The organism is Mycolicibacterium arcueilense, assembly GCF_058536225.1.
Window position 1 is genome coordinate 111,422 of the sequence record NZ_JBZTYL010000006.1, and the last position, 115,343, is coordinate 226,764.

The window sequence follows — 115,343 nt, forward strand, 5'->3', positions numbered from 1 at the left end:
ATCATCGCCCTAGAACGCGCCGGCGTCCTAACTTCTGACACCGCGCGGGTGTTCCACGATGTGCGCAGGCATGGCAATGAGGCGACCCACGATCATCTGTTCGACATTCGTCGTGCCCTGTCGGCCCTTGAAAAGTGTTGGCAGCTTGGCAACTTGCTCCGGTTGGCGATGTCCGGAGACCGGACACCACGCAGCTTCATTGCACCGGAACCTGCTTCGCCGCCCGTCGCAACGGGATCAGCTGATCGTGAAGCGATTGCCGAGATCCAGGCTGTCCTGGACAAGTCTCGGTCGGATCTGAGTGACACGCTGACGGTGCTGGACGCGACACGTTCAGCGCAGGAAGCGGAGGCACGGGCCCGTGTTGCCGCTGAGGAGGAATTGGCGCGTATCCGCGACCGTGAGGCCGTGATGGCTGCCTCGCTGTCACAGCTCGAAGCGCAGATTGCTGAACTGCTGCGAGCAGGGACGGTGGCATCAGGTGCAGAGCCCGTCGTCACCGTCGGCGACGCGAAGACTTTCACCCAGGCGTTCCGGCGGCGGCCACCCCGCAATGAGATCCAGTCGCGGCGTGCCATCGACAAGCAACTGTCGGATGCCGGCTGGCTCGTTCAGGACTACGCCGACATTGACCCCATGGCCGGCGTCGGTGTCGCAGTGCGCGAGTTTCCCGTGGCGACCGGATTCGCGGACTATATCTTGTACGTCGATGGTCGGATCGTCGGCGTTATCGAAGCAAAGCGCGAAGGCTCGCTGCTGATAGGAGTCGAGCAGCAGACCCGCAAGTACGCCGAGGGTCTCCGCGCTGAACATCAGCTTGCCGTGTGGCGCCGCAGCGAACCGTTGCCGTTCCGCTATGAAGCGACGGGCGCGGAGACCCGGTTCACCAACCAGCTCGACCCGAAACCACGGTCGCGCGAGGTTTTCGCGTTTGCGAAGCCGCAGACCATCCGCACCTGGATGAGCGAGGCCCACGAGAAACCCGCCGCTCCCACCTTTCGTGCCCGCTTGCAGACGCTGCCGCCACTTGATACGCAAGGATTGCGGCCCAACCAGATTCAAGCTGTCGAGGGTATCGAGAAATCGCTAAAGGGCAACCACCCCCGCGGTCTTATCCAGATGGCGACCGGCGCGGGTAAGACGTTCACGGCAGTGACGTCGACCTATCGATTGATCAAGCATGCAGACGCTGCACGAGTGTTGTTTTTGGTTGACCGAAACAACCTGGGGGAGCAGGCCTACGACGAGTTCGACCGCTATGTCCCGCGTGACGACGGTCGTCGTTTCGGGGAGATCTACAACGTTCAGAGACTGGCGGGTAACACGGTTCTTGGGTCGACGAACGTTCTCATCTCGACGATTCAGCGGTTGTACATGCTGCTGCAAGGCAAGGATATTCCCGAAGTCGACGACGACACTGACGACGATGACGAATCGACGTCACCGGTGGACGTGGTTTACAACCCCAATATTCCACCAGAGACGTTCGATCTGATCGTTGTCGACGAGTGCCACCGGTCGATCTACGGTCGCTGGCGCGCAGTGCTGGACTATTTTGATGCTCCGATCATCGGACTGACGGCGACGCCCACCAAGCAGACGTTGGGTTTCTTCGACCAGAACCTGATCAGCGAGTACACCTATGAAGAGTCGGTGATCGACGGGGTCAATGTTCCCTTCGACGTGTACCGGATGCGTACGCAGATCACTGAGCAGGGCAGCATCATAGAAGCCAAGACCGTGGTGCCCGTGCGTGATCGCAAGACACGCGCGCAGCGCTACGAGGAACTCGACGAGGACTACGCGTACACCGGAAATGCGCTGGGCCGCACCGTCATCTCCGAGGATCAGATCCGCACGGTGTTGACGACGTTCCGAGACAAGCTCTACACCGAGATTTTCCCCGGCCGGTCTGCGGTGCCGAAAACACTCATCTTCGCCAAGACAGATGCCCATGCAGACGAGATTGTCGAGCAGGTGCGTGAGATCTTCAATGAGGGCGCAGACTTCGCCACCAAGATCACGTACAACGCCAAGAATCCGAAAGAACGGCTGGCGGATTTCCGTAACAGTCCTTCACTGCGGATCGCGGTGACGGTGGACATGATCGCCACCGGAACCGATGTCCGGGCCATCGAATGCGTGTTCTTCATGCGATCAGTGCGGTCGGCGGTCTATTTCGAGCAGATGAAGGGCCGGGGCGCCCGGATCATCAATGCCGACGATTATGCAGCGATCACACCTGATGTACACAAAGGGTTCACCAAGGACCGCTTCGTCATCGTCGATGCAGTCGGTGTCACCGATTCCGAGCTTGTTGACGCCACCCCGATGGAACGCGAACCAAGTGTCTCGCTTGAGAAGTTACTTTCCAAGGCCGGCCAGATGACGCTGACGCCTGATGACGCGTCGACCCTCGCGGTGCGGTTGGCGAAGTTGGCCTCTCAGTTGGAGCCTGCCGAGGACACTGAAATCACCGAGGTCGCCGGTGGCACTGCGTTGCGGGACATCGCCCGCCAGATTTCGGCGGCCTGTGACACCGATGCGATCGTCGCGGCACAGGACCGGGGCGGGGATGCGGCAGTCCGAGAATTGATCAACGAGGGTGTGGCGCCGTTGACCACGAACCCCGAGTTGCGCCGACGCATCCTTGATATCCGTCGCGCCAAGGATCTGTTGTTCGATCAGGTCAGCAAAGACACCGTGGTCGACATTGTGCGTATCGACTACGCCGAAGCCTCGCGCGACCGCATCGCCTGTTTCCGCGAGTATCTGGCTGAGCATCGAGACGAGATCGCCGCCTTGCAAGTTGTGCACGGCAGCGGATCTGAGCGACCCAGCTATCGCGATCTGAAAGCATTGGCGGAAAAGGTGGCGCGTGTTCCCGAGATCGGGAGTGTCGACATGATCTGGAGGTCGTACGCCGAATTGGGTGAGTTGGCGGATCCGGATCACAAGGCAGGCGTGCCCGATCTGATCACTATCCTGCGCCACGAGTTGTCGAAAGACGCTGGCGAGTCCAAGATTCGACCGTTTGCCTCAGTCGTTGAGTCAAGGCTGGCTGAGTGGATCGACGAGCAACAGCGCCGCGGAAGGACATACTCCGGCGAGCAGAAGCGCTGGCTAGCAACGATTGTGGATGTGTTGAAGACGAGCGTCCATGTCGGCGTCGATGATCTCGACCAGTTGCCACTGTCCTCATTGGGTGGCGTGGACCGGTTCGCCCAGGATTTCTCAGTGACTACGCTGGAGGAAGCGCAAGCCATGCTTGACGAATTGAACATGGAGCTGACTGCGTGACCGATCTGCCGAACGGCTGGGCGCGAACGACTTTAGGTCAAGTCGCCGTCTGGGGGAGCGGCGGTACCCCGGCGCGGACCAACGAATCCTTCTATGGCGGAACCATCCCCTGGGCGGTAATTGGGGACCTAACCGACGGTCCCGTGACCGATACGGCGGAGTGCATCACGGTCGAGGGTCTGAAATCGAGTTCGGCCAAGATGATTGATGCGGATGCTGTTTTGGTGGCGATGTATGGTGCATCGATAGGTAGGTTGGGGCTGCCCACCCGGCAGATGGCATCGAATCAGGCGATTGCCTTTGCGATCCCTCACGCAGATGTTCTCGATCGCAAATTTCTCTTTTGGTTCCTCGCCGCGGTAAAGCCTGATCTGATCGGCGCGGGAAAGGGTGGGGCGCAGCCGAACATAAGCCAGACGATCCTCAAGGATTGGCAGATCGACCTTCCACCCCTCGTAGAGCAACACCGCATCGTAGGGGTGTTGGAGGACCACCTGTCGAGGCTAGACGCTGCAGATCGGATCGCTTCCCGATCGGCGGACCGCTTGAGAAATCTGGGCAACCGTGTGCTCATGCAGTTGGTGGAAAGCATGTCTTACGAACGAGTTCCGGTGTCTCGTTTGCTTCGGGCCAAGCCTGCGAATGGGAGATCCGTTCCAACTGCAACGACCGGTTTCCCGGTCCTCCGCCTGACGTCGCTTCGAGACGGGGAGATCGACCTACGAGAGCGCAAGGTTGGCGAGTGGACAGCAGAGGATGCGCGTAAATACATTGTGCAGCAAGGAGATATCTTGCTCAGTCGCGGAAACGGCTCGCGTCATCTCGTCGGTCGGGCTGGCATCGTGACTGCGATGCCGGATCCGGTTGCCTACCCTGACACCATGATCCGGTTGTCGCCGGATATGAGTCAGGTAATTCCCGAGTACCTTGTGACCTTGTGGAATGCTCCTGATGCGCGCAGACAGATAGAGGCGGCCGCTCGCACGACTGCTGGTATCTACAAGATAAGCCAGCCAATTGTGGGCAGCATAGAGATTCCACTTCCCGGCATCGAGGCGCAGAAAGAAATCATCGAGGCGGTGTCAGACTTCAACCAGTCGTCCAGCCGTCTGGCACGAGAAATCCTGAGTGCGCAGACCCGGTCGGCAGCACTGCGCCGCGCCCTCCTTCGCGCAGCGTTCAACGGCGAACTCGTAGACCAAGACCCATCGGACGAGCCTGCCGCCGCCGCTCTCGAGCGCCTTCGCGCGGAGTCGAAGCCAGTTCGAAAGCGCGCCGCAAAACGTTCCACAGTGGCCGCCGCGCGGAGCTGACAAAAGTGCCAGCCCGGTGGGAGTCGATCATCATCGAAGACTGGCTCCGCGATGGTGATGGGCGCATATTTGAGGAGCCGCTCGGCGGCAAGGAGAAGTTCTGGATCACTGCTCCGGACGGCGCCGAGTACCTCTTCAAGTACGCCCGTAGCGACCCCGACGGCACCAATGTCCGGGGTGAGGATTGGGCAGAGTGGGCGGTCCATCAGCTGGCCGGACTAATCGGCGTGCCGACGGCCAGCGTGATCCCTGGCCAGCATTGTGGTCGACGTGGGAGCTTGTCCCGTGCTGTGTGGCACGAACGGGAGCAGCTAATCCACGGCAACGAGTTGCTCACCCGCCATAATCCGGACTACGACGTGGCCGCGCACCGGGAAAATTCCGGCTACACCGTCGGTGCGGTCCGTGCTGCGCTTGAAGGAGTTGCCGCACCCACTGCCTGCGAATCACCCGTGGTCAGCGGGTTCGACGCGTGGGCTGGTTATGTGATGCTCGATGCGTGGGTTGCTGGCAGGGACCGACACCACGAGAACTGGGCCGCAATCAACCACGCCGGTTCGCTTCGCCTGGCGCCCTCCTATGACCATGGCAACGCACTCGGGTTCCAGGAATCAGAGGCACAAGCGGCCAAACTTGCGGCGGACATCGTGCGGCTCGCTCGCTGGAGTCGGAAAGGCCGTAGCTTTCACTTCGCTGGCCGGCCGCCCCTGGTGGACGTGGCCGACGCCGCGCTCCAACTGGCTGGAAGTGCAGTCGAGGGCTATTGGCGCAGTAAACTCGCGGCAGTGACGGTTGACAGCCTCACCGAGATCTTCGAGCAGATCCCATACTTGTCGGACCAAGGCCGTAGATTCCGAATCAGCCTGCTCACCTACAACCAGGAAAGGATCGTCAATGACCAATAGCTCGTCTCTGAGTGCTGCCACCGCGCCGGCCATCGACGAGAAGCGCCGCCTTTTCCTGATTTGGCAGAACCCTGATACTCGCCAGTTCGTCCGAGTTGGCATCTTGATCGAGCTGGTCGACGGTCGATACGTGTTCGAATACACCAGCGGCGCCAGTGCAGAGGGCTTTCATCCTCTGGTTCAGTTTCCAGATGTCAGCAAGACCTACGTCTCTGACGCGCTGCCTGCGTTCTTCGTCAATCGCCTGATGTCAAAGCGGCGTGCGTCGTATCCGGCGTATTTGACCGCGATCGGTCTTGACGACTCGGAACTGGACACTCCAATGGAACTGCTGGCTCGCACCGGCGGGCCTCGGGTGACTGACACCTTCCACCTGGTCGACGATCTCAGCTCCGATGAGAACGGCGTCGTCGTCAGTCGATTCCTCGCGTCGGGCGTCCGACACTTGGAGGGAGCAACCGACGCACTCAGTCGCATTCGGCAGGGCGATCGACTGGAGCTGCGGGCCGACGTCACCAATCCCGTCAACAAGCGCGCACAGCTTGTCTGCGCGGCCACCGGCGAGGCGCTGGGCTACGTTCCGGACTGGCTCCTGGATGACCTGCGCGCACTGTTGAAACGGGCACACGAATACTGTGTCGTCGCTGAGCGTGTGAATCCCGCCGAGCATCCGCACCTGCGCTTGCTATGTCGCCTCGAGGCGCACGTCTAGCCTGCGACTACGCTCACGGGCGTGTCTAATCACGCTGAATTGCGCCGCCTGGTCGACAAGCTCTGGAGCTACTGCGACGTACTACGCGACGCAGGGGTATCCAACATCGACTACGTCGAGCAGCTCAGCTACCTGCTGTTCCTCAAGATGGCGGACGAACGGCAGAAGGGACTTCGCCGCCAGCAGATCCTCCCGACAGAGGTGGATGTCTCGTGGGATCGCCTCGCCGGCCTCAACGGCTTGGACCTCGAAGTTGAGTACCGCCGGATCCTGGACGAGCTCAGTAAGCAGACCACCAACCTCGGCGTGGTTTTCCGTAAGGCGCAGAACAAGATTCAGGAGCCCGCGCTATTGCGTAAGCTCATCGTCGATCTGATCGGATCAGAAACTTGGTCGGTTGGAGGCGACCTCAATGGTGACGCATACGAAGGACTCTTGCAGAGATCTGCCTCCGATGTGAAATCTGGTGCGGGTCAATACTTCACACCACGCGTGTTGATTCACGCGGTGGTCGAGGTGATGCGCCCAGCGCCCACCGACACCATTATCGACCCGGCCTGCGGCACTGGCGGCTTCCTGCTCGCTGCTGTTGACTACCTGAACAAACATCATTCGGATTCGATGACTCCGGACCAGCGTCGCGCATTGAGTGAAGGACGCGCCGTCCACGGTGTTGAGCTGGTTGACGCTACCGCGCGCCTTGGCACTATGAACATGTATCTGCACGGTATTGGGCAAGCTACCGGCGAACCTGTGATCGCCGTGCGGGATGCGCTGGCCACCAAGGTTGATCCGGTTTCCATGGTGCTCGCCAATCCTCCGTTCGGTCGGAAGTCGTCGATCACTGTCGTCGGTGATGACGGCCGCGCCGAACGCGAAGACATCGCCTACGCCCGTAACGACTTCTGGGTCACAACAACCAACAAGCAGCTCAACTTCGTCCAGCACATCGCCACCGCACTCAAAATCGATGGGCGGGCCGCGGTTGTCGTTCCCGACAACGTGCTGTTCGAAGGCGGTGCGGGTGAGACGGTGCGCCGGCGGCTCCTCAACGAGTACGACGTGCACACGTTATTGCGGCTGCCCACCGGCATCTTCTATGCCGGTGGCGTCAAGGCGAACGTACTGTTCTTCGACCGCAAGCAAGCACGCCCTGGCAAGCCATGGACCGAGAAGCTGTGGGTGTACGACTTGCGCACCGGATCGCACTTCACACTCAAGCAGCGGCCCATGCTCGACGAACACCTCGTCCCGTTTGTCGAGGCCTTCAATGCGGCGAACCGCTCTGCCAGAACCGAATCTGAACGCTTCCGCGCTTTCGGATTCGACGAACTCATGTCCCGGGACAAGTTGAATCTCGACATCACCTGGCTGAAAGACCCGTCGGCCGCCGATCTCGACGACGGCGTGCCCCCTGAGGTCATCGCTCAAGAAATCGTCGATGACCTCACCGCGGCTCTCGCCGAGTTCAGCGCGGTGGCGGACGCTCTCGCCGCCCGTGCCGCGGGCGCCACCGACTCCGAGTGAGCGGTTGCTCGGCCTGCCGCGCTAACCCCGCAGGTACCCCGACAGCATCGCGACGATACCGTCCTCGAGCTGTTCGGCGTCGGCGGGTTTGTCGCACGCCAACAGCCGGTGGGTCAGCGACTCGACGGTCGCGACCACCATGCGCGCCGCAAACCCGGTGTCTGGCACCGCTACGTCAGAGTGGCTGTCCAGCAGGGCTTTTGCCGCGGCGACGGCATCCTCTTCGGTGTGGTGCAACCGGTCCAGCAGGGCCGGTGAGCGAGGGGCTTCCTCGAACAGCACGCGGTGCAGACGGGTGTCGTCGCGGTGGTTGTCGATGGTCGCCCGGACGAACAGGCGCAACAGGTCTTCGAGTGATTCGGGCAGGCCTGCCGCAGTGCGCTCGCGCAGCAGCGCCGTACCGGCGTCGACGTGTGCGTCGGTGAGCGCCGACAGGATCGCGTCCTTGTTCGGGAAGTACTGATAGAGCGATCCGATCGACAGATCCGCTGCTTCGGCGATGCGGTTGGTGGTTCCCGCGGCGTATCCGTACTCGGCGAAAATGCGAGCCGCCGCCTCGAGGATGGCCTGCCGGGTCTCCTTGGCGCGCTGCTGTCTGGGCTGCTTACGGGCCCGAAATCGGTCGGTAGGGGTCATCGTCGCCTCCGCACGAAAAGCGAGTAGTCAGGCGTCGCGCTGCTCTCGAAAATTGGTGACATGCAACGCATCCATGTTGAGACGATTCTTCCCGCCGACACTGAACGAGTGTGGCAGGCCATGCAGCAGATCCCGACGTTTCTCTACGTCTGCCGCGACTTGTTCGGTGTGCCCGCCCTGGCCGGACGCACCGAACCGTTCCGGGCCGGGGATCAGGGCACCGGGTGGCTGTTCGCCTTCCACGTGATCCCGGCCTACCGGCACACCATCGAGGTTCTCGATGTCGACGACACCACCCGCACGATCCGCACCCACGAGTACGGCGGAATGCTGCGGTCCTGGAATCACACCCTGCACGTCGAACCGGTCACCGACCGGTCGTGCCGCTACAGCGACACCGTCGAGATCGACGCCGGCCGGCTGACTTCCGTGGTGGTCGCGGTTGCCAGGGGGATCTACGCGTACCGGCACCGCCGGTGGCGCAGGCTGGTGGACAAACACATGGCGGAAGCCGGCGCGTGAGCGCCAGTCCAGAAGAGGCCCGCGGGTCAGAACCCCGTCGTGGCGCAGGCGCTCGGCGTGGTGAGGTTCACCCCACCCCAGGTCACGTGGATGTCCGAGCAGATGATGAAGTTGTCCGCGGTGTTCGGCTGGCCGGTCTGCCACTTTGTGGGTGTCGACACGCCGTCGATGGTGAAGCGCTCGATGGGCCCGCCACCGAAGTACGTCGCCGAGATCTCGACCTTGTTGACCGACCGGTACAACTTCGACAGCACGTTGTCGTGGTTGGAGCCCTTGATCTCCCGGGGCATCCCGGCCGGGGCGCTGTAGGACGCTTCCTGCCAGGTGTCCTTGTTGGAGCTACGCAGGGTGATGGTCTGACGCGCCCACGCGTCACCGGGGAAGCCGATCGGCCCGTCCGGGGTGAGCAGGTTCGCCGAGGTCCGGAAGTTGCAGGTGGTGCCGGCGCAGTCCGCGCTGACGTGCATTTCGATCGTGCCCTGGGGGCTCGGGATCGAGCTGACGGCCGAGTTGGAGGCGGCCGTGGCCGACGCGGGGAACGCCAGCGCAGCCGCGGTCAGCACTGCTGCCGTGCTCGCTGCGGAAAGCCTGTTGATCGTCATCGTCAAGAAAGGTATCCGCTCGTTACTCGTCGTAGGTGACTTCGACCGAATCCGACACCGGTGTGGCCTGGCAACCCAGGATCAGGCCCTCGTCCAGATCGGATGGTTCGAGTACGTCGTTGATCTTCATCTCGACGTCCCCGGACTTCTTGAGGACCGCGCAGGCACCGCAGTGGCCTTCGCGGCAGGAGAACGGTGCGTCCAATCCCTTGTCGAGCAGGACGTCGAGGAGCGTGGCCGACCGTGGCCAACGAACCTCGTGGGTGGTGCCGTCCAGGGTGACGACCGCGGTGGCCGGCTCTTGGTCGCTGTCCTCTTCTTCGATCACCACGGCGGCGAACGGGTCGGAATCCAACGACTTGAACACCTCGATGTGGATGCGCTCGTCGGCGGCCCCGGCCTGCTGCAGCGCCTGCTCGGCTGCTGCCATGAACGGTCCGGGCCCACAGATGAAGGCCTCGCGCGCCGCATACGGGGTGAGGAGTGTGGCGAGTGCGGCAGGACTGGGCAGGCCCTGCACGGTCTCCAGCCAGTGCACGACGGTGAACCGGTCGGGGTACTTGGCCGCCAGGTCGCGCAGGGTTGCACCGAAGATGACGGAGTTCTCGTCGCGGTTGGCGTAGACCAGGACGACGTTGCCGGTGCCCTCGGCGAGTGCGGACTTGCAGATCGCCATCATCGGGGTGATGCCGCTGCCCGCGGCCAGCAGCAGGAAGTCGGTGTCGAGATTCTTGGGCACGAAGGTGCCCGACGGGGCCAGCACGTGCATCTTCATGCCGGCATGTGCGTTGTCGCACAGCCAGTTCGAGGCGTAGCCGTCGACGGTCCGCTTGACCGTGACGGTCAGCTGGTCGTCCGTCACCGGCGAGCTGGACAGTGAATAGCAGCGGGCCACCGAGCCGGTGCGATCGCTCGGCACCCGCAGTGTCAGGAACTGGCCCGGGGAGTAGCGCAGCCGGTCGGCGGGAATCTCTGAGCCCTCCGGCGCGGAGAACACGAGAGACCGGGCGTCGGCCGTCTCCTCGATGACTGCACTCACCTGCAGTTCGAGCACATGGCTGCCCAGTGGCTCATCAGTCACGGCTGGACCCTTTCTTCACTCATAACTAGAACATGTTACAAAAACGTACTTGCCCTGGTCCAGCCCACCATTGCAAGGCGCTACTCGACACAAATCGTAACGTGTTCTAATCTCTGTCTAGGCGGTCAGCTCGCGCTTATCGCAGTCCGAATCTTGGGAGGCATTTCCGTGACATCCATTGAACAGCGTGACGTGCAGGCAGTGCTGGCCGGCATCGATGAACTGCTGCCGACGCTGCGTGAGCGCGCTCAGGAGACCGAGGATCTGCGCAAGCTGCCCGACGCGAACGTGAAGGCCCTGGAGGACATCGGTTTCTTCAAGCTGCTGCAGCCCGAGCAGTGGGGTGGCCTGCAGTGCGACCCGACAGTGTTCTACGAGGCGGTCCGGCGCCTGGCCAGCGCGTGCGGTTCCACCGGCTGGGTCGCCGGCATCATCGGTGTGCACAACTGGCACCTGGCGTTGTTCGACCAGCAGGCTCAGGAAGACGTCTGGGGAGAGGACACCTCCGTCCGGATCTCCTCGTCCTACGCCCCGATGGGTGCCGGTGTGGTGACCGAGACGGGTGACGGCTACCTCGTCAACGGTGCCTGGAACTGGTCCTCGGGCTGCGATCACGCCAGCTGGGCCTTCCTCGGCGGCCCGGTCATCAAGGACGGCCGGCCGGTCGATTTCGGCAGCTTCCTGATCCCGCGTACCGACTACCAGATCGACGACGTCTGGAACGTCGTCGGTCTGCGCGGCACCGGCAGTAACACCGTCGTGGTCAAGGACGTGTTCGTGCCCAAGCACCGCTTCCTGTCCTACAAGGCGATGAACGACGGCACCGCCGGCGGCTACCAGACCAACACCGCTCCCGTTTACAAGATGCCTTGGGGCACAATCCATCCCACCACCATCTCGGCACCCATCGTCGGTATGGCCTACGGCGCCTACGACGCGCACGTCGAGCACCAGGGCAAGCGTGTCCGTGCCGCCTTCGCCGGCGAGAAGGCCAAGGACGATCCGTTCGCCAAGATCCGCATCGCCGAGGCCGCCAGCGACATCGACGCAGCCTGGCGTCAGCTGTCGGGCAACGTCGCCGACGAGTACGCCCTGCTGGTTGCCGGCGAGGAAATCCCGTTCGAGCTGCGGGCCCGCGCCCGCCGCGACCAGGTGCGTGCCACCGGCCGCGCGATCGCCTCGATCGACCGGCTCTTCGAGGCCTCGGGTGCCACCGCACTGTCGAACGACGCTCCGGTGCAGCGGTTCTGGCGCGATGCACACGCCGGCCGGGTGCACGCGGCCAACGATCCCGAGCGCGCCTACCTGATCTTCGGCAACAACGAGTTCGGCCTGCCCCCGGCCGACACGATGGTCTGATACATGACTGCCACCCAAGAGATCACCTTCGAATCCACCTCCCGGTACGCGCAGGTCCGCGAGGACATGCGGCTGCACTACCACGAGGCGGGTGACCCGAATGCCCAGACCATCGTGCTGTTGCACGGCGGTGGCCCCGGCGCCTCGAGCTGGTCGAACTTCGGCCGCAACATTGCGGTGCTGGCCGAGCACTACCACGTACTCGCCGTCGATCAGCCCGGTTACGGGCACTCGGACAAGCACACCGAGCACGAGCAGTACAACCGGTACAGCGCCAAGGCGTTGCTCGGGCTGTTCGACCACCTCGATCTGCAGGGCCGGATCCCGCTGCTGGGCAACTCGCTCGGCGGCGGCACCGCGGTGCGGTTCGCGCTGGACTACCCGGACCGGGCAGGCAAGCTCATCCTGATGGGTCCCGGCGGTCTGAGTGTCAACCTGTTCGCGCCCGATCCGACCGAGGGCGTCAAGGCCCTGGCGAAGTTCAACTTCGAACCGACGCGCGAGAACCTCGAGGCCTTCATCCGGATCATGGTGTTCGACCAGAAGCTGGTCACCCCGGAACTGGTCGACGAGCGGTTCGCGATCGCCAGCACCCCCGAATCGCTGGCGGCCACCCGCGCGATGGGCAAGTCATTTGCGGGTGCGGATTTCGAGCTCGGCATGATGTGGCGCGAGGTGTACAAGCTGCGTCAGCCGGTGCTGCTGATCTGGGGCCGCGAGGACCGGGTCAACCCGCTCGACGGTGCGCTGGTCGCGCTCAAGCAGATTCCGCGGGTGCAACTGCATGTCTTCGGGCAGTGTGGACACTGGGCTCAGGTCGAGAAGTTCGACGAGTTCAACAAACTCACCATCGATTTCCTTGGGGGTTAGCAGATGAGCATCAAGGCACTCGGCTACATGCGCATCGAGGCCACCGACGTGGCCGCGTGGCGTCAGTTCGGCGTGAAAGTGCTCGGCATGGTGGAGGGCGAGGGTTCGATCCCGGACGCGCTCTACCTGCGGATGGATGACTTCGCGGCCCGCCTGGTGATCGTGCCGGGTGAGCAGGACCGACTGCTGATCTCGGGCTGGGAGGTCGCCGACGCTCCCGCGCTGCAGAACGTGCGCGAGAGCCTGTCCAAGGCGGGCGTCGACTTCGTCGAGGGCACCAGGGACGAGATCCGCGAGCGTCGGGTCGAAGGGCTCATCCGGTTCTCCGATCCCGCAGGCAACGTCCTCGAGGCCTTCTACGGTGCGCAGTACCTGGGCCGCCGGTTCGTCAGCCCCTACGGCCACAAGTTCGTCACTGCCGAGCAGGGCCTCGGACACGTGGTGCTGACCTGCAACGATGACGCCGCCGCGCAGGCGTTCTACCAGGATGTGCTGGGCTTCAAGCTACGTGACTCGATGCAGCTGCCGCCGCAGCTCGCGGGTCGCCCGGCCGATGGCGATCCGGTGTGGTTGCGCTTCTACGGCTGCAACCCGCGGCACCACGCGCTGGCCTTCATGCCGATGCCCAACCCGACCGGCATCGTGCACTTGATGGTCGAGGTGGAGAACTCCGACGATGTCGGCCTGTGCCTGGACCGCGCCAACCGTCGCAACGTGAAGATGTCGGCGACGCTGGGCCGACACATCAACGACAAGATGCTGTCCTTCTACATGAAGACCCCGGGTGGGTTCGACATGGAATTCGGTTGCGAGGGACTGGAAGTCGAGGACGAGAGCTGGATCGCCCGCGAGAGCGTGGGGATCAGTCTCTGGGGCCACGACTTCTCTGTCGGATTCAAGTGATGGCACAGGCTCAGCCGCTCGACCCGCGCACGTTCCGAAATGTGCTCGGCCAGTTCTGTACTGGCGTCACGGTCATCACGACACTTCACGATGACGTGCCGATCGGCTTCGCCTGTCAGTCGTTCGCGGCGCTGTCGCTCGATCCGCCGCTGGTGCTGTTCTGTCCCACCAAGCAGTCGCGGGCGTGGCAGGCCATCGAGGCCAGCGGAAAGTTCTGCGTGAACATGCTGCACGAGAATCAGCAGCATGTGTCCGCGCAGTTCGGCTCCAAGGCGCCGGACAAGTTCGCCGGGATCGATTGGACCCCATCAGAACTCGGTTCTCCGGTGATCGACGGCAGCCTTGCCCACATCGACTGCAATGTGCATTCCGTGCACGACGGCGGCGACCATTTCGTGGTGTTCGGTGCGGTGCACTCGTTGTCGGAAGTGCCCAAGCGCAAGCCGCGGCCGTTGCTGTTCTACCGCGGTGAGTACACCGGGATCGAGCCGGACAAGAACACCCCGGCACAGTGGCGTGACGATCTGGACGCGTTCCTGACGGCCACCACGCCTGACACCTGGCTCTGACTTTTCGTCGCTGACACGACTGGGCCCCCTCCCATCGGGAGGGGGCCCAGTTTGTGTTCCTGCTCCACAGGTTCGTCTGGCAAAGAAACGAACGCATGGGGATTCGCGGACGGTCTGCCCCGATGACCAGGAAGGCTCCCAGTATCGGGAAGCCGATCCCATCGATGCGGTCTGAAGCCGTCAAAACACGCCCCGAACAGGAAATCTGCCGGGCCACCGGCCTCCGACCTGGCGATTGCCAAGCACTTGCCTAGGCAAACGGAATTTAGGGCAGGCATACCTATTGATATTTAGGAAAACCTAAGCTAATTTTTGCTCGTTCCTCAGTCAACTATCAGCTTTCAGGAGTTCTTCGTGCCCCTACCTGCACTCCCCTCCGGCGACACCCCAGTGGTGAGCCGGAAGGATCGGTTCCTCGTCGCCGGCGTCGCAATGCTCAGCGCCAGCGCGATTGCGGTGACCCCGGTTGCCCAGAACACGACGCTCATCCAGCAGGCTCAGAGCTTCGCCTACGACCTGACGGCGTCGACCATGGACGCGACGGCCTCGCCCGTGGACGTCTACGGGACGCTGTTCAGCAACACATTGGGCAACCTCGAGTCTCTGGGTGCCGCCCTGGCTGCCAATCCGGCGCCGTTGCTGAACCAGGTGCTGGAGAACCAGCTGGGCTACGCGGGCAAGTTCGGTGCGGCGTTCGAGGCCATCCCCACCAACCTGAAGAACTGGTATGAGGGCCCCAACGGGCAGGCGCGGTTGGCGCAGGCGCAGGCCGCACTTGAGGCCGGAGACATCGGCGAGGCGTACCGGTGGTTCAACCACTCCATGCTGTACGCGTTCCAGGGCGCCTTCGGTTCGCTGATCGCTCCCGGGTTCATCCTTTCGGGCATCCCGCGCGGCGGGACCGAGTACCTGACCGGGATCCCGGAGCAGATCGCGCAGAACTTCACGAATCTGATCGGTGCGACCTTCACCTCCAGCGTCGTCGTGAGCGCCCTGTTCCAGGGCGCCTTCGCAACGATCAGCGGTCCGACGTTCGAGCTCGCCCGCGTTGCCGAGGCGATCAGCACCAGCGTTGCCGCGGGCGATATGCAGGGGGCCTTCAACGCCGTCGTGAACACGCCGGGCATCCTCGTCAACGCGGCGCTCAACGGATTCAAGTACTCCGATCCCGACCCGGAGACGGGCACCGGGGGCTACACCGAGTGGCCGGCACTGCTCACCTGGGCCGAGCCCGGCGAGCAGGGTGGCGCCCGGATCGTCGCAGGTCTTTTGCAGAACCTGCTGGTGAACATCCCCAAGAGCCTCGCCGATGCCATCGACAACACCCCGGAAACACCTGCTCCCGCGTCGGCTCCGTCATCGGTGCCCGCGAGCATCTCGGCTCAGCTGGTTTCCGCGTTGGCGCCCAAGACGGCGTTGACCGTGTCGCCCGTCGAGTCGGTGAAGGAAGCGGCTCCGGCCGTCGAGGCTCCGAAGGCTGAAAGCCCGGTCGAGGCTCCGAAGTCCGAGACCGTGGCTGTTGAGGCTCCGAAGGTCGAAACCCCGGTTGTCGAGGCCGCGAAGGTCGAGACGCCGGTTGCCAGTGCCGTTCCTGCGGCCGATGAGGCTGCCGGAGAGTCTGTCGCCACGCCTGCAACCAGCAAGTCGGCCAATGCCGATGCGAAGGCCACGGGCAAGGCCAAGATCACGGACCGGATCAGGGCCAAGATCAGCGAGGCCAAGGAAGCCAAGCAGGCCAAGGCCCAGGAGGCCAAGGAATCGAAGGCCACCGCCAAGGAGAGCGCCGCCAAGGAGAGCACCGCCAAGGAGACCAAGGCCAAGCCCAAGGCGACCAAGGCCGGAGCTGACAAGTCCAAGGGGTCGGGCGAGTCCAAGAAGAGCTCGGGCTCTGACTCGTAGTAAGTAGCACGACGCATAGCTGGGCCCCACCCGTGAGGGTGGGGCCCAGTTGCGTCCGGCGCCGACGTCGAATCCAGCGGCCCTGACCGGTTGATCAACCTGCCCTTGACGAACATGGTTGTGTCCTGCCAGAGTTTGATCAATCGATCAAACCGATGGGAAGAGGACACACATGACTGGTCGGGTAGAGGGCAAGGTTGCCCTCGTTACCGGTGCGGCGCGCGGGCAGGGGCGCAGCCATGCGCTGCGGTTGGCGCAAGAGGGTGCGGACATCATCGCGGTCGACGTCTGCGCCCCGGTCACCGACACCAGCGCGATCCCGGCGTCCACCCCGGACGACCTGGCCGAGACGGCCGATCTGATCAAGGGTCTCAACCGCCGTATCGTCACCGCCGAGGTTGATGTCCGTGACTTCGCTGCACTCAAGGGGGCCGTCGACAGCGGTGTCGAGCAGTTGGGCCGTCTCGACATCGTGGTGGCCAACGCCGGCATCGGCAACGGCGGCGATGTCCTGCACGAGACCAAAGAGTCCGACTGGGACGACATGATCGGCGTCAACCTGTCCGGCGTCTGGAAGTCCGTGAAAGCCGCAGTGCCGCACATTCTTTCCGGCGGACGTGGCGGTTCGATCATTCTGACCAGCTCGGTCGGCGGGCTCAAGGCCTACCCGCACACCGGTCACTACATCGCGGCCAAGCACGGTGTGATCGGTCTGATGCGCAGCTTCGCAGTGGAATTGGGGCAGCACTCGATCCGCGTCAACTCGGTGTGCCCGACGAACGTCAACACGCCGATGTTCATGAACGAGGGCACGATGAAGCTGTTCCGTCCCGACCTGGAGAACCCGGGCCCGGACGACATGGCTGTCGTCGCCCAGTTGATGCACGTGCTTCCGGTCGGCTGGGTCGAGCCTGTCGACATCAGTAATGCGGTGCTGTTCCTGGCCTCTGATGAGGCCCGTTACATCACCGGTCTGCCGGTCACGGTGGATGCGGGCAGCATGCTCAAGTAGCGGCCTGATCGCTGCCGAACCGGCGCAGGAACCGCTCGACGAAGGCGCGGAACTCGGCGTGGCCCTCGGTCACGCCGACCGCCTCTTCGTTGCACAGGCTGCGGGCGGACTGGGTGAGCAGCATCGACATCACGACCGGCGGGAACTCCTCCATGTCCACACCGTGGGCGCGCAGTACCCCGGCCATGGCCGCGGCCTCGATGTCGCGGACCCGCTCGGAGTAGGCCTTGAGTTCGGCGCCGATCTCCTTGCGGTGGTTGGCCAGCGCCATGAACTCGGTGTTGAGCCCGGTCACCCTGGAGTCGGAGTTGATCAGCCACAGCGCCCGGAGCGGATCATCGGCGGTGACGGCTTCGCGCAGCCGGGCCAGGGCCACGTCTGCGCCGCTACGGAGCACCGAGATGAACAGGTCGTCGAGGGTGTCGAAGTAGTAGTAGACCAGCGCCGAACGCACGCCGGCGACGGCCGCGATTCTCCGCGTGGTGGCCGCGGCGTACCCCTCGTCCCGGATGACCTGGGCGGTTGCCTCCATCAGGCGCCGACGGGTGCCCGCGTCCTTCTCTTTGGCGGCGCGTGCGGCGGGCATCAGTGCTGCTCCCGAAAATCATTGCCCGACAACAGTTGTTTATCGCCAAGTGAGATCCTTGACCGCCGCAGGCCGGGGGTGGTAAGCATGAGCCATCCTAACGGTTTGATCGATTGATCAAATCTAGAACTGAGGAAACAGATGCCCGAAGATTTGACCACAGCCCGGGTCCGGGTGGACGCCGACCTGTGTGAGGGCCATGCACTGTGCATCCAGCTCGCCCCCGAGGTGTTCGACCTGTCCGACGACGAGGTGGCCGGCGCCGCCGAGGCGGACGGACCGTGGGATCGAGATACCTGGGACAGCATCAAATCCGCCGTCGACGCCTGCCCGCGCCAGGCGATCAGTCTGATCAACACCAGCACGAAAGGCCAGTGAGCCATGACCGATCTCGCCTCACTCGACTACTTCACCGACCCGGGCCTCGCCCAGGACCCGTACGACTACTACGAATATCTGCGCAGCAACGGTCCGGTTTTTGCCGAGCCACAGCACGGTGTTGTGGCGGTGACCGGCTACCAGGAAGTCATGGCGGCCTTCAAGGACCATGGGTCGTTCTCGGCGGTCAACGCGATCGGCGGACTGTTCCCGCCGCTGCCGTTCGAGCCTGAGGGCGACGACATCAGCGAGCAGATCGAGGCGCACCGCCACCTGTTCCCGATCCACGAGCACATGGTGGTGATGGACCCGCCGCAGCATGAGCGGGCCCGCTCGCTGCTGAGCAAGCTGCTCACGCCGCGGCGGCTCAAGGAGAACGAGGACTACATGTGGCAGCTGGTCGATCACCAGCTCGACCAGTTCATCGACCCTTCTGGTGCGGCTGGGAAATGCGAGTTCCTGTCCGAGTACGCCAAGCCTTTCGCCACCTCGGCGATCATCGACCTGCTGGGTGTTCCCGAGGAGGACCGCCCGGAATTCCTTGCCGCGCTGGGCGCCGAGCGGCCCGAGGGCAATCGGGTCGGGGCGCTCGACGGTGAGCCGGTGGGCCGTGACCCGCTGCAGTACCTGGACGACAAGTTCGCCGGATATCTCGCCGAGCGCCGGCGCGAGCCGCGTGGCGACGTGCTCTCCGGCATGGCTACCGCGACCTATCCCGATGGCTCGACGCCGGAACTGCTGGAGGTCGTCAAGCCCGCCACCTTCCTGTTCGCCGCCGGTCAGGAGACGGTCACCAAGCTGCTCACCGCCGCCGTGCAGACCCTTGGGGACCACCCGGAGTATCAGCAGATGTTGCGTGAGAACCCCGACGGCATACCGACTTTCATCGAGGAAGCGCTGCGGATGCATTCGCCGACGAAGATCGATTTTCGGCTGGTCCGTAAGACCACCACGCTCGGCGGCGTGCATCTGAAGGCCGGCACGATCGTGATGCTCTGCCTGGGCGCAGCCAACCGCGATCCTCGCAAGTTCGACGATCCTCAGACATTCCGTCCGGATCGTAAAAACGTCCGTGAGCACATCGCGTTCGGCCGCGGCATCCACACGTGTGCCGGCGCGCCGCTGGCCCGGGTGGAAGGTCAGATCACCGTCCGCCGGCTACTGGACCGCATGCAGGACATCACCATCGACGAGTCGGCGCACGGCCCGGTCGGGCAGCGGAACTACACGTATGAGCCGACGTTCCTGCTGCGTGGACTGACCGAGCTGAACATCGGATTCACCCCAGCGAAAGGGTGACCGCCCCGCCGCGGTGATCCACCTTGTCGAGGATGCTCGATGGCACCCGGAACACCCGGCCGGGTGAGGCCGGCCACGGCAGGGTCTTCCGGCCGATGACCGTGCCATCTTGGCGCGCCACCACTTTCGGTATGCGTACCAAGGTGTCGGTCCACAGCAGCAGGCGCTGCCGCGCCGGGGCGGGGTCGCCGCACCGCAGCAGGCCCGGTGCCACCCAGCGCAGCGGGGCCGCGGCCTCGATGCGGATCCCTTCGCCGGGCGTGGCCGCGCCGCTCAGGTAGCGGCGCACCTGTGCGGCCACGTGGCGGCCGTCGAGCGCGGCGATGTCGGCGGTGTCCACCGGGTGCAGCAGGTTGCCGATCGCGAATACGCCTTCCCTGCTGGTCCGCAGCGCGGTGTCGACGACGGGCCCCAGGCTTTTCGGGTCCATGTCGAGCCCCGCGGTGCGGGCCAGCTCGTGGTCGGGAATCCAGTCGCCGGTGAACACGACGGTGTCACAGGCCACGATGCGGCGTTGCCCGGTGCGGGTGTTCTCGATCTCCACACCGACGACGGTGCCCTTGCCGATGATGCGGGCCACCCGGGTGGTCGTGGCGACCTCGACGTTCATCAGCGGGGTGCGGCCCGCGAGGTTGAAGACTGCATATGACTCGGGCGAAGGGTATTCGCTTGTCATCAACGCGGTTTCACAGCCGGCGTGCTTGAGCGTGAGCACCGCTGAGTAGCTGACCAGTTCGGCTCCGACGATGACGGCGCGCTTGCCCACGCCGCGGTGCTGCAGGTGCACGGTGTTCTGCAACTGCCCGGTGGTGTAGACGCCACCGGGCCGATCGCCGGGGATCAGCCGCGCCGGGCGGGCCCGCTCGCGAGCACCGGTGGCCAGGACAACCGCGCGGGCGTCGAGTTGTTCGCGCCCGGTAGGCGACGTGAGCTCAAGGGACGTGTCGCCGGCCCAGCCGGTCACCATGGTGGCGGTACGGATCTCGGCCCCGGCTGCCGTCGCCTCGCGGACCAGGCGGCGCGCGTACGTCGGCCCGCTGATGAAGGTCTTCATGTCGCGGATGCCGTAACCCGGATGGTCACTGTGCCGTGGAATGCCACCGGCCTCGGACTCACGTTCCAGCACAACTACATTCAGGCCCGAGTTGTGCGCCAGCTCGGCTGCCGCGGTCAGGCCTGCGGGGCCGCCGCCGATGATCGCGACGTCGTAGGTGCTCACTTGTTGATCTCCTGACGTTCCTGCTCGAACACCGACTGCACCTCGGCGCCGCAGAAGAAAGCCTGGCAGCGGCCGTTCATCACGCGGGTGCGTCGTCGCAGGCCTTCCAGGGCTGCGGGTGGGATGACGGAATGGCAGGCGTCGCGCAGTTCACCTTCGGTGACGCGCTCGCAGAAGCACACGATCCGGCCATAGGCGGGGTCGGCGGCGATCTTCTCGGCCTGCTGATAGGGGCGGGGGAATGCCTCGCCGAGGTTGGGCATCTGTGGTGGATCGGGCAGTTCTTCGGCGGGTTCCAGTTCCAGGCCGGCCGAGACCAGTTGAGTGCGGGCGTATTCGGCGATGGCCATTCCCGCCGTCAGGCCGGTGGACCGGATACCGCCGACCAGCAGATAGTGCTGCGCCGGGTCCGCCTCGATCAGGTAGTCGCTGCGGTCGATCGCGGCCCGTAGTCCGGCATACGTCGCAGTGACCTCTTCGTCGAGGAGTCGGGGCATCAACGCGCGGCCCTTTTCCAGGAGGAAGTCGAATCCGCTCTCCGAGGTGCCAGTGGCGGTGCGGTCGGTGAGGTCCTCCGAGGTGGGGCCGAGCATGACGTTGCCATAGATGGTGGGGCTGACCAGAACTCCCTTGCCGCGCGAGGTCGGCACCGGCAGCACGATCTTGTCGACCAGCGGTCGCGCGAGCTTGTCGTAGACGATCAGCTCGCCGCGGCGCGGGGTCACGCTGAATCGCGAGAAGCCGAACAGGTTGTCGATGACATCGGCTCCCAGGCCGGCCGCGTTGACCACCCACCGGGTGCGCACAGGTCCGGCGGAGGTGTGCAGTGTGGTGACCTCGTCACCAGTGGCGATGCGTTCCACGCGGTGATCGGTCAGCAGGGTGGTGCCCCGGTTGACGGCATCGGTGGCCAGCGCGAGGTTCACCGTCCAGGTGCAGATGATGGATTCGTCGGGCACGGTGAGCCCGCCGAGTGCACCCGGACCCAGAGCGGGGACCGCGGCGTAGACGGCCGCGGAATCCACGAGCTCGCACCGGTGATACCCGTTGTCCTCGGCCTTCTCCTTCAATCCCGGTAGGGCAGCGAGCTGTTCGTCGTCCCAGGCCACCAGGAGCGCCCCGGTGTGCTCGACCGGGACGCCGGTGCGGCTCGCGTAGTCGGACAGCAGCTCGTAACCACGGCTGACCAAGGTCGATTCCAGCGTTCCCGGTTTGGCGTCGAACCCGGTGTGCAGGATCGCGGTATTGGCCTTGCTGGTGCCGTCGCCGACATCGTCGCGGGCTTCGAGCAGGGCGACGGACAGTTGGTATCCCGACAGCTCACGCGCAATGGCTGAGCCGACGATGCCGGCTCCGATGACCACGACGTCGAACACGTCGGGTCCACTCGGGGTGTTCATGAAATCTCCTGGTGGTACGTGGTCTCGGCGAGTTCGCGCCAGGCCGAGCGGAATTCGGCGGCACGTGCCGCGCTCCAGCGGGGTTCGTAAGTCGCCGACGGGGTCCAGTCGGTGACGACGTCGGCCACCGACTTCTCAGGTGACAGGCTGAGTCGGGCCAGCGCGGCCGCGCCCAAGGCGGTTGCGTGCGCCGAGGGATAGACGTCGACGGGCACCTGCAGGATGTCGGCGCAGGCCTGCATCAGCACTGTGGACTGGGTGAGCCCGCCGTCGGCCCGCAGCCGGGTCAGTGGCGGAGCGTCGGCATCGATCGCCGAGACCAGCTCGGCGACCTGTGCGGCGATGCCCTGTAGAACCGCCAGCACGATGTGTCCGCGCCCGGTCGACAGGGTCATGCCCGAGATCGTGGCGGTGGCCTGCGATTTCCACCACGGCGCGGCCAGGCCGGCCAAGGCGGGCACACACAACACGCCGCCGTTGTCGGATTCGGCGACGGCGTCCATCTCGGCGGCGCCACTGATCACACCGAGCGAGGTCAGCCATTTGACGGCTGACGCCGCGGTGTAGACCTGGCCGTCCATGCAGAACGAATCGATGCCACCGATTCGCCACGCCACCGACGACGTCAGGCCCGTGGTCGAACGCACCGGGGAGGTCCCGGTGTTCGACAGCAGGAAGGCGCCGGTACCGAATGTGCACTTGGCCATTCCGGATTCGAGGCACGCCTCGGCCAGCAGCGCGGCCTGCTGGTCCACCACGATCCCGCCGACGGGGACTTCGGGTCCGAAAGAAGATGTGGTGCCGATGATCTCGTCGTTCGCCGCGATCCGGGGCAGGCGTTCGCCGTCCAGGCCGAACAGCGCGAGCAACTCAGGACTCCAGTCCTGAGCGCCGAGATCCACGGCGGCCGAGCGGCTGGCTGTCGTGGCATCGGTGACGAACTCACCGGTGAGCTGGTGCAGCAGCCAGGCATCCGAGGTCGTCACGACGCCGGTCGACTCGACATTGCGGCGCAGCCAGGCCATCTTCGGTGCCGAGAAGTAGGGATCGAGCACCAATCCGGTTCGTGCGGCGAGCATGTCGGCGTGCCCGGCGAGGTCGGCGCACAGCGACTCGGCGCGCCGGTCCTGCCACACGACGGCCTGGCTGAGTGGCCGGCCGGTGTCGGGATCCCAGGCCAGCACGGTCTCGCCCTGATTCGCCAGAGACACCGCGTGAACCGGCCGGCCGGCCTGCTCAAGGGCGGCGCGCCCGGCGCCGAGCACGGACTCCAGCAGCTCTGCTGGGTCCTGCTCGACGCCGCCGCCGTCGAGGTAACGCGGGTGTACCGGAACCTCGGCCAACCCGACCACACCCTGTTCGGGGTCGACGACGATCGCCTTGGTCCCCGAGGTGCCTTGGTCGATGGCCAGGACTGTCATTTCACGGGTTCCTCGGCAGCGCCGGCGACCTCGTCCAATTCGGCGTCGATCGAGGCCATCTCGGGCATCTTGAGGCCTTCCTTGCCGCGGGTGACGAGCAGGTACCCGAGGTAGACGGCGCCGATCGCGACCATGGCCAGCACGTAGAGCCACGGATCCTTGAAGGACGCGTCGCGGAACAGCGAGAGCTCGAACACCAGCCACACCACGGCTACCACCAGAACCGGAACCTCCCAGCGTCCCAGGCTGAATCCCGCACTCGCGGGCAGCTTCTTGCGGGTCGCGATGTAGAGCGCGATGGTGATGGCATAGATGGATGCGGGCAGCAGGGTGGCCGCGGAGAACAGTTTGAACAGCGCGTCGGTGCTCGTCGAGAAGATCCCGAGGATCACCGCCGAGGTGGCGGCCATGAACACGGTGGCGTTGGCCGGCGTACGGAACCGCGGTGAAACCTTGTGCAGCAGCTGCCAACCCGGGAAGCGCTGATCACGTGACATCGCCCAGACCAGACGCACGCCGCTCATCAGGATCACCAGGCCGCAGGCGAAGATCGCGATCGCCACCAGCACGAGCAGCGCGGTGCCCACGAAGGAGCCGAGGATGTCGCGGATGACGTCGGCGATCGGGGTGCCCGACTGGGCCAGCGTGGTCGGATCGTTGACGGCGGCGGTGACCACCAGCAGGAACAGGAAGCCCAAGATGCCTGAGGCCAGTACTGCCTGCCACATGGCGCGCGGCACAACGATTTCGGGCTTCTTGGTTTCCTCGGCGAGATTGGCCGCTGACTCGAAGCCGACGATGGTGAAGGCGCCGAGCAGGAAGCCGAGCATCCACGGGCCCACCGAGGTGGCGGTGCCGAAGCTCCAGTACCCCTCGGCGGGGATGTCGCCGCGGGAGAACAGGTTGCCGACGGAGAGCTTGTGGGCGACCACACCCACGATGAACAGCAGCACCACGAGGGCGACCATCCCGATCAGCTCCGCCGTCACGGCGAAGTTGTTGACCCGCTCGGTCCATTTGGTCGACAGCCCGACCAGCAATGCCTGCAGAAACAGCACGGCGGCGGTGATCTCGAATGAGGTCAGGGGAGTGCCGGTGAAGTCGAACAGCGCGGGCACCACGGTGGCGGCCACGGTGTAGTCGACTGCCACCACCACGATCGCCAGGAACGTGAACGAGATCCAGCCGGTGATCCAGCCGAGAATCGGATTGGCGAGCCGCGACACCCACTGGTAGGCGTAGCCGGTCACCGGGATCCGGGCGGCCAGCGAGCCGAGTAGCAGGGCTACCGCGACCTGGCCGACGATCACGAACGGCCAGGTCCAGATGCCCATCGGGCCCGAGCTGTTGAGGACGCTGCCGTAGGTGGTGAAGATGCCGGTGGCGATCGAGACGAACGCGAAGGCCACGGCGAACGAGGCGAATTTGCCGGTGCCGCGTTCCAGCGTCTCGGTGTAGCCGTACGGCGATGTGGAAGAATTTGTCATTGATCGAGCTTTCTGAGGGAAATCGACTGTTTCGCGAAGGAATTGCTCGGTCCGCGGGCGACGCTGCAACGTCGCCCGCACCCGTTTCAGGCGCTTGCCGGCCGCGCCGGCATGACCACACCTCCCGTCTCTCCGAAGGCCGCGGCCACCGCCGGGTCGGCGTTCTGGTCGGTGATCAGTCCGTTGACGGCGCTGAGATCGCACACGCGGTACGGCGCCACCTGCCCGAGCTTGGACGAATCGGCCAGGATGTAGCTGCGGGCGCTGTTGGCGATGATCGTGCGGCGCACGTCGATCTCGTCGAGATGGAAGTCGGTGAGCCCGGCTACCGCGTCCACCCCGCCGGACCCGAGCAGGGCAATGTCGGCGTAGACGTCGGTGAAGAAGGACTTCGTGTGGGCGTTCGAGCAGGCCAGGTCGCCGGCTCGGACCCGTCCGCCGGCCAGCAGCAGTTCGATTCCCTGGCGGTCGGCGAGTTCCACCGCGACCGGCAGTGACGGGGTGATCACAGTGCCGGTGAACGCGCGCGGGATGGCCTGGGCGACGGCGACGGCCGTGGTCCCGATGTCGATGATCACCGTCTGACCGTTTTCGAGGAGCCCCGCGGCGACCCGGGCCAATTGGGCCTTGGCTTGGTGGCGAATCATCGTGCGCTCGGAATATGAAGGCTCGATGGGCCGGTGGTCAGCGACCGCGGCGGCGCCCCCGTGTACCCGGCGCAGTGCACCGCGTTCTTCGAGAAATGCCAGGTCGCGGCGGACGGTCTCAGCCGAAACTCCGAGGCGGCGGACCAGCTCATCCGTGCTGATCGCCTGGGCGGTGCCTACTGCGTCGACGATCGCCTCGTGGCGCTCAACCGGCAGCACGGTTGACCGTCGATGTGGATTTCTGACCGAACATGACGGTTATTGTGGGGTGTGGTGTGGCCCACGTCAACCGGAACCGGGGAAATCAGACCGGGGGATACCCGTACTCGGCCATGACGTCGCGCAGCTGGGTATCGCCCACGCGCGCGATGAACCTCAGCACCGCCGGCCCGTTGCCGTCGTCGATGGTCGGGTCGGCTCCGGCGGCCATCAGCACCGCCACGATGTCGGCACGTTTTCCGGTCGTGTTGCGCACGGCCCGATAGAGCGGCGTGCAGCCGTCTTCGGCGACAGCGTTCACGTTCGCGTTCGCTTCGAGCAGGATCTTCACGATCTCGACGCTGTCGCTCTGGGCGGCGAAGTGCAGCGGCGTCATCCCGACATTGTCGACGGCGTTGACGTCAGCCGCCAATGCGATCAGGCGCGTGGTGTTCTCGATCCGAAACTGGTTGCCGATCCGGAAGTTCTCGGCCGCGAGCTGCGGGTCTTTGAGGGCGGCCGTGTAGTTCAGGCCAACCGGGTCGTCGATGACGGCGTAGTGCAGTGCCGTGCGGCCCGCACGATCGGTACCGACGGGATCATCGCGCGGCACCACGGTGCGGTCGTTTCGGCGGCCAGGAGTGAACCGGAACTTCACCGAAAAACCGTATCAACGCACGGCGATCCGGATGTTCTTTACTTGCTGAAACTCATTCAGGCCCTCGATGCCGCCGGTTCGGCCCGAGCCGCTCTGCTTGTAACCGCCGTACGGACCCTGGGGTGAGATGTCGCTGAACTGGTTGATCCACACCGATCCGGATTCCAGCCGACGGGCCACCCGATGGGCACGGTTGAGGTCGGTCGTCTGAACGAAGGCGTTCAGGCCGTACGGGGTGTCGTTGGCGATCTGTACTGCCTCGTCCTCCTCGCGGAACCGCATCACCGAGACGACGGGTCCGAAGGTCTCCAGTTGCGCGAGTTCCGAGGAGTTGTCCACCTCGCCGAATACCGTCGGTTCGACGTAATAGCCCTTGCCATCGATCTGCTTGCCGCCCACCAACAATTCACCCGCACCGCTGGACGCCGCGGTATCGACAGCAGCCAGGATCCGGTCAGCGGCGGTCTGACTGATCACCGGTCCGAACGTGGTCGCGGGATCCATCGGGTCACCGATCTTGGCGGAACCGATGACGCCGAGGAACTTCTCCAGGAATTCGTCGTAGACCGCGTCGTGGACCAGTATCCGGCTCGCGCAGGCACAGCTCTGTCCTGACTGCATGAGCGGGCCCTGGTGGGCCGACAGCGTGGCGGCCAGGTCGAGATCGGCGTCGGCGAAGATGAGATTGGCGGATTTGCCGCCCAGCTCGGTGACCACCGGCGTGAGATTCGTTGCGGCAGCCTGCAGTACCTTGCGTGCCGTACCACCGCCGCCGGTGAAGGCGATCTTGCCGATGCCGGGATGACGTACCAGGGCCTCGCCGCCCTCGGCGTCGGCCGGGACGACAGTCACCAGTCCCTCGGGCAGCCCGGCCTCCAGACACAGCTCGCCGAAGCGCAGCGCCGCGAACGGCGCCAGCTCTGAGGGTTTGAGGACGACGGCATTGCCGGCGGCCAGCGCCGGGGCGACACACGATCCGGTGACGACCAGGGAGCCGTTCCACGGCGTGATGACACCGACCACGCCATACGGCTCACGCTCGACGAGATTGATGTCGAACGACCCGTTGACCGGTGTCGTCACTCCGTGCGGCTTGTCGGCGTAACCCGCGAAATGTCGCAGGAACCGTTCCAGAAGCATTGCGGTGCCGGCGAACGAGATCGGCACCGCATAGTCGGCCACGTTGAGCTTCGCGAGCTCGTCGAGGTGCTCGTGCACCACGTCGGCCAGGTCGATCAGCAGGTCGCGGCGCCGGTCGACGGTCAATGAGGCCCACTCCCGCTGCGCCTCTGCCGCGGCCGTCACCGCTTCGTCGATCTCGGCGGCTCCGGCCAGGTCCACGGTCCCGTTCGGCTGGCCGGTCGCCGGGTAGATGTGCTCGAACTTCATGCCTCGGCGTTCTCCTCGTCGAGCACACGTTGCTGCTGTTCCCGGATCACCTGGTTGAGGTTCGATGCCTTGGGCCATCCGTAGTAGGCCGCGAAATGCAGTGCCAGTTCATCCATTTCCTCGAAGGAGACGTCGCGGCTCTTCAGTGCGGCATAGACGTGGCTGAGGATCGGCAGCGGCGCATCCTGAAAGGCCACACAGGCCACCGTCACCAGGCGTCGTTCCTTCATGCCGAGTCCGGGCCGCAGCCACATCTCTCCGAAGACGAAGTTGAGGATGCCCGCTCCGGAGTACGGGTTGTCCCGGGTCGGGGCGAACGGGATGCAGTTGATGTCCCGGAAGGACTGCTCGCCGCAGACCAGGCGTTCCTCCGGGTCACTCGGCGTGGGGAGCGGCAGCAGCGGTTCGGGTGCGGGCGGGGTCTGCCCCCGTTCGCGGTGGATCCGGTCCCACTGCTCGTCGACCATGATGTTGAACCGCGAGGCCTTGGGCCACCCGGCGTACACCGCGAAATGCAGCACGGTTTCCCGCATTTCGTCGATCGACACGTCACCGCTGTTGAGCGCGGCGTACACGTGATCCCGCAACGGTCCTTCGGCGTCGGCCGCAGCCACGCACGGCAGCGTGACGAACCGGCGATCCCGGCGGCTCAATGCGGTGCGCGGCCACACCTCCGCGAACACGAAGTCGATGAGGTTGGCGGTGGCCGGGCTGCTGTCTGACGGAGCCGCGAACGTCATCACCTCGGCGAATTCGCGCCTGCCCCGCTCGGCCCGCGTGTCGGCGGCGGTCATCGGATCGTCGCCCCGGCGTCGACCTTGAACTCCAGTCCGGTGACGTGGCGGGCTTCGTCGGAGATCAGGAACAGCACCGCATTGCTGATGTCGAGTGCGTCGGTCATCTGGATCGGCAACGCATTCTGGAAGATCGGCCCCAGGTCTTGACGAGTCTCGTGGATCAGGGTGTGCAGGGTGTCGGGCCGCAGGCCGGTGGCGACACCGGTGGGATGCACGGTGTTGACCCGGACATTCACCGCGGCAAGCTCATTGGCCAGCGCGCGGCTCATGCCGACCACCCCGTGTTTGGACGCGGTGTAGGGCGTGTGCAGCGGTGATCCCTTGATCCCGGCCACCGAACTGACGTTGATCAGGCTGCCGCCGCGTTCCACCAGATGCGGCAGTGCTGCCGAGCAGGTGTTCCAGGTGCCGATCAGGTTGACGTCCACGACGGTGCGCCATTGTTCGGCGGTGGTGGTGTCCCAGGTGCCCGCGGTCAGGACGCCGGCGTTGGCGACGGAGGCGTCCAGGCCGCCCAGCTTCTCCACGCCGTCGGCGACCGCCGCGCTCAACGCCGCGCCGTCGCGCACGTCGACCACGTAGGTCAACGCGCGCTGGCCGAGTTCGGCGACGAGGCGGGCGGTTTCGTCCAGATCGGCGCGCGTTGCCAGTGGATACTCCACCTCTGGCAACGATTCACAGATGTCGACGAGGATCACGTCGGCGCCCTCTTCGGCCAGACGTACCGCGTGGCTTCGGCCCATACCACGCGCTGCGCCGGTGATCAGCACGCGCTTGCCGGTGACGCGCCCCATCAGAGCTTGTTCGTGAAGCCGGCGTCGACGGGGAGGGTGACCCCGGTGACGTATTTGGCAGCGTCGGAGACCAGGTAGCTGATCGTCGCGCTGATGTCCTCGGGCTCGAGCAGTGAGACCGGCATTGGGTTCTGCAGGTGCGGACCGCCGTCGGGGTAGTTCTCCAGGAACGCCGTCATGGCCGGGTTGACGGCCATCATGGTGTTCACCGCGGTGGGGTGCACGGTGTTGACCCGGATGCTGTGCGGGGCAAGGGCATTGGACAGGGTGCGCATCAGTCCGACGATGCCATGCTTGGATGCCGCATAGCCCAGGCCGCCGCCCTGCATGCCGCCGAAGCCGCGCAGTCCGGCGGTGGAACTGGTGAACACGATCGACCCGCCGCGTCCGCCTGCGATGAGGTGGGGGATGGCGGCCTTGGCGGTGTGGAACGAGCCGACCAGGTTGACGCCGACCGCATCGGACCACATCTCGAGGTCTTCTTCGATGGTCACTTCACGAAACGCGGTGGGGGCGACGCCGGCGTTGGCGAGCACGATGTCCAGCCGGCCGAACTGCGCGACCCCCGCATCGAGTGCGCTCTTGACGGCGTGGAAGTCGCGTACGTCGGCGACCGAACCGAGCATCTTGCCGCCGGCCGCTTCGACCAGGGCGATCGTCTCGTCGAGCTCGTCGCGGCCGGCCATCGGGTACGGGTTGGATGCGATATCCGCGCAGATGTCCACACCGATGATGGCCGCGCCTTGCTCGGCAAGCGTCACCGCGTGACTGCGCCCCTGGCCTCGGGCAACCCCGGTGATGAAGGCGACTTTTCCGTCGAGATTCCCCACTGATCCTCGCTTCGCTCGAATGGGTGTAACCGTGTTACAGCGGTACGGTAACGTGGTTACTCTCCGGCGGCAAGGGTGTTCTCGAAGTGGCAGATGAGCGTGATCGGATCCTCGACATCGTCGTGGAGATCCTCGAGTCCGAGGGCTATGAGGCCGTGCAACTGCGGGAGGTGGCGCGCCGGGCCAAGACCTCGCTGGCCACGATCTACAAGCGCTACTCCACCCGCGACGAGCTGATCCTGGCCGCGCTCGACTCCTGGATGGCGGAGAACCGGTATTCGGGGGTGGCCGGTCAGACGCGCGCACCGGGAGAGTCGCTGTACGAGGCGCTGATGCGGATGTTCCGCACCATCTTCGAGCCCTGGGAGAAGCACCCCGACATGCTCAGGGCCTACTCGCGGGCCCGGGCCGCGCCGGGTGGGGACCGGCTGGTGCGCCGCGGCCTCGACGCCGTGGTGCCTGCGGGCCTGTCGATTCTCTCCGGCGTCGACGATCGGTTCGTGCACGATCTCGACAACATCCTGACCAGCTTGGTGTTCGGACTGGTCGGCCGCTTCACCGCGGGCGAGATCGGCATCGCCGAGATCCTGCCCAGTCTCGACCGGACGATCTACTGGCTCACCGCGGGGTACGAGTCCGGGCGTTAGCCCAATTGCGCGCCGATGAACACCACGATGTCCGCGGCCACCTCGCGGTGCACCGACTCGTTCAGAATGTCGTGCCGGCCGCCGTCGAACTCCTTGAACTGCAGGGGTTCTATCTGTTCGGCATACGCCTTGACCGCGCCCGCCGGAGCGATGACGTCGGCCGAGCCGTGCAGGGCCAGGGTCGGCACCGTGAGTTTGGGCAACTCGGTTCCGAAGCGGTCCCAGGCCCGGTCCAGTTCGCGGGTGAGCGCGGCGCCGTCGGCGTCGACGAAGGCCAGCGGGTCGTTCACCAGGCTGTCGAGGTAGAACGGATCGGACGAGAGCCAGTTCGGATCCAGGTCCAATGAGGTGTCTGGGTCGACCATTTCGGGAATCGGCACCAGCGGCGCACCGGAGATGATGCCGGCCCGGTAGCGGGTGGGTTCTCCGAGCAGCCGGAACAGCGTGACCACCGAGCCGAACGAATGTCCTTGCGCCACCAGCGGTATGCCCGGGGTGTCGCGTTCGGCGAGGGCGGTCAGAGCCTCGGCCAGCGCCGAACTGTCCTCGATGCTGCCGAAATCTCCTCGGGTGCCCGGGGTCAGGCCGTGGCCGAACTGATCGACCGCCCACAGGTCGATCCCCGCGGCGTTGAGTGCGAATCCGTAGCGGTGGTAGACCCCGGTGTGTTCACCGAACCCGTGCAGGAAGATGACGGCTGCGCGGGGCTCCGGGGTGGCCCAGTGCCGGTAGTAGGCCCGCCCGCGGTCGTGCTCGATGAATGGCATACCTCTCACTGCAGCAAGGTCGAGGCTCGGCCGCAAGCATTCTGCTCATCGCTTCCGCTTCAGGCGTTGGCCGAGCGTGTGCGCGGCCAGCAGCAACGCCTCTCCGAGTGCGGCCTGGCGTCGGGCATCGAAGCGCATCTCCACTCCGGTGAGGCTCAGTGCCCACATCGGCTGACCCAGTTCGTTGAACACTGCTGCGCCGATACCCCAGCTGCCCTCGACGATCAGGCCCGGGTTGACCGAGTACCCGCTGACCCTCGTCTGTTCGATGCGGCGACGAAGCTGCGCGGCTGAGTGCACCGCGCCCCAATCCCCGGTCAGGTCAACACGATCGAGATATGCCGCGATCTCCGAATCCGGAAGATGTGCCAGCATGACGATCCCGGCCGAGGCGACCCCGAGGGGAAACCGCTTGCCCGGATACAGCACATGTGAGCGCAGCGGGAAGCTGCCTTCCTCGGCGGACACGCATACCGATTCGTCGCCCCGGCGGGCGGAAAGGAACGCGCTCTCGCCGGTGTCGCGCGCCAGCGTGCGGAGAATGTCGGTGGCCAGCGGGGCCGCGTCGTAGCGGGTGGCGGCCACCGAGCCCAGTAGGTAGATCTCCGGTCCCAGGAACCACAGACCGGTGTCGGAGGCGCGGTCGACGAGGCCTTCGCCGGCGAGCGCGGTGAGCATGCGGTGCGCGGTCGCGCGGGGCGTGTCCGTCGTGCGGGCGAGCTCGGTCGTGGTGAGTCCGTCCGACCGCGCGTCGGCGAGAGCACGCAGGATCGCCGCGGCCCGCGTGATCACCGGAGTGCCGGCTACACCGTCGGTCACAGCCATACTCTAGCGTCCACTCAATGGACGCCGGTGGCGTGCGGCGTCACCTGAGCGGACACAACCCGGCCGGCGCACCGGTGGGTCTTGCGTTACCCGGCCCGATGGTGATGTTCTCGCATAGGCAAGTGATCCACTGAACGAACGCGGGAGCATGGAGTATGGCCAGTAAGAAGGTCGCTGACGTCCACGAGGCGGTCGCCGACATCGGCGACGGCGCATCGGTGGCGGTCGGAGGTTTCGGGCTTTGCGGGATTCCGGACAGCCTGATTCAGGCCGTGGCCGATTCCGGCGTCGGGAATCTCTCGGTGTTCTCCAACAACTGCGGTGTCGACGGCGTGGGTCTCGGCGTTCTGCTCGGCCTGGGACGCATCCGACGCGTGACGGCGTCCTACGTCGGGGAGAACAAGGAGTTCGCGCGTCAGTACCTGGCCGGTGAACTCGAAGTCGAACTGACGCCCCAGGGCACGCTCGCTGAGCGGTTGCGCGCCGGCGGGGCCGGTATCCCCGCCTTCTACACGCTGGCCGGGGTGGGCACTCTCGTGGCGGACGGTGGGCTGCCGTGGCGCTACGCGGCCGACGGTTCGGTCGCGGTCGCCTCGCCGCCCAAGGAGACCCGGGAATTCGACGGCAGGCGATACGTGATGGAGACCGGCATCCACGCCGATTTCGCACTCGTGCACGCCGCCGTCGGTGACACCCACGGCAACCTGGTTTTCGACAAGACTGCGATGAACTTCAACCCGCTGGTCGCCATGGCTGGCCGGATCACGATCGCCCAGGTCGAAAAACTGGTCGAGCCAGGCGAATTGGATCCCGAGGGAGTCCACCTTCCGGGGGTGTTCGTGCAGCGCATCGTGGAGACGGGACCACAGCAGCAACGTATCGAGAAGCGCACGGTGCGCGAGGAGACAGAGGTGTCCGCATGACCGATTCGGTGATCACCAAAGGCTGGACCCGTGCGCAGATGGCGGCCCGCGCGGCGCGCGAACTGTCCGACGGACAGTACGTGAACCTCGGAATCGGCCTCCCGACGCTGATCCCCGGTTACCTGGACCGCGATGTCCATGTCACGTTGCACTCGGAAAACGGGATCCTGGGCACCGGCCCGTACCCGACAGCCGACCAGATCGACGCCAACCTCATCAACGCGGGCAAGGAAACGGTCACGGTGCTCCCCGGGGCGGCGTTCTTCGATTCGGCCCTGTCCTTCGGGATGATCCGCGGCGGTCACATCGACGTCGCAGTGCTGGGCGGCATGCAGGTGTCGCGTTTCGGGGACCTGGCGAACTGGATGGTCCCGGGGAAGATGGTCAAGGGCATGGGCGGGGCGATGGACCTCGTCCACGGGGCCGGCCGGGTCATCGTCCTGATGGAACACGTCGACAAGTCGGGGCAGCCGAAGATCGTCGAGAGCTGCACGTTGCCATTGACCGGAGAACGCGTGGTCCACCGCATCATCACCGATCTGGCGGTCATCGATATTTCCGGTGACGGCACGCTGACCCTGGTCGAGGCCGCACCGGACCTCACGTTCGACGAGGTGCAGGCCGCCACGGGCGCGCCGCTGATCCAGGGTTAGCGCCGCGCGGGTTCGGTCCGACCTGCATACTCACACACCATGTGTGCTGCCGATCACAACGGAACTGAGGGCCTCGCCGAGTTCTCGTCGACCACCGGCTTGAAACGCGTCGTCACCGCGTCGATGGCCGGCACGGTCGTCGAGTGGTACGAGTTCTTCCTCTATGGAACCGCCGCCACGCTGGTGTTCAACAAGTTGTTCTTCCCGCAGGGCGGCAACAATCTTGACCTCATCATGGCGGCCTTCGGGACCTACGCCATCGGCTTCCTGGCCCGCCCTCTCGGCGGGATCGTGTTCGGCCATTACGGCGACAAGTTCGGCCGCAAGAAGCTGCTCCAGTTCAGCCTGATTCTCGTCGGCCTGGCCACCTTCCTGATGGGCTGCCTGCCGACCTTCGGACAGATCGGCTACCTTGCGCCTGTCCTTCTGGTCGTGCTGCGGTTCGTCCAGGGCTTCGCCGTCGGCGGTGAGTGGGGCGGGGCGGTGCTGCTGGTGGCCGAGCACAGCCCGAACCGATCGCGCGGTTTCTGGGCCAGCTGGCCGCAGGCCGGCGTGCCGGTGGGCAACATGCTGGCCACCGTCGTGCTGCTGGTGCTCAACGGGCTGCTCAGTGCCGAGGCGTTCCTGTCCTGGGGTTGGCGCGTGGCGTTCTGGCTGTCGGCGGTGGTGGTGGTGATCGGCTACTACATCCGCACCAAGGTCACCGACGCCCCGATCTTCGTTGCGGCCCAACAGGAAGCCGAACAGATCAAGGCCAGCTCGTTCAGCGCGATCGAGGTGTTCAAGCGCTACCCGCGCGGGGTGTTCACCGCGATGGGGCTGCGCTTCGCCGAGAACATCATGTACTACCTGGTCGTCACCTTCTCGATCACCTATCTCAAGGAGCACGTGCACTCCGACACCAGCGACATCCTGTGGTGGCTGCTGATCGCCCACATGGTGCACCTGGTGTCGATCCCGACGGTCGGTGCGCTGTCGGACCGTTACGGCCGTCGGCCGGTGTATTTCGTCGGTGCCGTCGGCGCGGCCTGCTGGGGCTTCTTCGCCTATCCGATGATGGACAGCGGCCGGTACCTGCCGGTGGTCGGAGCCATCTCGCTGGGGCTGGTGATCCACGCCCTGATGTATGCGCCGCAGCCCGCGCTGATGTCCGAGATGTTCCCCACCAGGATGCGTTATTCCGGTGTCTCCCTTGGCTATCAGGTCACCTCGATCGTTGCCGGATCGCTGGCGCCGATCATCGCGGTCTGGTTGTTGAAGACCTACGGGTCCTCGGTGCCGATCGCGATCTACCTCGCCGGCGCGGCGATGGTCACCCTTGTGGCGCTGTATTTCGCCCGCGAGACCAAGGGCATCGACCTGGCCGACGTGGACCGTGCCGACCTGAATGCCGTCGACTCTGCGTCCAAGGCGTGAAAGTGCGGTTGGGCCGCGCCCTCACCGCAGAGTCGAACTAGCCCAACCACGCACCGATGCGGCGCACCGCCTCTTCGATGTCGCTGGTCGGGCCGGCGAAGGACAGCCGCACGTAGGAGCCTCCCCGCACGGTGTCGAAGTCGATGCCGGGCGCGATGGCGACGCCGGTGTCGGCCAACAGCTTCGAGCACCAGACCAAGGAGTCGTCGGTGTGATCGCTGACGTCGGCGTACACGTAGAAGGCGCCGTCAGCCGGGGCCAGCCGATCGATCCCGATACCGCGCAGGCCGTCGAGCAACAGCGCGCGGTTGTCGGCGTAATGCGACAACAGGCCTTCGGCCTCAGCCAGTGACTCCGGCGTGAACGCGGCGACGGCGGCATGCTGGGCCAGTGCGGGCGGGCAGATGGTGAAGTTCCCGGTGAGCCGGTCGACGGCGCGCTGCAGCCCGGTGGGCACCAGTAGCCAACCCAGCCGCCAGCCAGTCATCGCGAAGTACTTCGAGAAGCTGTTGACCACCACGGCATTTCGCGAGGTCTCCCACGCACAGCTGGTCTCGGGGGCGCCGGGATAGACCAGGCCGTGGTAGACCTCGTCGCTGATCAACCGCACGCCGGTCCGGTCACACCAGCGGGCGATCGCGGCCAGCTCGGCGGGCGGGATGACGGTGCCGGTCGGGTTGGCCGGGCTGGCGACGACCACGCCGGCCACCGGGGGATCGAGTGCCTCGAGCATCTCGACGGTCGGCTGGAAGCGGGTCTCGGGGCCGCACGGGATCTCGACCACCTCGCAGCCCAGTGCGGTGAGGATATTGCGGTAACAGGGGTAGCCCGGGCTGGCGATCGCGACCCGGTCGCCGGCATCGAAGCAGGCCAGGAAGGTCAGCAGGAATCCGCCCGAGGATCCGGTGGTGAGCACCACTTCGTCGACGCTCACCTCGACGCGGTACTTGCGGTACGACGCGGCGATCTCGGCGCGCAACTCCGGGATACCGAGCGCAACGGTGTAGCCGAGCGCGCCCTCGTTCAGCGCGGCGACCGCGGCTTCACGCACCGCGGTCGGCGCCCCGGCGCTGGGCTGGCCGGCCGACAGGTTGACCAGGTCTCCGTGGGTACGTTGGCGTTCGGCCGCGGCCAGCCAGACATCCATCACGTGGAACGGCGGGATCCCGGCTCGTAGTGCGACGTGATCTGTCATCGGTTTGAGGTTAGCAACGCCGCTCTAACCGCCGAAACCGCATTCCGGCAGGGAAAGTGCGAGTAAGCACCTGCTGGAATGCGGTTTCGGCGAGAGCGGGACAGGGTTAGAAGACTTCAGCTTCGAGCCGGCGCAGATGCTGGCGCGGCGGACCCAGCAGCTGGGCGCTGCCGTGCGCCCGCTTGAAGTACAGCTGGATGTCGCTTTCCCAGGTGATCGCGATACCGCCGTGCAGCTGGATGGCTTCGGCGGTCACCGCGGACAGCGCCTCGCTGGCGAAGTAGCGGGCCAGGGAGGCCGTGGTGGGCGACGGGTCGGCGATGGCGTCGTTGACGACGGCGCGCGCGGACGACACCTTGACGTACAGGTCGGCCATCCGGTGCTTGAGGGCCTGGAAGCTGCCGATCGCGCGGCCGAACTGCACGCGGTCCTTGGTGTAGGCGACGGTGAGATCCAGGCAGCGCGAGGCGGCACCGATCTGTTCGGCAGCCATCAGCAGGGCGGCGGTGTCGGCCAAGCCGGGATCGGCGCCGAGGATGACGGTGTCGCCCGGGATGACCGCGGACAACCGGCGGGTCAGATCCATGGTGGATTTGGGGGTAGCGGTGAACGTGGTCCAGCGCGTCAGGTTCTCCCCGTCGGCGCCGATGACGACATCGGCCACGTCACCGTTGATGACGTACTCGGCGTCGAACGCGACGGTGCCGATCGAGGCGCCTTCGGCAAGACCCTCGAGCGGCTCGTGGTCGTCGACGGCCAGCAGCGCCAGCTCAGCGAGTGTGGTGCCGAGCAACGGGGTGGGTACCAGGGCCTTGCCGAGCTCTTCGAGAACCACTGCGGCATCGGCGAGTTCGCCTCCGGCACCGCCGAGTTCCTCGGGAACCACCAGGGCGGCCGCGCCAACCTGCTCGCACAGCAGGCTCCACAGCTTCTCGTCGTAGCCGCGCTCGGATTCCATCGCGGTGCGCACGGCCTCAGGGGAGGCATGCTTGTCGACCAGCGCGGCGACAGTTTCGCGCAGCAGTTGGCGTTCTTCACTCACGAGAGGACCTCCAGGAGTCGACGACGGTGCAGGGCGGGATCGCCCCAGACACTGCGCAACGCCTGAACGCGCAGCAGTGACAGGGACAAGTCGTGTTCCTGGGTGAACCCGATGGCGCCGTGGGTCTGCAGCGCCGAGCGGGCGGCCAGCAGGGCGGCATCGGCGGCGGCCACCTTGGCGGCGCTGATGTCGCGTGCGGTATCGGGCGACGTGGCCCCATCTTTCTGGCTGGCCAGCGAAAGCGCCGCACCGTAGACCAGCGGACGGGCCAGCTCGACGGCGATGAGCACGTCGGCCAGCTTGTGCTTGATGGCCTGGTACGAGCCGATGATCCGGCCGAACTGCGCGCGCTGCTTGGCGTATTCGACCGACTGGTCCAGCATCGCCTGGCCGGCGCCCACCAATTGGGCGGCGGTGGCCAGGACGCCGAATTCGTAGGCCCGTGCGGTGTCGGCGGCCTGGGTGTCACCGGAGGCGGTGACGTCGAACAGCTTTCGGGCCGGGTCGACGGAATCGTGGGCAGCTCCGGCGGTGGCATCACCGACCTGGCCGTCGGCGGCCAGCAGCGTCAGTCCGGCGAAATCGGCGTTGACGGCCCGCGGCGCCTGCGGCGGTATGGCGACCGTGGCGATGAGCTCGCCGGCAGCCAGCGCTCCCGAGCGCTCGTCGTTCGCCAGCAGAATCGGTGCGACCGCGATGGACTCGGTCACCGGACCGGGCACCGCCCAGTACCCCAACCGCTCCAAGGCGACGACGAGGTCGACCGGGTGGGCCTCGATGCCGTCGTACTTCTCGGGCACCAGCAGTGCGGTGACCCCGAGGTCGGTGAGCTGTGCCCAGACCTTGCGGCCCGGCCCGGTGTCACCCTCGCCCCAGGCTCGCACCGCGGCCGGGACATCGGCGGCGCTCAGTGCGGCGTCGATGCTGGCCGCGAAGTCCCGCTGCTGTTCGTCGATCTCGAAATTCACTTCGGCTCCCGGGGCAGGCCAAGAAGGCGCTCGGCAATGATGTTGCGCTGGATCTCGTTGGTGCCGGCGTAGATCGGGCCGCCGAGCGCGAACAGCAGCCCCTCGGTCCAGTGGTCCACCAGCTCGGCGTCGGGCCCCTGCATGTCCAGGGCGGTCTGATGCAGGGCGACGTCCAGGTCGGACCAGAACACCTTGGTCACCGAGGACTCGGCGCCCAGTTCACCGCCGTTGGCCAGGCGGGTCACGGTACCGAAAGTGTGCAGCCGGTAGGCCTGGGCCTTGATCCAGGCATCGGCAACCCGGTCGGTGAACACCGGATCAGGATTGGACTTCCATTGCTCGACAAGGCGTTCGGCCGGCGCCATGAAGCGCGCCGGGCTGCGCAGCGACATGCCGCGCTCGTTGCTCGATGTGCTCATCGCCGCGCGCCAGCCCTCGTGCACGCCGCCGATCACGTCGTTGTCCGGCACGAAGACGTCGTCGAGGAAGATCTCGCCGAAGCCGGTGTCCCCGCCGAGCTGGGCGATCGGACGCACCGTGATGCCGGGAGACTTGAGGTCGAACATGAAGTAGGTCAGACCCTTGTGCCGCTGAGCCTCCGGGTCGGAGCGGAACAGGCCGAAGCCGCGCTCACCGAACGGTGCGCGTGAGCTCCAGATCTTCTGCCCGTTGAGCTTCCAGCCGCCGTCGACCTTGGTGGCCGTCGAGCGCAGCGAGGCCAGGTCGCTGCCCGACTCGGGCTCGGACCAGGCCTGGGCCCAGATCTCCTCGCCGCTGGCCATCTTCGGCAACACTCGCTGAAGCTGCTCTTCGGTGCCGTGGGCGAACAGGGTCGGCGCCAGCATCGCGGTGCCGTTGGCGCTGGCCCGGCCGGGAGCGCCGGCGTGGAAGTACTCCTCCTCGAACACGACCCACTGCAGCAGTGTCGCGTCGCGGCCGCCGTACTCCTTGGGCCAGGCGATGACCGACAGCCCGGCGTCAAAAAGCACCTTGTCCCAACGGCGGTGCTGTTCGAAACCTTCAAGGGTGTCGTACGACTTCGTCGGGAACGAATCCCGGTTCGCCGTCAGGAAGTCGCGGACTTCGGCCCGGAAGGCCTCGGTCTCGTCGTCGAATGTCAGGTCCATTGCACCCCTTCTCGGGTCCCTCTGCTGCGCAGCACCGGTTTGATCACCTTGCCGCCCGGATTTCGCGGCAGCACATCCAGAAACTCAACTGATCGTGGCGCCTTGAAGTTCGCCAGATGCTCACGTGCGTAGGCGATCACGGCGGCCTCGTCGAGCGTGACGCCCGGCTTGACCACCACGAAGGCCTTGCCGACCTCACCGAGCCGTTCGTCGGGAACGCCGATCACCGCGGTCTCGGCCACACCGTCCAACCGGGCCAGGACCTGCTCGATCTCGGCCGGGTACACGTTGAACCCACCGCTGATGTACATGTCCTTGAGGCGGTCGGTGATCGTCAGGTTGCCGCGGGCGTCGAGCGTGCCGATGTCGCCGGTGTGCAGCCAACCGTCGCTGTCGATGGTCGCCGCGGTGGCCTCCGGATCGTCGAGGTAGCCGAGCATGACGTTGGGCCCGCGCAGCAGTACCTCACCCGAATCATCCAGGCGCAGTTCGAAATCGGCGATGGGTCGGCCGCAGGTGGTGGCTACCGTGACGGCGTCGTCGTCGGCGCTGCACATGGTGCCGAATCCGGCTGCCTCGGTCAGCCCGTAGGCGGTCAGCACGATGTCGATGTCGAGTTCGGACTGCATCCGCTCGATCAGGACCACCGGGACGACGGCCGCGCCGGTCACCGAGAAGCGCAGCGAGGACAGGTCGTAGTCGGCGCGCTTGGGGTGGTCCAGCAGGGTCTGGAAGATGGTCGGCGGGCCGGGCAGTACCGTGATCCGCTGTTCGGCAATGGTTTTCAACACCTGCTCGGGGTTGAATGTGAGCACCGGGTACAGCGTCGCGCCGGTCTGCAGGCAGGCCAGGATGCCCGCCTTGTAGCCGAAGTTGTGGAAGAACGGGTTGATGCACAGGTAGCGGTCGGTGCTGGTGACCTGACCGCACGCGGCCCAGGCGGCCGATCCGTCGAGCGATTGGCGGTGTGCGCACCGCACACCCTTGCTGCGCCCGGTGGTGCCGGAGGTGAACAGGATGTCGGAGACGTCGTCGGGCTGTACCGCCGCGGCACGCGCGTCGACCGTCTCCAGGTCGTCGCCCCGGGCGACGAATTCGTCCCAGGTTCCGTCCTCTTTTTCGATGGGCACCCGCACGATGTGCCGCAGCGCGGGCAGTGCGTCGCGATCCAGTTCGGCCGCACGGTCCGACCCGAGGAACTCGCCCGAGGCGATCAACAGTGGGGCCTCCGTGCGGGCCAGGATGTCGGTGGCCTCACTGGCGGTGTAGCGGGTGTTCAGCGGCACCATCTCGGCGCCGGCGTAGTGCGTGGCCAGGCAGGCCACGACCCAGTGCCAGGTGTTCGGCGACCAGATCGCCACCCGGTCGCCGGGCTGGACGCCGAGTGCGATCATCGCCGCCGCGGCTTGGCGTACGTGCGCGCGCAGTTCCCGATAAGTCAGCCGCTGGACTCCGGCCGAATTGCCGGCTCCGCCGGCGGTGACCAGGGCGTCATGGTCGGAAAACTCCACGGCAACCCGGTCCAGCACCGCTGGCACGGTGCGGCGATCGCTCGTCATCGATGCTCCCTTAACAAAGCAAGTGCTTGGTAGGTTAGCCTACAGGGGTGATAGAGGTCCAGGAGTTCCGGGCCGAGGTCCGGCAGTGGCTCGCAGACAATCTTGTTGGCGAATTCGCAGCGCTCAAGGGCCTGGGTGGACCGGGGCGTGAACACGAAGCCTTCGAAGAGCGTCGGGCGTGGAATCAGCATCTGGCCGCGGCGGGGCTGACCTGCCTCGGCTGGCCGGTGGAGCACGGCGGCCGCGGGCTGTCGGTCGCGCATCGCGTCGCCTTCTATGAGGAGTACGCGCGCGCGAACGCACCCGACAAGGTCAACCACCTGGGCGAGGAACTGCTCGGGCCGACGCTCATCGAGTACGGCACCCCCGAACAGCAGCAGCGGTTCCTGCCCAAGATCCTCGACGTCACCGAGCTGTGGAGTCAGGGCTACTCCGAGCCCAACGCCGGCAGTGACCTGGCGAATGTGGCGACGACGGCCGAGCTCGATGCGGAGGGTCAACAGTGGCACATTAATGGCCAGAAGGTGTGGACGTCGCTGGCCCACTGGGCGCAGTGGTGCTTCGTGGTGGCGCGCACCGAGAAGGGCTCCAAGCGGCACGCCGGCCTGTCCTATCTGTTGGTGCCACTGGATCAGCCGGGCGTCGAGATCCGCCCGATCATCCAGTTGACCGGCGACTCCGAGTTCAACGAGGTGTTCTTCGACGACGCCCGCACCGATGCCTCGCTGGTGGTCGGTCAGCCCGGTGACGGCTGGCGGGTGGCGATGGGCACCCTGACCTTCGAGCGCGGGGTCTCCACCCTGGGCCAGCAGATCCGCTATGCCCGCGAGCATTCCAACCTGGTTGAGTTGGCCAAGCGCAGCGGAGCGGCCGACGATCCGCTGATCCGCCAAAAGCTGACCGAGTCGTGGACCGGCCTGCAGGCCATGCGGTCGTACGCCCTGGCGACCATGGATGTCGAGCAGCCCGGGCAGGACAATGTGTCGAAGCTGTTGTGGGCCAACTGGCACCGTGAACTCGGCGAGATCGCCATGGACGTGCAGGGCACGGCCGGGCTGACGCTGGAAGACGGCGAGTTCGACGAGTGGCAGCGGCTCTACCTGTTCTCGCGGTCGGACACCATCTACGGCGGGTCCAACGAGATCCAGCGCAACATCATTGCCGAGCGGGTGCTCGGCCTACCCCGAGAGGCCAAGGGATGAGTGATCTTTCAGTAGCCCCCAAAGAGGTTGAGGGCCACGGCCTGCTGAAGGGCAAGGTCGTCCTGGTGACGGCCGCCGCCGGAACCGGCATCGGCTCGTCCACCGCCCGTCGCGCGCTGCTCGAGGGTGCCGACGTCGTGGTGTCCGACTACCACGAGCGGCGACTCAACGAGACCCGCGACCAGCTGGCCGAGCTCGGCCTGGGCCGGGTCGAGGCCGTGGTCTGCGACGTCACCTCCACCGAGGCGGTCGACGCGCTGATCGCCCGGTCGGTCGAAAAGATGGGCCGCCTCGACGTCCTGGTGAACAACGCCGGACTGGGCGGCGAGACCCCGCTGGTCGACATGACCGACGACGAGTGGGATCGCGTTCTCAACGTGACGCTGAACTCGGTCATGCGGGCGACCCGCGCCGCGCTGCGGTATTTCCGCGACGTCGAGCACGGCGGCGTGATCGTCAACAACGCCAGTGTTCTCGGCTGGCGTGCACAGCACTCCCAGTCGCACTACGCCGCCGCCAAGGCCGGTGTCATGGCGCTGACCCGTTGCAGCGCAATCGAAGCCGTCGAATACGGGGTGCGCATCAACGCGGTGTCCCCGAGCATCGCGCGGCACAAGTTCCTCGAGAAGTCGGCCGATGCGGCCCTGCTGGACCGGCTGTCCTCGGACGAGGCGTTCGGCCGCGCGGCCGAACCGTGGGAGATCGCCACCACGATCGCCTACCTGGCCAGCGACTACTCGAGCTACCTGACGGGCGAGGTCATCTCGGTTTCCAGCCAGCGCGCCTAGGGCTCGTTGTCACGGGCCGGGTTCAACCCGGTTGTGAACCATCGCTTTCGACAGCAGGGTCGCGCTGCGGCGGGCGCAGCAGCCCTGCTGTCGAAAGCGGCGGCGTCAATTCGACTCCATGCCGCGCTGGGCGAGGCCGGTCCGGTCCGCCCAGCCACGGATGTCGCCCTTGCCGATGGCCAGTGCCAACAGCTCGGGAAATGCGTCGGGGGTGCAGGCGAACGCCGGGACCTCCATGGCGGCCAGATCGGCGGCGATCTCGCGGTCGAACGACGGTGCGCCCGAATCGGACAACGCCAGCAGCACGATCACCTGGACACCGGCGTCGATGAGTTGTCGGACCCGGGCCAGCATCTCGTCGCGCACGCCGCCCTCGTACAGGTCCGAGATCAGCACAAAGATGCTGTCGGTCGGCCGCGTGATCAGGGTCTGGCAGTAGGCGATGGCCCGGTTGATGTCGGTGCCGCCGCCGAGTTGGGTGCCGAACAGGACGTCGACGGGATCGTCGAGCAGATCGGTGAGGTCGACGACTTCGGTGTCGAACACCACGAGCGACGTGCGCAGTGACCGCATCGACGCGATGACCGCCCCGAAAACCGCTGAATACACGATCGATTCGGCCATCGAACCGGACTGGTCGATGGCCAGCACGATGCCCTTGGTCACCGATCGGCCGGCGCGGCGGAACCCGACCAGCCGTTCGGGGATGATCGTCTTCAGGTCCGGCTGGAACGTTTTCAGGTTGCGGGCGATGGTGCGGTTCCAGTCGATGTCGGAAGCCAGCGGCCGACTGGTCCGCGCGCTCCGCGACAGCGCCCCGCGCAGTGTGGCCCGGGTACCGTCGGCGATGCGCCGTTCGATGTCCTCGACCACCGTGCGCACCAGTGCGCGGGCCGAGGCCTTCGACTCGTCGGGAATGGCCTCACCCAGCGTGATGAGTGTGGTGGCCAACGACAGGTCCGGGACGATGCTGTCCATCATCTCCGGTTCGAGCAGAAGCATGCGCAGATTGAGCCGCTCGATCGCGTCCTGCTGCATCACCTGAACCACCGTGCTGGGGAAGTACTTCCGGATGTCACCGAGCCAGCGCGCCACCTTGGGCGCGGATCCGCCGAGGCCACCCTTGCGGTCGTAGAGCTCCGACAGCGCCTTGTCCATCTCGACGTCACCGGCTTGCAGGCTGGGCAGCGAGTCCGCATCCGACCCCAGCACCAGCCGCCACCGGCGGTCGCGTTCGTCCGGGATGGTGTCGTCAGCCATGGTTGATACCTCTTGCGAAGATGGCGGCCGCCGCGATCACGACGGGGCGGGCGCGGTCGGCATCGATGTCGAATTCGGTGTGGGCGGTGGCGCCTGCGGTGGCCACCGCATGCCCGATATTGCGTTTGATGCCGGCGTCGAAGGTGCTGAAGGTGCGACGCACCAGCGGCAGGACATCGGTGAATTCCGTTGCGGTCAAACCGGTCAACCATTCGTCGATCACAGCCAACAGCTCGGTGTCGTGCACCAGTAGCAGTCCGCTGCCGGACAGGAAGCCCTCGATCCAGGCGGACTTCTCGTCGGCCGGGGCGCCGATGCTCAAGGCGCGCCGCATGCGGCGGGCTGCTTCGGCGGTGGTGAACACGGCTCCGTCGACACCGATTCGGACGAACCGGCCGACCAGGCTGCCGTGCAGATCGTCGCGATCAGCCAGCCGCGCGATGGTGGCCAGCCATTCGCCGCGCACGTCCGCCTCCAGCAGGTCCACCGTGTCGGTGACTGCGTTGACGTGTGCGAGCATCTCGGCGGCCGCGTCCGGACCCAACCCGGTCAGCGTCGCGGGAAGGCCGACGTTGACGCGGCGCAGCAGCGACGTGGTGACCGCGCCGAGTGCGCCTGCGTCGGTGCGGCGCACATCGCCGTAGCGCAGAGAACGGGCCAGCGCGGGCAGGGCCGCCATGAGTTCGGTGAGGTCCCGGTCGACTGCGGCTTTGTTCTCCAGGATGGCCAGCAACTGCGGGACAGCCTCATCGACACCGCCGAGCAGGGCCGCCTCGATTGCCGCGGTGACCTGGCCCAGATGCGTCGCGTTCTCGGCGGTGTCGGCCAGTCGAGCTTTGCAGGCGCGGTAGACGGTGTTTCCCCACACCGACGAAATCACGACCCGCACCGCGAACTCCGGCTGCCATTGCAGCGTCCAGGGCTCTTTGAACGTGCCCTGGCCGGTGGCGATCTCGGGCTCGCCCCACGGAATATCGAGCACGGTAAGCCGGTGCAGCAGATGAGATTTGGCCAGGTCGTTGGGTTTGCGCAGGTCGAGAGTGACCTGCTTGGCATTGGCGTCGGGTTTGAGCCGCAGCGATTTCTGCTGCTTGGTGATGTCGGCGAGCAGCGGCACCATCGGCAGGTGGTCGGGAATGCTGCCGAGCCGTTCGCCGACGACCAGCTCTCGCACGATCAGCCCGAACCGGGTGTCGGAGCCCTCGCACAGCACGGCCTCGGTGGCCTCGTTGACCTCGCTCAGACCGGGATGGGCCCGACCTCGCATGGCGGCCAGCGCGTTGGCCAGCCGCACTCCTTCGATGACGTGGGCCGAGGAGACGAAGATGTCGTGGTCGCGTAATGCCCTGGCTGCCAGGGTGAGCCAGGTTTCCACCGGCCGGTCCGGCTCGAGGAAGGCGTGTTGGTACCAGCCGGGTGACCGGACACCTGCGCCGTAACCCGAGGCCGCGGCCAGCCGCGAATGTGTCCACGGCACCCACACCGTGGCGGACTTGACCTTGGGCAGGCCACGCAGCAGTGCCGCGTCGGCGCTCGCGGCAGGAAGTTTCCCGGCCAGCGCGGGGGCGTGCCACGCTCCGCACACCACGACCACCGTCGAGAATTCCTTGGCGGCTTTACGGATCACCTGGCGCATCTGTGCTTCGCGTTGGTGCTCGATCGGATCGTCCTCGTCGGGTTCGAGTTCCCGCACGGTGTGCATGGCCTCGGTGATCGCCTCGAATCCGCTGCCGTCCGTGCGAGATTCAACGACATCATCCCACCAGCGTTCGGGATCGTCGTAGCCCGCGGCATCGGCGAGCGCCGCGATCGGATCGATCCGGACGCGTGACGTGTCGTCGTGGCGTTGGTCGCGCTGGGCCAGCACGGTGGCCGCGGGCAGATCGCAGAACCGCACCGGCACCTGATGCCGCGCTGCCCACAACAAGGCCTGCCACTCGGGGGAGAAGGCACCGAACGGCCAGAACGCCGACACCGCGGGATCGTCGACCGCGTAGGCCATGATCGCCACGGGCGGCACCATGTCCGTGTGGTCGACGTCGGTGGTGAGCCGGTCCGCGTCGGCCGGGCCTTCGATCACCACGATGTCCGGCTGGATCCGGTCCAGCTCGGACAGCACGGCTCGGGCAGACCCGGGACCGTGGTGCCGAATGCCCAGGACGTGGGTGGTCACGAGTTCAGCACGTCCCGCGATGCCCGGTAGAAGTCGGCCCAGCCGTCGCGCTCGCGCACCACGGCCTCCAAATACTCCAGCCACACCACCGCATCGTTGACCGGATCCTTCACCACCGCACCGACGATGCCCGCCGCGGTGTCGGCCGGCCGCAGCACGCCGTCGCCGAAGTGCGCGGACATCGCGATGCCCTGCGTCACCACGGAGATCGCCTCGGCGGTGGACAGCGTGCCGGAGGGCTGCTTGAGCTTGTTGCGGCCGTCGGCAGTCAACCCGGAGCGCAGTTCGCGGAAAACGGTGACCACCCGGCGGATTTCGTCAGCGGAGGTCGGTACCTTCGGCAGCTGCAATGACCCGCTGATGTCGGCCACCCGGCGCGTCACGATCTCCACCTCGTCGTCGAGGCTCGCGGGCAACGGAAGCACCACGGTGTTGAACCGGCGGCGTAGAGCGGACGACAGGTCGTTGACGCCGCGGTCGCGGTCGTTGGCCGTGGCAATCACGTTGAACCCTTGCGTGGCCTGCACCTCGGAGCCGAGTTCGGGGATGGGCAGGGTCTTTTCGGAGAGGACCGTGATCAGGGCGTCCTGCACCTCCGACGGGATGCGGGTCAGCTCCTCAAGCCGCGCGATCTTGCCGTCGCGCATCGCGGTCATGATCGGCGAGGGCACCAGCGCCTGCTCCGAGGGTCCTTCGGCGATCAACCGGGCGTAGTTCCAGCCGTACCGCACGGCCTCCTCGACGGTGCCCGCGGTGCCCTGCACCAGCAGCGTCGAATCCCCGGTCACGGCTGCGGCCAGATGTTCCGACACCCACGTCTTGGCCGTGCCCGGCACGCCGAGCAGCAGCAGCGCCCGGTCGGTGGCCAGCGTCGCCACGGCCACCTCGATGATCCGTCGGGGGCCGATGTACTTCGGGGTGATCTCGGTTCCCGCAACGGTTTCCCCGCCCAGCAGGTAGCGGACCACCGCGTGCGGTGACATCGACCAGTTGGGTGGCGCGGGCTTGTCGTCAGCTGCGCGCAGGGCCGCGAGTTCGGCGGCGAACAGTTGCTCGGCGTGCGGACGCAGCAGGGTCGCTTCAGTCATGAGAGTTCCTTCGCAAGGTCGGATCGCAGGGTGAGCAGCTCGAAGATGGTGGCGTAGAACTTGTGCAGTTCCTCGTCCCCGGTGAGGTCGGTGAGCCGCGCGAAGCGCGGCAGCCAGTCCAGTGGGTACCCGGCGGCGAGGTGCGCCGCGGCCTCGCGGCGTTGGCGGGCTGTGCCCCAGCCGGCCCCGGCCAGGGATCCGAACAGGGCTGCGGCAACGTCAGGGGCGAACGGTCGCGGCAGGCCCGCCACGATGCGGAGCAGGGGCGCGGACGCGGCGGTGTCGGTGAGCGCGCGGATCATCTCGGCCGAGATCGCCGAGTGCGCGGTGCCGGGGTCGAAGTACGTGGCGTAATCGCCGGGCAGACACCGCTGCAACAGTGGCACTGCCCAGGTGGGGTCGTTGCCGCGCAATGCACTGCCGGTCAGTGCGGCCAGTACGGCTTGGTGGTCGGCGTCCGAGAGTGCGCGGGCCGCCTTCTCCGGTGCGACCGCGCCGAGCACTTCGGCCCAGAAGGCGATCGGGGTACGGGCGACGACGGCCTCCGGCTTGGTGGTGCTCAGCCCGTCGCGGACTGCCGCGGCGTCGGGCCCGGGTAGGGGGTGGACGGCGATTTTCACGCCCAGCAATGTCTTCTTGACCGAGAAGATCTGAGCGGCACGGTCTTTCATGCGATCGAGATAGCGGCTGCGGGACCGGCCGCTCAGCACCGCGATGGCGGCACTGCGCACCGTGACCGCCCGGTCGTCGAGCGCGGCCTCCAGGAACGGCTCGTCGGCCTCATGTTCGGGTGCCGCGAACGCCGCCAACAGGGCCGCCCGGGACTCGGCATCCTCGCTGGCCCAGTGCTGTGCCACCAGTTCGCGCGCCCGGTCGGGGTCGAGCCTGCGCGCGGTCGCCAGCCAGGTCAGGCGCTTGGCGATGTCACCGTGGGTGTAGTCGGCTTCCTTCGGCCATTCCGTGGATCCGGTACGCACCACATCGCGAAGTGCGCGGTGGTTGCGGCCATAGTGTTCTACCGCGTACCACTGACCGCCGCTGCCGATGGCATCCCAGAGTGCTTGCGTCACAACGTCACTCTGCTGCAGCCGCAACAGCCCGGGGATCAGCCGAGGGGGCAGGCGCAGGCCGGCCGCGGCGAGGTCGGCGAGCGCACCGTCGAGGATGGGGCGCACGGACAGGGCGCGTTCGATGAGAAAGCCGTGCGCAGCGGTGATCAGCGGCCGGGTTTCCGGTGGGGCTGCGGGCGTCTTCGGTTCGACGTGTTCGGGACGTTGGCCGGCGCGCCGCGCCAGTGCGTAGAGGCCTGCCACCCGCAGTACCGAACCGACCGGATCGGCCGCGTCGTGTACCGCGGCCACGCTGCCGTCCACCGGAGCGTCGAAGGTGCCGTCGGGGAAGGGTTTCGCGCCGAAACCCACGGTGGCGGCGGAGATCATCCGCTGATAGTCGCTCACAGCGCGGTCACCGCCGGTCCGGTCAGGCGCGACGGTGGCGCGTCACTCAGCATCGACAGCGGATCGACACCATCGGTGGTGATCTCGACAAGCAGCGGCCGTAACTGGCCGCCGCTTCCGGCCTGCAGACGTGCCCAGCGGTCGTCGTCGCAGATCGCCGGAAGGGCATTACCGTCCGCGTCGACCAGATGGCGGCGTTTGGGCCTGCTGTGTTGTACGGCGCGGGCGTTGACGACGGCCGGAAACCGCAGCAGCCACGGATCGACCGCCAGGGCGCGGGCCCGGGCCGCGAGTGCGGCGTCGATAGCGGTGCCGGTCACGTTGAGATGTTCGATGGCGACTGTCGGCACATCGCCGTCGGGGAGCGCGACGCGGAAGCTCGACGGCCCACCGGGATACAGGTAGACGCCGCCGGTGAACTCGCGGCCCGGGGTGAGCCGGTTGTCGAAACTGGCCCCGCTCGGCGCCGTGGACTGCACGTTGACCAGCAGCCCGGTGTCCGTGCCGCTCAACCACATCCGTCGGGTGGTGTAGCGATCTTCGAGGGTTTCTGCGTACCCGAGCACCTGCCAGGTGTCGTTCACCGGATCGGTGGCCAGCACCTCGGCCCGTGCCACCGTGAACCCGATGTGGCGGCGCACTGCGGCGGCGGTCGGTACGGGCAGCGTGTCGATGGTGCGGTAGGCATCGGTCAGTAGCCGCATCAACCCGAGGTCCTCGATGATCTTCCGCGGCCATTCGTCGTGCGTGAGGTGGCCGGGCAGTCTGCGCAGCCAGCCCGCCAGGCCGGGTGCCTTGGCATCGACCATGCGTTTGGCGATCGGCTCACTCCACCCGCCGTATGGATCGGCGCTGATCCCGGCGATACCGTTGCGGACCTGATCGTCGATCCACCGCCGGAGTTGCTCCAGGCCCTCGGCGACGCTGCGCTCCCGCGCCGCGACGGCCTTCTCGCTGACCTCACGCGGAGCCTTCGGGGCTGCCGGCGGGGCGATGGCGTTCGCCGGGGCTTCCGCCGCGGTGTCGACGCTGCCGCCGCACCAGCGCAGCACCAGACCCACCACATGCTTGCAGGGAAACTGCCGCGACGGGCACGAGCACTTGTAGGTCGGGCCCACCAGGTTGACCTGCACGCGGTACGGAGTACGGCCGCTGCCCTGGAAGTCTCCCCACAACATGGTCTGGGTGGCTCCGGTGTTGGACCAGCCGGCCGCGCCCGCGAGTTTCTGGCCTGCGGCATAGGCCTTCCCGGCAAACTGGCGTGCCTCATCGGTGGACCACACCGTCTGCTGATCCAACCGCCGCCCCTCCAGATGCGTACTGACCCTGAGCCAGCGTAGCCAGAGGGGCGGACAGCGTCTCCACAAGATCTTCACAAACGCTGCCCGTGGCCACCACAACCTGCACTTAGAGTCGGATCCGTGAAGCGAATCCTGGTGGTCGACGACGAGCCGACGATCCTGTCCGCGGTGGCCACCAGGCTGCGTGCCGAGGCGTTCGAGGTCGAGACGGCCGTCGACGGACCGTCGGCAGTGGCAACCGCAGCGGCGACCCAACCGGATCTGGTGGTACTCGACATCATGCTGCCCGGTTTCGACGGGCTGGAGGTGTGCCGGCGCATCCAGGCCGAGCGCGTGGTGCCAGTGCTCATGCTGACCGCCCGCAGCGACGAGACCGACATGCTGATCGGTCTGGGTATCGGTGCCGACGACTACCTGACCAAGCCGTTCAGCATGCGCGAACTGGTGGCCAGGGTGAGGGTGCTGTTGCGACGCGTGGAACGCGCAGCCGGCGACCAACCGCTGTCGGTCGGCGACTACCGCATCGACCTGACCGAGCGCCGGGTCCATCAGGGCGATCAGGAAATCCACCTGACCCGAACCGAATTCGACCTGCTGGCCTTCCTGGCCGGTCGGCCTCGCGCGGCGATACCCCGCGAGACGCTGCTGGAACACGTCTGGGGTTGGGCCTCAGAGGTGGAAACCCGCACCGTGGACAGTCACGTCAAGGCATTGCGCCGAAAGCTGGGCTCGGAGCTGATCCGGACCGTGCACGGCGTGGGCTATGCCCTGGAGGTGCCGCGGTGAGCTTCGCCGGCCGGGTGACCGCACTGTGGGACCGGCTGCCGAGACCGCTGGATCCGTTCGCGTCGTTCAAGGTCAAGACCGGCCTGCTGGTCGGAGGGGCCATCCTGTTGGCCTCGTTCACCTTCTGGGTCGGCGCCAGCTGGCAGTTCCGGTACGCGTTGCTCGCCGCGCTCGCCACCTCGCTGATCCTGACGCAGTTCCTCGCCCACGGCATGACCTCGCCGCTACGTCAGATGACGGCCGCAGCTCGCGCCATGGCGCAGGGCGACTACAGCATCCGGGTACGTGCCACCTCGCGTGATGAAATCGGGCAACTGGCAACGGCATTCAACCAGATGGCGGCCGATCTCGGGGCCGCCGACGAGTACCGGCGCGGGCTGATCGGCAACGTGTCCCACGAGCTGCGCACGCCCATCACCGCGTTGCAGGCGGTGTTGGAGAACGTGGTCGACGGCGTCGTCGAACCCGATGCCGAGACCATGCGGATGGCGCTGTCCCAGACCGAACGCCTCGGCGAGCTGGTGACCAATCTGCTCGACCTCTCGCGGGTCGAAGGTGGGGCGATTCCGTTGCAGATCAGCCGGTTCGACGTCGACGAGTTCCTACGCGAAGCCGTGGAGCACGTCTCCGTATCGGCCGCCGACATACCGGTGTCCGTTCGGGTGTCGCCACCGGACCTGAAGGCCGTGGCCGACCCGGCACGGCTGCGGCAGGTCGTGGTCAATCTGGTGGACAACGCGATTCGGCACAGCCCGGCCGGTGGCCGGGTGACGGTGCTGGCGGCCCGAAGGCTATCGGGCCTGCGGCTCGAGGTGACCGATCAGGGTCCGGGCATCGCGCCCGCCGAACGTGAGCGAGTCTTCGAGCGGTTCACCCGTGGCGCCACCTCGGACGGCGGAACCGGCCTGGGGTTGGCGATCGCGCGGTGGGCAGTCGAATTGCACGGCGGGGTCATCGAAGTGATGGACACCGAGCCGGGATGTCGGATCAGGGTCAACATCCCTGACTCTGCGATGGGGGAGAGATCGAGATGACGACAACAGTTTCAGGATTACCGCTCCTTCCGGGGCCCGCACTGCCACGCCAGGGTGAACCGGGCTGGACGATGTGGTCCCGTCGGGTGTGGCCCATCGACCCGCTGGCGCCGGCGCCGCGCCGGGTGCTGGTGTCCGCGCTGATTGCCGGGCTGGTCGGCACCGCAGTGTGGCGGCTGTCCGCGCTCAGCGTCGGCTATTTGGTGGTCGGCCTGCTGGTCTTCGGCGTCGTGTACGGCACCGCACCGCGCCGCCCGAGCCGGTCCGAACAGTTCGGTATCGGCCTGACGCTTGCCCTGCTCGCCGTGCCGGCGTTACTGGCCGCCGGTTGGATGGGTGCGCTGTGTCTGGCGGCGGCCTGGATCATCGGCTGGTGCACGCTGGTCGGCGGCCGGACCTGGACTGCGGTGGTCACCGGGCCGCTCCTGCCGTGGGTGCTGTTCGGCCGGCTGCGGAGTTGGGTGCACCAGGCCGCCAAGACCGCGCTGCCTGCGCGCTCGGGCCTGCCCAGCCCCGGACGCGTCGCCGCGGTGGCCGGACTCACCGTCGGACTGGTGGTGGTGTTCGGTGCGCTGTTCGCCGCCGCGGACCCGGCCTTCGCCCACCTGGCCGGCAACCTGATGCCCTCGGTCGTCGGCCTCGATTTCTTCGCGCGGACAGCCGTATTCGGCATCGTGGTGACGTTCGTGCTGGGCGGTGCCTACCTGGTGCGGTTCCCACCGCGTCTGGATGCGATGGCCCCGGCACCGATGCAGCCGGTGCCGCGGTGGGAGTGGGCGCTGCCGTTGGGGGTGCTCGACACGCTGTTCGTCGCGTTCGTCGCGGTACAGGCCACCGTGTTGTTCGGTGGGCACACTCATGTGCTGGAGACCGAGGGACTGACCTATGCCGAGTACGCCCGACAGGGATTCTGGCAGCTGCTGTGGGTGTCTGCGCTGACGCTGCTGGTGCTCAGCGTGGTGATCAGAGTGGCGGGCCGGGTCAGCGCTTCGGACCGCCGCATGTTGCGGATCTTGGTCGGAACCCTGTGTGCGACATCGGTTGTCGTGGTGATATCGGCGATCCACCGGATGTGGCTGTACCAGCAGGCGTACGGCTTCAGCACCGAGAGGCTGCTCGTCATCACCACCGAGGTGTGGCTGGGTGCGGTGTTCGTGCTTGTCGCGGTGGCCGGCATCCGGATGACGGGCAGGTGGCTGCCGCGGGCCGTGCTGGTGGCCGGTGTCCTGGCCCTGCTCGGCCTGGCCACGTTGAACCCGGAACGGTTGATCGCGGACCGCAACATCGACCGCTTCGAGCAGACGGGCGCGCTCGACGCCGAGTATTTGTCCGGGCTGTCCTCTGACATCGATCCGGCACTACACCGCTTGCCTGCATCGGTGCGCGAGTGCGTGACCGCCCGGGTCCACGAGCCCGAGCCCTGGTACACCTTCAACCTGTCGCGCGCCCGGGCCGATCGGCCGACGAGCGAGGACCTTCCCGAGCACTGCTCGGCGTACTGGTCCGATCCGCAGTACCGGTAGGGATCCCAGAATCGCGCCGATCCAAAGGCTGTCAACCTCGGCACCGGAGGTCGAAGGTGTGCGTGTGACCGCACTCGCCCTCGACAGTTCGCCTCGAATCACCCCGCTCGAGCCGGTTGCGCTCGATCCCGGAGCGCTGGGCTATCCGCCCGACAACCGGGCCGCCATCCCGCCGCTTGCCAAGCAGTGGCAGCAGCTCGATTTCCGCGAGATCCTGTCGCGGCCGGCGGCTTTCCTGTCGATCAGCCAATCGAACTCGATCTACCGGCCGGGCGGGGTTCAGTACGCGGAGGGCCATGCCTTCCGTGGGAGTCTGGAAGCGACCGTCAAGGCGGCCAAGGCCGCGCGCTCGGCGCCGAACTTCGTGTCGTTCAACTGGATCGGGTTCTCGGTGTTCCGTGACGATTACCCGAAGACTGATTTCGACAAGGCGCAGTACGACGGGTGGACCGGTCACATCGACGCGACCCCGGAGCAGATCGCTTGGGACAACGAATTGGTAGGGGAGCTGCGCGAGCTCGTCGAACCCGGCGACAACGAGTTGTACGAGAAGGCGCTGCAGACGGCCTTCGTCGGCACCGACCTACCCGGGGCGCTGAACCGGCAACGGGTCGAGGTGGTGGTGCTCACCGGAATCCATCTCGACTGGTGCGTCGAAGGCAACGCGCGTGCGGCACGCGACCACGGCTTGTTGCCCATCGTGATCGGCGATGCCACCGGTACCGCCCATCCCGACCAGGAGCGCGCCGCCTTCGAGCGGATAAACAACTTCTTCGCGCCGGTGATCACCTCGGAGCAGTTCGTGGAGTGGGTCGGTCACTGATGGGAAACGTCGGTCTGCTTCTCGTCGGTGTGGCGCTGTTCGTCAACGGACTCGTCTCGGTCGGTCTGGTCAGCGGGCGCGGCGCCGCCCCGATCAACCTGTTCGTCGGCACCGCCCAGGTCGTCCTGCCGACGCTGGTTCTCGTGCAGGCGGACGGCGATCCCGGCATCGTGAACGCGACGTGGCCGAGCTACCTGTTCGGGTTCACCTACCTGTGGTTCGGGTTCATCCAGATCTTCGACATCGATCCGCGCGGATTCGGTTGGTACAGCACCTTCGTCGCGGCCATCGCGGCGTACTACGCGATCAAGAGTGTCGGAACCGATCCCGTTTTCGCCGTCATCTGGGCGACCTGGGCGATCATGTGGACGCTGTTCTTCGTGCTGTTGGGGCTCGGGGTCGCCAAGGTTGGCCGACTCGACCTGGGGCACTTCACCGGATGGTTCCTCGTGCTGCTCGGGGTTCCCACCTGCACCGTGTCGGCGATCCTGCTGCTGAACGGGATATGGTCGACGTCGCCTCTGGCGGGTGTGATCGCGCTGGTGGCGCTGCTGGCGGCAGCGGCCCTGGCTGCGATCCTGTCTGGGCGCAGCTCCCGCGGCGACGCGGACGCGCTCCCGTTTCCGGACGTCGATGCCGCCGAGGTGTCGGTCGCCCGGGGCGTGCCCCAGCCTGTGTGATCCTGCTCGGCACAAGCGGGCCTCCCATGCCGGGGGCCCGCTTTCTCGTGTGCGCAGGCGAAATGAATCGCCACCGAACGTGACCTAGCAAGCGCTTGGTTGCTATGCTGGGTCGATGGAGCCGGATACCCCCGCCCAGCCGGCGAGCAGACGCGACGAGCTGCTGGACCTTGCCGCGACGATGTTTGCCGAACGCGGACTGAAGGCGACGACGGTTCGCGATATCGCCGACTCCGCAGGAATCCTGTCGGGCAGTCTCTACCACCACTTCAAGTCCAAAGAGCAGATGGTCGAGGAAGTCCTCCGCGATTTTCTTGACTGGCTGTTCGCGCGGTACCTGGAGATCCTCGACCAGGAGACCAGCCCGTTGGGTCGGCTCACCGGTCTGTTCATGGCCTCGTTCGAGGCGATCGAGCACCGGCATGCGCAGGTGGTCATCTACCAGGATGAGGCCAAGCGGCTTTCCGACATCCCGCAGTTCGGTTTCGTCGACGAGCGCAACCGGGAACAGCGCAAGATGTGGGTGGACATCCTGCAGCAGGGCATCGCCGACGGCTCGTTCCGTCAGGACATCGACGTCGACCTGGTGTACCGGTTCATCCGTGACACCACCTGGGTTTCGGTCCGCTGGTATCAACCGGGCGGACCGCTTTCGGCCGAAGAGGTCGGCCGGCAATACCTCGCCATCGTCCTCGGCGGAATCACCGCCGGGAACGCCACTGTCAAAGGAGACCAGTAATGCCTGAGGCATACATTGTCGACGCCGTGCGTACGCCGGTCGGAAAGAAGAACGGCTCGCTGGCACAGGTGCACCCGATCGACCTCGGCGTGCACGCCTTCCGCGCCATCTTCGACCGCGTCGACGTCGATCCGGGTGCGGTTGACGACGTCATCGTCGGTTGCGTCGACGCCATCGGCGGACAGGCCGGCAACATCGGCCGGCTGACCTGGCTGGCCGCCGGATACCCCGAGGCCGTCCCCGGCGTCACCGTCGACCGGCAGTGTGGCTCCAGCCAGCAGGCCATCTCCTTCGGTGCCCAGGCCATCATGTCGGGCACGGCCGATCTCATTCTGGCCGGCGGTATGCAGAACATGAGCTGGATCCCGATCTCGTCGGCCATGGTGGTCGGCAAGGAGTTCGGATTCACCTCGCCCACAAACGAATCCAAGAGCTGGCTGCACCGCTACGGCGACCAGGAGATCTCGCAGTTCCGCGGCTCGGAGATGATCGCCGAGAAGTGGGACATCTCCCGCGAGGAGATGGAGGAGTTCGCCTACAACAGCCACCAGCGCGCGTTCGCCGCGATCCGGGCCGGGCACTTCGACAACGAGATCATCCCGGTCGGCGACTTCGGCGTCGACGAGGGCCCGCGTGAGTCGACGCTGGAGAAGCTGGCCTCGCTCAAGCCGCTGGTCGAAGGCGGCCGGCTGACTGCCGCCCTGGCCAGCCAGATCTCCGACGGTGCCGCCGCGGTGCTGCTGGCATCGGAAGAGGCGATCAACAAGTACAACCTGAAGCCCCGCGCGCGCATCCACCACATCAGCGCCCGCGGCGACGACCCGGTGATGATGCTGACCGGCCCGATCCCGGCCACCCAGTACGCGCTGGAGAAGACCGGCCTGTCGATCGACGACATCGACACCGTCGAGATCAACGAGGCCTTCGCGCCGGTCGTGCTGGCCTGGCTCAAGGAGACCAAGGCCGATCCGGCGAAGGTCAACCCGAGCGGCGGCGCCATCGCGCTGGGCCACCCGCTGGGAGCCACCGGTGCCAAGCTGTTCACGACCATGCTCAACACCCTCGAGCGCACCGGCGGTCGCTACGGCCTGCAGACCATGTGCGAGGGCGGCGGCACCGCCAACGTCACGATCATCGAGCGCCTCTAGTTTTCCCGCTGAACGAAGGCACCCCGAAACAACACTGGTTTCGGGGTGCTTTTGTATCTGCCCACCAAGGGGTAGGTGTGGGGTCATGAGCACCGACGGTTCAACCTCCGACAACGAGAGTGCTCTGACCGTCGCCGTCGCGCTCGGTGCCAACGTGCTCATCGCGATTGCCAAGACGGTGGCTGCCGTCGTCACCGGAAGCGCCTCGATGTTGGCCGAGGCCGCCCACTCCTGGGCGGATACCGGCAACGAGGTGTTCCTGTTGATCGGAACCCGCAAGTCGATGAAGCCGGCCGATGCGCAACACCGGTTGGGCTACGGCCGGGCGAGCTACATCTGGTCGATGTTCGCGGCTTTCGGGCTGTTCACCGTCGGCTCGGTGGTGTCGATCTGGCACGGCGTCACCTCGCTCGGTGGGGAGGGGGAGGCGACGTCCTACGGATGGGCCTACGCGGTACTCGGGATCGCATTCGTGTTGGAGGGCACTTCGTTCGCTCAGGCGTTGCGCCAGACGAAAACCGGTGCGGTGCAGCGACGGATCCACCCGCTGCGCTATATCAGGGTCACCTCGAATCCGATGTTGCGCGCGGTGTTCGCCGAGGATCTGTCGGCATTGATCGGCCTCGCGATAGCGACAGCCGGCATCCTCGCGCACCAACTCACCGGAAACGTGGTCTGGGATGCGATCGGCTCGATCCTGGTGGGAGTGCTGCTGGGGTGCGTCGCACTCTTCCTCATCGGGCGCAACATGGACTTCCTGACGGGGGAGGCGGCCACCCCGCTTGCCCGGAACAACGTGTTGCGGGTCCTGCTCGATCACGCCGACATCGAGCGGATCAGCTACCTGCACATGGAATGGGTTGGCGCGGACCGCATCTACCTGGTGGCCGCGGTCGACCTGACCGGAGACGCGGCGGAATCCAACGTCGCCGCGCGGCTCAACGCGATCGCCGACACCCTGCAGAGCCGGCCGGAAATCGTGCGCGCTGTTCTGACGCTCACGCGCCCGGGCGATACGACCGAGTTACGGCCCGAACCGCTGCCCGAATGGTATCTGTGAGTTAGCTCGGAGCCATCGAAACGCGGCCAAACCGTGGACGCGGGCGTTTGCCTGCGCGCAGACTTTACCCATGACTGACCGGGGCACCGAGCAGCGCACCGACGCCGAGGGGCATGAGCAACCGGAGTTCCACCCCTACCATCACCCGGCGGCCGGATGGGGTGCGGCGAAGAGCGTCACCGAGTTCCTGATCCGCGAGCGTGAGCCGATCGACGGCCCCCGCGCGATCATGAAGATGAACCACGAGGACGGCGGGTTCGACTGTCCGGGCTGCGCCTGGCCCGACGACATGAAGGGCCTCAAACTCGACATCTGCGAGAACGGCATCAAACACGTCACGTGGGAGATGACCCATAAACGCTGCGGTCCGGATTTCTTCGCCCGGCACACCGTCTCCGAACTGGCGGCGTGGAGCGATTTCGCCCTCGAAGACCAGGGCCGGCTGACCGAACCGATGGTGTACAACTCCGAGACCGATCACTACGAACCGATCAGCTGGCGTGCCGCGTTCGACCTGGTGGGCAAGGCCCTGGCGGATCTGGACGACCCGAACCGAGCCGCGTTCTACACCTCGGGCCGGCTGGGCAACGAGGCCACGTTCCTGTACCAGCTGATGGCCCGTGAGCTCGGCACCAACAATCTCCCGGACTGTTCCAACATGTGCCACGAGGCCAGTGGCAGAGCCCTCACGGCTGCGCTCGGTACCGGCAAGGGCACCGTCGACCTGCAGGACTGGGAGACCGCGGACGCGTTGTTCATCATCGGTGTCAACGCGGCGTCCAACGCGCCACGCATGCTCACCGCGCTGGCCGAGGCCTATCGCCGGGGTGCGCAGGTCATCCACATCAACCCGCTGGTCGAGGCCGGCGCCACCAAGACCATCATCCCGCACGACTTTCTGCGGATGGCCACCTTCAAGTCCACCAGGACCAGCACGCTGAACCTGCAGCCCCGGATCGGCGGGGACATGGCGCTCATCCGGGGAATCGCGAAAGCGGTTCTGGAACAAGCGGAAACCGATCCCAAGGCATTGGACGCGGAGTTCATCGCCCGCTACACCGCGGGGTTCGAGAACTACCGCGCAGTGTGCGACGCCACCTCATGGGACGAGATCGAATACAAGTCCGGTGTGCGCCAAGCAGATATCCGCAAGGCGGCCAAGATCTACAGCGATGCCGACCGCAGCATCATCAGCTGGTGTCTCGGCGTCACCCAGCACGAACACGGTGTGGACAGTGTGCGGGAGATCGTCAATCTGCTTCTGCTGCGCGGCAATCTGGGCCGCGAAGGTGCCGGCCCGTCCCCGGTGCGCGGGCACAGCAACGTGCAGGGCAACCGCACCTGCGGGATCGACCACCAACCGACCGCAGCCTTCCTCGACCGGCTCGCCGAGGTGTGCGGAATCGAACCGCCGCGTGAGCACGGGATGGACACCGTGCACGCCATCGAGGCCATGCACCGCGACGAGATCAAGGTGTTCATCGGTATGGGCGGGAACTTCGCCAGTGCCGCCCCGGACACCGCGTACACCTTCGTGGGCCTGCAGAAATGCGATCTCACGGTGCAGGTCAGCACCAAACTCAACCGAAGTCATGTGATCCACGGTCGCCGGGCACTGATCCTGCCGTGCCTGGGCCGTACCGAGAAGGACCACCAGAAGGCCGGGGTGCAGTCCACCTCGGTCGAGGATTCGATGAGCATGGTGCATCTCTCGGTCGGGATGAAGAAACCCGCCTCGCCGCACCTGATGTCGGAACCGGCGATCATCGCCGGGATCGCGCGGGCCGCGCTGCCCTCCAGCACCACGCCGTGGAGCTGGTACGTCGAGGACTACGACCGGATCCGGGACACGATGGCCAAGGTGCTCAACGGTTTCGAGGATTTCAACCGACGGGTGCGACTCCCACTGGGCTTCCGCATCAAGCAGCCGGCGCGGGAACTGATCTTCCTGACCCCGTCCGGTCGGGCCGAGTTCTCGGCGGTCGAGCTGCCCGACGACAGCACCGCACCCCGCACCCTGACCCTGGCCACTGTGCGATCACACGATCAGTGGAACACCACCATCTACTCCGACGACGACCGCTACCGCGGCGTCAAGAACCTGCGCACGCTGGTCTTCATGAATAAACAGGACATGGCCGACCGCGGGATCAAGCAGTTCGACGACGTCGACATCGTCGCCACCGCGCGCGACGGCAGCACCCGATCGTTGCGGCGCTACAAGGCGATCCCCTACGGCATTCCCCGCGGTAACGCGGCCGGGTACATGCCCGAGATGAATGTGCTGTGTGCCATCGGCGATTTCAGCACACAGAGCGACCAGCCCATCATGAAGAATGTCAAGGTGACCGTGGAACGCTCCGCCTGATGCACGCGTCCAGGCTGCTGTCGGCACCCGGCCGGCTCGGCGGTTCGGTGATCATCGGAGTCGGCGCTGGAACCCTCACCGGTACGTTGACCGACACTCCGCTCGGCCTGCTGGTCGGGATCGCCTCAACAGGAGCGGTTTTCGTCCTCGCAGGCTGGATACTGCTGTGGCCCATGGACGCCGAGGCCACCCATCGTCACGCACATCAGGAAGCCTTCAACCCGGTGGTCGAGGAACTCGTGATCGTGGCAGCCGCGGTCGGCGCCCTGGTCAGCATCGTCTTCATGCTCGTACACGGTGGTTCGCACAGCGATCCGACGGCGGCAACGGCCGCTCTGGCCGGGGTATTCATGGCGTGGGCCGGAATGCACCTGATGTACGCGGCGCGCTACGCGAAGCTCTACTACACGCCGGCGGTCGGCGGTATCGACTTCAACTCCGACGACCCACCGGCATTCCGGGACTTCTTCTACTTCAGCTACAACCTGGGAATGACATACCAGGTATCCGACACCAGCGTCACCGACACCACGATTCGTGGCGTGGCGCTGCGACATTGCCTGCTGTCGTATCTGTTCGGCACCGTCATCCTCGCGACGACGATCAACCTGGTCGTCGGGATTGTGTCCAGCTGAGGCTCACACCCAACGGCTGCGCGGCGGCGGCGCCTGTGGCGTCACCCAAGCCTTGGCGTAGCGGTTCTTCCCGCCCCGCTGCGGATCACGGCTGCGGTAGATCACAAACGGGCGGACCAGATAGCCGATCGGTGCACTGAACATGTGCACCAACCGGGTGTAGGGCCACAAGCCGAGCAGGGCAAGCACTATCAGCACGTGCGCCTGGAACGTCCACGGCGTTTCCGCCATCAACTGCGGTGCCGGATGAAGCGTGAACAGGCTGCGGAACCACGGCGACACCGTCTCGCGGTAGTTGTACGTCGAGAACACGTTGGTCAGGGTGTTCAGCATCCCGGTCGCCAGCGCCCCGACCAGCAGCAGATACATCACCTTGTCGTTGAATGTGGTCGCCGTACGCACCTCCGGGACGGTGACCCGGCGGTAGAGCAGGATCGCCACTCCGGCGACGACGGCCACCCCGGCCACCGACCCCATGCTGACCGACATCAAGTGGTAGACGTGCTCGGAGACACCGGCCGCTGAGGTCCACGACTGCGGGATCAGCAGGCCCACGACGTGCCCGCCGATCACCCCGAGCATGCCGAAGTGGAACAGCGGGCTGCCCAGTCGCAGCAGCCTGCTCTCGTAGATCTGCGAAGACCTGGTGGTCCAACCGAACTGGTCGGCCTTGTAACGCCAGATGTGCCCGAGTGCGAACGAGGTGAAGGCGATGTAGGGAAGCGTCATCCACAACACGTTGCTCATCTGGTTCCCCCGGAAGCCATCGGATCCATCGCAAACGGGTCCAGACCGACATCCTCATCGGGCGGGCCCTCGGCGGCGAGCTGCGCGATACGGCGGCGATCGGCACTGTTCACCGGCGGCAGTGTGGAAAGGACGGCGGCCAGCAGCCCGGCGTAGTAGGACCCGTTGTCCTGCAGGGACAGCCGCAACAGTTCGAGTACCGGGACGTGTTCGGCGAGCAGCCGCTCTCCATGGACTTGATCGACCGTCGCGGCGAACTCGAGCACCATGGGCAGGTAGTCGGGGAGCTCGGAATTCTCCAGGTCGCCGACCTCCAGACCGGCCTGTCGGTAGGCGTGCTTAAATCGCAGCAGGGCCATGCCGCGTTTGCGGGTGTCGCCGTAGGCGTAGTAGGTCAGATGCAGGCTGCTGCGCCGCTGCATGTCGAATGTCTCGACATAGTTCGACGCACGCCGCATCGGGTCTGTCTCGCTGAACTGCTGCAGGAACTCCGTCAGCGGCAGCCGAGCCGACTCCGGCAGTTCCGCTGTGGCATCGGCAAGTTGGTCGACGAGATCGGCCGTCTCGGTCGTCGGGTAGTCGAGCAAGAGCGCGGCGATGCGCCACACCAGACGCTGCTGGCGCTCGGACAGGGCGGAACCTGTACCTGTTCTGCGGCCGAGGGTGAGTAGCTTCATGTCGTCGGCAACAACCCGTCTGTGCTCCGCCCGTCCCAGTTGAGCAGGTTGACCCGCGTCGGATCACCCTGTGGAACAGCGTCATTGGTGTTGGTCAGGTGGAACTTGTCCACCATGGTGTCGTACGCGGTCATTCCCGGACCGCCGTCGCCGTCCAGGCTGCAACCGGTGGCCAGGGCGTCGAGGCGGTGGGCATCCGACCCGGCCCCGGTCGGGATGACATAGCGGTCCTGATACTTGGCGATGGCCAACAGCCGGTACATCGCCTCGATCTCATCGCCGCTCAACCGCACCGAATCCGGGATGGTCTCGTCGAACTCTTCTCCGAGGTTGGCCGCGCGCATGTAGGCGCGCATGGCCGCCAGTCGTTGCAGGGACGCCCGGACCGGGCCGACCTCACCCGCGGTGAACAACTCGGCGAGGTACTCGACCGGGATGCGCAGGGTGTCGATGGCGCCGAACAGGTTGTTCTGGTTCTCGCCGTCGTGGCCGGTTTCCTTCAGGATGTCCACGACTGGCGATAGTGGCGGCACGTACCAGACCATCGGCATGGTCCGGTATTCCGGATGCAGTGGCAGGGCCACCTGGTAGTCGACGATCAACCGGTAGACCGGTGAGTTCTGCGCCGCTTCAATCCATTCGGGGGAGATGCCGGCCCGTTCGGCTTCGGCGACCACGCGAGGGTCATGCGGATTGAGGAAAACGCCGAGCTGTGACGGGTAGAGGTCCTTGTCGTCGGTGACCGATGCGGCCTCCAGCACCGCGTCCGCGTCGTAGAGCATCACGCCGATGTAGCGGAGCCGTCCGACACAGGTCTCCGAGCACACGGTGGGGATACCGACCTCGACGCGCGGATAGCAGAACGTGCACTTCTCAGCCTTGCCGGTCTTGTGGTTGAAGTAGATCTTCTTGTACGGACACCCGGTGACGCACTGTCGCCAGCCTCGGCACTTGTCCTGATCCACCAGCACGATGCCGTCTTCGGAGCGCTTGTAGATGGCGCCGGAGGGACACGCTGCGGCGCAGGCCGGGTTGAGGCAGTGCTCACAGATCCGAGGCAGGTAGAACATGAAGGTCTGCTCGAACTCGAGCTTGACCTTGTCGGATATCTCGGCGACCTTGGCCAGCAACGGATCCCGGCCCACCTGCTCCGGACCGCCGCCCAGGTCGTCGTCCCAGTTGGCCCCCCAGGTGACCTTGGTGTCGCGACCGGTGATCAGCGACTTGGGTCGTGCCACGGGCGTGGTGTCCATGGCCGGCGCCGACAGGAGGTTCTCGTAGTCGTATGTCCACGGGTCGTAGTAGTCGGACACCGTGGGCAGGTCCGGGTTTGCGAAGATGTTCAGCAGTCGCTTGAACCGGGAGCCGGACTTCAGGGTGAGCTTGCCGCGCTTGTTCAGCGTCCAGCCGCCCTTCCAGCGCTCCTGGTCCTGGTACTGCCGCGGATAGCCCTGTCCGGGGCGGGTTTCCACATTGTTGAACCACACGTACTCGACACCGCTGCGGTTGGTCCAGGCCTGCTTGCACGTGACACTGCAGGTGTGGCAGCCGATGCACTTGTCGAGGTTCATCACCATCGCCAACTGAGCCATCACCCTCATTGGTCCACTCCGCAAGCTTCGTGTCCGGTCATATCAGTACTCCACATCCTGCGAACGGCGACGAATCGTGGTGACCTCATCGCGTTGATTTCCGGTGGGCCCGTGGTAGTTCAGGGCGAAGGACTGCTGCGCGTACCCGCCGATCAGGTGGGTGGGTTTGATCATGATCCGGGTCAGCGCATTGTGGATTCCGCCGCGTTTGCCGTTCTTCTCGGTGCGCGGCACGTCGACGGCCTTGTCCTGGGCGTGGTACATGAACACCAGACCCTCGGGCATGCGGTGGCTGACGATGGCGCGGGCATTCACCACGCCGTTGCGGTTGGTGCACTCGATCCAGTCGTTGTCCTTGACCCCGATCTTGGCGGCGTCCGCGTCCGACATCCAGATGCACTGGCCGCCGCGGGACAGCGTCAGCATGTACAGGTTGTCCTGGTACGCAGAGTGAATCGACCACTTCGAGTGCGGGGTCAGGTAGCGCACCGTGATGCCGCCACTCGTATCGCCGACCTTGGGTTCGTTGAAGAGCGCCGTCATGTCCAGCGGTGGCCGGAACGTGGGCAGTTGCTCGCCGAGCTCACTCATCCAGTCGTGGTCCAGATAGAAGTGCTGCCGGCCGGTCAGCGTGTGCCACGGCTTGAGCCGCTCGGTGTTGATGGTGAAGGGGGAGTAGCGTCGGCCGCCGGTCTCCGAGCCGGACCATTCCGGCGAGGTGTTGACCGGAACCGGCCGGGCCTGGGTGTCGGCGAACGTGATCCGCTTGCCTTCGCTCTCCTTGGCCAGGTCGACCAGTTCGGTTCCGGTGCGCCGCTCCAGCGCCTCGAAACCCTCGACGGCCAGGCGCCCGTTCGTCGTGCCCGACAGCGCGAGGATGGCCTCGGCGGCGTGGGTGTCCTTGGCCAACGATGGGCGTCCGATCGCGACACCGCTGACCACCGCGCCGTTGACGCCGCGCAGGTACTCGACCTCGGCGTCCGGGTGCGTGGTCACACCCTTGGTGGTGAGACCGACGGTTTCTACCATCGGCCCCAGGGCCGCCATCTTCTCGGCGACGGCCGGATAGTCGCGGTCCACCATGATCAGCCGGGGCATCGTTTTGCCGGGAATCGGTTCGCACTCACCGGCTTTCCAGTCCAGCACGCGACCGCCGGGCTGCGCGGTGGCGTCGGCGCTGTCGTGCTGCAGGGGCATGGCCACGATGTCCTTGCGCTTGCCGAGGTGCTTCTCGGCCAGCCAGGAGAAGCCGCGGGCGATGCGGTGGAACGCATCGAAATCGGTCTTGGTCTCCCACGGCGGTGAGATCGCCGGCGAGAACGCGTGGACGAACGGGTGCATGTCGGTACTGGACAGGTCGTGCTTCTCGTACCAGGTGGCGGCGGGTAGCACGATGTCGGAGAACAGCGTCGTGCTGGTATTGCGGAAATCCAGGGACAACAGCAGATCCAGCTTGCCCACCGGCGCCTCGTCGCGCCAGCGCACCTCTTGCGGGCGGATACCGTCCTCATCGCACGCGGCGACCGCGGAGTCGGTGCCGAGCAGGTGCTTGAGGAAGTACTCGTTGCCCTTGGCCGACGACCCCAGCAGATTCGACCGCCACACCGTCAGACAGCGCGGAAAGTTCTCCGGAGCGTCGGGATCCTCACAGGCGAACTGCAGATGGCCCGATTTCAGCCCGTCCACAACGTATTCGGCGGCATCCTTGCCCATCCGGGTCGCCTCGTCGGCCAGATCCAGCGGGTTGCGGTTGAACGTGGGGTAGCTCGGCATCCAGCCGAGCCGGCTGGCCAGGGCGATACTGTCCGCGACTGTGCGGCCCGCGAACCGACCCTCGGCCAGCGGTGAGGCCATCACCTCCGAGGTGAACGGGTCGTATCGCCACTGATCGGTCGCCAGGTACCAGAACACGGTGCCCTGCATCTGCCGCGGTGGCCGCTGCCAGTCCAGTCCGAACGCCAGGGTGGCCCAACCGGTGACGGGACGGCACTTCTCCTGCCCGACATAATGTGCCCAGCCGCCGCCGTTGACGCCCTGGCAGCCGGTGAGCATGACCAGGGTGAGGAACGACCGGTAGATCTGGTCGGAATGGAACCAGTGGTTGGTGCCCGCGCCCATGAGGATCATCGAGCGGCCCTTCGAACGTTCGGCGTTGTCGGCGAATTCGCGGGCGATGCGCTCGGCGGCCTGGGCGGGCACGCCGGTGATCTCTTCCTGCCACGCGGGGGTGTAGGGCGCGGAGGCGTCGTCGTAGCCGGACGGCCACTGCCCGTCAAGGCCGTCGCGGGCCACCCCGTACTGCGCCAGCATCAGGTCGAAGACCGTCGTCACGCGGTGTCCGGCAACGATTCTGGTGGGCACGCCGCGCTCCAGGACGCCGGGCTTGTCGCTGTCGAACCGGGGAAGCGCGACCGTGGCGGTGCCGTCGTGGTTGCCTAGCAGGGTCAGCATCGGGTGGACACCCTGGAGGTCGAGGTTCCAGTGGCCCTCGCCCGACGCGGTGAACCGGTGCCCGAGTGAGCCGTTCGGCACCACGGGCCGCCCGGCCTGGTCCAGGAGGACGGTTTTCGACTCGGCGGCTTCGGTGTCCGCGTACTCACCGCCGAGATCGGCTGCCGTGAGGAACTTTCCGGGCAGCACCCGGCCGTCGCGCTCGGTGAGGGTGACCAGAAACGGGAGGTCGGTGTACTTCTTGACGTAGTCGGTGAAGTAGGGCGTCTGCGTCTCGACGAAGAATTCCTTGAGGATGACGTGCCCCATCGCCATCGCGAGGGCGGCGTCGGTACCGGGGCGGGCCGGTAGCCACTCGTCGGCGAACTTGGTGTTGTCGGCATAGTCCGGTGACACCACGACCACCTTCTGGCCGCGGTACCGGGCCTCGGTCATGTAGTGCGCGTCCGGAGTTCGGGTGACGGGGACGTTGGATCCCCACATGATCAGGTAGCCCGCGTCGAACCAGTCGGCCGATTCGGGCACGTCGGTCTGGTCCCCGAACACCTGAGGGGAGGCCACCGGCAGGTCGGCGTACCAGTCGTAGAACGACAGCATCGACCCGCCGAGCAGCGAGATGAACCGGGCGCCGACGGCGTGGCTCACCATCGACATCGCCGGGATCGGCGAGAAGCCGGCCACGCGGTCCGGTCCGTACTTCTTGACGGTGTGGACGTGAGCGGCGGCGGCGATCTCGGCGGCCTCCCACCACTCGGCGCGGACGAATCCGCCCTTTCCGCGGGCGGACTTGTACCGCTTCGACTTCTCCGGGTCCTCGACGATGTCGGCCCAGGCCAGCACGGGGTCCTTCAGCCGCTCCTTGGCCTCACGGTAGTACTCCAGTAGCACGCCCCGGACGTAGGGATAGCGAACGCGCGCAGGCGAATACGTGTACCACGAGAACGACGCGCCGCGCGGGCATCCCCGCGGCTCGTACTCGGGTTTGTCGGCACCGACCGACGGGTAGTCGGTCTGCTGTGACTCCCAGGTGATCACGCCGTCCTTGACGTAGATCTTCCATGAGCAAGATCCGGTGCAGTTGACGCCGTGGGTCGATCGCACCACTTTGTCGTGCGCCCAACGGTCGCGGTAGAAGTCGTCAGCCGAACGGCCGCCGATCTTGTGCAGGGTTCGCTGATCCTCGGAGATCTCGCCGCGGTGAAAGTATTTGCCGATTCGCAGCAAAGCATCACCGGGTGTTGTACCGCCTGCACGTGAATCGACCACGAAACCTCCCTGGACGCTGTTGATTCATGAGCGTAGGGCCGTGGCGGAGGGCATCAAAAGAACGCACGAGGGGTTGCTGACCCCTGTGAAATTGCGTTAACGCACAAGTCATTTCACGGGAACGCGGCAGTCATATGACGATTCACCGACGACGTGGTGCTTGCGGCTTTCACCAGCGGATACGGCGGGAATCTCCACCGAAGGCAGGCGACTGGTCGCAGCGGAATCAGGCCCGCGGGTCCCGCGCGGGCCCGGATGATTTTTCACCCCGGTAACAATCGGCGAGATCGGTGCCCGGGACCGTCGCCACTCGGTGGTTCGATGCCGATCCGGCGTCGTTACTCCGACACGGACAGTGCGGAGAACGTATCCGACCCTCGGCTGAGACCGTTCGGATGGCAAACGCCGTGATGGCGTCTGCGGTCCGGTTCAACCGGGTTTCGTCCAAGAGATCGTGTGCCGGAAGGCCAGCCGACGGCGCATCTTCGCGCCGGGCATGACGCGGTCGACGATCGCTCCAAGCTCGTCGAAGCTGAGCTGGGGATCGCGGACAGGGAACGGGGGAGGTTTCGGACCCCCTGGGACCGGCCGCGGGTGTGTGATCAGGCCGATGAGCGGGTTGGTCACCGCAGAGGCCAGATCCCATGCGGTATCCGGGATCGAGACCGGGGCAGCAAGCCCGACAACCAGGAATCGACCGCCGGGAGCCAACAGCCTCTTGACCTCGATCAGCGCTCGCTCGACATCGAGGTGATGCAGCACCGCCACCATGGTGATCAGATCGACGGGCCCGTCGAGTTGGTCGAGTCGGCCGGCGTCGATCGTGACATTGGTCAGACGGGCACATCGCCGGGCCGCTTCGGCGCGCATGCCCGCGTCGGCATCCGTCCCGTGGACCTGGCTGAACCGGGCGGCAAGTTTGGCCACCAAAGCGCCCTGACCGCAGCCGATGTCCACAGCTGTTGCCCGGTGCGCGGGCAGGTTCGCCAGAATCCAACCGTGGAAATGGTCGTTGTGACTCCACGGGTGTCTGCTGTTGAAGTTGTGCAGTCCCTCGACGACGCGGCGGGCCACCGGATGCTCGATGAGACGGATGTTCATACATCCACTGTGCCGGGGTTCTGAAGTCCGTCAATGCGAAGCGCCCCCTTCTCTCCGATGAGAAGGGGGCGCTACTACGTCTGCTCGCTCAGGCGAGTCACTGGATGTAACCCGACGCGGACTGCAGGTGTGCGACGGCGTCATCGACGATCTTCTCGACCAGTTCGGCGCACGACGGCAGGTCGTTGATGATGCCCGCGACCTGTCCCGAGGCCAGCACACCGGCACCGGTATTGCCCTCCACCAGACCGGCTTTGAGCAGCATCGGGGTGTTCGCCGCCATCACGACCTGCGACCAGGTGAGCTCCTTGCCGTGCCGCATGGCCAGGCCGTCCTTCACCATCGACAGCCACGTCATACCGGAGAGCTTCTTGAACTTCTGGGCGTTGCCGATCGCAGCGGCGAAACCGCGTGCTCGCGAACCGCTCTCGAGCTTCTCCACCAAACCGGTGCGCAACACCCGGTGCGGCATGCCGTCCACACGGGTGGACACCACAGTGCCGTCCAGCGCGGCCTGCAGGTAACGCTCCTTGACCGCGTCGGGGACGGTCGAATCCGAGGTCAGCAGGAACCGCGTACCCATCGCCACGCCGGCCGCACCGTAGGACAGCGCGGCAGCCAGGCCGCGTCCGTCGAAGAAACCGCCGGCCGCGATGACCGGCATACCGGTGTCCTTGACCGCATCGAGAACCGACGGCAGCAGCAGCGTGGTCGCGACGGGACCGGTGTGGCCACCGCCCTCACCGCCCTGCACGATCACCGCGTCAGCACCCCAGCCGGCCACCTTCTTGGCATGCTTGGCCGCACCGACCGACGGGATCACCACGACGCCCGCGTCTTTGAGCTTGGCGATCAGCTCGGGCTTCGGAGCCAGAGCGAAGGAGGCGACTTTGACTCCTTCGCGGATCAGGAGGTCCACGCGCGCACCGGCATCGCCCGCATCGGCCCGCATATTGATGCCGAAGGGTTTGTCGGTGGCGGCCTTGACCTTGGTCACGGCGGTCTGGAGCTCTTCGAGCGTCATCGTCGCCGACGCCAGGATGCCCAGCCCGCCGGCGTTGGAGGTTGCGGCGACCAGACGTGCACCGGCCACCCAGCCCATTCCCGTCTGTACGACGGGATGCTCGATGCCGACCAGTTCGGTCAGCGGAGTCTTGAGCTTGCCCATTCTTTAGACCTTGACCTCTTTGTCGCGCAGCGACTTCGGATCGATGACCTCACGCAGCAGGGTGAGCTCCTCTTCGGTGGCCAGCCGGCTGGTCTCGGCTTCGTCCAGACCGTGCACCTCGAAGGAGGTGTTGTCGGCCACCTGGTCGGCCTCCACGCCGGGGTGCAGCGACACCGCGCGCATCTGGTGGTCGGGACCGTTGAAGTCGAACACGCCCAGGTTGGACACCACGCGGTAGACGTTGGCGAACCGGTAGGCCGGGTTCTCCGGATCGATCTTGTCCCAACCAATTCCGGAGACGATGTCCACCGAGTCGCAGAACACCCGCTTGGTGTGGTTGCCGACGAAGTAGCTCGTGGCGTGGTTGATGCTGTTGCCGGGCGCGCCGCGGACACCGAACATCTGCCGGGTGGGGTGCTGGATCGGACCGAACGCCGACAGGTTCTGGTTGCCGTAGCGGTCGATCTGGTTGGCACCCATCACCACGTGGCGCTTGCCCCAGGCCAGGGTCTCGAAGACCCGGTTGAACGGCATCCAACCCTCGACGGCGAAGGGTGCGCCGATCGCCGGGGTATCGGCCAGGATCCGGGCCTCACCGTCGGTGAGCACGATGTCGGGGGAGAAGGTCAGCCGGGCCAACCGGGCACCGATCTGGACGACGGTGGTCATCGGGCTGGCCATGATCTCGCCGGCGTCGCGGAACAGCTCGGCGCAGGCGACGGCGCACACCTCGGCACGGGTCACGGCAATCACTTGCTGGCCTCCTGATCTTCCTTGAACTTCCGGACCGCAGCTTGGTAATCGGCCTCGCTACCGGACAGATATGTCTTGACGAACTCGGCCCAGGTCTCGTCGGAGCCTGCGGCCTCGGCGTAGTGGCGCTGGAACTTCTCGTCGCGTCGGTAATCGGGCTCGTTGGTGGTGAAGTGCGCACCGTTGGGGGCCTCGACCACAGAATCGACCATCATCCGGTTGATCAGCAGGGCCTGTGTCGGAACGGCCTTGACCAGCTCCTCGGTGGACACCACGCGCTCGACCGACAGGAAGCGGCGCTGAGCCGACATCAGGAAGAGATCATCGAAGTACGGGTCGATACCGGTGTAGGCCGCATTGCCCTGGGCGTCACCGAGATTCATGTGCACGAAGGCCGCGTCGAGGTTCAGCGCGGGCATCGCGATCAGTTCCTCGTAGGCACCGTCGGTCTCATACGGCGACTTCACGGTCTTGAGCTCGTCGCCCCAGAAGGTGCGGACGTCGCTGCCCAGTCCGGCGCGGATCGGCAGGAACGGCAGCCGCTGGGCGGCAGCCTGCAGGCCGCAGCGCAGCATGCCCTCGTCCATCTCGCGGGCCTCGATCGCACCGGTGGTGCGGGCCTTGGCGAACCACGGGTCGTAGAACGGCGGCGAGTCCAGCGATACGAAGCCGTAGTAAACGCGCTTGACCTTGCCGGCCGAACACAGCAGGCCCAGATCGGGTCCGCCGTAGGTGACGACGGTCAGGTCCTTGACGTCGGTGCGCAGCAGTGCGCGCACGAACGCCATCGGCTTGCGTCGCGAGCCCCAGCCACCGATGCCGATGGTCATCCCGCTTTCGATCGAGGCGACCGCCTCGTCGAGAGTTGTTCGCTTGTCGCTCATTTGGATCCCTTCTCGGTGCCGGCGAAGGCGTCGCGGTGCTCGTCGGACACACCGGACAGGTTGAGTTCGAAGGTGAAGCCCTGCTCCATCCGGTAGCGCGCGTTCACGGGCTGCACGTCGATGAAGTTCAGTGCCTCCTTGGCCGCCCGGATCACCCGGGTGTCCTTGCTGGCGATGTCGCGGGCGACGCGCAGTGCGGCCTCGTCGAGTTCCTCGCGGGGCACGACCTCGTGGACCGAACCGAAGTGGTGCAGCGTCTCGGCGGGGACGGTGGCAGCGGTGAAGAACAGCCGGCGCATCAGGTGCTGGGGGACCAGGCGGGACAGATGGGTGGCGGCGCCGAGCGCACCGCGCTCCACCTCGGGGAGGCCGAACTTGGCGTCGTCGGAGGCCACGATCACGTCGGCGTTACCGACCAGGCCGATTCCGCCGCCCACGCAGAATCCGTTGACCGCTGCGACAACGGGGACCTCGCACTCGTACACGGACTTGAACGCGTGGTAGCAGCCGCGGTTGGCGTCGATGAGTGCGGAGAAGCCCTCGGTGTTTTGCATTTCCTTGATGTCGACGCCGGCGTTGAAGCCACGGCCCTCGGCCCGCAGGATCACCACGTGGGTGCTGCGGTCGCGGCCTGCCGCGGTGATCGCGTCGCCGAGTTCGAACCAGCCGGCCGACGGGATGGCGTTGACGGGCGGGTAGTTGACGGTGACCGAGACGATGCCCGGCTCGACTGTCTTGGTGGTGATCGTCATCAATCCACTTCCTGGAGGGGTCGCTACCTAAGCAAGCACTTGCTTGGTACGCTAGCACAGTGACCGATACGCCAGAAGCTGGTGCCATCAATTTGGGTTTGACCGGCAAGGTGGTCCTGGTGACCGGTGGGGTGCGAGGGGTTGGCGCTGGAATCAGCGCGGTTTTCGCCGGTCAGGGCGCCACCGTGGTGACCTGCGCACGCCGCCCGGTCGAGGGGCTGCCCTACGAATTCCACAGCTGCGACATCCGGGATGACGATTCGGTGGCCAGGCTCATCGAGGCCGTCGTGGCCAAGCACGGTCGCCTGGACGTCGTCGTCAACAACGCCGGTGGCTCGCCCTACGTGCTGGCCGCCGACGCGTCGGCGAAGTTCAGCACCAAGATCATCGAGCTCAACCTGATCGGCGCGCTCTCGGTGTCCACCCATGCCAACGCAGTGATGCAGAAGCAGGACTCCGGCGGCGCCATCGTCAACATCTCCAGCGTCAGCGGCCACCGGCCCACCCCGGGGACCGCCGCGTACGGTGCGGCGAAGGCGGGTATCGACAACCTCACCTCGACGTTGGCCGTCGAGTGGGCGCCCAAGGTCCGGATGAACTCGGTGGTGGTCGGCATGGTCGAGACCGAACAATCCGAATTGTTCTACGGCGACGCCGACTCGATCGCTGCCATCTCGCGGAATGTGCCGCTGGGACGGCTTGCCAAACCGGCCGATATCGGCTGGGCCACAGCGTTTTTGTCGTCCGCGGCCGCCTCGTATATCAGTGGGGCCACGCTGGCAGTGCACGGTGGCGGCGAGCCACCGCACTACCTGTCCACGACGACCGCTGACATCAAGTAATTCGAAAAAGGAGAAATCACAATGGGATTGCTCGACGGCCGCGTGGTCATCGTGACGGGCGCCGGCGGCGGTATCGGGCGTGAGCACGCGCTCGCGTTCGCCGCAGAAGGTGCCCGCGTCGTGGTCAACGACATCGGGGTCGGCCTGGACGGTTCGCCGGCCGGCGGCGGGAGCGCCGCGCAGAATGTGGTCGACGAAATCGTCGCTGCCGGAGGCGAAGCCGTGGCCAACGGTTCGAACGTCGCCGACTGGGGCCAGGCCGAGGCCTTGATCCAGCAGGCTGTCGACACCTACGGCACGCTCGACGTCCTGGTGAACAACGCCGGCATCGTGCGGGACCGGATGTTCGCCAACGCCACCGAGGAAGAGTTCGACGCCGTCACCGCCGTGCACCTCAAGGGGCACTTCGCCACCATGAAGCACGCCGCCGCGTACTGGCGGGCCAAGTCCAAGGCCGGCGAGACCGTTGACGCGCGCATCATCAACACCAGCTCCGGTGCCGGTCTGCAGGGCAGCGTCGGGCAGGCCACCTACAGCGCGTCCAAGGCCGGCATCGCCGCGCTGACGCTGGTTGCCGCAGCCGAGATGGGCCGCTATGGCGTCACCGCGAATGCCATTGCACCTTCGGCCCGTACTCGCATGACCGAGACCGTGTTCGCCGACATGATGGCCACCCAGGACGACGCGTTCGATGCCATGGCTGCGGAGAACATTTCGCCGCTGGTGGTGTGGCTGGGCAGCGTCGAGTCGAAGGACGTCACCGGCAAGGTGTTCGAGATCGAGGGCGGCAAGGTCCGCGTCGCCGAGGGCTGGGCCCACGGACCGCAGATCGACAAGGGCGCGAAGTGGGATCCCGCTGAGCTGGGCCCGGTCGTCAATGACCTGCTGGCCAAGGCCCGCCCCGCGGTTCCCGTCTACGGCGCCTGAGTCCTCTCGCCGAACAGTCACAAAACTGCCCCAAACCTGAAGTGGTCCCCGAAAGTTGGACACTGACGTTTGGGGCAGTTTTGCGTCTGCTCGCGGGTTAGGCGGCGGCCTTCTCGCCGGCTTTGGCTGCGGTCGTGGCCTTCTTGACGGCCTCACCGATCTTGCGGGCCGACGACGAGACCTGCTCGCGAGCGTCCTCGACGGCAGCCTTCACCTTGTCGCTGGAGCGCTTCAGCGCCTTCGCGACTCCGGGTGCAGCCTTGTTGCCGTTGCTGAGATCCGTTGCGCCAGAACGTGCTTTGAGCTTGGACTTGATCTCGGATACGACAGGTTTCGCGGGCGAGGCGACCTGTTGGGTAGTGGTGCTCGCTGCGGCCTCGGCGCTGTCCACGGTGTCCTCCGTGGTCGCCTTGGCGCTCTCGATTCCCGACGACACCTTCTCGGGTAATTCGCTCTCTTTCTTCGGGATTGCTTTGTCGATGCGTTTGACGATCTCCGCGGTGATCGCGCGGTTGAACTTGGTCACGGAGAAGCTGGCATCGGCCAGGCCGCGGTTGATCGCGGTGGCGACAGCGGCCGGATCACGGGTTTCGAAGGACTGCACGACACCATCTGCGGCCTGCTGCAGCTGCCTCGACAGCGTGCGCAGCTGTCGGAAGGCCTCGACCCGGAATGGGGTTTCCGGGCCGATTTCGGTGCCGTTCCAGTTGACGACGCGCCAGCCGTCCTCGGGATTGCCCTCGACCACCACGTAACCGGTATTTCGCAGTGGATTGGTCATCAGCCACATCGGATCCGCATTTTCTGCGTTCAGGAAAACCCAGAACATGATCGCGCCGCCGTGCGAGAATGCGGCGACATTTCGATCACCGTTGTCGTACATCGTCTGAATTGCGCCATCCATGCGGGCATCGAATTCCCGGCCATTGATCGAGCCCGGGATCCGGGCATCCAGGTCGCCCTGCAACCATTTCAGTGGGGCTTGAAGATAGCCCTTGACGGCATCGGATTCGGGCGTGCCCTCATAAATCCCGGCCTCGATCTCCTGCAGACCGGGAAGGACCTGGATCGGAAGGCCCAGATACTCCGCCATCGGTGCCGCGGTCAGTTGGGTCCGGACCATAGTCGAGGCGTAGATCGCGTCATAGTTGTTGTCGCCCAGCGCTTTGACGATGTCGCGAGCCTGTTGCTGACCCTTCTCGGTAAGAACGGGTCCCGGGACTGAAGAGTCGGCCACGTTCGCCGCATTCGCTGTCGATTCTCCATGGCGGATGAACGTGATGCGCATGACTTCCGCCGCGTGGGCGGCAGGAATCGCCAGAAGAAATGCTAGTAACATCAACCCGACACCGGTAATTGTCGCTCGGATACCCGAGCGCCTGAGATAACTCATCTTGCTACGTTCCTCCAATCAATGGGCACAGGTGGAGCGAGATGAACGTATGGCCCAATTGTTTGGAATTGTGCAGATGTCCCGGTGTTCGAGACCGGCTGTTGTCTTGTTGATACGAATAAAAAGGGTGCTCCAGATCAATTGATCTGGAGCACCCTCTTGAAAATTCCGATCAATCAGGCGGCGTCCTTCTTGCCGGTGGTGTCGTTGTCGGCACCGGCATTGTCACCGGCGGTCTTGCCGGTCTGGCCGGTGGCCTTCTTGACGGCGTCGCCGAACTTCTTGATCGACGACGACACCCGGTCCTGTGCGTCCTTGACGGCAGTCTGAACCTGCTCGTCGGTACGGCTGACCGACTTCGTGACGCCGGGCAGCGCCTTGTTGCCGTCGGACAGGTCGGTCGCCCGCGGCTTGACGATGCCGTCGACAGCAGTCTTCAGCTTCGACTTCGCCCGCGAGATGGGTGCAGAATCAGCGGGTTTTGTGGTGTCCGAGACGCTCTCCGGAGCCGACTGAACCTTCTGCTCGACGCTGTCGGTGGTGGCGTTCAGTGAGGTCTTGATGTTCTCGACCCCGGTGGACACCTTGTCCTGCACATCGTCGGCGTCCGTCGGGATCGCCTTTGAGATCCGCTTGATGATCTCGGCGTTGATCGCGCGGTTGAACTTGGTGACCGAGAAGGTCGCGTCGGCGACGCTGCGGTTGATCGCTGTCGCGATGGTCACGAAGTCACCGGTCTTGAAGGCCTCCGTGACCTGATCGGCGGCGGCGGTCAATTGGCGGGTCAGCGTGCGGAGCTGGAGTTTCGCTTCGTATCCGAAGGTTCGTTCCGGGCTGAACTGCTGGCCGTTCCAGTTCACCAGGGTCCAGCCGTCCTCGTTGTTGCCCTCGATCACGACGTAATCGGTGTTGTCCAACTGAGCTGTCTGCAGCAGCTGGAGCTTCTGCATCACGGTGAGGTTGTTCACGTTCATCAACGTCCAGAACATGATGGTGCCGCCGTGCGAGAACACCACGGCGTTGCGGTCGCCGTTGTCGTACATGGTCTGCAGAGCGCCCCGGACGCGTTCGTCGAAAACGTATCCGTTGAGATTGGTACCGGGCATGTACGTGCTCTTGTCGAACGGGATCTGCGGGATGACGCCCGGGAGCGCCCATGCGATCGGATACAACCCGTACCCGCCGGCAGCATTCGCCTCCGGCGTGCCCTCGAAGACGCCGGCCTCGATCTCCTGCAGGCCGGGGAGCACCTGGATCGGGAGGCCGAGGCGCTGTGACATCGGTGCGGCGGTCAGCTGCGTGCGCACCATCGTCGATGCATAGATCGCGTCGTAGTTGTTGTCGCCCAGCAGGTCGGCCACGTCCTTGGCCTGCTGCTGACCCAGCGGCGTCAGCACCGGGCCCGGAGTCTTGGTGTCGATCAAGCCGGAGGCATTGCCCTCCGACTGGGCGTGACGCACGAACGTCACGCGCATGACCTCGGCGGCGTTGGCGACTGGCATCGCCAGGAAGAACGCGAGGAATGCCAGGCCGACACCCCCAAGTAGACTTCGATATCGTGACGCCGGCGCGCCACCTCTGCGGCGGTTCATGTGGTTCCTCCGTTGCGGCTGTGTGGATTTCACGTGACCTGCCGGTGACGGTTCGCTGGCCGGCCAGATAGATTGTCTGACCGTCTGCTGTGAGGGCGAGCCGGTATCCCATTGCGTGGGAAGATATTTGACAAATTTCGTGAGTGCGGCAGAGCCCCGCCGCGGATACGACTGAGCCCCCTCCTCGGTCGAGGAGGGGGACCTGTCGCTTGTATTACGTTGAACTACGGCCTAATTCACGCGGCGTCCTTGGTCTTAGCCTTCGGCTTGGCTGTGCTGTTGTCGGACTTGTCGGCCTTGGTGGGCTTGCCGGCCCCGGTGAGCTTCTTGACCGTCTCACGAGCGTGCTGGGCCGAGGATTCGATGCCGCTGCGCACGTCGTCAGCGGCTCGGTTGATCCGGTCCCGAACCGCGGCGGCGGGCTTGCCCGGCTCTGCCTTGTTGCCGTCGGCGAGCTTGGTGGCGCCGTTGGCCGTACGGACCGCGGTGATCTTGGCCTTGACCGATTCGGCGGTCTTGTCGGGATCGATGGCCTTGTCGACCGTCGATGTGGTGCTCTCGTCGACGTTTTCGACGGGGGCCGTCGTGTTCTCGGCGAGTTCGCTCACGGCCGGAGTGCTGCTCTCGCTGACAGCCTTGACAGCCTTCGGGGTGCTGAGCTTCGACACCTGCGTCGTCGACTGGCCCAGTGAGCCCGGGATGCCCGTGATCGCGTTGACGGTGTCGGTCACCGAGTCCTTGACGAACTTGACCCCGGCCTCTGCGACGTCCTGGAGGCCCTGCGCACCGGTGGTCACGATGCCCTGCGCATCCAGCGAGAGAACTGGGATGCGCATGTTGTAGACCGCCTTCTGCGGTGCCACGATCAGGTCGCGCACATTGACGAACATCTGCGTCGGGTAGTCCGCGGGACCGACTGCCTGGCCGGCCCATTCCTTCAGGGTCCAGCTGCCGTCGTCGTTCTTCTCCACGACCACCGTGTCGGTGTTGTTCAGCGGATGCTGCACGATCAGAAGCAGATTCGGGTTGTCGACGTTCATCATCGTCCACATCATGATGGTGGCGCCGTGCGAGAACACCGCGGCGTCGATCTCGCCGTCGCCATTGGTGTCGGTGGTATCCGACTCCACGTCCTCGAGGGCGTTCGTCACGCGCTCGTTGAACTCCAGGCCGTTCTCGCCGCCGGGGATCGGGATGAACTGCAGACCCATGGTCCAGGCCAACGGCGCCAGGATGTAGCCGATGCGGCCGATGCCTTCACTTTCGGGCAGGCCCTCGAAGATGCCGGCACTGATCTCCTGCACACCGGAGTTCCGCTGCGGGCGGTCCGGGTCGAACGCGCCCAGGACCGTGACCGGCAACCCGCGCTTGGCGGCGAACGGCGCTGCGGTCTCCTGGGTGCGAATCATGGTCGAGGCGTAGAGCGCGTCGAACTCGGTGCACTGGGCGGTGGGGCACTGGGCATTGGCCCAGTCGATGGCCTGCTGCTTACCGTTCGGGCCGCCGTTCTGGTTCACCTGACCGTTGGTCAGGTGCGGGCCCGGTGTGCTGGTGTCGATGTATCCGGAGGCGTTGCCCTGGGACTCGGCGTGCCGGATGAACGTCACGGTCATCGCCGCGGCGGGCAGGGTCGCGGCCGCGAACAGAGAACACGCGGTCAGGGTGGTGGCGGCGGCACCGGCAGCCCGGCGTCGAGTGGGTCGTTGCATAGGGTCTCCATCGGTTCACGAAAATGTGGGCTGCCGCTCACTTGGCGTTCACTGTGTGCGCGCTCACAGAACATAATCAAAGAATTGTTCACTCGTCAATTCAGCTACGCACAGTTGCGTAATTGGCCAGTTTCCGGACACCTGGTGAACAAAAAGCGCCCCCGGACAATGTCCGGGGGCGCTGCACGTTCTCGGTGGTCAGGCCGGGTCGCAGATCACGATCGGGATCTTGCGGTCCGTGTAGGAGCGGTAGTTGGCGAAATCGGCGTACATGGCGTCGAGCTTGGGCCAGTACTCGTCGCGCTCGGCATCGGTGGCGTCGCGCGCGGTGAGTTCCAGGGTCTCGTGCTTGGTCTGGAACTTCACCTTCGGGTTGGCCACCAGGTTCAGGTACCACATCGGGTTGGTGGCCCGGCCGCCCTGCGAGGCGACCAGCACGATCCGCTTGCCCTCCTGCAGGAACAGCAGCGGGCTGTCACGTTCCTCGCCAGACTTGCGACCGATCGTTGTCAGGATGCCAACTTCGGCGCCACGCAGGAACTTGTCGCCAAACCGCCCGCCCGTCTTCTTGAAGATCCAGGTCTGGGCGCGCGACATCCACTTGATGGCAGTGCCGGTCGATTTCGCGTTGAGGCGTTCGACCTGTTTGGCGTTCAGCGGGCGAGGGGTGTTGGCCATGCGGTGGACCTTAGCGGCTGAGGAAGGGAGTCAGGGACGCGCGGATGTGATGGATCTGCCCGTCGGATGCCGGGATCAGGAACGTCTCGTCGACGTGTGAGCACACCCGCCACCCGAACAGCCGCGGCTTGGTCAGCACGTCGAACTTGGCGCGGATGTTGTCGCCGTCGACGCTGTACTCGGGCGTTGTCGTCTTCTCGATCAACTTGAACTGCGGACCGTTGTTCAGGCTGCGGCGGAGGTGATCCCCGGAACGGCCCGTCTTCAGACCCATCTCGATGCGGATGCAGTCCGGTGTGAACGGGACTGCATCCGCCCGGTGGCTCACCAGCGCATCGATGTAGGCCTGTGCGGCCGCGATGCGCTCGGCTTCACTGAAGGCCACTAGATGCGCTCGATGATCGTGCCCGTGGACAGCGCCCCGCCGGCACACATGGTGATCAGCGCGGTGCTCTTGTCGGTGCGCTCCAGCTCGTGCAGGGCCGTGGTGATCAGGCGGGCGCCGGTCGAACCGACCGGGTGGCCGAGTGCGATGGCACCGCCGTTGACGTTGACCTTGTCCATGTCGGCGCCGTGCACCTGGGCCCAGGACAGCACGACGGAGGCGAACGCCTCGTTGATCTCGACCAGGTCGATGTCGCCCATCTTCATGCCGGCTTTCTCGAGCACCTTGGCGGTGGACTGCACCGGGCCATCGAGGTGGTAGTAGGTCTCGGCGCCGACGTTGGCCTGGCTGATGATGCGGGCGCGGGGCTTGAAGCCGAGGGCCTTGGCCTTGTCCTCGTCCATCCACAGCACAGCGGCCGCACCGTCGGAGATCTGCGACGACGTACCGGCGGTGTGGATACCGCCCTCCATCACCGGCTTCAGGCCGGCCAGGCCTTCAGCGGTGGTGTCGCGCAGACCCTGGTCGCGGCTGACCGTGTTGAGTTCGGCTGTCGGCTGCTTGTTCTCGTCGATGACCGGCGCCTCGATCGGGGAGATCTCCCGGTCGAAACGACCCTCGGCCCAGGCCTGCTTGGCCTTGAGCTGAGACGCCAGGCCGAGCGCATCCACATCGGCGCGGGTGATGCCGCGGCGCTTGGCGATCCGCTCGGCGGCCTCGAACTGGTTGGGCAGGTCGATGTCCCACGACGCGGCGCGGGCACCGCCGCCGTTGGCGCCGAGGCCGACCCGGCTCATCGCCTCGATGCCGCAGGCGATACCGATGTCGATGGCGCCGGTGGCGATCAGGCCCGCGATCAGGTGGTTGGCCTGCTGCGCGCTGCCGCACTGGCAGTCGACGGTGGTGGCGCCGACGTGCTCGGGCAGCCCGGCGACCAGCCAGGACTGTCGGGTGACGTTGTTGCCCTGCTCGCCGTACTGCGTGACGCAGCCGCCGATGAGCTGCTCGACGCTGCCGGCGTCAATGCCGGCCTTCTCGATGAGGGCTTTCTGGACGGCTCCCAGAAGCTCGGTGGCGTGCAGGCCGGACAACCAGCCGTTGCGCTTGCCGATGGGGCTGCGGGTGGCTTCGACGATGACAGGGTTACCCATGAAGCCAGGCTAGAACACGTTTCATTACTCTGACAAGCGCGGATGCATCACTACCTTTGATCTGCGGTCAAGGCATGTTTCAATGGTCTCAATTGGTACTAGACCACGTTGTTTCAAGCATTGCTGGCTACGCGCACGGCTTGCTACAGACACTAGGAGTAAGACACATGGGCTGCCCCAACATCCCCAAGGATTTCGACTTCCTCGATTCCGAGCTCAACCTCAAGGGCCTGCCGGTCGCCGAACTCGCCGAGCTTCGTAAGGCCGAGCCGGTTCGCTGGGTCGATGTGCCCGGCGGCACCGGAGGTTTCGGCGACAAGGGCTACTGGCTGGTGACCCGGCATGAAGACGTCAAGGACGTCTCCCTGCGCAGTGACGTGTTCTCCAGCGCGATGAACGGCGCGATCCCGGTCTGGCCCCAGGAGATGACCCGCGAAGCGGTCGACCTGCAGCGCGCCGTCCTGCTGAACATGGACGCCCCGCACCACACCCGTCTGCGCAAGATCATCTCCCGTGGCTTCACCCCGCGCGCGCTCTCCCGGCTCGAGGACGAGCTGAACAACCGCGCGCAGCAGATCGCCAAGAACGCCGCTGCCTCCAACTCCGGCGACTTCGTCGAGCAGGTGTCCTGCGAACTGCCGCTGCAGGCCATCGCCGAACTGCTCGGTGTGCCCCAGGACGATCGTGACAAGCTGTTCCGCTGGTCCAACGAGATGACCGCCGGCGACGACCCCGAGTACGCCGACGTCGACCCGGCCATGTCCTCGTTCGAGGTCATCACCTACGCCATGAAGATGGCAGAGGAGCGGGGCAAGAACCCCACCGACGACATCGTCACCAAGTTGATCCAGGCCGACATCGACGGTGAGAAGCTCAGCGACGACGAGTTCGGCTTCTTCGTCATCATGCTGGCCGTCGCCGGTAACGAGACCAGCCGTAACTCGATCACCCACGGCATGATCGCGTTCTCGCAGAACCCCGATCAGTGGGAGCTGTTCAAGAAGGAACGTCCCAAGACCGCCGTCGACGAGATCATCCGGTGGGCGACCCCGGTGTCGGCGTTCCAGCGCACCGCCAGCGAGGACACCGAGATTTCCGGCGTCAAGATCAAGGCCGGCGAGCGCGTGGTCATGTCGTACCGCTCGGCCAACTTCGACGAGACCGTGTTCGACGACCCGTTCACCTTCAACATCCTTCGCGATCCGAACCCGCACGTTGGCTTCGGCGGCACCGGGGCGCACTATTGCATCGGCGCCAACCTGGCCCGCCTGACGATCAACCTGATCTTCAACGCGGTGGCCGACCACATGCCCGACCTCAAGCCGGTCGGGGATCCCGAGCGGCTGAAGTCGGGTTGGCTCAACGGCATCAAGCACTGGCCGGTGGACTTCACGGGCGCGTGCCCGGTGGCCGGCGAGCCGGCAAATCAGGCCTGAGGCCACTGAGTCCGTTTTAACCATCGTTCGGATCAAGGAGGATTCGGGTGGATTTCACACCGAACCCGGAACAGCAGGCCGTCGCCGACGTGGTGACGTCCGTTCTGGAACGCGACAACTCTTGGGATGCACTGGCTTCCGGTGGAGTCGCGGCGCTGGGAGTGCCGGAACGACTCGGCGGTGACGGTCTGGGTCTGCCCGAGCTGTCCACCGCCTTGACCGAGATCGGTCGCCACGGCACCACCGGCCCGGCGCTGGCCACCATCGGCCTGGGGCTGGTCCCGCTGCTCGACCTGGCCTCGGACGCCCAGCAGGATCGGTATCTGGCCGAGGTTGCCGCGGGCGCTGTGCTTTCCGCGGCGCTGAACGAGCCGGGGCAGTCGCTGCCGGAGCGGCCCGCGGTGAACTTCGCGGACGGCAAGCTCAACGGCACCAAAGTCGGTGTGCCCTATGCCGAGACGGCGAAGTGGCTGCTGGTCACCGCAGACAACGCGGTGGTGGTGGTCTCGCCCACGGCTGACGGTGTGACGGTCACCAAGACCCCGACCGCCAACGCTTCCGACGAATACGTGGTCACCTTCGCCGACGTCGCGATCGACGCCGACGACGTGCTCGAGGGCGCGAGTGCTCACCGGGTCAACCAGCTGGCGCTCGCCGCCACCGGGGCGTTCGCTGCCGGGCTGGTGGCCGGGGCGTTGCGCCTGACCGCCGACTACGTGGCAACGCGTGAGCAGTTCGGCCGTCCGCTGTCGACGTTCCAGACCGTGGCCGCACAGCTGTCCGAGGTCTACATCGCCTCGCGGACGATCTCGCTGTTGTCCACCTCGGTCCTGTGGCGGTTGTCCGAAGGCCTCGACGCTGACGAGGACCTGGCCATCCTGGGCTACTGGTTCACCTCTCAGGCCGCGCCGGCCATGCGGCTGTGCCATCACCTGCACGGCGGTATGGGTATGGACATCACCTACCCGATGGACCGCTACTACTCCTCGATCAAGGATCTGACCCGACTGTTGGGCGGGCAAGCGCATCGCCTCGATTTGGTGGGAGCGTAATGTTCATCGATCTGACCCCTGAGCAGCGTGCGCTGCAAGCCGAACTGCGGGAATACTTCTCGACTCTCATCACGCCCGAAGAGGCCACGGCGATGGAGTCCGACCGGCACAACGAGGCCTACCGTGCGGTGATCAAGCGCATGGGCAGCGACGGCAAGCTCGGCGTCGGCTGGCCCAAGGAGTACGGCGGCCTGGGCTTCGGCCCGGTGGAGCAGCAGATCTTCATCAACGAGGCGAACCGGGCCGACATCCCGCTGCCGATGGTCACGCTGCAGACGGTGGGCCCCACCCTGCAGGCACTCGGCACCGAGGAACAGAAGAAGAAGTTCCTACCCGGAATCCTCGCCGGTGAAGTGCATTTCGCCATTGGTTACTCCGAGCCCGATGCCGGTACGGATCTCGCGTCGCTGCGCACCACCGCGGTGCGCCATGGTGACGAATACATCGTGAACGGCCAGAAGATGTGGACCACCGGCGCGCATGACGCCGACTACATCTGGCTGGCCTGCCGCACCGATCCGACCGCGGCCAAGCACAAGGGCATCTCGATCCTGATTGTCGACACCAGGGATCCCGGCTACTCCTGGACCCCGATCATCCTGTCGGACGGTGCGCATCACACCAACGCCACGTACTACAACGATGTGCGGGTGCCCGCCGACATGCTCGTCGGCGAAGAGAACGGCGGCTGGAAGCTCATCACCACTCAGCTCAACCACGAGCGGGTCGGCCTCGGGCCGGCCGGCCGGATCGCCGGAATCTACGACCAGGTGCACACCTGGGCATCGAAGCCGGGTTCGGACGGCGTCACTCCGATCGAACAGGACGCCGTGAAACGGCTTCTGGGACAGATCAAATCGATCTGGCGGATCAACGAGCTGCTCAACTGGCAGGTGGCGGCCTCGGGCGAGACCATCGCCGTGGCCGACGCCGCGGCCACCAAGGTGTTCTCCACCGAACGGCTGCAGGAAGTCGGCCGGCTGGCCGAAGAGATCGTCGGCGGTTACGGCAACCCGGCCGACTCGGAGACCGCGGAACTGCTGGTCTGGCTGGACAAGATGACCAAGCGCAACCTGGTGATCACCTTCGGCGGTGGCGTCAATGAGGTCATGCGCGAGATGATCGCGGCGTCTGGCCTGCGGGTGCCACGGGTGACCCGGTAGAGCGAAGGGTTGAGATGAGCGCGAATCTGCAGGCCGGCATCGACGAGATCATCGCGGCTGGGCAAAGCAAACCGACGGTGGCCCGGGATCTGGTGAATCAGCCGATGATTCACCACTGGACTGACGCGATCGGCGACAAGAACCCGATCTACGTCGACGCAGAGGCAGCCCGAGCTGCCGGGCATCCCGGCATCGTCGCACCGCCGGCGATGATCCAGGTCTGGACCATGATGGGCCTGGGGCGCACCCGCTCCGACGATGATCCGCTGGGCCGTGCGATGAAGTTGTTCGACGACGCCGGGTATGTCGGCGTCGTGGCCACCAACTGCGACCAGACGTATCACCGTTACCTCGAGCCCGGCGAGCAGGTGGTGATGAGCGCCGAGATCGTCGGCATCGTCGGACCCAAGCAGACCGCGCTGGGTGAGGGTTACTTCATCAATCAGAAGATCCGCTGGCATGTCGGTGACGAGGAAGTCGCCGACATGGACTGGCGCATCATGAAGTTTCTGCCGGCCGGCAAGCAGGCCGCCGATGAAGCCGCCGAAACCTATGAGATCCCAGAAGATCTCGACCCGGACAAGCTGATGCGTCCATCCTCCTCGCGGGACACCAAGTTCTTCTGGGACGGCATCAACGCGCACGAACTGCGGATCCAGAAGCGGCCGGACGGGACGCTGCAGCACCCGCCGGTGCCCGCTGTGTGGGCCGACAAAGATGCCCCGGCCGACTACGTCGTAGCGTCCGGCAAGGGAACGGTGTTCAGCTACGTCGTGCACCATGCCCCGAAGGTGCCCGGACGCAGCCTGCCGTTCGTGATCGCCCTCGTCGAACTCGAAGAGGGCGTCCGGATGCTGGGCGAGCTGCGCGGCATCGCCGCCGATCAGGTGAAGATCGGAATGCCCGTCACCGCAACCTATATCGACTTCCCGGACAGTGAGATCAGCCCGGCCTGGACGTTGTACGCATGGGAGCCCCAAGCATGAGCCTGACTGTTTCCGACGTCCGAGTGGGCACAGCACTCCCCGAACTCAAGATCTACGGCGACCCGACGTTCATCGTCTCGACCGCCATCGCGACGCGCGACTACCAGGATGTGCACCACGACCGGGACAAGGCGCAAGCCAAGGGTTCCAAGGACATCTTCGTGAACATCCTGACCGACACCGGACTGGTCGGCCGGTACGTGACCGACTGGGCCGGGCCGAACGCCGTCATCAAATCGATCAAGCTACGACTCGGAGTGCCGTGGTATGCCTACGACACGATCACCTTCACCGGTGAGGTCACCGAGATCGAGGGCGACCTGGTGAGCCTGAAAGTGGTGGGCAGCAACAGCCTTGGCAACCATGTCATCGCCACGTCCACCCTCACGCTCGGAGGCGCCAAGTGACCCTGTCTGGTAAAGCCGCCATCGCCGGTATCGGTGCCACCGACTTCTCCAAGAACTCCGGTCGCAGTGAGCTGCGACTGGCCGCCGAGGCAGTGCTCGACGCCCTCGACGACGCCGGGCTGAAGCCGTCCGACGTCGACGGTCTGGTGACGTTCACGATGGACTCCAATCTGGAGACCGCGGTGGCCCGCTCCACCGGGATCGGAGACCTGAAGTTCTTCAGCCAGATCGGCTATGGCGGCGGCGCCGCGGCCGCGACCGTCCAGCAGGCGGCTCTGGCCGTCGCGACCGGTGTCGCGGAAGTCGTTGTGGCCTACCGGGCCTTCAACGAGCGCTCGGAGTTCCGGTTCGGTCAGGTGATGACCGGTCTGACCGTCAACGCCGACTCGCGTGGCGTGGAGTACAGCTGGTCCTACCCGCACGGCCTGAGCACCCCGGCCGCGTCGGTCGCGATGATCGCCCAGCGATACATGCATGAATACGGCGCCACGAGTGCGGATTTCGGCGCGGTGTCGGTGGCGGACCGCAAGCATGCCGCGACCAACCCCAAGGCGTTCTTCTACGGCAAGCCGATCACCATCGAGGATCATCAGAACTCGCGGTGGATCGCCGAACCGCTGCGGCTCCTGGACTGCTGCCAAGAGAGCGACGGCGGCGTGGCCATCGTCGTGACTACGCCCGAGCGGGCCAAGGATCTCAAGCACCGGCCGGCGATCATCGAGGCCGCCGCCCAGGGCGCGGGCACCGACCAATTCACCATGTACTCGTACTACCGCGACGAGCTGGGGCTTCCCGAGATGGGTCTGGTGGGCCGTCAATTATGGGGCCAGTCCGGGCTTTCTCCGGACGACATCCAGACTGCGATCCTCTACGACCACTTCACCCCGTACACGTTGATCCAGCTCGAGGAGCTCGGCTTCTGCGGTAAGGGCGAGGCCAAGGACTTCATTGCCGGCGGCGCCATCGAGCTCGGCGGCCGGCTGCCGATCAACACCCACGGTGGTCAGCTCGGCGAGGCCTACATCCACGGCATGAACGGCATCGCCGAGGGTGTGCGGCAATTGCGCGGTACCTCGGTCAACCAGGTCGACGGCGTCGAGCATGTGCTGGTCACCGCGGGCACCGGCGTGCCGACCTCCGGCCTGATCCTCGGATAAAGGTGCATCGGCACCCCCTTCGGGCACGGTAATGTTTGCTCCGGTTGTGCATCACGCATAGAAGGGGGCCGCGGTATGGCGGTGGAGCGCGACATGAGCCCGTACGGGTCGCAGACGTTGCAGGGGCCTGGCTGGCCGAATGTCGATGAAGAGCAGCTGACCGCGGCAGCGGCGTCGTATCAGAAGATCGCCGCCAAGATCAGCGGCACCGTCGTCCCACAACAGACCAGCCAGTTGTCGAAGCTGCAGGGTAATTGGGAAGGCAGCGCATCAGTGGCTGCCTCGGGTGAGGCGACCACGATGATCGGCGGTCACGAGGCCAACGGTCTACAGGCACAGGCTATATCCACGGCGTTGATGAAAATGGCAGCGACCGTGGCGGAGACCAAGACGATCGTGAATGCGGCCGCGGAAGAGGTCCAGCAGGAGGTCATGGGAATTTTGGCCATGGGGCCGCTTGCCGGCCCCAACGTGCAGCAGGTGATCGAGAGTCGCGTCAAGGCGGGTTTGGCGCAGAACACCGCGACGGTCTCGGCCGCCTCTGCTGAGCTGGCGGACAGTCTCAGCACGATCGCCAACCTTCCGCAGATCGGCACCCCGCCGACGGCCCAGGCGCAGCAGGCGGCCCAGAAGGGCGCCGATTCGATGATGCAGCTGATCAGCCAGCTGCCACAGATGCTGGGCCAGATCCCGCAGATGGCCGGCCAGATTCCGCAGCAGCTCTCTCAACCGCTGCAGCAGGTGGCACAGCCGCTGCAGCAACTGGTCTCGCAGTTGGGTTCGGGCGGCAAGGGCACGGGCGGCGGGGTCAGCCCGTTTTCGTCGTTCTCGAACCATCCGGCGGCCGGCGGATCCGGTCCCAGCGGTGGTGCGGGCATGGTCAAGGCCGCGGGTCTGCCCGGGGGCCCGGGTGGCGGCAGTCCCCAGACGCCCTTGCTGGCCAAGATGGTGGGCGGTGGCAGTACTTCGCCGGTCTCGGTCGACCCTGGTGCCAGCGCCGCTGTGATCGGCGGTGTCGCCCCGGTGGCGGCGGCCAACTCGGCCGGCGGCATGGGTGGTGGCATGGGCATGATGGGCGGCGGTCAGCGTGGCGGTGGCGGTGGGGGCACCGCGACCGGGCTGGCGGTCCCGGCTCCTTTGGAACACGACACGGGGGATGGTGACGATGACTACGACGATTGGTGATCGGTCTCGAGGGAAGGGGGCAACCGGTGAGTAGCCCGGGAATGCCGATGAAGATGGCCGACGGGGGGATCGGCTGGAACCCCGCGTCGTTGGAAACGCCCGAAATGCCGCCGATTCAGGCCGGCGAGGACGCGATGAGCACGATGCTCTCCGGCATCCTGCCGGCCCTGGCGGCCTCGCTGACCACCAATGTGACGGCATTGTCGGCCAAAGAGAACATGTTCAACGCCAAACTGTCGGATGCTCAGGGCGCCTACGAGAAGGCCGACGAGTCCGGTGGTCAGGGCGTCGGCCAGCTCAGCCAGATGATGGGGCAGCTGGGCCAGATGGGCCAGATGGCCAGTGCGCCGTCTCAGGCCATGGGCCAGATGGGCGGACAGTTCGGCCAGCTGATGGAGCCGATGATGAAGGCCATGGAGGGCGCCAAGGGCGGCGGGGAGAACGGCGGCGCACCAGGTGCCGGCCAGCCCGGCGGCCCGGGTGGCCCCGGTGGCCCGAATCCGCAACAGCAGCAGGATGAACGCGAGGCCAAGCTCGACGAGCGGGACAAGCAGCAGGACGACCGGGAGACGGCGCAGAACGACCGCGATGTCGCGCAGGACCGACGCGAAGCCGGCCTGGACGCGCGGGAGACACAGATGAGCGCCCCGTCCGGTGGGGCGGCGTCGGCGGCTCCGCACTCGGCGCCTCCGGTCACGCATTCGGCACCGCCTGCCGCGTCTGCTCCGCCTGCCGCCGCCCCGAGCCAGCCGGCTCCCGGCCCGGTTCCGGTGGCACCCGAGGCCCCCCGTCATTCCGGCGGGGACGATCTCTGGAAGCGGATGTAATTGTGTTGCGTGCGAACGCCCGTCGGTGATCCCGACGGGCGTTCCGCGTTTGAGCGCGCTGGGTGCCTCGGCGCCTGTTCGTTGTCGCGCTCACTTGTCCCGCTCTGTCGCGGGCCAATTGCCCCGCTCTCTCGTTGTCGCGCTCTCTCGTTGTCACGCTGGAGTGGCTCTCGACATCGACAGTCGCTCCAGCGTGACAATGGACTAGATCGGTTTTGTCCAGACGCCCGCTTTGTCACGCCAGAGTGGCTCCCGGCGTCGACGTCTGCGCTAGCGTGACATTCGTTGTGCCCGAGCGGCGATGACCCGACGCAGGACATTTTCTTCACGTTCGCCCGCGGAGATGCGGACGTTGATCCACCCCTGGCGTTGTATCCGCTCAGCCCTTCTGAGGTCCCAGCCGTACCGCCAGCTACTGGATCGGTGTTCCTCACCGTCGTACTCGGCCGCGACTTTGATGTCCTCCCAACCCATGTCGAGATACGCGAATGGGTCGCCGGGGGCGTCGAAAACCGGAATCTGAGTTTGCGGTCGAGGCAAGCCTCCATCGATGAGGATCAGCCGCAGCCAAGTTTCCTTGCGCGACTGGGCGCCGCCGTCCATGAGGTCCAACGCGGTCCGGGCGCGCTGAATGCCCCGACGCCGCGCGTATCGCTGTGTCAACAGGTCGACGTCGGCGGCTTTGAGGTCGGTCGCGTGGGCAAGTGCATCGAGCGTCGCTACCGCGTCGTCCCGCGGATACCAGCAGCCGATGTCGAGTGCGGTGCGCGCCAATGAGGTGATTGGGACGCCCTCGAACCGGACTAGCTCGTCCTCTTCAATCGCCTCGGTTCGAATCCTCAGTCCCGCAAGCGGATTGCGGTTGGAGTGAATCAGTTCAAGCGGAGCCTTCGGATCGACCCATTTTGCGCCGTGCACGGCTGCTGCCGAGATTCCGGCCACGATGCCGCGCTGCCGGGACCAGAGCCAGGCTGCCTGCGCCCGAATGAGCGGTGTCAGTTCGGTTCCTGGGCTCACGTAGACATCCCGGAACACCCTGGTGTACTGGGTGCGTAGTGCGCTCTTGCGCAGTTCACCGTTGGCGACGGCCTTACTGCCGACGAATGGTTCCCCCATGGCGAGAAAGTGTGCAGCGCAATGGCATATCCGTCACGTCAGTTATCCACAAGCGCTGGAGTGACACTCGTTGTCCACAGCCGCTCTGGGGTGACAGATGACGGCGCCGCGCAACTGTGGTAGTGGGCAAGGCATATCGAAGCCGGCCACTGCGACGTTCGCTTTGTCACGCCAGAGTGGCTGTCAGCGCCCACAGCCACTCCAGCGTGACAAAGGGATGGGTTGCAGACGGCATTAGTCGCCCAATGCAACGCTGGAGTGGCCGTCGAGTTCGACAGCCACTCCAGCATGACAAAGCGGGGAAAAGCGAGGGAAAGAAAAGCGGGTGGAGCAGAAAGCTAGGCCGGAACGAGCTCCACACCGGACAGCACGACGGCGTTGTCCCTCGACGGTGCGGTGAGCACGCCGATGAACTTGCCGTCTTCCTTCCAGACGTTGGCCTGCAGCGTCTCGCCGGGGATCACCACGCCGGCGAACCGGGCGCCGTAGGAAGCCACCTGAGAGACGTCGCCGTCGAGCAGGTTGTCGACGATGGCCTTGCAGCCGATGCCGTAGGTGCACAGTCCGTGCAGGATCGGCCGCTCGAAGCCCGCCGCCGCGGCGAAGGCCGGGTCCGAGTGCAGCGGATTGCGGTCACCGCACAGCCGGTACAGCAGCGCCTGCTGTGGCAGCGTCGGCAACGAGATCTCGACATCCGGTGCGCGATCGGGCAGCTCGGCCGAGGTGGCCGGGCCTCGCTCGCCACCGAAACCGCCCTCACCGCGGGCGAAGATGGACCGCTTGGTGGTCCACAGCACCTTGCCTGACTCGTCGGTCACCGTGGATTCGCTGACGATGACGGCGGCCTTGCCCTTGTCCCAGATCTCGGTGAAGCGCTGCACCGACTTCGCGGTACCGCTGGTCGGGATCGGGCCGGGCACGCTGACGGCCTCGCTGGCGTGCAGCACCTTGGACAGCTCGATGTCGATGCCGGGGAACTGCACCTTGGGCGGCTCGGTCATGTGGAAGCTGACCGCGACGTTGCCGAACGTCGGCAGCACCTGCGGGGTGTCGTCGACGAGGTAGCGCAGCTCGCGCGCGCTCATCGGGTCGGCACCGGCGCCGAGGCCCAGGTGGTACAGCTGGATGTCGCTGCTGGTCCAGGAGAACTCGATGGGTTCCAGCTCGGCGCCCAGCGCCTTGTCGAGATCGATTGGCATCTACTTCTTCCCTGCAATGTCGAGTGCCGCGAGGTATCCGAACGTCATGGCGGGACCAATGGTGCCGCCGGGGCCGGGGTAGGTGTGACCCATCACCGGTGAGCTGACGTTACCTGCGGCGTAGAGGCCCTCGATCACGGAGTCGTCGTCGCGGAGCACCCGGCCGACGAGGTCGGTGCGAACACCGCCCTTGGTGCCCAGGTCGCCCGGCACCATTTTGGCCGCGTAGTACGGGCCGTGCTTGATCTCGCCGAGGTTGGGGTTCGGCTTGTTGGTCGGATCGCCGTAGTAGCGGTCGTAGGCGCTCTCGCCGCGGTGGAAGTCCTCGTCCACCCCGGAGCGGGCGAAGCCGTTGAACCGGTCGATGGTCGCGCCGAACGCGTCGGCGGGCAGACCGGTCTTGGCGGCCAGCTCCTCGAGGGTGTCGGCCTTGACGATGACGCCGGACTCCAGCCACTTCTTCGGAATGCGTTGTCCGGGTTGCAGACCCGCGAAGATGAAGCGGTCGCGGTACTGCTGGTCGAAGATCAGCCAGGCCGGGATGTTCTCACCGGGGCCCGCGCCCTGCCCGTACTCGCCGCCGTACATGTGGTGGCAGGCCTCGACATACGGCATCGACTCGTTCATGAACCGCTTGCCGGCCATGTTGACGATGATCGACCCGGGCGAGTTGCGCTCGGACAGGGCGAACCACGGTGAGTCGACCAGCGGGACCGTCGGGCCCCACCACGAGTCCTCCATGAATTCGAGTGCAGCGCCCTGCTTTTCGGCGGCCAGGATGCCGTCGCCGGTGTTGGCCACCGCGCCCACGGTCCACTCGGTGGTGATGGGGGCGCGCTGGTATTTCACCCGCATCTGCTCGTTGTGCTCGAACCCGCCGGAGCCCAGGATCACTGCGCGGCGCGCGCGGATCAGCTGCGGCTCAGCGGAATTGTCGCGGGGATCGGCAACGTACACGCCGCGGACCACGCCGTCCTCGATGTGGAGATCGGTCAGCGCGGTGTTCAGCTGGACCGGCACGCCGGCCTGCTGCAGGCCGATGCGCAGCGGTGCGATGAGCGCACGGCCCATGCCGACCAGGTTCTTGCCGGTGGCGTTGGCCCACACGGAGCGGACGCCCACCTTGAGGCTGCGCAGCACGCCGCGGGGATGACGCTTGAGCTGGTTGAGCCGGACGTAGTCCTGCTGCATCACCACCATGTTCATCGGCACCTTGCCGTACGGTGGCTCGAGGCCCTTCTCGTCAACCCCCAGCTTCTTGGCGTTGAACGGCTTGGGTTCCACCGAGCGGCCGGTGGGCTTGCCGCCGGGCGTCTCGGGGTAGTAGTCGGAGTATCCGGGCACCCAGCACAGCTTCAGCGGTGAGTGCTTGAGGACGAACGACAGCATCTCCGGCGAGCGGTCGAGGTAGGTGTCGATCTTCTCCGCCGGCACCACGTCACCGATGATTTTGTGCAGGTAGGTGCGGGCGGCCTCGGGGGTGTCTTTCACGCCGTCGCGTTTGAGAATCTCGTTGTTCGGGATCCAGACCCCACCACCTGACCGCGCAGTGGAACCTCCATAGTGCGGCGCCTTCTCTACGACTACTGTCGAGAGGCCCTGATGGGCAGCGGTGAGGGCGGCGACCATGCCGGCAGCGCCGCTGCCGACCACGACAACGTCGTACTCCTGTCCAGTCATGTAGAACACGTTATAGAATTGACCGGCAATCCAACAACCGCCCCGGTCAAAGAAGCGAGGGGAATTCACCAAAATGCTTAGTGTCGAGGTGCGCGACGAGCTCGCGGCCGATCTCGCCCAGGCCGAGCGGAGCCGGGTTCCGATGAAGCCGCTGACGGATCGGTACGGCGATATCGACGTGGTGGATGCCTACGAGATCCAGCTGATCAACATCCGGCAGCGGGTCGCCGAGGGTGCGCGTGTCATCGGCCACAAGGTCGGGCTGTCCAGCAAGGCGATGCAGGACATGATGGGTGTCGACGAGCCGGATTACGGCCACCTCCTCGACGAGATGGAGGTGTTCGAGAACGTCCCGGTGCCCTCATCGAAATTCCTGTACCCGCGAGTCGAGGTCGAGGTCGGGTTCATCCTGGCCGAAGACCTGCCCGGGGCGGGTTGCACCGAGGAGGACGTGCTGGCCGCGACGGCCGCGTTCGCGCCGGCGATCGAGTTGATCGACACCCGCATCACCAACTGGCAGATCAAGTTGTGCGACACGATCGCGGACAACGCCAGCAGCGCCGGATGGGTGCTCGGTGAGGCGCGCGTGTCGCCGAAGGACATCGACATCCGCAGTATCGACGCGGTCCTGACCAACCACGGCAAGGTCGTGGCGGAGGGACGCAGCGATGCGGTGCTGGGTAATCCGGTCACTGCGGTGGCCTGGCTGGCCCGCAAGGTGGAGAGCTTCGGGGTGCGTCTGAAGGCCGGCGACATCGTGTTGCCGGGCTCGTGCACGCGTGCGATAGATGCACCTCCGGGCAGCGATTTCGTCGCTGACTTCACCGGGTTAGGTTCAGTACACCTGAGTTTCGAATAAGGGAGCCGATATGGCTGAGAAGGCATCTGTTGCCATCGTCGGGTCGGGCAATATCAGTACCGACCTGCTGTACAAATTGCTGCGTTCGGAGTGGCTGGAGCCGCGTTGGATGATCGGCATCGATCCGGAATCGGAGGGTCTGGCCCGGGCGCGCAAGCTGGGCCTGGAAACCAGCCATGAGGGTGTGGACTGGCTGTTGGCCCAAGCCGAGAAGCCGGACCTGGTGTTCGAGGCCACCAGTGCCTACGTGCACCGCGACGCCGCGCCGCGTTACTCCGAGGCCGGCATCCGTGCGATCGACCTGACCCCGGCCGCCGTCGGTCCGGGTGTGATTCCGCCGGCGAACCTGCGCGCGCACCTGGACGCGCCGAACGTCAACATGGTCACCTGCGGTGGCCAGGCGACGATCCCGATGGTCTACGCGGTGTCCCGTGTGGTGGATGTGCCGTATGCCGAGATCGTGGCGTCGGTTTCGTCGGCCTCGGCCGGTCCGGGCACCCGGGCCAACATCGACGAGTTCACCAAGACCACCAGCGCCGGTGTGCGCGATATCGGTGGGGCGAAGAACGGCAAGGCGATCATCATCCTGAACCCGGCCGAGCCGCCGATGATCATGCGCGACACGATCTTCTGTGCGATCCCCGAGGATGCCGACCACGCCGCGATCACGCAGTCGATCAAGGATGTGGTGGCCGAGGTGCAGACCTATGTGCCGGGCTATCGGCTGCTCAACGAGCCGCAGTTCGACGAACCGTCGGTGGTCAACGGTGGAAACCACCTGGTCACGGTGTTCGTGGAAGTGGAGGGTGCCGGTGACTACCTGCCGCCCTACGCTGGAAATCTGGACATCATGACCGCGGCGGCGACCAAGGTCGGCGAGGAAATCGCCAAAGAGCGCCTGGCCGCCCCGGCCGGAGGAGGCCAAGCATGAGCGACATTTTCTTCAATTCCGCCTGGGACGTCCGGATGACCGACACGTCACTGCGTGACGGGTCCCATCACAAGCGGCACCAGTTCACCAAGGACGAGGTCGGCGCCATCGTCGCGGCGCTGGACGCCGCGGGCGTTCCGGTCATCGAGGTGACCCATGGCGACGGTCTGGGCGGATCGAGCTTCAACTACGGGTTCTCGAAGACCCCGGAGCAGGAGCTGATCAAGCTGGCCGCCGAGACGGCCAAGGAAGCCAAGATCGCCTTCCTGATGCTGCCCGGTGTGGGCACCAAGGAAGACATCAAGGAAGCCCAGGGCAACGGCGGCTCGATCTGCCGGATCGCGACCCACTGCACCGAGGCCGACGTCTCGATCCAGCACTTCGGGCTCGCTCGTGAGCTGGGCCTGGAGACCGTCGGGTTCCTGATGATGAGCCACACCATTGCGCCGGAGAAGCTGGCCAAGCAGGCCCGCATCATGGCCGACGCCGGCTGCCAGTGCGTCTACGTCGTCGACTCCGCGGGTGCGCTGGTGCTCGAAGGTGTCGCCGACCGGGTGTCGGCTCTGGTGGCCGAACTCGGTAACGATGCGCAGGTCGGTTTTCACGGCCACGAGAACCTCGGTCTGGGCGTGGCCAACTCGGTCGAGGCCGTGCGCGCGGGTGCCAAGCAGATCGACGGCTCGTGCCGTCGGTTCGGCGCGGGTGCGGGCAACGCCCCGGTCGAGGCGTTGGTCGGGGTGTTCGACAAGATCGGCGTCAAGACCGGCATCGACTTCTTCGACATCGCCGATGCCGCCGAAGAGGTTGTCGCCCCGGCGATGCCGGCCGAGTGCCTGCTGGACCGCAACGCGCTGGTGATGGGTTACGCGGGGGTGTATTCCAGCTTCCTCAAGCACGCGGTGCGCCAGGGCGAACGCTACGGGGTGCCCGCCCACGAGCTGCTGCTGCGCGTCGGCCAGCGCAAGCTGATCGGTGGTCAGGAAGACCAGCTGATCGACATCGCACTCGAGATCAAGCGCGAGCAGGAAGCCGAGAAGGCCAAGGCCTAAAGTTCGACCGCCGGTTCGGTGTCGTCGTCAGCGACGATGCCGAGCTGTCGGTAGACGTCGTCGCGGTAGTTCGCCGACTGTGAGTTGATCGGGATCGGGCCGCCTTGCGCCCAGTCGTGGATCTGGCCCATCCCGATCACCACGGTGACGTCGGCATTCGGACCGGCGTCGACCATTCTCTCGGCGTAGAGCAGTGCGCCCGGCGCGGCCTGTTCACGTGAACCCACGTAGATCGTGGTCGGCGGCATTCCCGCGGTCGGCCCGATCATCGGGTTCCACAACTCCTCGGGCCCGCTGGCCCAGGAGCCGTAGTACTCCTTGTCCGCCTCGGTGAGCCACACGACCGGGTCGTTGACCAACGCCACGTTCGGGTCGGTGTAGATGTCTGATCCTTGAAGCCCGGGTGAGAGGAGCACCATGCGCGACGGGACCCGGGTCTGCAGGCACTCGGAATCACCATTGCAGTCGCGGACGATCTTTTGCACGGCGAGCGTGGACAGGGTGCCGCCTGCCGAATCCGCGTACACGCTGACGTTCTCGGCGCCGTACTCCTCCACTTGTGCCGCGATGAAATCGGCCATCGGCGGGACGGAATTCTCCGCGGTGCCGCCGTCGGGGATCAGCGGGTAGCGGGGGACGACGATCGTGGCGCCGGTCTGGCGTGCCATCTGCGTGTAGTCCATCCAGTGAATGATGTTGGGGTCATAGACGAATCCGCTGCCGTGCACCGCGATGACCCGTTCACCGGTCGGATTGGGCGGAGTTATCACCCAGACGTCGCCACCCTCATACGTCTCTTTGGTGACGTCCAGCCCGATAGTGGTGAACCAGGGCGTGGGCGTGGTGATCAGCTCGCCCATTTTCATCGTGATGTTGACGCCGATGACCTGGGAGACCTGCTTGAGGGCTTCCATCCCGAACACCGTGATCTGGTCCGTCAACGACGGGCCGGGAGTGGTGATCACGTGGCCGGCGAGTTCCGGTGGCACGACGATTCCCGGGGCCAGGGCCACCGGTCCCTCCGCGGTGACAGCGCTCGTGAGGGTACTGGCGCGGGTCAGGAGATCTTGCGGTTGCCGGAGCGCATGCTGGCATTCGCGGCGCGCGAATGCCAGCATGGCCCACGCAGCGGGTGGATCGGCCGGGGAGTCGGGCGTGGAGTTCACCGAGAACGGGTTCAGAACGGTGTTGACCACCGTGGCGACGGCTCCGGTTACGGACGCCTCGACCTTCTCGGTCTTCGGCAGCGCGGGAATCTCGGGCTTCGGGGCAGGCGTGAGCGCCGACTTCGGGATCGCGGCGATCGAGTCGACAGCGACAGCTACGGGTGTTCTGGGTTCTGACGTCTCTGGGGTGGTCTTCACGGGTTCGGGCGCGATCTCAGGCGCACCGCTCGCGGCCTGGTTCTGCGACGGGAGGCGCCCGACAGTTCTGGTCTGGCGTTTCGTGCGGGCCTTGGTGGTCGGGACCTTCACCGCTGCTGTTGCTCTCGCTGCTGTTACGTCGTCGTCGGAGTCGGGCCGGGTGGGATCGACAGAGTCCAAGGCGTCGCGCACGGCGGTGCGAAGTCTGGCGCCCACTTCGCCTATGGCGTCCTGTCGACGGCTGTCGACGGCGGTTGTGCGCGGCTTGACGACAGGCTTTTTCCTCTTCCTCGGTTTCACCGGATCGGTCTTTTTGCCCGGAGACTCTTTGGACGATGAAGTGGACGAGTCAGCGGGGTCGGCAGCGGCGACCCCACATCCCATCCCCATTGCGATTGCGGATCCGACTCCCAGGGCAACGGCCAAACCACCGACGCGCCCTGCATACCCCCCGGTGTGCATGGGTTTACGTCTACCGGACCGAGCGTCGACGATGGTACCGATCGGAGAAATCTGACAGATATTCACGTTAAGCGAAACGCTTAGTGCGACTTGCGCTTTCATCGGCGATGGGTTGGCGCAGTCAGCGGTGTCGGGCGCACCCGGCATCATTGGAGCATGGCAACCCGCGAGCAGGCCCAGTCGATCCTCGAACAACTGGCCGGACCCGCCGCGGTGCTGCGCGATGACCAGTGGGCCGCCATCGAGGCCCTGGTGGTCGAGCGGCGCCGGGCACTGGTCGTGCAACGCACGGGGTGGGGCAAATCCGCGGTCTACTTCATCGCGGCCAAGCTGCTGCGCGCCTCCGGTCGCGGGCCGACGGTCATCGTCTCCCCACTGCTGGCGTTGATGCGCAACCAGGTGGCCGCTGCCGAGCGGGCCGGCGTGCGGGCCGCCACGATCAACTCCGGCAATGTCACCGAGTGGGACGCGATCCATCAGCAGGTCGCCGACGGGGAACTCGACGTGCTGCTCGTCAGCCCCGAGCGGCTCAACAACCCAGATTTCCGTGACAACGTCTTACCGGCACTGGCCGCCGATGCGGGTCTGGTGGTGGTCGACGAGGCCCACTGCGTCTCGGACTGGGGGCACGACTTCCGGCCGGACTACCGCCGGATCCGTACCCTGATCGCCGAATTGGGTTCTCAGGTACCGGTTCTCGCCACTACTGCGACCGCCAACGACCGGGTGGTCAGTGACGTCGCGGCCCAGTTGGGGGTGGGCGGATCGGATACCTTGGTGCTGCGTGGCGGGCTGGACCGCGAGTCGTTGCGCCTGTCGGTTGTGCAGGCGGGCACCCCCGCACAGCGTGCCGCCTGGATTGCGGCGCAACTGGACTCTCTGCCCGGCTCCGGCATCATCTACACCCTGACGGTGGCCCAGGCGCATGACGTGGCGGCGCTGTTGGCCGAGCGCGGCCACAAGGTGGCCGCCTATACCGGGTCCACCGACACCGCCGAACGCGAGCAACTGGAAGCCGATCTGCTCGGCAATCGGGTCAAGGCGCTGGTGGCGACGTCAGCGTTGGGGATGGGCTTCGACAAGCCCGACCTGGGCTTCGTCGTGCACCTGGGGGCGCCGTCGTCTCCGATCGCCTATTACCAGCAGGTGGGCCGCGCCGGCCGCGCCACAGACAGCGCCGAGGTGATCCTGCTTCCCGGCACCGAGGATCAGGACGTCTGGAGGTACTTCGCATCGGTGGCATTCCCGTCGGAATCGATGGTTCGCCATGTCATCGGTGCCCTGGAGACCGACCGTGCGCAGTCCACCCAGGCGTTGGAACCCCTGGTCGATCTCAACCGGTCGCGACTCGAGATGGTGCTCAAAGTGCTCGACGTGGACGGTGCGGTCCGCCGGGTGAAGGGCGGCTGGATCGGTACGGGAGAGCCGTGGAGTTATGACGAGCCCCGCTATCGGGCACTCGACGAGGCGCGCCGCCGGGAGCAACAGGCGATGCTCGACTATCAGGCCACGGACAGCTGCCGGATGGTGTTCCTGCGCGGTCAGCTCGACGATCCCGAGCTGGTTCCCGACGCTCGGTGTGGGCGGTGTGACAACTGCACCGGCCGGCGTTACGAGGCCGCGGTGGCGCCGGACATCCTCGCCGATACCTCCCAGCGGTTGTCCCGGCCCGGCGTCCTGGTTGCCCCGCGCAAGCAGTGGCCGTCCGGGCTGGCCGCGCTGGGTGTGCCGCTGTCCGGCCGAATCACCGAGGGCGCGGCGCCGGGCCGGGCGATCGGCCGACTCACCGATCTCGGTTGGGGGGCCCGGCTGCGTCGCCTGCTCGCCGAACCCGACGGCGAGGTGCCCGACGACGTGATCGGCGCGGCCATCGAGGTTCTCAAGGCATGGGAATGGGATCAACGTCCGGCTGCGGTCATCGGGCTGGACTCGCACACGCACCCGCTATTGATCTCTTCCACGGTGGCGCGGCTGGCGCAGATCGGGCGGCTGACAAACCTGGGCGTCCTGTCCTATACGCCGCAGCACCGCCCTGTCACGGCGGCGAACTCGGCTTATCGGGTGGCTGCCCTGGAGGGTGCCTGGGAACCGCCACAACGGGGTTCCGCCGACGCGGAAGCAGGCGGACACTGGGATGGTCCGGTGCTTCTGATCGACGATATGACTGACACCGGCTGGACGCTGACCATGGCCGCGCGACTTCTGCGCGACGCCGGAGCGCCCGGGGTGCTGCCGTTCGTTCTGGCAAGCGTCAGCTGAGGCGTTTTCGGCGTTCTTCGGAGAGTCATAGGAACGTCTGACCAATTGCAAACACTATTCGGCGGCGACTTGTTTGCCAAACTAGCCAAAAATGGGCGTATTAAGAGCTTCGCCGTGCCTGTGTCAAGTGGCTGTCTGTTTGCGATCGCAAATTTAATACAAACGATCTTGATTTTGCCTATTCAAGATCATCTGAGGCGGACCTGGCTAACTCAATCTGTTTCGCCGTTGGCCGCAATTGCCCCTCAGTGAATGACCCTTACGTTCACGACAGAATTTGCTGCCGGGCAGAGACGTCGCGATGGTTGTGCCCTCCACCGTGTTGCGCTGCGTCTTCGGGGTGTTACGCCCTGATTGTTCGCTTCGCTGAATTGAACTACAGACGTGTCGTAGCCGTATTACCAGGTGAGATGTCCGGGCGAGTCGCCGCCGCCGGGCGTGTTGTGATGCCCGCCTGATGGCCCCCGAGCGTTAGCCGAGGAGGGCTTTTCCGATCCTGCGTCGGGCGGCTGGGGACGAGCGTGTTGTCCCTGCCCGGAAGGCGTGTGGCGGACTTGACCCGACGGCACTTCGATACCGCTTGAAACTGTGCGGTCGCTGGACATTTAGCCGCGGTAACGACGTAATGCCCATCTCCTCGTGGTGTCGCTGTCTGCGGTTCGAGACCCCCTGGAGCTGGATGGCCGCACCTCTCGGGCCGGCTGGTTCCCGCGGAGCGCAGCGCCCGTCGCTGTTTGCGCGCTCCGGCGGGCACAGCGGAGCGGGTTGTCCCGGCCTTCGGCGGACGGCCAGGAGCAGGATTTTCGCCGTAATCACGGTCCTTGGGTAGCCGAACTCGGTGGCTCATGAGCCGACGAGGCTCAAACCGCAGGCCAGTGCGCATGAGGTCGGCGGGTGTCGAGTCTGGACAGATCCTGAAAATTATTTGCCGAGTCTTGGAACTCGGGACAAGTTAGTAGTTGAATAGCAGCGAAGCAGCAACGCGAAATTCTCTGATTTCTAATTTCTGTACTCTCGTCAAGATAAGTGGATATGCTGGCGCCCTGCAACGAGAACGTCATAGCTGGAGTGGGCCACAGGAAACAGGCATCGTGAAGCAATCGGCGAGGCTGGGTGCCTGCGCCGGGTTGTCGATCGATTCTCACTGGTCTGCTCGACGATGGGGAGGACCAAGTGAGCATCAATCCGTTCGATGACGACAATGGCAGCTTTCGCGTCTTGGTCAACGACGAGGAACAACACAGTCTGTGGCCGACATTCGCTGACGTCCCTGCCGGCTGGAAGGTCGTTTACGGCGAGGCGGATCGAGCCTCCTGTTTGGACTACATCGAACAGCACTGGCCTGACATACGCCCCAAGAGTCTGCGCGACAGGTTGGCGGGGCTCTGACAGATAGCCGGCGCGGGGGGCCGAAAACTTGCGGTGGGAGAGTCCGATGCAGCTTGATGAACAATCGCTGCCGGTAACACGCGCACAGCTCGATATTTGGCTTGCGCACGACGTGGCTGGATCAGGCACGGAGTGGTTACTCGGTCTATTCGTGAAAATCGCGGGCGCGCTCGACCGCGACGCCCTTGAATGGGCGATCAACCGAGTGGTGCGAGAGGCTGAGCCGCTCCGGGCCCGCTTCTTCGAGGTGGACGGGCAGGTTTACCAGAAGGCAGTCGATCACCCCAACGTGGAGCTGGCCTTCTATGATCTGCGCAGCGCGTCTGACCCCGTAGCAGAAGCCCGTGACATGGCGGCCGCGATTCAGCGCGAGCCAATGGCTTTCACCGAACCGCTGTTCAGATTTGCGCTGTTTCAGACACGAGACGATGAGCACTTCCTGATCGCCTGCTGTCACCACATCGTGCTCGACGGGACCGGGATTGCGCTTGTCGGATCTCGGCTTGCGTCGGTGTACTCCGCAGTTTTCTCCGGGGCTCCCATACCTCCGCCGATCTTCGGGTCGCTCGCGGACCTGATCGACAACGAGTCCAAGTACGAGTCCTCCGGAGAGTATCTCGAAGACCAGGCCTATTGGACTGGGCATCTTCCGCCGGAATCCGGGCCCAACTCCTGGCAGACCGATTCCGTCGATCGCGATGAGCAGCATTCGCATTCCACCTCAGTGCAATTCGACTCTGAGCTGCTGCGGCAGGTCGACATACTGGCTCGGTCGAAGAACGTTGCCCGTTCATCGGTCATCACGGCGGCGTGCGCGTTGCTCGTGCGTGGGTGGAGTGCCGAGGGGTCGGACGTTGTGCTCGACTTCCCGGTCAGCCGGCGGGTAAGCCCGGAGTCGCGGACGCTGCCTGGCATGGTGGCCGGCGTCGTGCTGCTCAGGGTGAAGTCATCACCGGCAATGTCGATCTCTCAATTCATCGATGATGTCGACGGCCACATACAGGAAGCGCTGCAGCATCAGCGCTTCCCGGTACACGCACTCGAGCGCAAGCTCAACCCACGGTCGGCGGGCCAGATGGCGAATCGGGTGAGTGTCAACTTCCTTCCGTCTACGTTCACGTTGGACTTCGGCGGTGCGGAGGCTTCGGCATCGTTGACCAACGTCGGTGTTGTCGGTGGCTTCGGTCTCGTCTTCTCCAGTGCCGGAGAAGAATTGACCCTCAGCACGATGGGCACGGGTCAACCGTTCTCCAGTTTCGACGTCACGGATCTGGCAGAGCGTCTGCAGCGGATTCTGGCTGCGTTCGTCTCGGATCCGGCTCGGTGGTTGTCTTCGGTGGATGTTCTCGATGCTGCTGATTGCGCACGGTTGGATGAGGTTGGTCATCGGTCGGTGTTGATGCGGCCGGTGGTGGAGTCTTCGGTTCCGGAGTTGTTCGAGGTTCAGGTTGTTCGTGCTCCCGATGCGGTGGCGGTCAGTTTCGATGGTCGTTCGTTGTCGTACAGAGATTTGGATGAGGCATCGAATCGACTGGCGCGCTTGTTGGTTGGCCTTGGAGCGGGTCCGGGTGGGTGTGTCGGTCTGTTGATGGGCCGGTCTACGGATGCGGTTGTGGCGATCTTGGGTGTGTTGAAGTCGGGGGCGGCGTATCTGCCGATTGATCCTGTGGTACCGGATGCCCGGGTGCAGTTCATGGTCTCTGATGCGGCGCCGGTGGCGGTGCTGACGACGGCCGAGTTGGCTGGGCGGCTTGATGGTTGTGGTGTGTCGGTGGTCGACATCGAGGATTCCCGGATTGATTCTCAGTCCAGTGCCGGGTTGCCGATTCCGGCTCCTGATGACATCGCGCACATCATCTATACATCGGGGACCACGGGGACGCCGAAAGGCGTTGCGGTTACGCATCAGAACGTGACGCGGTTGTTCGACGGCATGGATGTGGGTATCGAGTTGGGGCCGCAGCAGGTGTGGTCGCAGTGCTCGTCGTTGGCGTTCGATTACTCGGTGTGGGAGATCTGGGGCGCCCTGCTGCACGGTGGACGTTTGGTGGTGGTGCCTGAGCAGACCACCCGCTCGTCTCAAGACCTGCATACCCTCCTGGTTGACGAGCACGTCACGGTTCTGAGCCAAACGCCCTCGGCGGTAGGGATGCTGGCTGCCGAGGGCCTTGAATCGGCGGCGTTGATGGTCGCCGCTGAACCGTGCCCGGCCGATGTGGTGGACCGCTGGGCGCCGGGGCGGGTGATGATCAACGGCTACGGACCGACCGAGACGACGGTGTACGCCACGATCAGCGCACAACTCCAGGCAGGGTCGGGTGTGGTGCCGATTGGTCTGCCCGTACCAGGCGCGGCGCTGTTCGTCCTGGACCGCTGGTTGCGCCCGGTGCCGCCCGGTGTGGTGGGCGAACTCTATGTGGCCGGCCGCGGCGTCAGCGTCGGCTATGTCCGGCGCGCGGGCCTGAGTGCATCGCGGTTCGTCGCCTGTCCGTTCGGAACGCCCGGTGCCCGGATGTATCGCACCGGAGATCTGGTGTCGTGGGGTCCGGATGGGCAGCTGCGTTACGCCGGGCGTGCCGATGAGCAGGTCAAGATTCGTGGCTACCGTATCGAACTCGGCGAAATCCAAACGGTGCTGGCCGATCTCGATGACGTGCAGCAAGCGGTGGTGATCGCCCGCGAGGACCATCCCGGCGACAAGCGCCTGGTCGGCTACATCACCGGCACCGCGGATCCGGTCCAGGTGCGTGCGGCGCTGGCGGAGCGGTTGCCTGCCTACATGGTGCCCGCCGCAGTGGTCGTCCTCGACGCACTGCCGCTGACGGTCAACGGCAAGCTCGACAAACGGGCACTGCCGGCACCTGAGTATGTAGATACCGATCATTACCGGGCCCCGACCACCGCTACCGAGGAGATCCTGGCCGGCATCTACGCCGAGGTCCTCGGATTGGAACGTGTCGGCGTCGACGACTCCTTCTTCGACCTCGGCGGCGACAGTATTCTCGCGATGCGGGTCGTCGCCGCGGTCAACACCAATTTGGATGCCGGACTGGCAGTACGCACATTGTTCGATGCCCCCACGGTGGCTGAGTTGGCGCCACACGTCGGTGAAGATTCGGATCGGCGTGCGCCCTTGGTGGCGGGCGAGCGTCCTGCTCTGATTCCGTTGTCCTTTGCGCAGAACCGGATGTGGTTCCTCAATCGGTTCGAGGACGGCGCGGCGACGTACAACATGCCGATCGCGTTCCGGATCAACGGTGCCTTGGATCTCGATGCGCTCGACGCGGCTCTCGATGACGTGATCACCCGGCACGAGTCGTTGCGCACGGTGTTCCCCGACATCGACGGTGTCCCCTCACAAAAGGTTCTGCCTGCCGAGCCGGGGCTGTGGCGGCGCGGAGGCCCGGCACTGATGCCGGTGACGGAAGACCATCTGGTCGGCGAGCTGATCTCGCTGGCGGGCTACACGTTCGACCTGGCCAGTGAGATTCCGATCCGGGCCCAGATCTATGCCGTTGGACCCGAACAGTTCGTGCTCGGAATCGTCCTGCACCACATCGCCTTCGACGGATGGTCGATGGCGCCCATGGCCCGGGATGTCGGTGAGGCGTATCGATCACGGACCCTCGGCCAGGTGCCTGATTGGTCATCGCTGCCGGTGCAGTATGCCGATTACACGCTGTGGCAGCAGGATTGGCTGGGATCCGAATCCGAGCCCGACAGTGTGCTCGCCAACCAGCTGGCCTATTGGCGGCGGGAACTCGCCGATCTTCCCGAGGTCGTGTCGCTTCCCGCGGATCGGCCGCGCCCACCGGTGCCCAGCTACCGCGGCGACGCGGTCGATCTGCGTATCGATCCCGAGTCCTGGGCTGGGATCAAGGCGGTGGCAGCGGCGCACAACGCAACTGTGTCGATGGTGTTGCAGGCCGCGATGGCAGTGGCGCTGCACCGGGCCGGCGTGGGTGAGGACATCGCTCTGGGGACCCCGATCGCCGGCCGGATGGACCAGGCTCTTGATGAGCTGGTCGGGTTCTTCGTCAACAGCTGGGTTCTCCGGGTGGGTGTTGATCCTGCGTTGCGGTTCAGCGAGGTGCTGGAACGCGTGCGACAGAAGGCGCTGGACGCCTACGCCAATCAGGATGTGCCGTTTGAGCTTTTGGTGGAGCGGCTCAACCCGACCCGGTCTACATCGCACCACCCGTTGTTCCAGGTGGCCTTGGCCTTCCAGAACAATGTGCGCCCCGAGATCCAGCTCGACGACCTCGACGTCGAGCCGGTGGCAGCTGACATCCGCACCGCCCGGTTCGACCTCGAATTCGATCTACGCGAACTGTCCAGCGGCGACGCGAGTGCGCTGTTCGACCTGCACGCGGTCCCGGCGGAAGGCCGTGGTGCCCTGATGGCGGCCGGCACGGTCGCCTATGCCACCGATCTGTACGACCGATCCAGTGTCGAGCGGTTGGTGGGTTGGTTCGGCCGCGTCGTCGAGACTGTGGTGGCTGACTCGTCGGTGGTCGTGGGTGAGGTGGGCCTGCTGGACCTCGACGAGCAGAACGTGTTGCTGCACAAGTGGTCCGGCGCCGAGATAAGTGGGCCGACGGGGTTGGCCCCGGAGTTGCTGGCCGCGGCGGTGGCCGCCGATCCGGATGGCGTTGCGGTGGTGGATGGGACGCGCGAGCTGTCCTACCGAGAGCTTGACGAGGTCTCCAACCGATTGGCGCGAGCGTTGATCGAAGCCGGGGTGGGGCCTGAGCGCGCCGTCGGTGTGGCGATAGGACGCTGCGCGGAGTTGGTGATCGCCTGGTGGGCGGTGCTGAAGGCCGGCGGCGTGTATGTGCCTGTCGATCCGGGACACCCGGCCGAGCGGGTATCCACGGTGCTCGATACCGCCGAGGCGGTTTGCGTGCTCACCTGCGGAATCGGTGCGGTCGAGGGGACCGGCAGCCGACTCGTGGTTCCGCTCGATCTGGTTGATCTGTCAGAACACAGTGCCGATCCTGTGACGGATTCGGATCGACTGGCGCCCTTGAGCGTTGACGATGCGGCATACGTGATCTTCACGTCGGGTTCCACCGGAACTCCGAAGGGCGTGGCGATCAGCCATGCCGGGGTGTTGGGCGTAGCCGCCGCGCACCACGGTCTACTGGGTGTGACACCACGCGCGCGGGTGCTGATGGTGGCTGCACCGACGTTCGATGCCTCGGTCTTCGAATGGTTATGGGCAGTGTCCTCAGGGGCGGCACTGGTGGTGGCTCCGCCGGATTCTTACGCCGGCGACGCGTTGGCCGAGGTTTTGGCGGGTCAGCGCGTTGATGCGGCATTGATAACGCCAACGGTGCTGGCGACACTCGACCCGACTCAGATCGATGGCTTGGACACGCTGGTCACGGGCGGTGAGGCGTGCCCCGCCGAGTTGGTGACCGCGTGGGCACCGGGACGGCGGATGTTCAATGCCTACGGTCCGACAGAGGTGACCATCTGGGCCACCTGGAGTGCGCTGTCGGCCGGACAGCCCGTGCACATCGGTGCGCCGGTTCCGGGCACCTCTGCGTTCGTGCTCGATTCGCGGTTGAATCCCACTCCCGTCGGAGTGGTGGGCGAGCTGTACCTCGCAGGCCCCGCGGTGGCCCGCGGTTACGTGGGACGAGCCGATCTGACCGCGGATCGCTTCGTGGCCAATCCCTTTGGTGCCGCGGGGACTCGCCTGTACCGCACCGGCGACCTGGTGCGCTGGACCGAGGCAGGGAGCCTGGAATACCTGGGACGCGCGGACGCGCAGATCAAGCTCCGTGGGCAGCGCCTGGAACTCGGCGAGATCGAGAACACCCTGCTGGCCTGCCCGCAGGTCACCCGCGCGGCTGCAGCTGTGCATCGCGGCAGCACCGGTGTCGATCATCTGGTCGGCTACATCGCCCTGGAGCAGACCAGCACCGCCGACTACGACGCTGACGTCGTCGACCAGTGGCAAGGCATCTACGACGAGCTCTATGACGCCGATCTCGACGCGGTCGAATTCGGCAACGATTTCCGGGGCTGGAACAGCAGCTACACCGACGATCCGATTCCCCTTCACGAGATGGAGGAATGGCGCTCGGCCACCGTGGATCGGATTCTGGCACTGCGGCCGCAGCGGGTGCTAGAGCTCGGCGTCGGATCTGGTCTGCTGCTGTCCCAGCTTGCGCCGAAGTGCGTGGAGTACTGGGGTACAGACTTTTCCGCGCCCACCATCCAGAAACTTCAGACGGCGGTGGCCGGCCGACCCTGGGGCGATCGGGTCCACCTACTGACCCGGCCTGCGCACATCACCGAGGCGTTGCCGCAGAACCAGTTCGACATGGTGGTGATCAACTCGGTGGTCCAGTACTTCCCGAGCGCGGGGTACCTGGCCGAGGTCATCGACAAGGCAGTGGAACTGCTGGCGCCGGGCGGCACGCTGTTCATCGGTGACGTGCGTAATCACAGCCTGCAGGGCGCATTCCAGACCGGGATCGCCCTGGCGCGCAGCCGCAACGGCACCGATACCGACGAGATCCGCCAACGAGTTCAGCGCGCGATGCTGGGAGAGCACGAGTTGCTGCTCGCCCCAGAGTTTTTCACCACCTGGGCAGCCGACCATCCGTCCGTGGGCGGTATCGGTATCCAGGTCAAGCGTGGCGAGGCCGACAACGAGCTGAGCCGGTACCGCTACGACGTCATCGTCCACAAGTCGCCCACCCAGGTGTGCTCGCTGGCCGGCGCCCCGAACTGGACCTGGACGGACTGTGCGGGTCTGAGCGGCCTGCTGGACGAGTTGACGGCTCAGCACCCGTCCACCGTGCGGGTCAGCTCCATTCCCCGCGCCGGCGTGATCGCCGATGTGGTGACCGAACAAGCTCTGGGCGCTGGGCTCCCACTCGCCGAGGCGCTGGCACACGCCGATTCCGTCGCCGAGGACGTCGTCACCCCGGAAATGGTGTACCGCCTCGGCGCGGCCGCCGGGTACCACGTCGCAGTCACCTGGGGAACTCAACCCGGCACCCTGGATGCCGTCTTCATCGCCGCCTCCGATGGTGAGTCGCTGCCGGCGCTCACCGAGCTCTACCAGCCCGCAGCGGACGCCCGTCAGCGCGGCGGCTACGCCAATGACCCGCATACCAACTCGAAGGTCACTGCGGTCCGCCAGTGGTTGTTCGAGCGGTTGCCCGAGTACATGGTGCCGAGTCAGATCGTGGTGCTCGACGAGTTCCCGTTGACTTCCTCGGGCAAGATCGATCGCAAGGCCCTGCCTGAACCCACCTTTGTCGCCACATCCTTCCGAGCTCCGCAGACCGATACGGAGAAGATCGTCGCCGAGGTGTTCACCGAGGTTCTGGGACTGGGAAGGGCGGGTCTCGACGACGACTTCTTCGTTCTCGGTGGCGATTCCCTGATCGCCATCCGGGTCAGTGCGCGTTTGCAGTCCGCTCTCGGCCGGGATGTGCCGGTTCGCTACTTGTTCGAGGCACCCACAGTCGGTGGACTCGCCGACTATCTCGATCGGCATCAGGACGGCGTGGCTAGGCCGCCGCTGGCTGCCCGGCATCGTCCGGCGGCCGTTCCGTTGTCGTATGCCCAGCAACGATTGTGGTTCTTGGAGCAACTACAGGGACCGTCACCGATCTACAACATGGCGGTCGCGTTACGGCTCAGTGGGCACCTGGATGAAGATGCCCTTGGTGCCGCACTTGCCGATGTCGTCGGCCGCCAGGAAAGCCTCCGCACCGTGTTCACCTCGGTCGACGGGGTACCTCAGCAGGTGGTACTCAGCGCCGAGCAGGCTGATCTGGGGTGGCAGATCGTTGACGCCGACGGATGGCCCACAGCCCGGCTCGACGAGGCAATCGGTGCGACAGCACGCCACAGTTTCGACCTCACCAGTGAGATCCCGATCAAGGCAACGCTTTTCCGCGTCAGCGAGAACGAGCACGTGCTGGCGGCGGTCGTGCACCACATCGCCGCCGACGGTTGGTCGGTGACCCCGCTGGTGGTGGATCTGGCGACTGCCTACGCCAGCCGGTGCGGTGGGCAGGCCCCCGATTGGGAGCCCCTGCCGGTGCAGTATTCCGATTTCACGTTGTGGCAGCAGGAGTGGCTGGGCTCGGTATCTGACGCCGACAGCGTGATCGCCGGGCAGCTGAGCTACTGGGAGAACGAGCTGGCCGGCCTGGCTGATCGGTTGGAGCTGCCAACTGACCGGCCGTATCCGCCGGTGGCCGACTACCAGGGTTCCAGCGTGGCGGTGCAGTGGCCTGCCGAACTACAGCAACAGATCGCCCGGGTCGCCCGCGAGCACGGCGCGACGAGTTTCATGGTCGTCCAGGCGGCGCTGGCGGCACTGATGGCTCAGCTGAGCGCCAGTTCCGATGTGGCGGTGGGCATCGCGTCTGCCGGCCGCGGCGAGCCCGCGCTGGACGAGTTGGTGGGCTTCTTCGTCAACACGCTGGTGTTGCGCGTGAACCTGGCCGGAGACCCCACGGTTGCCGACCTGTTGGGTCAGGTGCGGCGGCGCAGCTTGGCGGCGTTCGAGCATCAGGACGTGCCGTTCGAGGTGCTGGTGGATCGGCTCAATCCGGCTCGCAGCCTGACCCATCATCCGCTCGTGCAGGTCATGCTGACCTGGCAGAACCTGCCGTGGCAGCACAGCGATCCTGCCGCGGCATTGGTGCTTGGCGACGTTGGTGTCACGCAGCTGGACGCCGAAACGCAAACGGCCCGGATGGATCTGGTGTTTTCGCTGCGCGAGCGCTTCAACGATGCCGGCGCACCGGCCGGGATCGACGGATCGGTGGAGTTCCGCACCGATGTGTTCGACGCGGCAACGATCGAGACCTTGATCCAGCGTATGCAGCGGATGCTGGCCGTGATGACTGCGGACCCGGCCCAGCGGCTGTCGGCTGTCGACCTGCTCGACGCGGCTGATTGCGCGCGGTTGGATGCGGTTGGTCATCGGGCGGTGCTGACGCGGCCGGTGGTGGAGTCTTCGATTCCGGCGGTTTTCGCAGGCCAGGTTGCTCGTGCTCCGGAGGCGGTGGCGGTCAGTTTTGCTGGTCGTGCACTGTCGTATCGGGAATTGGATGAGGCGTCGAATCAATTGGCGCACATGTTGGCCGAATATGGCGCCGGGCCCGGTGAGTGTGTTGCGCTGATGCTAGAGCGCTCAGCGCAGGCTGTGGTGGCGATCTTGGCGGTGCTCAAGTCCGGTGCGGCGTATCTGCCGGTTGATCCGGCACACCCCGATGCTCGCGTCGAGTTCATGGTGGCTGATGTGCAGTCGGTGGCGGTGGTCACCATGGCTGGGCTTGCCGAGCGGCTGCACGGATCCGGTGTGCCGGTGATCGACATCGAGGATCCTCGGATCGATTCTCAGCCGCGTTCTGCGCTGCCGCTGCCGTCGCCGGATGATATCGCGCACATCATCTATACGTCGGGGACGACGGGGACGCCGAAAGGTGTTGCGGTTACTCATCAGAACGTGACCCGACTTTTCGACGGCATGGATGTAGGTATCGAGCTGGGCCCGCAGCAGGTGTGGTCTGCGTGTTCGTCGCTGGCGTTCGATTACTCGGTGTGGGAGATCTGGGGGGCCCTGCTGCACGGTGGGCGTCTGGTGGTGGTGCCCGAGTCGGTGACGCGCTCGCCTGGGGAGCTACAGGCGTTGGTTGTTGCTGAGCAGGTGACGGTGCTCAGTCAGACACCTTCTGCGGTAGGGGTTTTGGATCCGGCAGCGCTGGATTCGGTGTCGGCGTTGATGCTGGCCGCTGAGGCCTGCCCGCCGGATGTGGTGGATCGGTGGGCGCCGGGTCGGGTGCTGATCAACGGGTATGGCCCCACCGAGACGACTGTGTACGCCACGATCAGCGCTCCGCTTCAGGCTGGGTCGGGTGTGGTGCCGATCGGTGTGCCGGTGCCCGGTGCCGGTTTGTTCGTCCTGGACCGGTCGCTGCATCCGGTTCCCCCCGGTGTGGTGGGCGAGTTGTATGTTGCCGGCCGGGGTGTGGGTGTCGGTTATGTGCGGCGTGCGGGGCTGACCGCCTCGAGGTTCGTTGCGTGCCCGTTCGGCGCTCCTGGTGCCCGGATGTATCGGACCGGTGACCTGGTCTCCTGGGGCCCGGATGGGCAGTTGCGCTATGCCGGACGTGCCGATGAGCAGGTCAAGATTCGTGGTTACCGCATCGAACTCGGCGAAATCCAAAGTGCGCTGGCTGATGTGGAGGGTGTACAGCAAGCCGTAGTGGTCGTCCGTGAGGACCAGCCGGGGGACAAGCGCCTGGTCGGCTACCTCACCGGCACCGCGGACCCGGCCGAAGCACGTGCGGCCCTGTCCGAGCGGCTGCCGGCCTACATGGTGCCCGCTGCCGTCGTGGCCCTCGACGGGTTACCGCTGACGGTCAACGGCAAGCTCGACAAGCGTGCTCTGCCCGCACCCGAATACACCGACACCGGCCGATACCGGGCGCCGGGGAATCCCACCGAGGAAATCCTGGCCGGCATCTACGCTCAGGTCCTCGGCTTGGAACGCGTTGGGGTCGACGACTCCTTTTTCGACCTGGGCGGGGACTCACTGACGGCGATGCGACTGATCGCCGCCGTCAATGCCGGCCTCGACGCCGACGTCAGTGTCCGTACCCTGTTCGACGCACCCACCATCGCTGCGCTGGCTCCGCACATCAAGGCGGGCTCGGGTGGGCGTCAGCGGTTGGTCGCGCAGCAGCGGCCGGATGTCATTCCGCTGTCCTACGCACAACAGCGGCTGTGGTTCCTGGAGCAACTGCAGGGGCCGTCGTCGATCTACAACATGGCGGTTGCTTTGCGGCTCGACGGCAACCTGGACGCCGACGCGCTGGGACAGGCGTTGGCCGACGTGGTGGGGCGGCACGAGAGCCTGCGCACGATGTTCGGCGCCGTCGACGGGATTCCGCAGCAGTTGGTGGTGCCTGCCTCGCAAGCGGAACTGGGCTGGCAGGTTGTCGACGCCACCGGGTGGTCGGCGGATCGGTTGGAGGAAGCAGCCGGCGCGGTTGGGCGGCGCCCATTTGACCTCACACAGGAAATCCCGTTGCGGGCAACCCTCTTCCGCATCGCTGAGGACCAACATGTCCTGGTGGCGGTGGTTCACCACATCGCTGCCGATGGTTGGTCGATCACGCCGTTCGTGGCGGATCTGGGCTCGGCCTACGGGAGCCGCTGCGCCGGCCGTGCCCCGGAGTGGGCCCCGCTGTCGGTGCAATACGCCGATTACGCGTTGTGGCAACATGACTGGCTGGGGTCGACGTCTGATCCGGACAGTGTGATTGCCACACAACTGGCATATTGGGAACAAGAGCTGGCCGATCTGCCTGAGCGCCTCGAGTTGCCGACTGACCGGCCGTATCCGCCGGTGGCCGATTACCAAGGGTCGAGTGTGGCGATCGACTGGCCTGCCGAGTTGCAGCGGCAGGTGGAGCGGGTGGCCCGGGAGCACGGCGCGACGAGTTTCATGGTGGTCCAGGCGGCGCTGGCCGCGCTCCTCGCACAGTTGAGCGCCAGTTCCGATGTGGCGGTGGGAATCGCGACCGCCGGCCGTAGCGATCCGGGTCTTGATGAACTGGTGGGTTTCTTCGTCAACACCCTCGTTCTGCGGTTGGATCTGGGCGGTGATCCGACGGTGTCTGATCTGCTGGGGCAGGTACGGCAGCGCGGCTTGGCGGCGCTCGAGCATCAGGATGTGCCGTTCGAGGCGCTGGTGGAGCGCCTCAATCCGGCTCGCAGCCTGACCCACCACCCACTCGTGCAGGTGATGGTCTCGTGGCAGAACTTCGCCCCGGAGCAGGCGTCCAGTTTGGATCTGGGTGACGTCCAGGCCAGCCCGCTGGATGCGGATACCCGAACGGCCCGGATGGATCTGGTGTTCTCGCTGGCTGAACGGTTCAGCGACAGCGGCGCGCCGGCCGGTATCGGCGGCGTGGTCGAGTTCCGCACCGACGTGTTCGACGCGTCCAGTGTTCGCCTACTGCTGGAGCGGCTACAACGCGTGTTGACGGCGATCACAGCTGACACAGCTCAGCGGTTGTCGTCGGTGGATGTTCTTGATGCCGCCGATTGTGCGCGGCTCGATGAGGTTGGTCATCGGGCGGTGCTGACGCAACCGGTGGCGGAGTCTTCGATTCCGGCGGTTTTCGCAGCTCGGGTGCAGAGTGCTCCCGATGCCGTGGCGGTGCGTTTCGAAGATCGTTCGTTGTCTTACCGGAAATTGGATGAGGCGTCGAATCGGTTGGCGCACTTGTTGGCCGAATATGGCGCCGGGCCCGGTGAGTGCGTCGCGCTGATGCTCGAGCGCTCGATGCAGGCTGTGGTGGCGATCTTGGCGGTGCTCAAGTCCGGCGCGGCGTATCTGCCGGTTGATCCGGCACACCCCGATGCTCGCGTCGAGTTCATGCTGGCCGATGCGCAGCCTGTCGCAGCGGTCACCATGGCTGGGCTTGCCGAGCGGCTGCACGGATCCGGTGTCTCGGTGATCACCATCGACGACCCGCGTATCGATGCGCAACCCTCGAGCGCACTGCCGGCTCCGGCTCCTGATGATGTGGCACACATCATCTATACGTCGGGGACGACGGGGACGCCGAAAGGTGTTGCGGTTACTCATCAGAACGTGACCCGACTTTTCGACGGCATGGATGTAGGTATCGAGCTGGGCCCGCAGCAGGTGTGGTCTGCGTGTTCGTCGCTGGCGTTCGATTACTCGGTGTGGGAGATCTGGGGCGCTCTGCTGCACGGTGGAAGTCTGGTCGTTGTTCCCGAGCAGACCACACGTTCGCCGCAGGATCTGGAGGCGTTGGTTCTCGCTGAGGGCGTGACGGTGTTGAGCCAGACACCGTCTGCGGTCGGAATGCTCTCGCCCGAGAAGCTGAAGTCGGTCCCCGCGCTGATGGTGGCTGCCGAGGCGTGCCCGGCTGACGTCGTGGATCGGTGGGCGCCGGGTCGGGTGCTGATCAACGGGTATGGTCCCACCGAGACGACGGTATATGCCACGATCAGCGCTCCGCTTCAGGCTGGGTCGGGTGTGGTGCCGGTCGGTGTGCCGGTGCCCGGTGCCGGTTTGTTCGTCCTGGACCGGTCGCTACGTCCGGTTCCCCCCGGTGTGGTGGGCGAGTTGTATGTCGCGGGCCGGGGTGTGGGTGTCGGTTATGTGCGGCGTGCGGGGCTGACCGCCTCGAGGTTCGTTGCGTGCCCGTTCGGCGCTCCTGGTGCCCGGAT

General features: G+C 65.7%; 91 protein-coding genes (2 of these 91 running past the window's edge). 46 read left to right on the forward strand and 45 right to left on the reverse strand.

What is annotated here, in order from left to right; translation table 11 throughout:
* The 5 genes in view from AC4LGL_RS03605 to AC4LGL_RS03625 are tightly spaced (at most 21 nt apart) and all read left to right on the forward strand, a layout consistent with a single transcriptional unit that may run on beyond the window.
* On the forward strand, positions 1-3,300 hold the 3' portion of the coding sequence (locus tag AC4LGL_RS03605) for a type I restriction endonuclease subunit R (protein WP_491837663.1). Its footprint begins 231 nt before the window's first position; the window shows 3,300 of its 3,531 coding nt (coding positions 232-3,531); its start codon lies beyond the left edge, outside the window; it ends in the stop codon at positions 3,298-3,300.
* A complete protein-coding gene (locus tag AC4LGL_RS03610; RefSeq protein ID WP_418021305.1) occupies positions 3,297-4,613 on the forward strand; it encodes a restriction endonuclease subunit S in 1,317 nt (438 codons plus the stop codon). Before AC4LGL_RS03605 ends, AC4LGL_RS03610 begins: the two co-directional genes overlap by 4 nt.
* Positions 4,614-4,618: 5 nt before the next feature.
* Entirely contained in the window at positions 4,619-5,518 is a 900-nt protein-coding gene (locus tag AC4LGL_RS03615; protein ID WP_418021306.1) for a HipA domain-containing protein, read from the forward strand.
* Positions 5,508-6,230 (forward strand): hypothetical protein, encoded by a 723-nt coding sequence (locus tag AC4LGL_RS03620; RefSeq protein ID WP_418021307.1) that lies wholly within the window; start codon positions 5,508-5,510, stop codon positions 6,228-6,230. The genes AC4LGL_RS03615 and AC4LGL_RS03620 overlap by 11 nt, the downstream gene beginning before the upstream one ends.
* Before the next feature lie 21 nt (positions 6,231-6,251).
* Positions 6,252-7,757, forward strand: coding sequence for a type I restriction-modification system subunit M (locus AC4LGL_RS03625; protein WP_491837664.1), 1,506 nt, complete (start codon positions 6,252-6,254; stop codon positions 7,755-7,757).
* A gap of 21 nt (positions 7,758-7,778) precedes the next feature.
* Here the strand turns inward: AC4LGL_RS03625 and AC4LGL_RS03630 are convergent, their stop codons facing one another.
* Positions 7,779-8,393, reverse strand: coding sequence for a TetR/AcrR family transcriptional regulator (locus tag AC4LGL_RS03630; RefSeq protein ID WP_491837665.1), 615 nt, complete (start codon positions 8,391-8,393; stop codon positions 7,779-7,781).
* A 60-nt stretch (positions 8,394-8,453) separates the two neighbouring features.
* Between AC4LGL_RS03630 and AC4LGL_RS03635 the strand changes: the two genes are divergently transcribed.
* Positions 8,454-8,915: an Rv1443c family protein gene (locus AC4LGL_RS03635; RefSeq protein ID WP_491837666.1), complete on the forward strand. Its 462-nt coding sequence runs from the start codon at positions 8,454-8,456 to the stop codon at positions 8,913-8,915.
* Positions 8,916-8,941: 26 nt separating this feature from the next.
* Here AC4LGL_RS03635 and AC4LGL_RS03640 read toward each other — a convergent pair whose 3' ends face one another.
* Together AC4LGL_RS03640 and AC4LGL_RS03645 are read right to left on the reverse strand one after the other, a co-directional pair.
* The gene (locus tag AC4LGL_RS03640; protein ID WP_055120771.1) at positions 8,942-9,511 is read right to left on the reverse strand and encodes a hypothetical protein; all 570 of its coding nucleotides are present in this window, start codon (positions 9,509-9,511) and stop codon (positions 8,942-8,944) included.
* A 28-nt stretch (positions 9,512-9,539) separates the two neighbouring features.
* Positions 9,540-10,598, reverse strand: coding sequence for a 2Fe-2S iron-sulfur cluster-binding protein (locus tag AC4LGL_RS03645; RefSeq protein ID WP_491837667.1), 1,059 nt, complete (start codon positions 10,596-10,598; stop codon positions 9,540-9,542).
* Positions 10,599-10,766: 168 nt separating this feature from the next.
* Between AC4LGL_RS03645 and hsaA the strand changes: the two genes are divergently transcribed.
* The 6 genes from hsaA (at position 10,767) to AC4LGL_RS03675 (ending at position 17,210) form a co-directional block, all read left to right on the forward strand.
* Positions 10,767-11,957, forward strand: a complete 1,191-nt coding sequence (gene hsaA / locus AC4LGL_RS03650) for a 3-hydroxy-9,10-secoandrosta-1,3,5(10)-triene-9,17-dione monooxygenase oxygenase subunit (RefSeq protein WP_491837668.1) — start codon at positions 10,767-10,769, stop codon at positions 11,955-11,957.
* A 3-nt stretch (positions 11,958-11,960) separates the two neighbouring features.
* Entirely contained in the window at positions 11,961-12,827 is an 867-nt protein-coding gene (hsaD, locus tag AC4LGL_RS03655) for a 4,5:9,10-diseco-3-hydroxy-5,9,17-trioxoandrosta-1(10),2-diene-4-oate hydrolase (protein WP_491837669.1), read from the forward strand.
* A gap of 3 nt (positions 12,828-12,830) precedes the next feature.
* Positions 12,831-13,730 carry an iron-dependent extradiol dioxygenase HsaC gene (gene hsaC / locus AC4LGL_RS03660; RefSeq protein WP_491837670.1) on the forward strand — a complete coding sequence of 300 codons (900 nt, stop codon included), beginning with the start codon at positions 12,831-12,833 and terminating at the stop codon, positions 13,728-13,730.
* Positions 13,730-14,299, forward strand: a complete 570-nt coding sequence (gene hsaB / locus AC4LGL_RS03665; protein WP_491837671.1) for a 3-hydroxy-9,10-secoandrosta-1,3,5(10)-triene-9,17-dione monooxygenase reductase subunit — start codon at positions 13,730-13,732, stop codon at positions 14,297-14,299. Before hsaC ends, hsaB begins: the two co-directional genes overlap by 1 nt.
* Before the next feature lie 354 nt (positions 14,300-14,653).
* Positions 14,654-16,198 (forward strand): hypothetical protein, encoded by a 1,545-nt coding sequence (locus AC4LGL_RS03670; protein ID WP_491837672.1) that lies wholly within the window; start codon positions 14,654-14,656, stop codon positions 16,196-16,198.
* 172 nt (positions 16,199-16,370) lie between these two features.
* Positions 16,371-17,210: a mycofactocin-coupled SDR family oxidoreductase gene (locus AC4LGL_RS03675; protein ID WP_491837673.1), complete on the forward strand. Its 840-nt coding sequence runs from the start codon at positions 16,371-16,373 to the stop codon at positions 17,208-17,210.
* Here the strand turns inward: AC4LGL_RS03675 and AC4LGL_RS03680 are convergent.
* On the reverse strand, positions 17,203-17,796 hold the full coding sequence (locus AC4LGL_RS03680; protein ID WP_491837674.1) for a TetR/AcrR family transcriptional regulator: 594 nt from the start codon (positions 17,794-17,796) through the stop codon (positions 17,203-17,205). The two genes, AC4LGL_RS03675 and AC4LGL_RS03680, sit on opposite strands and share 8 nt — an antisense overlap.
* 141 nt (positions 17,797-17,937) lie before the next feature.
* Between AC4LGL_RS03680 and AC4LGL_RS03685 the strand changes: the two genes are divergently transcribed.
* Complete coding sequence (locus AC4LGL_RS03685; RefSeq protein ID WP_491837675.1) at positions 17,938-18,174, forward strand: ferredoxin; 237 nt, start codon at positions 17,938-17,940, stop codon at positions 18,172-18,174.
* A 3-nt stretch (positions 18,175-18,177) separates the two neighbouring features.
* Entirely contained in the window at positions 18,178-19,473 is a 1,296-nt protein-coding gene (locus AC4LGL_RS03690) for a cytochrome P450 (RefSeq protein ID WP_491837676.1), read from the forward strand.
* On the opposite strand, the gene AC4LGL_RS03695 is transcribed toward AC4LGL_RS03690, so the two are convergent.
* The 10 genes from AC4LGL_RS03695 to AC4LGL_RS03740 all read right to left on the reverse strand — a co-directional run bounded on the left by AC4LGL_RS03695 (position 19,454) and on the right by AC4LGL_RS03740 (position 30,313).
* Positions 19,454-20,692 (reverse strand): NAD(P)/FAD-dependent oxidoreductase, encoded by a 1,239-nt coding sequence (locus AC4LGL_RS03695; RefSeq protein ID WP_491837677.1) that lies wholly within the window; start codon positions 20,690-20,692, stop codon positions 19,454-19,456. The genes AC4LGL_RS03690 and AC4LGL_RS03695 overlap by 20 nt on opposite strands.
* A complete protein-coding gene (locus AC4LGL_RS03700) occupies positions 20,689-22,092 on the reverse strand; it encodes an NAD(P)/FAD-dependent oxidoreductase (protein ID WP_491837678.1) in 1,404 nt (467 codons plus the stop codon). Before AC4LGL_RS03700 ends, AC4LGL_RS03695 begins: the two co-directional genes overlap by 4 nt.
* Positions 22,089-23,513, reverse strand: coding sequence for an FGGY family carbohydrate kinase (locus AC4LGL_RS03705; protein ID WP_491837679.1), 1,425 nt, complete (start codon positions 23,511-23,513; stop codon positions 22,089-22,091). The genes AC4LGL_RS03700 and AC4LGL_RS03705 overlap by 4 nt, the downstream gene beginning before the upstream one ends.
* Complete coding sequence (locus AC4LGL_RS03710; RefSeq protein ID WP_491837680.1) at positions 23,510-25,000, reverse strand: amino acid permease; 1,491 nt, start codon at positions 24,998-25,000, stop codon at positions 23,510-23,512. Before AC4LGL_RS03710 ends, AC4LGL_RS03705 begins: the two co-directional genes overlap by 4 nt.
* A gap of 86 nt (positions 25,001-25,086) precedes the next feature.
* Positions 25,087-25,866 carry a DeoR/GlpR family DNA-binding transcription regulator gene (locus AC4LGL_RS03715; protein WP_491837681.1) on the reverse strand — a complete coding sequence of 260 codons (780 nt, stop codon included), beginning with the start codon at positions 25,864-25,866 and terminating at the stop codon, positions 25,087-25,089.
* A gap of 85 nt (positions 25,867-25,951) precedes the next feature.
* On the reverse strand, positions 25,952-26,503 hold the full coding sequence (locus AC4LGL_RS03720) for an ankyrin repeat domain-containing protein (protein ID WP_491837682.1): 552 nt from the start codon (positions 26,501-26,503) through the stop codon (positions 25,952-25,954).
* Between the two features lie 12 nt (positions 26,504-26,515).
* Positions 26,516-27,892, reverse strand: coding sequence for an aldehyde dehydrogenase family protein (locus tag AC4LGL_RS03725; RefSeq protein ID WP_491837683.1), 1,377 nt, complete (start codon positions 27,890-27,892; stop codon positions 26,516-26,518).
* Positions 27,889-28,686, reverse strand: a complete 798-nt coding sequence (locus tag AC4LGL_RS03730; protein WP_491837684.1) for a carboxymuconolactone decarboxylase family protein — start codon at positions 28,684-28,686, stop codon at positions 27,889-27,891. The genes AC4LGL_RS03725 and AC4LGL_RS03730 overlap by 4 nt, the downstream gene beginning before the upstream one ends.
* Positions 28,683-29,483: a mycofactocin-coupled SDR family oxidoreductase gene (locus AC4LGL_RS03735; RefSeq protein WP_198542170.1), complete on the reverse strand. Its 801-nt coding sequence runs from the start codon at positions 29,481-29,483 to the stop codon at positions 28,683-28,685. The genes AC4LGL_RS03730 and AC4LGL_RS03735 overlap by 4 nt, the downstream gene beginning before the upstream one ends.
* Positions 29,483-30,313 carry a mycofactocin-coupled SDR family oxidoreductase gene (locus tag AC4LGL_RS03740; protein ID WP_491837685.1) on the reverse strand — a complete coding sequence of 277 codons (831 nt, stop codon included), beginning with the start codon at positions 30,311-30,313 and terminating at the stop codon, positions 29,483-29,485. The genes AC4LGL_RS03735 and AC4LGL_RS03740 overlap by 1 nt, the downstream gene beginning before the upstream one ends.
* Positions 30,314-30,399: 86 nt before the next feature.
* Between AC4LGL_RS03740 and AC4LGL_RS03745 the strand changes: the two genes are divergently transcribed.
* Entirely contained in the window at positions 30,400-30,960 is a 561-nt protein-coding gene (locus tag AC4LGL_RS03745) for a TetR/AcrR family transcriptional regulator (protein ID WP_491837686.1), read from the forward strand.
* On the opposite strand, the gene AC4LGL_RS03750 is transcribed toward AC4LGL_RS03745, so the two are convergent.
* Entirely contained in the window at positions 30,957-31,727 is a 771-nt protein-coding gene (locus AC4LGL_RS03750) for an alpha/beta fold hydrolase (protein WP_491837687.1), read from the reverse strand. The two genes, AC4LGL_RS03745 and AC4LGL_RS03750, sit on opposite strands and share 4 nt — an antisense overlap.
* Before the next feature lie 45 nt (positions 31,728-31,772).
* Positions 31,773-32,552, reverse strand: a complete 780-nt coding sequence (locus tag AC4LGL_RS03755; RefSeq protein ID WP_491837688.1) for an IclR family transcriptional regulator — start codon at positions 32,550-32,552, stop codon at positions 31,773-31,775.
* A gap of 155 nt (positions 32,553-32,707) precedes the next feature.
* Between AC4LGL_RS03755 and AC4LGL_RS03760 the strand changes: the two genes are divergently transcribed.
* Genes AC4LGL_RS03760 through AC4LGL_RS03770 form a run of 3 tightly spaced genes read left to right on the forward strand, consistent with a single transcriptional unit; the run spans position 32,708 to position 35,544 of the window.
* Positions 32,708-33,475: a CoA transferase subunit A gene (locus tag AC4LGL_RS03760; protein WP_491837689.1), complete on the forward strand. Its 768-nt coding sequence runs from the start codon at positions 32,708-32,710 to the stop codon at positions 33,473-33,475.
* Positions 33,472-34,128, forward strand: coding sequence for a 3-oxoacid CoA-transferase subunit B (locus AC4LGL_RS03765; RefSeq protein ID WP_491837690.1), 657 nt, complete (start codon positions 33,472-33,474; stop codon positions 34,126-34,128). The genes AC4LGL_RS03760 and AC4LGL_RS03765 overlap by 4 nt, the downstream gene beginning before the upstream one ends.
* A gap of 39 nt (positions 34,129-34,167) precedes the next feature.
* Entirely contained in the window at positions 34,168-35,544 is a 1,377-nt protein-coding gene (locus AC4LGL_RS03770) for an MFS transporter (RefSeq protein WP_491837691.1), read from the forward strand.
* A 37-nt stretch (positions 35,545-35,581) separates the two neighbouring features.
* Here AC4LGL_RS03770 and AC4LGL_RS03775 read toward each other — a convergent pair whose 3' ends face one another.
* From AC4LGL_RS03775 to fadD3, 5 genes are all read right to left on the reverse strand, one after another.
* Entirely contained in the window at positions 35,582-36,739 is a 1,158-nt protein-coding gene (locus tag AC4LGL_RS03775; protein WP_491837692.1) for a pyridoxal phosphate-dependent aminotransferase, read from the reverse strand.
* 106 nt (positions 36,740-36,845) lie between these two features.
* Complete coding sequence (ipdE2, locus tag AC4LGL_RS03780) at positions 36,846-37,781, reverse strand: acyl-CoA dehydrogenase IpdE2 (protein ID WP_491837693.1); 936 nt, start codon at positions 37,779-37,781, stop codon at positions 36,846-36,848.
* Positions 37,778-38,749: an acyl-CoA dehydrogenase family protein gene (locus AC4LGL_RS03785; RefSeq protein ID WP_491837694.1), complete on the reverse strand. Its 972-nt coding sequence runs from the start codon at positions 38,747-38,749 to the stop codon at positions 37,778-37,780. Before AC4LGL_RS03785 ends, ipdE2 begins: the two co-directional genes overlap by 4 nt.
* Entirely contained in the window at positions 38,746-39,876 is a 1,131-nt protein-coding gene (locus AC4LGL_RS03790) for an acyl-CoA dehydrogenase family protein (RefSeq protein WP_491837695.1), read from the reverse strand. The genes AC4LGL_RS03785 and AC4LGL_RS03790 overlap by 4 nt, the downstream gene beginning before the upstream one ends.
* Positions 39,867-41,435: a 3-((3aS,4S,7aS)-7a-methyl-1,5-dioxo-octahydro-1H-inden-4-yl)propanoate--CoA ligase FadD3 gene (fadD3, locus tag AC4LGL_RS03795; RefSeq protein WP_491837696.1), complete on the reverse strand. Its 1,569-nt coding sequence runs from the start codon at positions 41,433-41,435 to the stop codon at positions 39,867-39,869. Before fadD3 ends, AC4LGL_RS03790 begins: the two co-directional genes overlap by 10 nt.
* Before the next feature lie 47 nt (positions 41,436-41,482).
* On the opposite strand from fadD3, the gene ipdE1 reads away from it, so the two are divergent.
* Together ipdE1 and ipdF are read left to right on the forward strand one after the other, a co-directional pair.
* Positions 41,483-42,637 (forward strand): acyl-CoA dehydrogenase IpdE1, encoded by a 1,155-nt coding sequence (ipdE1, locus tag AC4LGL_RS03800; protein ID WP_491837697.1) that lies wholly within the window; start codon positions 41,483-41,485, stop codon positions 42,635-42,637.
* Complete coding sequence (gene ipdF / locus AC4LGL_RS03805) at positions 42,634-43,425, forward strand: (5R,7aS)-5-hydroxy-7a-methyl-1-oxo-2,3,5,6,7,7a-hexahydro-1H-indene-carboxyl-CoA reductase (protein ID WP_047036207.1); 792 nt, start codon at positions 42,634-42,636, stop codon at positions 43,423-43,425. Before ipdE1 ends, ipdF begins: the two co-directional genes overlap by 4 nt.
* A gap of 105 nt (positions 43,426-43,530) precedes the next feature.
* Here ipdF and AC4LGL_RS03810 read toward each other — a convergent pair whose 3' ends face one another.
* From AC4LGL_RS03810 to AC4LGL_RS03830, 5 genes are read right to left on the reverse strand one after another with little or no spacing between them, the layout of a single operon-like run.
* Positions 43,531-44,685, reverse strand: a complete 1,155-nt coding sequence (locus AC4LGL_RS03810; protein WP_491837698.1) for a VWA domain-containing protein — start codon at positions 44,683-44,685, stop codon at positions 43,531-43,533.
* A complete protein-coding gene (locus AC4LGL_RS03815; RefSeq protein WP_491837699.1) occupies positions 44,678-46,858 on the reverse strand; it encodes a DUF5682 family protein in 2,181 nt (726 codons plus the stop codon). The genes AC4LGL_RS03810 and AC4LGL_RS03815 overlap by 8 nt, the downstream gene beginning before the upstream one ends.
* Positions 46,855-47,946: an ATP-binding protein gene (locus AC4LGL_RS03820; protein ID WP_491837700.1), complete on the reverse strand. Its 1,092-nt coding sequence runs from the start codon at positions 47,944-47,946 to the stop codon at positions 46,855-46,857. Before AC4LGL_RS03820 ends, AC4LGL_RS03815 begins: the two co-directional genes overlap by 4 nt.
* Positions 47,943-49,403, reverse strand: coding sequence for a DUF5691 domain-containing protein (locus AC4LGL_RS03825; RefSeq protein WP_491837701.1), 1,461 nt, complete (start codon positions 49,401-49,403; stop codon positions 47,943-47,945). The genes AC4LGL_RS03820 and AC4LGL_RS03825 overlap by 4 nt, the downstream gene beginning before the upstream one ends.
* Positions 49,400-50,701, reverse strand: coding sequence for an SWIM zinc finger family protein (locus tag AC4LGL_RS03830; RefSeq protein WP_463794517.1), 1,302 nt, complete (start codon positions 50,699-50,701; stop codon positions 49,400-49,402). The genes AC4LGL_RS03825 and AC4LGL_RS03830 overlap by 4 nt, the downstream gene beginning before the upstream one ends.
* Before the next feature lie 123 nt (positions 50,702-50,824).
* Here AC4LGL_RS03830 and AC4LGL_RS03835 point away from each other — a divergent pair, with 123 nt between their 5' ends.
* From AC4LGL_RS03835 to AC4LGL_RS03880, 10 genes are all read left to right on the forward strand, one after another.
* A complete protein-coding gene (locus AC4LGL_RS03835; protein WP_491837702.1) occupies positions 50,825-51,490 on the forward strand; it encodes a response regulator in 666 nt (221 codons plus the stop codon).
* Between the two features lie 14 nt (positions 51,491-51,504).
* Positions 51,505-52,524 carry a HAMP domain-containing sensor histidine kinase gene (locus AC4LGL_RS03840; protein WP_491837748.1) on the forward strand — a complete coding sequence of 340 codons (1,020 nt, stop codon included), beginning with the start codon at positions 51,505-51,507 and terminating at the stop codon, positions 52,522-52,524.
* Positions 52,521-54,047, forward strand: a complete 1,527-nt coding sequence (locus AC4LGL_RS03845) for a DUF4153 domain-containing protein (RefSeq protein ID WP_491837703.1) — start codon at positions 52,521-52,523, stop codon at positions 54,045-54,047. Before AC4LGL_RS03840 ends, AC4LGL_RS03845 begins: the two co-directional genes overlap by 4 nt.
* A gap of 64 nt (positions 54,048-54,111) precedes the next feature.
* Positions 54,112-54,870, forward strand: coding sequence for a cysteine hydrolase family protein (locus AC4LGL_RS03850; RefSeq protein ID WP_491837704.1), 759 nt, complete (start codon positions 54,112-54,114; stop codon positions 54,868-54,870).
* Positions 54,870-55,550 (forward strand): AmiS/UreI family transporter, encoded by a 681-nt coding sequence (locus AC4LGL_RS03855; protein ID WP_491837705.1) that lies wholly within the window; start codon positions 54,870-54,872, stop codon positions 55,548-55,550. Before AC4LGL_RS03850 ends, AC4LGL_RS03855 begins: the two co-directional genes overlap by 1 nt.
* A gap of 115 nt (positions 55,551-55,665) precedes the next feature.
* On the forward strand, positions 55,666-56,289 hold the full coding sequence (gene kstR2 / locus AC4LGL_RS03860; RefSeq protein WP_163667123.1) for a TetR family transcriptional regulator KstR2: 624 nt from the start codon (positions 55,666-55,668) through the stop codon (positions 56,287-56,289).
* Positions 56,289-57,437, forward strand: coding sequence for a steroid 3-ketoacyl-CoA thiolase FadA6 (gene fadA6, locus AC4LGL_RS03865; protein WP_055117868.1), 1,149 nt, complete (start codon positions 56,289-56,291; stop codon positions 57,435-57,437). The genes kstR2 and fadA6 overlap by 1 nt, the downstream gene beginning before the upstream one ends.
* 85 nt (positions 57,438-57,522) lie before the next feature.
* A complete protein-coding gene (locus tag AC4LGL_RS03870) occupies positions 57,523-58,497 on the forward strand; it encodes a cation diffusion facilitator family transporter (RefSeq protein ID WP_491837706.1) in 975 nt (324 codons plus the stop codon).
* A gap of 70 nt (positions 58,498-58,567) precedes the next feature.
* Positions 58,568-60,865 (forward strand): FdhF/YdeP family oxidoreductase, encoded by a 2,298-nt coding sequence (locus AC4LGL_RS03875; protein ID WP_491837707.1) that lies wholly within the window; start codon positions 58,568-58,570, stop codon positions 60,863-60,865.
* Entirely contained in the window at positions 60,865-61,500 is a 636-nt protein-coding gene (locus tag AC4LGL_RS03880) for a DUF1345 domain-containing protein (protein WP_491837708.1), read from the forward strand. The genes AC4LGL_RS03875 and AC4LGL_RS03880 overlap by 1 nt, the downstream gene beginning before the upstream one ends.
* 3 nt (positions 61,501-61,503) lie before the next feature.
* Here AC4LGL_RS03880 and narI read toward each other — a convergent pair whose 3' ends face one another.
* The 9 genes from narI to echA20 form a co-directional block, all read right to left on the reverse strand.
* Positions 61,504-62,247: a respiratory nitrate reductase subunit gamma gene (gene narI, locus AC4LGL_RS03885; RefSeq protein WP_491837709.1), complete on the reverse strand. Its 744-nt coding sequence runs from the start codon at positions 62,245-62,247 to the stop codon at positions 61,504-61,506.
* Positions 62,244-62,924 (reverse strand): nitrate reductase molybdenum cofactor assembly chaperone, encoded by a 681-nt coding sequence (gene narJ, locus AC4LGL_RS03890; RefSeq protein WP_491837710.1) that lies wholly within the window; start codon positions 62,922-62,924, stop codon positions 62,244-62,246. Before narJ ends, narI begins: the two co-directional genes overlap by 4 nt.
* Entirely contained in the window at positions 62,921-64,525 is a 1,605-nt protein-coding gene (narH, locus tag AC4LGL_RS03895; protein WP_491837711.1) for a nitrate reductase subunit beta, read from the reverse strand. The genes narJ and narH overlap by 4 nt, the downstream gene beginning before the upstream one ends.
* A gap of 33 nt (positions 64,526-64,558) precedes the next feature.
* Positions 64,559-68,233, reverse strand: coding sequence for a nitrate reductase subunit alpha (locus AC4LGL_RS03900; protein WP_491837712.1), 3,675 nt, complete (start codon positions 68,231-68,233; stop codon positions 64,559-64,561).
* A gap of 429 nt (positions 68,234-68,662) precedes the next feature.
* Positions 68,663-69,334 carry a class I SAM-dependent methyltransferase gene (locus AC4LGL_RS03905; protein ID WP_491837713.1) on the reverse strand — a complete coding sequence of 224 codons (672 nt, stop codon included), beginning with the start codon at positions 69,332-69,334 and terminating at the stop codon, positions 68,663-68,665.
* A gap of 97 nt (positions 69,335-69,431) precedes the next feature.
* Entirely contained in the window at positions 69,432-70,502 is a 1,071-nt protein-coding gene (gene ipdC, locus AC4LGL_RS03910) for a (3aS,4S,5R,7aS)-5-hydroxy-7a-methyl-1-oxo-octahydro-1H-indene-4-carboxyl-CoA dehydrogenase (RefSeq protein ID WP_064958057.1), read from the reverse strand.
* Between the two features lie 3 nt (positions 70,503-70,505).
* The gene (gene ipdB, locus AC4LGL_RS03915; protein ID WP_491837714.1) at positions 70,506-71,255 is read right to left on the reverse strand and encodes a cholesterol ring-cleaving hydrolase subunit IpdB; all 750 of its coding nucleotides are present in this window, start codon (positions 71,253-71,255) and stop codon (positions 70,506-70,508) included.
* Positions 71,252-72,139 carry a cholesterol ring-cleaving hydrolase subunit IpdA gene (gene ipdA / locus AC4LGL_RS03920; protein WP_491837715.1) on the reverse strand — a complete coding sequence of 296 codons (888 nt, stop codon included), beginning with the start codon at positions 72,137-72,139 and terminating at the stop codon, positions 71,252-71,254. Before ipdA ends, ipdB begins: the two co-directional genes overlap by 4 nt.
* Complete coding sequence (echA20, locus tag AC4LGL_RS03925) at positions 72,136-72,891, reverse strand: (7aS)-7a-methyl-1,5-dioxo-2,3,5,6,7,7a-hexahydro-1H-indene-carboxyl-CoA hydrolase (protein WP_155915618.1); 756 nt, start codon at positions 72,889-72,891, stop codon at positions 72,136-72,138. Before echA20 ends, ipdA begins: the two co-directional genes overlap by 4 nt.
* Before the next feature lie 59 nt (positions 72,892-72,950).
* On the opposite strand from echA20, the gene AC4LGL_RS03930 reads away from it, so the two are divergent.
* Together AC4LGL_RS03930 and AC4LGL_RS03935 are read left to right on the forward strand one after the other, a co-directional pair.
* Positions 72,951-73,733, forward strand: a complete 783-nt coding sequence (locus AC4LGL_RS03930; protein ID WP_491837716.1) for an SDR family oxidoreductase — start codon at positions 72,951-72,953, stop codon at positions 73,731-73,733.
* 21 nt (positions 73,734-73,754) lie between these two features.
* Complete coding sequence (locus AC4LGL_RS03935) at positions 73,755-74,660, forward strand: SDR family oxidoreductase (protein ID WP_064958052.1); 906 nt, start codon at positions 73,755-73,757, stop codon at positions 74,658-74,660.
* Between the two features lie 97 nt (positions 74,661-74,757).
* Here the strand turns inward: AC4LGL_RS03935 and AC4LGL_RS03940 are convergent, their stop codons facing one another.
* The 6 genes from AC4LGL_RS03940 to AC4LGL_RS03965 all read right to left on the reverse strand — a co-directional run bounded on the left by AC4LGL_RS03940 (position 74,758) and on the right by AC4LGL_RS03965 (position 81,568).
* The gene (locus AC4LGL_RS03940; protein ID WP_491837717.1) at positions 74,758-76,053 is read right to left on the reverse strand and encodes a histidine phosphatase family protein; all 1,296 of its coding nucleotides are present in this window, start codon (positions 76,051-76,053) and stop codon (positions 74,758-74,760) included.
* A 176-nt stretch (positions 76,054-76,229) separates the two neighbouring features.
* Positions 76,230-77,645 carry a histidine phosphatase family protein gene (locus tag AC4LGL_RS03945; RefSeq protein WP_491837718.1) on the reverse strand — a complete coding sequence of 472 codons (1,416 nt, stop codon included), beginning with the start codon at positions 77,643-77,645 and terminating at the stop codon, positions 76,230-76,232.
* Positions 77,646-77,881: 236 nt separating this feature from the next.
* Positions 77,882-79,354, reverse strand: coding sequence for a histidine phosphatase family protein (locus AC4LGL_RS03950; RefSeq protein WP_491837719.1), 1,473 nt, complete (start codon positions 79,352-79,354; stop codon positions 77,882-77,884).
* A gap of 198 nt (positions 79,355-79,552) precedes the next feature.
* A complete protein-coding gene (locus AC4LGL_RS03955) occupies positions 79,553-80,032 on the reverse strand; it encodes a nitroreductase family deazaflavin-dependent oxidoreductase (RefSeq protein ID WP_491837720.1) in 480 nt (159 codons plus the stop codon).
* 10 nt (positions 80,033-80,042) lie between these two features.
* Complete coding sequence (locus AC4LGL_RS03960; RefSeq protein WP_491837721.1) at positions 80,043-80,417, reverse strand: DUF8021 domain-containing protein; 375 nt, start codon at positions 80,415-80,417, stop codon at positions 80,043-80,045.
* The gene (locus AC4LGL_RS03965; RefSeq protein WP_491837722.1) at positions 80,417-81,568 is read right to left on the reverse strand and encodes a steroid 3-ketoacyl-CoA thiolase; all 1,152 of its coding nucleotides are present in this window, start codon (positions 81,566-81,568) and stop codon (positions 80,417-80,419) included. The genes AC4LGL_RS03960 and AC4LGL_RS03965 overlap by 1 nt, the downstream gene beginning before the upstream one ends.
* A 167-nt stretch (positions 81,569-81,735) precedes the next feature.
* Here AC4LGL_RS03965 and AC4LGL_RS03970 point away from each other — a divergent pair, with 167 nt between their 5' ends.
* The 8 genes from AC4LGL_RS03970 (at position 81,736) to AC4LGL_RS04005 (ending at position 89,781) form a co-directional block, all read left to right on the forward strand.
* Complete coding sequence (locus AC4LGL_RS03970; protein ID WP_491837723.1) at positions 81,736-83,004, forward strand: cytochrome P450; 1,269 nt, start codon at positions 81,736-81,738, stop codon at positions 83,002-83,004.
* 47 nt (positions 83,005-83,051) lie between these two features.
* Entirely contained in the window at positions 83,052-84,056 is a 1,005-nt protein-coding gene (locus tag AC4LGL_RS03975; RefSeq protein ID WP_491837724.1) for an acyl-CoA dehydrogenase family protein, read from the forward strand.
* Complete coding sequence (gene fadE29 / locus AC4LGL_RS03980; RefSeq protein WP_491837725.1) at positions 84,056-85,219, forward strand: acyl-CoA dehydrogenase FadE29; 1,164 nt, start codon at positions 84,056-84,058, stop codon at positions 85,217-85,219. Before AC4LGL_RS03975 ends, fadE29 begins: the two co-directional genes overlap by 1 nt.
* A gap of 14 nt (positions 85,220-85,233) precedes the next feature.
* The gene (locus AC4LGL_RS03985) at positions 85,234-86,205 is read left to right on the forward strand and encodes a bifunctional MaoC family dehydratase N-terminal/OB-fold nucleic acid binding domain-containing protein (protein ID WP_491837726.1); all 972 of its coding nucleotides are present in this window, start codon (positions 85,234-85,236) and stop codon (positions 86,203-86,205) included.
* Positions 86,202-86,612 carry a MaoC family dehydratase gene (locus AC4LGL_RS03990; RefSeq protein WP_254358683.1) on the forward strand — a complete coding sequence of 137 codons (411 nt, stop codon included), beginning with the start codon at positions 86,202-86,204 and terminating at the stop codon, positions 86,610-86,612. The genes AC4LGL_RS03985 and AC4LGL_RS03990 overlap by 4 nt, the downstream gene beginning before the upstream one ends.
* 2 nt (positions 86,613-86,614) lie before the next feature.
* The gene (ltp2, locus tag AC4LGL_RS03995) at positions 86,615-87,769 is read left to right on the forward strand and encodes a 17-hydroxy-3-oxo-4-pregnene-20-carboxyl-CoA lyase (RefSeq protein WP_491837749.1); all 1,155 of its coding nucleotides are present in this window, start codon (positions 86,615-86,617) and stop codon (positions 87,767-87,769) included.
* Between the two features lie 75 nt (positions 87,770-87,844).
* Positions 87,845-88,954 (forward strand): WXG100 family type VII secretion target, encoded by a 1,110-nt coding sequence (locus AC4LGL_RS04000; RefSeq protein ID WP_491837727.1) that lies wholly within the window; start codon positions 87,845-87,847, stop codon positions 88,952-88,954.
* Between the two features lie 26 nt (positions 88,955-88,980).
* On the forward strand, positions 88,981-89,781 hold the full coding sequence (locus AC4LGL_RS04005) for a hypothetical protein (RefSeq protein WP_491837728.1): 801 nt from the start codon (positions 88,981-88,983) through the stop codon (positions 89,779-89,781).
* Between the two features lie 270 nt (positions 89,782-90,051).
* On the opposite strand, the gene AC4LGL_RS04010 is transcribed toward AC4LGL_RS04005, so the two are convergent.
* The 3 genes from AC4LGL_RS04010 to kstD form a co-directional block, all read right to left on the reverse strand.
* Positions 90,052-90,897 carry a hypothetical protein gene (locus tag AC4LGL_RS04010; RefSeq protein WP_491837729.1) on the reverse strand — a complete coding sequence of 282 codons (846 nt, stop codon included), beginning with the start codon at positions 90,895-90,897 and terminating at the stop codon, positions 90,052-90,054.
* 338 nt (positions 90,898-91,235) lie between these two features.
* Positions 91,236-92,096, reverse strand: coding sequence for an enoyl-CoA hydratase ChsH3 (locus tag AC4LGL_RS04015; RefSeq protein ID WP_491837730.1), 861 nt, complete (start codon positions 92,094-92,096; stop codon positions 91,236-91,238).
* Positions 92,097-93,776 carry a 3-oxosteroid 1-dehydrogenase gene (gene kstD, locus AC4LGL_RS04020; RefSeq protein ID WP_491837731.1) on the reverse strand — a complete coding sequence of 560 codons (1,680 nt, stop codon included), beginning with the start codon at positions 93,774-93,776 and terminating at the stop codon, positions 92,097-92,099. It lies immediately after the preceding gene.
* A gap of 73 nt (positions 93,777-93,849) precedes the next feature.
* Between kstD and AC4LGL_RS04025 the strand changes: the two genes are divergently transcribed.
* Genes AC4LGL_RS04025 through dmpG form a run of 3 tightly spaced genes read left to right on the forward strand, consistent with a single transcriptional unit; the run spans position 93,850 to position 96,615 of the window.
* Positions 93,850-94,635, forward strand: coding sequence for a 2-keto-4-pentenoate hydratase (locus AC4LGL_RS04025; RefSeq protein WP_491837732.1), 786 nt, complete (start codon positions 93,850-93,852; stop codon positions 94,633-94,635).
* Between the two features lie 10 nt (positions 94,636-94,645).
* Positions 94,646-95,566: an acetaldehyde dehydrogenase (acetylating) gene (locus AC4LGL_RS04030; protein WP_491837733.1), complete on the forward strand. Its 921-nt coding sequence runs from the start codon at positions 94,646-94,648 to the stop codon at positions 95,564-95,566.
* Positions 95,563-96,615, forward strand: coding sequence for a 4-hydroxy-2-oxovalerate aldolase (gene dmpG / locus AC4LGL_RS04035; protein WP_064958040.1), 1,053 nt, complete (start codon positions 95,563-95,565; stop codon positions 96,613-96,615). Before AC4LGL_RS04030 ends, dmpG begins: the two co-directional genes overlap by 4 nt.
* Here the strand turns inward: dmpG and AC4LGL_RS04040 are convergent.
* Positions 96,612-98,195: an alpha/beta hydrolase gene (locus tag AC4LGL_RS04040; protein WP_491837734.1), complete on the reverse strand. Its 1,584-nt coding sequence runs from the start codon at positions 98,193-98,195 to the stop codon at positions 96,612-96,614. The genes dmpG and AC4LGL_RS04040 overlap by 4 nt on opposite strands.
* 402 nt (positions 98,196-98,597) lie before the next feature.
* Between AC4LGL_RS04040 and AC4LGL_RS04045 the strand changes: the two genes are divergently transcribed.
* The 3 genes from AC4LGL_RS04045 to AC4LGL_RS04055 form a co-directional block, all read left to right on the forward strand.
* Positions 98,598-100,700 (forward strand): RecQ family ATP-dependent DNA helicase, encoded by a 2,103-nt coding sequence (locus tag AC4LGL_RS04045; RefSeq protein WP_491837735.1) that lies wholly within the window; start codon positions 98,598-98,600, stop codon positions 100,698-100,700.
* A 1,173-nt stretch (positions 100,701-101,873) separates the two neighbouring features.
* A complete protein-coding gene (locus AC4LGL_RS04050; protein ID WP_004571464.1) occupies positions 101,874-102,089 on the forward strand; it encodes an MbtH family protein in 216 nt (71 codons plus the stop codon).
* A gap of 46 nt (positions 102,090-102,135) precedes the next feature.
* Positions 102,136-115,343: the 5' portion of a non-ribosomal peptide synthetase gene (locus AC4LGL_RS04055; protein ID WP_491837736.1), read on the forward strand. The gene runs 6,370 nt beyond the window's last position; only the first 13,208 of its 19,578 coding nucleotides appear in the window; its start codon is at positions 102,136-102,138; the stop codon falls past the right edge of the window.

Bases quoted from the DNA above. Each gene is read 5' to 3' on its own strand.
- AC4LGL_RS03760 (WP_491837689.1), top strand. From the start codon at position 32,708: ATGGCCAGTAAGAAGGTCGCTGACGTCCACGAGGCGGTCGCCGACATC.
- AC4LGL_RS03955 (WP_491837720.1), bottom strand. From the start codon at position 80,032: ATGGCCAACACCCCTCGCCCGCTGAACGCCAAACAGGTCGAACGCCTC.
- AC4LGL_RS03700 (WP_491837678.1), bottom strand. From the start codon at position 22,092: ATGAACACCCCGAGTGGACCCGACGTGTTCGACGTCGTGGTCATCGGA.
- echA20 (WP_155915618.1), bottom strand. From the start codon at position 72,891: ATGACGATCACCACCAAGACAGTCGAGCCGGGCATCGTCTCGGTCACC.
- fadE29 (WP_491837725.1), top strand. From the start codon at position 84,056: ATGTTCATCGATCTGACCCCTGAGCAGCGTGCGCTGCAAGCCGAACTG.
- AC4LGL_RS03990 (WP_254358683.1), top strand. From the start codon at position 86,202: ATGAGCCTGACTGTTTCCGACGTCCGAGTGGGCACAGCACTCCCCGAA.
- AC4LGL_RS03870 (WP_491837706.1), top strand. From the start codon at position 57,523: ATGAGCACCGACGGTTCAACCTCCGACAACGAGAGTGCTCTGACCGTC.
- narI (WP_491837709.1), bottom strand. From the start codon at position 62,247: ATGAGCAACGTGTTGTGGATGACGCTTCCCTACATCGCCTTCACCTCG.
- AC4LGL_RS03705 (WP_491837679.1), bottom strand. From the start codon at position 23,513: ATGACAGTCCTGGCCATCGACCAAGGCACCTCGGGGACCAAGGCGATC.
- AC4LGL_RS03790 (WP_491837695.1), bottom strand. From the start codon at position 39,876: ATGGACCTGACATTCGACGACGAGACCGAGGCCTTCCGGGCCGAAGTC.
- AC4LGL_RS03755 (WP_491837688.1), bottom strand. From the start codon at position 32,552: ATGGCTGTGACCGACGGTGTAGCCGGCACTCCGGTGATCACGCGGGCC.
- AC4LGL_RS03635 (WP_491837666.1), top strand. From the start codon at position 8,454: ATGCAACGCATCCATGTTGAGACGATTCTTCCCGCCGACACTGAACGA.
- AC4LGL_RS03685 (WP_491837675.1), top strand. From the start codon at position 17,938: ATGCCCGAAGATTTGACCACAGCCCGGGTCCGGGTGGACGCCGACCTG.
- AC4LGL_RS04045 (WP_491837735.1), top strand. From the start codon at position 98,598: ATGGCAACCCGCGAGCAGGCCCAGTCGATCCTCGAACAACTGGCCGGA.
- AC4LGL_RS03710 (WP_491837680.1), bottom strand. From the start codon at position 25,000: ATGACAAATTCTTCCACATCGCCGTACGGCTACACCGAGACGCTGGAA.
- AC4LGL_RS03905 (WP_491837713.1), bottom strand. From the start codon at position 69,334: ATGAACATCCGTCTCATCGAGCATCCGGTGGCCCGCCGCGTCGTCGAG.
- AC4LGL_RS03775 (WP_491837692.1), bottom strand. From the start codon at position 36,739: ATGACAGATCACGTCGCACTACGAGCCGGGATCCCGCCGTTCCACGTG.
- hsaB (WP_491837671.1), top strand. From the start codon at position 13,730: ATGGCACAGGCTCAGCCGCTCGACCCGCGCACGTTCCGAAATGTGCTC.
- ipdF (WP_047036207.1), top strand. From the start codon at position 42,634: ATGAGTGATCTTTCAGTAGCCCCCAAAGAGGTTGAGGGCCACGGCCTG.
- AC4LGL_RS04000 (WP_491837727.1), top strand. From the start codon at position 87,845: ATGGCGGTGGAGCGCGACATGAGCCCGTACGGGTCGCAGACGTTGCAG.
- narH (WP_491837711.1), bottom strand. From the start codon at position 64,525: ATGAGGGTGATGGCTCAGTTGGCGATGGTGATGAACCTCGACAAGTGC.
- AC4LGL_RS03735 (WP_198542170.1), bottom strand. From the start codon at position 29,483: ATGGGGCGCGTCACCGGCAAGCGCGTGCTGATCACCGGCGCAGCGCGT.
- AC4LGL_RS03875 (WP_491837707.1), top strand. From the start codon at position 58,568: ATGACTGACCGGGGCACCGAGCAGCGCACCGACGCCGAGGGGCATGAG.
- hsaD (WP_491837669.1), top strand. From the start codon at position 11,961: ATGACTGCCACCCAAGAGATCACCTTCGAATCCACCTCCCGGTACGCG.
- AC4LGL_RS03725 (WP_491837683.1), bottom strand. From the start codon at position 27,892: ATGAAGTTCGAGCACATCTACCCGGCGACCGGCCAGCCGAACGGGACC.
- AC4LGL_RS03935 (WP_064958052.1), top strand. From the start codon at position 73,755: ATGGGATTGCTCGACGGCCGCGTGGTCATCGTGACGGGCGCCGGCGGC.
- AC4LGL_RS03950 (WP_491837719.1), bottom strand. From the start codon at position 79,354: ATGCAACGACCCACTCGACGCCGGGCTGCCGGTGCCGCCGCCACCACC.
- AC4LGL_RS03810 (WP_491837698.1), bottom strand. From the start codon at position 44,685: ATGGCTGACGACACCATCCCGGACGAACGCGACCGCCGGTGGCGGCTG.
- AC4LGL_RS03680 (WP_491837674.1), bottom strand. From the start codon at position 17,796: ATGCCCGCCGCACGCGCCGCCAAAGAGAAGGACGCGGGCACCCGTCGG.
- AC4LGL_RS03820 (WP_491837700.1), bottom strand. From the start codon at position 47,946: ATGACTGAAGCGACCCTGCTGCGTCCGCACGCCGAGCAACTGTTCGCC.
- AC4LGL_RS03750 (WP_491837687.1), bottom strand. From the start codon at position 31,727: ATGCCATTCATCGAGCACGACCGCGGGCGGGCCTACTACCGGCACTGG.
- AC4LGL_RS04030 (WP_491837733.1), top strand. From the start codon at position 94,646: ATGGCTGAGAAGGCATCTGTTGCCATCGTCGGGTCGGGCAATATCAGT.
- fadD3 (WP_491837696.1), bottom strand. From the start codon at position 41,435: ATGACGAGCGATCGCCGCACCGTGCCAGCGGTGCTGGACCGGGTTGCC.
- AC4LGL_RS03940 (WP_491837717.1), bottom strand. From the start codon at position 76,053: ATGAGTTATCTCAGGCGCTCGGGTATCCGAGCGACAATTACCGGTGTC.
- narJ (WP_491837710.1), bottom strand. From the start codon at position 62,924: ATGAAGCTACTCACCCTCGGCCGCAGAACAGGTACAGGTTCCGCCCTG.
- ipdC (WP_064958057.1), bottom strand. From the start codon at position 70,502: ATGGGCAAGCTCAAGACTCCGCTGACCGAACTGGTCGGCATCGAGCAT.
- AC4LGL_RS03945 (WP_491837718.1), bottom strand. From the start codon at position 77,645: ATGAACCGCCGCAGAGGTGGCGCGCCGGCGTCACGATATCGAAGTCTA.
- AC4LGL_RS03845 (WP_491837703.1), top strand. From the start codon at position 52,521: ATGACGACAACAGTTTCAGGATTACCGCTCCTTCCGGGGCCCGCACTG.
- fadA6 (WP_055117868.1), top strand. From the start codon at position 56,289: ATGCCTGAGGCATACATTGTCGACGCCGTGCGTACGCCGGTCGGAAAG.
- AC4LGL_RS04015 (WP_491837730.1), bottom strand. From the start codon at position 92,096: ATGCCAATCGATCTCGACAAGGCGCTGGGCGCCGAGCTGGAACCCATC.
- AC4LGL_RS03620 (WP_418021307.1), top strand. From the start codon at position 5,508: ATGACCAATAGCTCGTCTCTGAGTGCTGCCACCGCGCCGGCCATCGAC.
- AC4LGL_RS03880 (WP_491837708.1), top strand. From the start codon at position 60,865: ATGCACGCGTCCAGGCTGCTGTCGGCACCCGGCCGGCTCGGCGGTTCG.
- AC4LGL_RS04010 (WP_491837729.1), bottom strand. From the start codon at position 90,897: ATGGGGGAACCATTCGTCGGCAGTAAGGCCGTCGCCAACGGTGAACTG.
- AC4LGL_RS03675 (WP_491837673.1), top strand. From the start codon at position 16,371: ATGACTGGTCGGGTAGAGGGCAAGGTTGCCCTCGTTACCGGTGCGGCG.
- AC4LGL_RS03690 (WP_491837676.1), top strand. From the start codon at position 18,178: ATGACCGATCTCGCCTCACTCGACTACTTCACCGACCCGGGCCTCGCC.
- AC4LGL_RS03970 (WP_491837723.1), top strand. From the start codon at position 81,736: ATGGGCTGCCCCAACATCCCCAAGGATTTCGACTTCCTCGATTCCGAG.
- dmpG (WP_064958040.1), top strand. From the start codon at position 95,563: ATGAGCGACATTTTCTTCAATTCCGCCTGGGACGTCCGGATGACCGAC.
- AC4LGL_RS03730 (WP_491837684.1), bottom strand. From the start codon at position 28,686: ATGACCGCCGCCGACACGCGGGCCGAGCGGGGCAGGCGCGAATTCGCC.
- AC4LGL_RS03965 (WP_491837722.1), bottom strand. From the start codon at position 81,568: ATGGGTAACCCTGTCATCGTCGAAGCCACCCGCAGCCCCATCGGCAAG.
- kstD (WP_491837731.1), bottom strand. From the start codon at position 93,776: ATGACTGGACAGGAGTACGACGTTGTCGTGGTCGGCAGCGGCGCTGCC.
- ipdA (WP_491837715.1), bottom strand. From the start codon at position 72,139: ATGAGCGACAAGCGAACAACTCTCGACGAGGCGGTCGCCTCGATCGAA.
- AC4LGL_RS03985 (WP_491837726.1), top strand. From the start codon at position 85,234: ATGAGCGCGAATCTGCAGGCCGGCATCGACGAGATCATCGCGGCTGGG.
- AC4LGL_RS03770 (WP_491837691.1), top strand. From the start codon at position 34,168: ATGTGTGCTGCCGATCACAACGGAACTGAGGGCCTCGCCGAGTTCTCG.
- AC4LGL_RS03855 (WP_491837705.1), top strand. From the start codon at position 54,870: ATGGGAAACGTCGGTCTGCTTCTCGTCGGTGTGGCGCTGTTCGTCAAC.
- AC4LGL_RS04025 (WP_491837732.1), top strand. From the start codon at position 93,850: ATGCTTAGTGTCGAGGTGCGCGACGAGCTCGCGGCCGATCTCGCCCAG.
- kstR2 (WP_163667123.1), top strand. From the start codon at position 55,666: ATGGAGCCGGATACCCCCGCCCAGCCGGCGAGCAGACGCGACGAGCTG.
- AC4LGL_RS03630 (WP_491837665.1), bottom strand. From the start codon at position 8,393: ATGACCCCTACCGACCGATTTCGGGCCCGTAAGCAGCCCAGACAGCAG.
- hsaC (WP_491837670.1), top strand. From the start codon at position 12,831: ATGAGCATCAAGGCACTCGGCTACATGCGCATCGAGGCCACCGACGTG.
- AC4LGL_RS03765 (WP_491837690.1), top strand. From the start codon at position 33,472: ATGACCGATTCGGTGATCACCAAAGGCTGGACCCGTGCGCAGATGGCG.